This is a genomic window from Neobacillus drentensis (assembly GCF_021560175.1).
GTDB classification, from domain to species: Bacteria; Bacillota; Bacilli; order Bacillales; family Cytobacillaceae; genus Neobacillus; species Neobacillus drentensis_A.
The window spans coordinates 2340143-2455485 of sequence record NZ_CP091110.1; the positions used below are offsets into that span (position 1 = coordinate 2340143).

Annotated in this window: 92 protein-coding genes and 3 riboswitches (2 of these 95 running past the window's edge); of the genes, 65 read left to right on the forward strand and 27 right to left on the reverse strand. The window is 38.6% G+C overall.

The features are described from left to right. Positions 1-380 carry the start of a branched-chain amino acid transporter BcaP gene (locus L1999_RS10815; RefSeq protein WP_235743544.1) on the reverse strand. The gene continues 1018 nt to the left of window position 1, outside the view, so only the first 380 of its 1398 coding nucleotides appear in the window; the start codon lies at positions 378-380; the stop codon falls past the left edge of the window. Between the two features lie 731 nt (positions 381-1111). Between L1999_RS10815 and L1999_RS10820 the strand changes: the two genes are divergently transcribed. Continuing rightward, the gene (locus tag L1999_RS10820) at positions 1112-1909 is read left to right on the forward strand and encodes a DUF2935 domain-containing protein (RefSeq protein ID WP_235743545.1); all 798 of its coding nucleotides are present in this window, start codon (positions 1112-1114) and stop codon (positions 1907-1909) included. A gap of 83 nt (positions 1910-1992) precedes the next feature. Here the strand turns inward: L1999_RS10820 and L1999_RS10825 are convergent, their stop codons facing one another. Continuing rightward, positions 1993-3996 carry an alpha-galactosidase gene (locus L1999_RS10825; RefSeq protein WP_235743546.1) on the reverse strand — a complete coding sequence of 668 codons (2004 nt, stop codon included), beginning with the start codon at positions 3994-3996 and terminating at the stop codon, positions 1993-1995. A gap of 171 nt (positions 3997-4167) precedes the next feature. Between L1999_RS10825 and L1999_RS10830 the strand changes: the two genes are divergently transcribed. From L1999_RS10830 to L1999_RS10960, 27 genes are all read left to right on the forward strand, one after another. Next, complete coding sequence (locus L1999_RS10830) at positions 4168-4416, forward strand: hypothetical protein (RefSeq protein ID WP_235743547.1); 249 nt, start codon at positions 4168-4170, stop codon at positions 4414-4416. A 210-nt stretch (positions 4417-4626) separates the two neighbouring features. Continuing rightward, positions 4627-4884, forward strand: coding sequence for an extracellular solute-binding protein (locus L1999_RS10835; protein ID WP_235743548.1), 258 nt, complete (start codon positions 4627-4629; stop codon positions 4882-4884). A gap of 7 nt (positions 4885-4891) precedes the next feature. Further along, entirely contained in the window at positions 4892-5548 is a 657-nt protein-coding gene (gene modB, locus L1999_RS10840) for a molybdate ABC transporter permease subunit (RefSeq protein WP_235743549.1), read from the forward strand. A gap of 38 nt (positions 5549-5586) precedes the next feature. Beyond that, on the forward strand, positions 5587-6804 hold the full coding sequence (gene larC / locus L1999_RS10845) for a nickel pincer cofactor biosynthesis protein LarC (RefSeq protein WP_235743550.1): 1218 nt from the start codon (positions 5587-5589) through the stop codon (positions 6802-6804). 171 nt (positions 6805-6975) lie between these two features. Beyond that, on the forward strand, positions 6976-8211 hold the full coding sequence (locus tag L1999_RS10850; protein ID WP_235743551.1) for a sensor histidine kinase: 1236 nt from the start codon (positions 6976-6978) through the stop codon (positions 8209-8211). 287 nt (positions 8212-8498) lie between these two features. After that, positions 8499-9446 (forward strand): VOC family protein, encoded by a 948-nt coding sequence (locus tag L1999_RS10855; protein WP_235743552.1) that lies wholly within the window; start codon positions 8499-8501, stop codon positions 9444-9446. 24 nt (positions 9447-9470) lie between these two features. Beyond that, positions 9471-10577: an alpha/beta hydrolase family protein gene (locus tag L1999_RS10860; protein ID WP_235743553.1), complete on the forward strand. Its 1107-nt coding sequence runs from the start codon at positions 9471-9473 to the stop codon at positions 10575-10577. 15 nt (positions 10578-10592) lie between these two features. After that, entirely contained in the window at positions 10593-11501 is a 909-nt protein-coding gene (locus L1999_RS10865; RefSeq protein ID WP_235743554.1) for a fumarylacetoacetate hydrolase family protein, read from the forward strand. Between the two features lie 25 nt (positions 11502-11526). Beyond that, on the forward strand, positions 11527-12282 hold the full coding sequence (locus L1999_RS10870; RefSeq protein WP_235743555.1) for a cyclase family protein: 756 nt from the start codon (positions 11527-11529) through the stop codon (positions 12280-12282). 22 nt (positions 12283-12304) lie between these two features. Then, complete coding sequence (locus tag L1999_RS10875) at positions 12305-13462, forward strand: FAD-dependent oxidoreductase (protein ID WP_235743556.1); 1158 nt, start codon at positions 12305-12307, stop codon at positions 13460-13462. Positions 13463-13534: 72 nt separating this feature from the next. Further along, entirely contained in the window at positions 13535-14788 is a 1254-nt protein-coding gene (locus L1999_RS10880; protein WP_235743557.1) for an MFS transporter, read from the forward strand. A gap of 493 nt (positions 14789-15281) precedes the next feature. Further along, complete coding sequence (locus tag L1999_RS10885; protein WP_235743558.1) at positions 15282-17759, forward strand: GH39 family glycosyl hydrolase; 2478 nt, start codon at positions 15282-15284, stop codon at positions 17757-17759. A 222-nt stretch (positions 17760-17981) separates the two neighbouring features. Continuing rightward, positions 17982-18770 carry a sugar phosphate isomerase/epimerase family protein gene (locus L1999_RS10890; protein WP_235743559.1) on the forward strand — a complete coding sequence of 263 codons (789 nt, stop codon included), beginning with the start codon at positions 17982-17984 and terminating at the stop codon, positions 18768-18770. A 19-nt stretch (positions 18771-18789) separates the two neighbouring features. Next, positions 18790-19884 carry a Gfo/Idh/MocA family protein gene (locus tag L1999_RS10895; RefSeq protein WP_235743560.1) on the forward strand — a complete coding sequence of 365 codons (1095 nt, stop codon included), beginning with the start codon at positions 18790-18792 and terminating at the stop codon, positions 19882-19884. Between the two features lie 54 nt (positions 19885-19938). Next, the gene (locus tag L1999_RS10900; protein ID WP_235743561.1) at positions 19939-20919 is read left to right on the forward strand and encodes a substrate-binding domain-containing protein; all 981 of its coding nucleotides are present in this window, start codon (positions 19939-19941) and stop codon (positions 20917-20919) included. 68 nt (positions 20920-20987) lie between these two features. After that, positions 20988-22496 carry a sugar ABC transporter ATP-binding protein gene (locus L1999_RS10905; RefSeq protein WP_235743562.1) on the forward strand — a complete coding sequence of 503 codons (1509 nt, stop codon included), beginning with the start codon at positions 20988-20990 and terminating at the stop codon, positions 22494-22496. Beyond that, on the forward strand, positions 22493-23440 hold the full coding sequence (locus L1999_RS10910; protein WP_235743563.1) for an ABC transporter permease: 948 nt from the start codon (positions 22493-22495) through the stop codon (positions 23438-23440). The genes L1999_RS10905 and L1999_RS10910 overlap by 4 nt, the downstream gene beginning before the upstream one ends. 22 nt (positions 23441-23462) lie before the next feature. Further along, positions 23463-25709: a beta-glucosidase BglX gene (gene bglX, locus L1999_RS10915; protein WP_235743564.1), complete on the forward strand. Its 2247-nt coding sequence runs from the start codon at positions 23463-23465 to the stop codon at positions 25707-25709. Positions 25710-26090: 381 nt separating this feature from the next. Then, positions 26091-27497, forward strand: coding sequence for an MFS transporter (locus L1999_RS10920; protein WP_235743565.1), 1407 nt, complete (start codon positions 26091-26093; stop codon positions 27495-27497). 68 nt (positions 27498-27565) lie between these two features. Next, positions 27566-30244, forward strand: a complete 2679-nt coding sequence (locus tag L1999_RS10925) for a glycosyl hydrolase (RefSeq protein WP_235743566.1) — start codon at positions 27566-27568, stop codon at positions 30242-30244. Positions 30245-30326: 82 nt separating this feature from the next. Further along, the gene (locus L1999_RS10930; RefSeq protein ID WP_235743567.1) at positions 30327-31283 is read left to right on the forward strand and encodes a helix-turn-helix transcriptional regulator; all 957 of its coding nucleotides are present in this window, start codon (positions 30327-30329) and stop codon (positions 31281-31283) included. A 291-nt stretch (positions 31284-31574) separates the two neighbouring features. Next, positions 31575-33071 (forward strand): ABC transporter substrate-binding protein, encoded by a 1497-nt coding sequence (locus tag L1999_RS10935; RefSeq protein ID WP_235743568.1) that lies wholly within the window; start codon positions 31575-31577, stop codon positions 33069-33071. A 256-nt stretch (positions 33072-33327) separates the two neighbouring features. Beyond that, positions 33328-34233, forward strand: coding sequence for a sugar phosphate isomerase/epimerase family protein (locus L1999_RS10940; protein WP_235743569.1), 906 nt, complete (start codon positions 33328-33330; stop codon positions 34231-34233). Between the two features lie 60 nt (positions 34234-34293). Further along, positions 34294-35421, forward strand: coding sequence for a Gfo/Idh/MocA family protein (locus L1999_RS10945; RefSeq protein ID WP_235743570.1), 1128 nt, complete (start codon positions 34294-34296; stop codon positions 35419-35421). Between the two features lie 12 nt (positions 35422-35433). Further along, positions 35434-35874, forward strand: coding sequence for a C-glycoside deglycosidase beta subunit domain-containing protein (locus tag L1999_RS10950; protein ID WP_235743571.1), 441 nt, complete (start codon positions 35434-35436; stop codon positions 35872-35874). Positions 35875-35894: 20 nt separating this feature from the next. Next, positions 35895-36866, forward strand: a complete 972-nt coding sequence (locus tag L1999_RS10955) for a sugar phosphate isomerase/epimerase family protein (protein ID WP_235743572.1) — start codon at positions 35895-35897, stop codon at positions 36864-36866. 59 nt (positions 36867-36925) lie between these two features. Beyond that, entirely contained in the window at positions 36926-37885 is a 960-nt protein-coding gene (locus tag L1999_RS10960; RefSeq protein ID WP_235743573.1) for an ROK family glucokinase, read from the forward strand. Between the two features lie 70 nt (positions 37886-37955). Here the strand turns inward: L1999_RS10960 and L1999_RS10965 are convergent, their stop codons facing one another. After that, entirely contained in the window at positions 37956-39497 is a 1542-nt protein-coding gene (locus tag L1999_RS10965) for a DUF5597 domain-containing protein (protein ID WP_235743574.1), read from the reverse strand. Positions 39498-39619: 122 nt separating this feature from the next. Between L1999_RS10965 and L1999_RS10970 the strand changes: the two genes are divergently transcribed. After that, on the forward strand, positions 39620-40441 hold the full coding sequence (locus tag L1999_RS10970) for an AraC family transcriptional regulator (protein ID WP_235743575.1): 822 nt from the start codon (positions 39620-39622) through the stop codon (positions 40439-40441). Between the two features lie 64 nt (positions 40442-40505). Here L1999_RS10970 and L1999_RS10975 read toward each other — a convergent pair whose 3' ends face one another. Next, on the reverse strand, positions 40506-41939 hold the full coding sequence (locus L1999_RS10975) for a DHA2 family efflux MFS transporter permease subunit (protein ID WP_235743576.1): 1434 nt from the start codon (positions 41937-41939) through the stop codon (positions 40506-40508). Between the two features lie 360 nt (positions 41940-42299). Between L1999_RS10975 and L1999_RS10980 the strand changes: the two genes are divergently transcribed. From L1999_RS10980 to L1999_RS11000, 5 genes are all read left to right on the forward strand, one after another. Continuing rightward, a complete protein-coding gene (locus L1999_RS10980; protein WP_235743577.1) occupies positions 42300-43193 on the forward strand; it encodes a sugar phosphate isomerase/epimerase family protein in 894 nt (297 codons plus the stop codon). Positions 43194-43214: 21 nt separating this feature from the next. Continuing rightward, the gene (locus tag L1999_RS10985) at positions 43215-43619 is read left to right on the forward strand and encodes a C-glycoside deglycosidase beta subunit domain-containing protein (RefSeq protein WP_235743578.1); all 405 of its coding nucleotides are present in this window, start codon (positions 43215-43217) and stop codon (positions 43617-43619) included. A gap of 119 nt (positions 43620-43738) precedes the next feature. After that, positions 43739-45064: a carboxylesterase/lipase family protein gene (locus tag L1999_RS10990; RefSeq protein ID WP_235743579.1), complete on the forward strand. Its 1326-nt coding sequence runs from the start codon at positions 43739-43741 to the stop codon at positions 45062-45064. Between the two features lie 34 nt (positions 45065-45098). Then, entirely contained in the window at positions 45099-46766 is a 1668-nt protein-coding gene (locus L1999_RS10995) for a glycoside hydrolase family 43 protein (RefSeq protein WP_235743580.1), read from the forward strand. A gap of 201 nt (positions 46767-46967) precedes the next feature. After that, positions 46968-48200 carry an MFS transporter gene (locus tag L1999_RS11000; protein ID WP_235743581.1) on the forward strand — a complete coding sequence of 411 codons (1233 nt, stop codon included), beginning with the start codon at positions 46968-46970 and terminating at the stop codon, positions 48198-48200. A gap of 81 nt (positions 48201-48281) precedes the next feature. On the opposite strand, the gene L1999_RS11005 is transcribed toward L1999_RS11000, so the two are convergent. Beyond that, on the reverse strand, positions 48282-48674 hold the full coding sequence (locus tag L1999_RS11005; RefSeq protein ID WP_235743582.1) for a C-glycoside deglycosidase beta subunit domain-containing protein: 393 nt from the start codon (positions 48672-48674) through the stop codon (positions 48282-48284). A 1-nt stretch (position 48675) separates the two neighbouring features. Beyond that, complete coding sequence (locus tag L1999_RS11010) at positions 48676-49698, reverse strand: sugar phosphate isomerase/epimerase family protein (protein ID WP_235743583.1); 1023 nt, start codon at positions 49696-49698, stop codon at positions 48676-48678. 327 nt (positions 49699-50025) lie between these two features. Between L1999_RS11010 and L1999_RS11015 the strand changes: the two genes are divergently transcribed. Together L1999_RS11015 and L1999_RS11020 are read left to right on the forward strand one after the other, a co-directional pair. Continuing rightward, complete coding sequence (locus L1999_RS11015; protein ID WP_235743584.1) at positions 50026-50907, forward strand: carbon-nitrogen hydrolase family protein; 882 nt, start codon at positions 50026-50028, stop codon at positions 50905-50907. A gap of 16 nt (positions 50908-50923) precedes the next feature. Then, positions 50924-51598 carry a GNAT family N-acetyltransferase gene (locus tag L1999_RS11020; protein ID WP_235743585.1) on the forward strand — a complete coding sequence of 225 codons (675 nt, stop codon included), beginning with the start codon at positions 50924-50926 and terminating at the stop codon, positions 51596-51598. 83 nt (positions 51599-51681) lie between these two features. On the opposite strand, the gene L1999_RS11025 is transcribed toward L1999_RS11020, so the two are convergent. Further along, positions 51682-52566: a TetR/AcrR family transcriptional regulator gene (locus tag L1999_RS11025; protein ID WP_235743586.1), complete on the reverse strand. Its 885-nt coding sequence runs from the start codon at positions 52564-52566 to the stop codon at positions 51682-51684. Between the two features lie 242 nt (positions 52567-52808). Between L1999_RS11025 and L1999_RS11030 the strand changes: the two genes are divergently transcribed. From L1999_RS11030 to L1999_RS11050, 5 genes are all read left to right on the forward strand, one after another. Continuing rightward, positions 52809-54281, forward strand: coding sequence for an MDR family MFS transporter (locus L1999_RS11030; RefSeq protein ID WP_235744316.1), 1473 nt, complete (start codon positions 52809-52811; stop codon positions 54279-54281). 138 nt (positions 54282-54419) lie between these two features. Further along, positions 54420-54704 (forward strand): hypothetical protein, encoded by a 285-nt coding sequence (locus L1999_RS11035; RefSeq protein ID WP_215046373.1) that lies wholly within the window; start codon positions 54420-54422, stop codon positions 54702-54704. A 224-nt stretch (positions 54705-54928) separates the two neighbouring features. After that, complete coding sequence (locus L1999_RS11040) at positions 54929-56629, forward strand: AAA family ATPase (RefSeq protein WP_235743587.1); 1701 nt, start codon at positions 54929-54931, stop codon at positions 56627-56629. A 475-nt stretch (positions 56630-57104) separates the two neighbouring features. After that, positions 57105-57184, forward strand: a riboswitch (glycine riboswitch). 163 nt (positions 57185-57347) lie between these two features. Then, on the forward strand, positions 57348-58712 hold the full coding sequence (locus tag L1999_RS11045; protein WP_235743588.1) for an amino acid permease: 1365 nt from the start codon (positions 57348-57350) through the stop codon (positions 58710-58712). 262 nt (positions 58713-58974) lie between these two features. After that, complete coding sequence (locus L1999_RS11050; protein WP_235743589.1) at positions 58975-59736, forward strand: L,D-transpeptidase family protein; 762 nt, start codon at positions 58975-58977, stop codon at positions 59734-59736. A gap of 333 nt (positions 59737-60069) precedes the next feature. Here L1999_RS11050 and L1999_RS11055 read toward each other — a convergent pair whose 3' ends face one another. Genes L1999_RS11055 through L1999_RS11065 form a run of 3 tightly spaced genes read right to left on the reverse strand, consistent with a single transcriptional unit; the run spans position 60070 to position 62952 of the window. Continuing rightward, complete coding sequence (locus L1999_RS11055) at positions 60070-61881, reverse strand: DHA2 family efflux MFS transporter permease subunit (protein WP_235743590.1); 1812 nt, start codon at positions 61879-61881, stop codon at positions 60070-60072. An 8-nt stretch (positions 61882-61889) separates the two neighbouring features. Beyond that, positions 61890-62543 carry an HlyD family efflux transporter periplasmic adaptor subunit gene (locus L1999_RS11060; protein WP_235743591.1) on the reverse strand — a complete coding sequence of 218 codons (654 nt, stop codon included), beginning with the start codon at positions 62541-62543 and terminating at the stop codon, positions 61890-61892. A 13-nt stretch (positions 62544-62556) separates the two neighbouring features. Then, on the reverse strand, positions 62557-62952 hold the full coding sequence (locus L1999_RS11065) for a MarR family winged helix-turn-helix transcriptional regulator (protein WP_235743592.1): 396 nt from the start codon (positions 62950-62952) through the stop codon (positions 62557-62559). Between the two features lie 218 nt (positions 62953-63170). Between L1999_RS11065 and L1999_RS11070 the strand changes: the two genes are divergently transcribed. The 6 genes from L1999_RS11070 (at position 63171) to L1999_RS11095 (ending at position 71009) form a co-directional block, all read left to right on the forward strand. Further along, positions 63171-63539, forward strand: coding sequence for a hypothetical protein (locus L1999_RS11070; protein WP_235743593.1), 369 nt, complete (start codon positions 63171-63173; stop codon positions 63537-63539). Between the two features lie 237 nt (positions 63540-63776). After that, on the forward strand, positions 63777-66149 hold the full coding sequence (locus L1999_RS11075; protein ID WP_235743594.1) for a polyprenyl synthetase family protein: 2373 nt from the start codon (positions 63777-63779) through the stop codon (positions 66147-66149). 176 nt (positions 66150-66325) lie between these two features. Further along, complete coding sequence (locus tag L1999_RS11080) at positions 66326-67879, forward strand: ATP-binding protein (protein WP_345790889.1); 1554 nt, start codon at positions 66326-66328, stop codon at positions 67877-67879. Then, positions 67872-68555, forward strand: a complete 684-nt coding sequence (locus L1999_RS11085) for a response regulator (RefSeq protein WP_275677539.1) — start codon at positions 67872-67874, stop codon at positions 68553-68555. Before L1999_RS11080 ends, L1999_RS11085 begins: the two co-directional genes overlap by 8 nt. A 165-nt stretch (positions 68556-68720) precedes the next feature. Further along, positions 68721-70013: a CitMHS family transporter gene (locus L1999_RS11090; RefSeq protein WP_235743595.1), complete on the forward strand. Its 1293-nt coding sequence runs from the start codon at positions 68721-68723 to the stop codon at positions 70011-70013. A 72-nt stretch (positions 70014-70085) separates the two neighbouring features. Then, complete coding sequence (locus tag L1999_RS11095) at positions 70086-71009, forward strand: AEC family transporter (protein ID WP_235743596.1); 924 nt, start codon at positions 70086-70088, stop codon at positions 71007-71009. A 190-nt stretch (positions 71010-71199) separates the two neighbouring features. Here L1999_RS11095 and L1999_RS11100 read toward each other — a convergent pair whose 3' ends face one another. Both L1999_RS11100 and L1999_RS11105 read right to left on the reverse strand, forming a co-directional pair. After that, positions 71200-72369, reverse strand: a complete 1170-nt coding sequence (locus L1999_RS11100; RefSeq protein WP_235743597.1) for an MFS transporter — start codon at positions 72367-72369, stop codon at positions 71200-71202. Positions 72370-72441: 72 nt separating this feature from the next. Next, entirely contained in the window at positions 72442-72903 is a 462-nt protein-coding gene (locus tag L1999_RS11105; protein ID WP_235743598.1) for a low molecular weight protein-tyrosine-phosphatase, read from the reverse strand. A gap of 74 nt (positions 72904-72977) precedes the next feature. Here L1999_RS11105 and pabB point away from each other — a divergent pair, with 74 nt between their 5' ends. Beyond that, positions 72978-74795, forward strand: coding sequence for an aminodeoxychorismate synthase component I (gene pabB, locus L1999_RS11110; RefSeq protein WP_345790890.1), 1818 nt, complete (start codon positions 72978-72980; stop codon positions 74793-74795). Positions 74796-75171: 376 nt separating this feature from the next. On the opposite strand, the gene atzF is transcribed toward pabB, so the two are convergent. The 6 genes from atzF to L1999_RS11140 form a co-directional block, all read right to left on the reverse strand. Next, positions 75172-76911, reverse strand: a complete 1740-nt coding sequence (atzF, locus tag L1999_RS11115) for an allophanate hydrolase (protein WP_235743599.1) — start codon at positions 76909-76911, stop codon at positions 75172-75174. Further along, complete coding sequence (gene uca / locus L1999_RS11120) at positions 76871-80530, reverse strand: urea carboxylase (protein ID WP_235743600.1); 3660 nt, start codon at positions 80528-80530, stop codon at positions 76871-76873. The genes atzF and uca overlap by 41 nt, the downstream gene beginning before the upstream one ends. Before the next feature lie 24 nt (positions 80531-80554). Beyond that, a complete protein-coding gene (locus L1999_RS11125) occupies positions 80555-81205 on the reverse strand; it encodes an urea amidolyase associated protein UAAP2 (RefSeq protein ID WP_235743601.1) in 651 nt (216 codons plus the stop codon). Continuing rightward, on the reverse strand, positions 81205-81945 hold the full coding sequence (locus L1999_RS11130) for an urea amidolyase associated protein UAAP1 (RefSeq protein ID WP_235743602.1): 741 nt from the start codon (positions 81943-81945) through the stop codon (positions 81205-81207). Before L1999_RS11130 ends, L1999_RS11125 begins: the two co-directional genes overlap by 1 nt. Positions 81946-82000: 55 nt before the next feature. Further along, positions 82001-82103: riboswitch (guanidine-I (ykkC/yxkD leader) on the reverse strand. Between the two features lie 102 nt (positions 82104-82205). Then, a complete protein-coding gene (locus L1999_RS11135) occupies positions 82206-83558 on the reverse strand; it encodes an APC family permease (RefSeq protein ID WP_235743603.1) in 1353 nt (450 codons plus the stop codon). Between the two features lie 64 nt (positions 83559-83622). Next, positions 83623-83736: riboswitch (guanidine-I (ykkC/yxkD leader) on the reverse strand. A 225-nt stretch (positions 83737-83961) separates the two neighbouring features. Then, positions 83962-85257, reverse strand: a complete 1296-nt coding sequence (locus tag L1999_RS11140; protein WP_235743604.1) for a M14 family zinc carboxypeptidase — start codon at positions 85255-85257, stop codon at positions 83962-83964. A 612-nt stretch (positions 85258-85869) separates the two neighbouring features. On the opposite strand from L1999_RS11140, the gene L1999_RS11145 reads away from it, so the two are divergent. The 6 genes from L1999_RS11145 to L1999_RS11170 all read left to right on the forward strand — a co-directional run bounded on the left by L1999_RS11145 (position 85870) and on the right by L1999_RS11170 (position 92817). Beyond that, positions 85870-86907 (forward strand): Bug family tripartite tricarboxylate transporter substrate binding protein, encoded by a 1038-nt coding sequence (locus L1999_RS11145; RefSeq protein ID WP_235743605.1) that lies wholly within the window; start codon positions 85870-85872, stop codon positions 86905-86907. A gap of 53 nt (positions 86908-86960) precedes the next feature. Next, entirely contained in the window at positions 86961-87413 is a 453-nt protein-coding gene (locus L1999_RS11150) for a tripartite tricarboxylate transporter TctB family protein (RefSeq protein WP_235743606.1), read from the forward strand. Between the two features lie 32 nt (positions 87414-87445). Beyond that, positions 87446-88972: a tripartite tricarboxylate transporter permease gene (locus L1999_RS11155; RefSeq protein ID WP_235743607.1), complete on the forward strand. Its 1527-nt coding sequence runs from the start codon at positions 87446-87448 to the stop codon at positions 88970-88972. Between the two features lie 71 nt (positions 88973-89043). After that, a complete protein-coding gene (locus tag L1999_RS11160) occupies positions 89044-90669 on the forward strand; it encodes an ATP-binding protein (RefSeq protein ID WP_235743608.1) in 1626 nt (541 codons plus the stop codon). Next, positions 90632-91336: a response regulator gene (locus tag L1999_RS11165; protein ID WP_235743609.1), complete on the forward strand. Its 705-nt coding sequence runs from the start codon at positions 90632-90634 to the stop codon at positions 91334-91336. The genes L1999_RS11160 and L1999_RS11165 overlap by 38 nt, the downstream gene beginning before the upstream one ends. Positions 91337-91587: 251 nt before the next feature. Continuing rightward, positions 91588-92817 carry a GGDEF domain-containing protein gene (locus tag L1999_RS11170; RefSeq protein ID WP_235743610.1) on the forward strand — a complete coding sequence of 410 codons (1230 nt, stop codon included), beginning with the start codon at positions 91588-91590 and terminating at the stop codon, positions 92815-92817. A gap of 280 nt (positions 92818-93097) precedes the next feature. On the opposite strand, the gene L1999_RS11175 is transcribed toward L1999_RS11170, so the two are convergent. Together L1999_RS11175 and L1999_RS11180 are read right to left on the reverse strand one after the other, a co-directional pair. Continuing rightward, positions 93098-93271 carry a hypothetical protein gene (locus tag L1999_RS11175; protein WP_235743611.1) on the reverse strand — a complete coding sequence of 58 codons (174 nt, stop codon included), beginning with the start codon at positions 93269-93271 and terminating at the stop codon, positions 93098-93100. Positions 93272-93319: 48 nt separating this feature from the next. Continuing rightward, entirely contained in the window at positions 93320-93832 is a 513-nt protein-coding gene (locus tag L1999_RS11180; protein ID WP_235743612.1) for a DUF3231 family protein, read from the reverse strand. Between the two features lie 265 nt (positions 93833-94097). Here L1999_RS11180 and L1999_RS11185 point away from each other — a divergent pair, with 265 nt between their 5' ends. Next, positions 94098-96053, forward strand: a complete 1956-nt coding sequence (locus tag L1999_RS11185; protein ID WP_235743613.1) for a lipoteichoic acid synthase — start codon at positions 94098-94100, stop codon at positions 96051-96053. A 50-nt stretch (positions 96054-96103) separates the two neighbouring features. Here the strand turns inward: L1999_RS11185 and L1999_RS11190 are convergent, their stop codons facing one another. The 3 genes from L1999_RS11190 to L1999_RS11200 all read right to left on the reverse strand — a co-directional run bounded on the left by L1999_RS11190 (position 96104) and on the right by L1999_RS11200 (position 97410). Further along, positions 96104-96535 (reverse strand): spore coat protein, encoded by a 432-nt coding sequence (locus L1999_RS11190; protein WP_215046313.1) that lies wholly within the window; start codon positions 96533-96535, stop codon positions 96104-96106. A 27-nt stretch (positions 96536-96562) separates the two neighbouring features. Beyond that, positions 96563-97057: a spore coat protein gene (locus L1999_RS11195; protein ID WP_235743614.1), complete on the reverse strand. Its 495-nt coding sequence runs from the start codon at positions 97055-97057 to the stop codon at positions 96563-96565. A gap of 137 nt (positions 97058-97194) precedes the next feature. Next, complete coding sequence (locus L1999_RS11200) at positions 97195-97410, reverse strand: spore coat protein (RefSeq protein WP_215046309.1); 216 nt, start codon at positions 97408-97410, stop codon at positions 97195-97197. A 174-nt stretch (positions 97411-97584) separates the two neighbouring features. Here L1999_RS11200 and L1999_RS11205 point away from each other — a divergent pair, with 174 nt between their 5' ends. The 3 genes from L1999_RS11205 to L1999_RS11215 all read left to right on the forward strand — a co-directional run bounded on the left by L1999_RS11205 (position 97585) and on the right by L1999_RS11215 (position 102722). Further along, positions 97585-99612, forward strand: coding sequence for a YhgE/Pip domain-containing protein (locus tag L1999_RS11205; RefSeq protein ID WP_235743615.1), 2028 nt, complete (start codon positions 97585-97587; stop codon positions 99610-99612). Between the two features lie 181 nt (positions 99613-99793). Continuing rightward, entirely contained in the window at positions 99794-101671 is a 1878-nt protein-coding gene (gene htpG, locus L1999_RS11210) for a molecular chaperone HtpG (protein WP_235743616.1), read from the forward strand. A 166-nt stretch (positions 101672-101837) separates the two neighbouring features. After that, positions 101838-102722 (forward strand): YitT family protein, encoded by an 885-nt coding sequence (locus tag L1999_RS11215; RefSeq protein ID WP_235743617.1) that lies wholly within the window; start codon positions 101838-101840, stop codon positions 102720-102722. Between the two features lie 61 nt (positions 102723-102783). Here the strand turns inward: L1999_RS11215 and L1999_RS11220 are convergent, their stop codons facing one another. After that, positions 102784-104016, reverse strand: coding sequence for an MFS transporter (locus L1999_RS11220; protein ID WP_235743618.1), 1233 nt, complete (start codon positions 104014-104016; stop codon positions 102784-102786). A gap of 178 nt (positions 104017-104194) precedes the next feature. Between L1999_RS11220 and L1999_RS11225 the strand changes: the two genes are divergently transcribed. The 3 genes from L1999_RS11225 (at position 104195) to L1999_RS11235 (ending at position 107976) form a co-directional block, all read left to right on the forward strand. Continuing rightward, positions 104195-104623: a MarR family winged helix-turn-helix transcriptional regulator gene (locus L1999_RS11225; RefSeq protein ID WP_235743619.1), complete on the forward strand. Its 429-nt coding sequence runs from the start codon at positions 104195-104197 to the stop codon at positions 104621-104623. Positions 104624-105079: 456 nt separating this feature from the next. Continuing rightward, a complete protein-coding gene (aspA, locus tag L1999_RS11230) occupies positions 105080-106498 on the forward strand; it encodes an aspartate ammonia-lyase (RefSeq protein WP_235743620.1) in 1419 nt (472 codons plus the stop codon). 152 nt (positions 106499-106650) lie between these two features. Further along, a complete protein-coding gene (locus L1999_RS11235) occupies positions 106651-107976 on the forward strand; it encodes a GntT/GntP/DsdX family permease (RefSeq protein ID WP_235743621.1) in 1326 nt (441 codons plus the stop codon). Between the two features lie 47 nt (positions 107977-108023). Here L1999_RS11235 and L1999_RS11240 read toward each other — a convergent pair whose 3' ends face one another. After that, positions 108024-108371, reverse strand: coding sequence for a hypothetical protein (locus tag L1999_RS11240; RefSeq protein ID WP_235743622.1), 348 nt, complete (start codon positions 108369-108371; stop codon positions 108024-108026). Positions 108372-108658: 287 nt separating this feature from the next. Between L1999_RS11240 and L1999_RS11245 the strand changes: the two genes are divergently transcribed. Next, positions 108659-109651, forward strand: a complete 993-nt coding sequence (locus L1999_RS11245) for a VanW family protein (protein ID WP_235743623.1) — start codon at positions 108659-108661, stop codon at positions 109649-109651. Between the two features lie 321 nt (positions 109652-109972). On the opposite strand, the gene L1999_RS11250 is transcribed toward L1999_RS11245, so the two are convergent. Next, complete coding sequence (locus L1999_RS11250) at positions 109973-110179, reverse strand: DnaJ-like cysteine-rich domain-containing protein (protein WP_215046289.1); 207 nt, start codon at positions 110177-110179, stop codon at positions 109973-109975. A 256-nt stretch (positions 110180-110435) separates the two neighbouring features. Further along, complete coding sequence (locus L1999_RS11255) at positions 110436-111851, reverse strand: sigma-54 interaction domain-containing protein (protein ID WP_235743624.1); 1416 nt, start codon at positions 111849-111851, stop codon at positions 110436-110438. Positions 111852-112062: 211 nt separating this feature from the next. Between L1999_RS11255 and pruA the strand changes: the two genes are divergently transcribed. The 3 genes in view from pruA to L1999_RS11270 are tightly spaced (at most 60 nt apart) and all read left to right on the forward strand, a layout consistent with a single transcriptional unit that may run on beyond the window. Continuing rightward, a complete protein-coding gene (gene pruA / locus L1999_RS11260; protein WP_235743625.1) occupies positions 112063-113607 on the forward strand; it encodes an L-glutamate gamma-semialdehyde dehydrogenase in 1545 nt (514 codons plus the stop codon). Between the two features lie 57 nt (positions 113608-113664). Continuing rightward, on the forward strand, positions 113665-114864 hold the full coding sequence (locus L1999_RS11265; protein WP_235743626.1) for an ornithine--oxo-acid transaminase: 1200 nt from the start codon (positions 113665-113667) through the stop codon (positions 114862-114864). A 60-nt stretch (positions 114865-114924) separates the two neighbouring features. Further along, positions 114925-115343 carry the start of a Glu/Leu/Phe/Val family dehydrogenase gene (locus L1999_RS11270; protein ID WP_235744320.1) on the forward strand. The gene runs 847 nt beyond the window's last position, so 419 of the gene's 1266 nt are visible here — the first part of the coding sequence; it begins with the start codon at positions 114925-114927; the stop codon falls past the right edge of the window.

Sequence of the window (115343 nt, forward strand, 5' to 3'; positions counted from 1 at the left end):
CAGCCACTGGCCACCGAGGCACTGGCAAATCCGTATTCGAGAATTAAATCCCATCCTAAAATCCATGCTATGAATTCTCCGAATGTTGCGTAACTGTATGTGTAAGCACTCCCAGATACGGGAACGGTTGATGCGAATTCAGCATAACATAGTGCAGCGAATATACAGACTAGCCCTGATAAAATAAACGATAGAATTAAGGCTGGGCCAGCATGTTCGGCTGCTGCTACTCCTGTGAGAACAAAAATCCCAGTTCCGACAATCGCTCCTATTCCAAGCATGGATAAATCAAAGGCGCCAAGCTCCTTTTTTAAGGACCCTTCTTTTTTTTCAGCTTGGTTTATTAAATCCTCTATGGACTTTTTCCTGAAAATCTCCATAAAAACTTCCCTTCTTTTCATACCCTTGTTAAAATATTGTGAAAATATAAACAATGAAAGTAGTGCAAAATTTGTCGAAAGAAAATCAACGAGTCTTATAATATAATTTATTTTTAAAAAAATCAATATTCTTTAAAAAGAAATTGTAAAAATTCTTTCTTTTAATAGTTCACAGTATTGACATATTTATTCAAAATTTTTAATTCATATTTCGACAAGAGTAGTGAAAGTTCTACGAATAATCTCCTAAACTTCCTTTTCGAATAGGTAATCTAACGTAGATTTTGTAATTTCCAGGTATAAATAGTCGACTTTTTGAAATTTCTTTTACAAAATATGTTTGCTACAATAGATACACAGCCACTTATATCTATGCTTTAGGTTATAAAATGACATGAAAATACATGATCCCTGAGAGGAGAGGTATATTATGGTATTCAAAGCAAGATTATGGAGAATCTTAACAAAGAACCAGAAATTAAGACTACTAAAACAAAAAGCTACTTATAAATCATTTGTTTAGGGCCCTTATGAAGGGCTCTTATTTTTGTTTAAACAGAATAAACACTAAAATAACTGGGGAATTTTGTTGTGCCGTTATATTAAGTAGTTTCTTAATTGTTCTGCACTAAAAAAGGACTGGCCGTTCCTTCCTATTTTCTTAATAAAATGTTAATAAGGAGAATAAAATCTTACATTAGTGGGGGTAGCGATATGGAGGAGGAATAAATATGAATGAGGTCTTTGAAAGGACAGCTCGATTTGAACACCGTTTTTGGCTGCAAATTTTAGGTGATCATTCTCGGTTTATTTATGAGGCCCTGGCACCAGTTCAAGAAGAGGAAATTAAAAAAGCTTCCACTTTTATTCAAGTCTTTGATGCACTTCTAGATCGTGCAAGAACTGCGGAGTTGATGTCATTAACTACTGATGCCGAGTTAGCGGTTTTAAATCTGCGGGAATTTAAATTAGAATTAATCAGCCAGCATCTAGTTGGTAAAATTAAAATTCACCTTACCCCGACCTTTCTAAATCATATGGTTAATGAATTAGAGGAGTATGTAAGAATATTAAATCACCTGAAGGCTGGTCAATTACCACCTGTCTACCACGAGCTGCACCACCATCTATTATGGTTATTGGATGCGGCAGGGCATTCTGAGGCAATTTCCTCCAATTTAGATGGTGTTGAAAAGAAATTAAAAGAAAAAAGTCATTTATTCATGAAGGATTTTGAAGGTTTTTATCTTAAAGCGGTTGAACTAGCTGGATATTTAAGGACGGGATTGACTACGTTTCCTGCCTTATCAAAGATGAATGTAGACAGCCAGTTAGAAATAAAGTTATTTCAAAATTTTTTAGCTGAACTAGAAGAACTTGAATTAACTAAGCAGGCATTAGGGACCTTCGCACCATTAATGGCGGATCATATGTTTCGTGAAGAATGTTATTATCTGATGAAATTAGCTGAATCGGCTAGTCTAGATCCGCCAAACTGTGATCCTGCCAAACCTAGACTACAGGATTAGAAGGGTCTTTAAAAAAGTTACATCCAAAAAGAGGGTCTACCAAACGGATACGTTACTTTGGTAGACCCTCATTTAAAATTTTATTATGCGATTTTATTAAACGGACCTTCAACCGAGTTCGCTTTGAAATTGTCTTTTGTAACCCTAATAAAGATAACACCAGATACGATCACCAAAAATCCGATTAGAAGAATGATCAACTGGATGGTTGCTTGGTGGTTATCTGTTTGAACCTCGATCGACTGTTCACTTTCACCTATGTCATTCTTTGCCGTTACAACATATGAATAGTTGCCATCATGTGCAGCCGATTTATCTTTATAGTTTGAATTGGTAAGATTTGTTGCAACCGGTTTGAAGCGGCTGAATCCTAGGATATTTACCTTTTTACGGTAGACCGTGTAGGAAGTTGCCCCAGCAGTTGGATTCCAGGTAAGTGTAACAGTTTCATTGTTGTTTTTGTCTGCCATTACCCAATCTGGCGCAGTTGGAGCTTTAGTCGTTTTGGTATGAAAGGAATAAATTCCTTTCCGTTTTTCGCTTTTACTCGTAACAGATGACACTTTCCAGTAGTATCGTGTATCATTTGCAAGCTTTTTAATCGTTAAAGAAGCAGAAGGAACGGTTTGATTAAAAATAATATTTTTCATGCCAGCATCTTGCGCTACCTGGACATGATAGCTGTCTACTCCGGATTCTGCACCCCAGCTTAACGTTACGTTTGAAGGACTAACTTCGGTTTGACCACTTTTTGGAGAGACTGTAAGTGTAGAAGCAGGGACCACATGAATCATTTGAGAAGCATGGCTAGAAAGAGCAGCCGTGAACCCAAATTTCATATTACCTAGATCTTCATGGCTCCATAAGTCATGCACCATTGCTGAATCAGTGAACCCTAAATCTTTCCAATTGACGAAAACTTTTTGTGGCGATAAAACCGTATTAAAAAGACCGATGTTGTAAGAACCATCCGGCAATTCTTGATAAAAAACTTGAGAGGCAGGTGTTTTGGAGAGGCGTTTCCCAGCAACTCCACTTTGGTTGACTCCAATCACTTCGTCATTCGTAAGAAGGCTAATTCCATAGTTATCTAGTTTCGTTAGATCACTGCCAATCACAAAATGTGAGGCAGCAATGGCCCAAAGTGATACATAGGAACGTTTTTCATCTGCTGTTAGACCATCCTTATTGCCGTTTGCCACGTTGAGTGAGTCAAAGTCATTCCAGCCGCCTGGTCCAGCATGAGGCTGCCACTTTGCCGCATGATTAAATCTTCTAAAAACATGTTCCCAATCGGTAAGTGTTGGTTTTCCATAGCTTTCGACATCATGGTCCGTCCGCCAGCCATTAGATAATTGCTGCCAGGTAGAAACTTGATCGAAATCAAGGTTATTGGATAACTCAAGATGAATGGGTCTTCCTGTCTTGTTCAATGCTTTAGCCCATGCCTCGATATCCGGGATATCCTCGTTTCGGACACCATCAATTTTAAGGTAATCCACCCCATATGACGCAAATAGTTTAGCCCACGAATCGATAAACTCTTGTGCCCCTGGCTTCGAATAATCAATCGCATACATATTATCGAAATTAAAACTTACCTTCTGACCTTTGCTAAGATCGACAATATCTTTTGCATGGAAGGGTGTTCTTTCGATCGGTGTGTTCTGATCCAATGCCCCTTTTGGAATGCCGAGCGTGACGTACAACCCGAACTTCAATCCTTTTTTATGGATATAATCCCCAACCGCCTTCATACCATTAGGGAATTTCTTCGGGTCTACTACCCATCTGCCATATTTGTCCACGTTAGAAGTCCAATCAAGCTGATAATAATCATCAAGGTTTACATATTCATAACCGTGGGCCTTGAATTTTGCTGCAATAATATCTGCTGCTGCTTTCATGTTTTTTTCTGTTGGTTTTTTACGGATGGAGCTCCAGCTGCTCCAACCCATAAATGGCCGCTCAGCCAAATTATTGTACGAAGATGCTTTCGTTTCCTCTGGATCTATGATTGAAACTGTCAGAATTCCTGAAAGAATAAGGGAGAAGGAGACCATAGTTGAAAATAGTTTCTTAAGCATAAAAACCTCCTCTATATAGATAAAAAGTATATATATCTATACTAATATAGAAAGTTGTTTATTTTAATGAACAATATGTTCCAATCTATTGTTCAGCTAAAGATTCCTAAGCGAACAATGGACCTGTTTTTCACATAATCTAAGAATATCAATGAGTGAGGATGTAATAAGATGAGATATAGTAGGGAAATACCACCTCAACCAATAATTGGTCAAGCGTGGACGGGGAAACATGTTGTTTTGCTCCACTGTACAATCGATAATCAGTTTATTCATCTTTATAAAAGTTTTCATGCCCCAATTGAACCGCCGCGTCAAAATTGTGCAGAAACAATATCACAGCTGCTAAGTATTGGCTACCACATTATCGCTATCACACCACTTTCATCTGGTCAAATTCAATATTTGCTAGTCCTTTAATTAAATAAATTCTATAGGCACACGATAGTAACCTAAACGGAAAATCGTGTGTTTTTGTTTTTGTGAAATAATTAACTTGTTTTCCGTCATATAGCTGCAGTTAATCAAATGGTATAAAATAAGAACAATAGAGTATTATGCTATCCATTGTATTTATTACTAATTATAATGAGATATAGTTGATGATAAGTTGTTTAAAGGAAGAGAGGTATGGAAAAGCAAGTGCTTACCTATGTAGAAAACCAAAATGCTGACACAGGTGTTGCTTATAAAAGTGACGCCTTGAGTTCAAAAAAAGTTAAGATTGCAGCAACGGCAAATGAAAAGACTCATGCATCGATTGTTTATTCTGTTGGTGTGATGAAGAACAGTACCCATCCAACAGAGGCGCAATTATTCTATGATGACCTGCAAACGGAAAAGTCTTTGAAGACTTTTATAAACTATGGCTTTAAAGGATTAGATTAATCTTACGATGGCAACGGATTTTTGGTCACCAGTCAAACTTTCCATTGAAGTAGCCGCGGTCTCTGGCGTTTGGGTATTAATCTTAGGGTTATTTTTTGCAAAGCTGATGGCTAAGACAAAATTCAAAGGGAAAGCTGTAGTTGAGACGGTATTCCTTTTACCATTAGTCTTACCGCCTTCTGTTGTGGGATTCCTGTTAATTGTATTGTTTGGAAGAAATAGTGTTATTGGACAAGTGATTGAAGAAATCTTTAGGCAGCCTGTTATGTTCACTTGGTCGGCTGCTGTGATTGCTTCGACAGTTGTTGCGTTTCCCTTAATGTATCAATCTGCTAAAGCAGGATTCGAAGCTATAGATGAAGATATTGAGAATGCAGCCCGAGTGGATGGGGCGAATGAACTGCAATTATTTCTGGCGATTTCCATTCCTCTAGCATTAAAAGCAATTCTTTCAGGTGCCATTCTAAGTTTTGCAAGAGCCTTAGGCGAGTTTGGAGCAACTTTAATGTTTGCCGGTAACATCCCAGGGAAAACCCAAACTGTTTCAACCGCGATCTATGTGGCAATGGATGCAGGGGATATGAATTTAGCTTGGTTATGGGTAATGTGTCTGGTCGGGATTTCTTTTTTCATGTTAATAGGCATGCAGCTAATGAAATCCTAAAAATTGGCTTTAAAAAATACATTGGAGGAACTAAAAAATTGAAAAACCTCTATCTTGATTGTATCTCTGGAATTGCAGGGGACATGACATTGGCTGCTCTGATTGATCTAGGAGCAGATCTCTCCTATATAGTAGAACAGTTGAGAAAATTACCGATTGATCGTTTTGAAATCGAAGTACATACTGTCAATAAACGCGGGATAGCAGCAAAGAAATTGAAAATACATTTTCCATCAGAAGTTCATGAACACCACAATGGCCACGCACATCCTCATGAACATCGGAGTGCGAAAGAGATTTTGTCGTTGATTGAGGATAGTAATCTCCCCAAGAGAGTTAAAGAACGCAGCCTGGCGATCTTTCAAGAAGTTGCTAGAGCTGAAGGAAAGATACATGGAACTGATCCTAAGGAGGTTCATTTCCATGAGGCGGGGGCAATGGACTCCATTATTGAAACAATCGGGGTATGCTTGGCGCTGGAAAGCCTCGAAATTGCAGATATTTATGCTTCTCCCGTACCAACTGGTTATGGAAAAAAGAGGATGGCTCATGGATTTTATCCAATTCCCGCTCCCGCTACAATGGAGCTGCTAAAAGGGATACCGCTTGCAGAATTAAACGTTAAAGGGGAACTGACTACACCGACAGGGGCAGGGATATTACGGGCACTCGTAAAAAGGTTCATGCCAATCGGCGGACATATGGTGGAAGAGATTGGCTATGGAGCTGGAGAAAAAGACTTTGACCATCCGAATGTACTCAGGGCCTTACTCCTTACCCCTACCGATTTTATGCACAGTATAGAGGGGTCCAATCAACATCGGGAATCGATCTATGTGATCGAAGCCCAACTTGATGACATGACGGGGGAAGGGCTTGGTTATACATTGGAACGACTCTTAGCAGCAGGCGCGCTTGATGTATTTTATACGCCAGTCTTCATGAAGAAAAATCGGCCTGGCACCCTAGTTACAGTGTTAGTTTCCTTGGAATTAGCCGATGATTGTGAAAAGGTTTTGTTGGAAGAAACGACCACTCTTGGGGTACGAAGAAGTATGTGGAGCCGTGATATTCTTGATCGAAGATTTATTGAGGTGGAAACTCCATATGGACACATCAAGGTAAAGCAGGCATTCAGAGATAACAAAATGCTTCACCAAGCACCTGAATATGAGGATGTAGCAAAGGCCGCAAGGAATCATGGGGTTCCCTTTCAACTTATTTACCAATATGCGATGAAATTAGCGACAGATTAAAGGTGATCTCTGCGAAGGGATTGCCTTTTTTTGTTTAGTGGAAAATAAGAGTTATTCAAAAAAGTAATAATTGATATAGAACGAGGATCGATAAATGTAGTAAAATAATAATCGGGCATTTATAGTAGTATTTTATATTTGTGTTTTCAACCGTATGGAAGGGGTTTCATCTTGATTGAATCTTTACTGTTAAACTTTCTGTTTTTACTTTTCCCGGTTTTACTATTCCTGATTTTTTTTGAAAATAAGCTGCATACATATAATAAAAATATCCTTATCCTTCTCTCATCGATTTCAATGGTGTTGTGCATGGCCTTTCCAATTAAATTGGAAATTGGATTTATTTTTGATTTACGTTTCGTTCCATTTATTATCGTTGCCCTATTTGGCGGATATAAATATACGATTCCATTGTATATGGTGTTAAACATTTATCGAACCATGATTGGTGGAGCGGGCATTCTGCAATCTTTTCTTTTTTCCACGATTATTTTTATGTTAGTACCTCTATTAAGTAAATGGTTTTTGAGGCAAAATGCAAGGAAACGAATCTTGTGGGCCGTTTTGGTATCTATTTTTACAATGGTGTTTTATTTAACTTCTCTCGCTGCCCAACTGCCAGTTTTGGACAATGAATTTTGGATCTTAACATTTAATGCTTTACCTACTTACACATTAGTTATGGTTATTATTATGATATTAATAGAGAAAATAATTGATAATATTAATACCCTTAAATCTTCGATACAATCCGAGCGTTTTAATGTTTTAAGTGATTTATCAGCCAGTGTCTCACATGAAATCAGAAATCCGCTTACCGTTACAAACGGTTTTTTACAACTGTTAAATCAATCCAAAACGCTAACAGCAGATGAAAAAACCTATATTGAGTACGCATTATTAGAGTTAAAAAGAGCAGAAAATATTGTGAGTGACTTTTTGGCATTTGCGAAGCCGCAGTCAGAGAATATGATTTATTCGAATCTAAAGGAAGAAACAGAGTATGTAAAAAACATTATTACTCCCTACGCAAACATGCACCAAGTCGATCTTCACTATACGTTTACTAACTCGTTATCTTTTAAATATGATAAAAACCAAATTCAGCAGTGTTTAATCAATTTATATAAAAACGGAATTGAAGCAATGAAAGAAAAAGGCGGGGTTCTTACGATCGATGTTTCCGAGCAAAAAAAAGATATTGTGATAAAGATAGAAGATAACGGGGTTGGTATGACTAAAGAGCAGGTTTTACAATTAGGAAATCCTTATTATTCTACCAAAAAAGAAGGAACCGGTCTTGGAATGCTTATGGTCTATAGTACCATAAATAAAATAAATGGAAAAATACTGGTAGATAGTGAAATTGGCAGAGGGACGTCTTTTATCATTTCGATTCCTGTTTAATTTCATTAAAAATAGTCGTGTTTGAGGTGCGGAATCATTTTTTGCACCTTTTATTTTTTTATATATACAACCATAGGAAAAAGAAAGAGAAGGGGACGATCTAAGCGGGGGAGAAGACAAAAAAGAGTGGAAATTATATTTAGTATTTTCAGAAAAAGATAAAAATTGATATTAATTTTGATAAAAAATTGAACGTTTCTAAACCAAAACCTCTTTATAATAATCATAGATAAACCGCTTTCAACCACATGGTTTGTTCATGATTATTTTATTTGGAGGAATTAATTATGTATAAAAATCCACACTTTTTTTCTCATCTAGCTCACGTTGAAATCATCAGTCCGAAATTAGAAGAATCCGCCAATTTCTTTAAAAATATTATTGGGTTAGAAGAGTCGGGTCGAACAGGTAAATCCGTTTATTTTCGTGCATGGGGAGAGCATTACCATCACAGTTTAAAAATAACAGAAGGAAACGAACCAGGCCTAGGCCATATTGGCTGGCGTGCCGACAGTCCGGCAGCACTGGAAGAGGCAGCGGCCCATATTGAAAAACTTGGACAAGGGATTGGCTGGATAGAAGGGGATCTTGGTCATGGCCGGGCCTATCAATTCACTTCACCTGATGGACACTTGGAAGAGATCTTTTGGGATGTAGAACTATATGAAGCACCAGATCAGTTGCGCAGTAAATGGAAAAATCGCCCGCAAAAAAATACTGGCCGCGGCATTTCTCCACGTCGAATCGATCACATTACCCTTTTCAGTAATGATGTAACAAAAGACCGCGAATTCTATCAAAATATCGGCTTCCGCTATAATGAAGGAATATTCTTAAATGCGGATGAACCAGGAAGCCCTGAAATTGGTGCTTGGTTATCTGTCACAAATCTCTCTCATGATATTGCCTTTTTAAAAGGTCATAGCGGCAAACCAGGAGGATTCAACCATGTGTGTTATGCCGTTGAAAGCAGGGAGGAAGTCCTATTGGCAGCAGATCATATCTTAGAAAACGGCTATGAATTGGCCATGGGCGGGCCGACACGCCATGCACTTGCAGAAGGATTTTTCTTTTATGTAGATGAGCCAGGCGGAAATCGCTTTGAATTGTATGCAGGAGCACATCTTGTGTTTGCACCTGATTTTGGGCCGTACAGATGGAGTCTTTCAGAAAATCCAAACGATGCATGGGGCCGCGAAATGCCTTGGGATGCATCTGGTAAAGTAATTAAATAAGCTCAGGCAGGAGGATAAATCGAAATGTGGCATTTCTTTCCGGATAATTACATGTGGTCTTATCAAATTGTGAGAATGATTAGCCAATCTTACTTTGGCGGCGGTGAGGTAAATGAAATATTGGATGCAGCCAGCCGAATGAAATTGGGAGATTATGAAAGTTTCCATCACGAATGGATGAGACTTGGGAATAAATCATTGACTAAAGCAAATGATGCAATGGACAAGGGATCTAAAGAAACGGCCCGGTCCAGCTATTTACGGGCAGCAAACTATTTTCGAACGGCAGAATTTTTCTTGCAGCCGGATGATGAACGTAAGCTTCCAACCTATTTAAAAGGTGTAGAATCATTCAGAAAAGGCGGGGAACTGCTTGCTTCACCGCCGAAGGCTGTTGCGATTCCGTTTGAGCATGCAGTATTGCCTGGTTATTACTTTGAAGCACCTGGTCAAAGTAACGGACCATTGATGGTGATGTTTGGCGGATTGGATTCAACCGCAGAGGAATTATATTATGGACCTGCACAGCTATTAAATGAACGGGGTATTTCACTTTTAGCCCTTGATGGTCCTGGCCAAGGCGGAGCTTTACGAATCCATCATATTCATTCACGACATGATTACAATACAGCTGGTACAGCGGCTTATGAATGGGCAGTTGAAAATCTAGATGTGGATCCAGAGCGAATTGGAGTGATGGCTGTTTCGATGGGCGGTTATATGGCAGCAAGATGTGCCGCTTTTGAGCCAAGGTTTAAAGCCTGTGCGATTTGGGGAGCTGTTTATGATTACAATGATGTCTGGTCCAAACGCCCGGATCATCATCCATTAGCAAAAATCCTTCAGCATATTTTTGGTGTGGAAGATATGCCAGCTGCAAGGGCAAAACTGCAGCATTATAATTTACGTGGGGTGGCGGAAAAAATCCAAATGCCAACTTATATTGTCCATGGTGAGGACGATCGGCAGAATACAGTTGAAAATGCCTACAATGTTTACAATGATCTTACTTGCCCTCGTTGGTTAAAAATCATACCAACTAGCAGCCCAGGCTCATCTCATTGTCAGGTCGATAATATTACAGAAACCTATGAGATGTATGATTGGTTAAAAGAACAGTTAGCGAAGTAGTCCGGAGGTGGAGTCATGAAATTCGTTACCTTTTTAAATCCGGATGGACAGATCCGTTCGGGGTGGCTGGATGGAGATAGAGTGATTGATATGAAGATTGCCTCCCAAGGTGAATTACCTGATAGTATGTTAGAATTTATCAAAAATAACGAAAAGTATTTGTCCATAATAGAGGGATTAAGTGAATCAGCGAATCTTCCATGCTATTCGCTTGAGGAAATTCAATTAACCGCTCCCTTGCCGAATCCGATTACTTTTCGAGACTTTGTCGCCTTTGAAACCCATGTCAAAAATGCGACAAAGCGCTCAGGGGATACGGTGGCACCAGAGTGGTATGAAATGCCGATCTTTTATTTTTCTAACCCTCATGCTATGAAGGGACCGGGAGAAGAAGTAAAACGACCAGCTAAATGTATACGCTTAGATTATGAACTCGAGCTTGCTTGCATTATTGGAAAAAAAGGAACCAATATAAAAGCTGAAGAAGCAGAGGACTATATTTTTGGCTATACGATTTTAAATGATTGGTCTGCACGGGATATTCAAATGAAGGAAATGAAAGTGCTTTTGGGTCCGGCAAAAGGAAAGGACTTCGCGACTAGCATGGGTCCTTATATTCTAACAAAAGATCAATTAGAACCATATAAAACAAATGGACGATTTGATTTAGAAATGACAGCAGCGGTAAATGGAGAAATTCTATCCCAGGGAAACTTTAAGGATATTTATTACACATTTGGCGATATGATTGAGCGGGCGTCAGAGGAAGTCACCTTATATCCAGGAGATATTATTGGTTCAGGTACAGTCGGTTTTGGCTGTATTATGGAGCTCGGTCCAGAAGTACATCGATGGCTTGAACCTGGGGATGAAGTAGAATTAAAGATTACCAATCTTGGCACATTGAAAAATAGAATTATTTAAGATGTATGAAAGGAGAGGAACTTTTATGGCGAAAATTGTGGATTTGAGTGTTTCCATTGAAGAGGATTTAAAAGATCCTCTTCCGTTTTCAATTCGTTTTGAAACACATGAAGAAGGGGCAGAATTTGGAGCGAAACTTGTCGGTGTCACACCAGAGGATTTTCCTGAGCGAAAAGGTCTTGCCGGAGAATTTCTTACGTTGACGAGTCATGCCGGTACACATGTCGATGCACCATGGCATTATTGGCCGACATCTGAAGGAAAACCTGCGCGTACGATTGATGAATTACCGCTTGAATGGTTTTTTAACGATGGGGTTGTTCTGGATTTTACAGATAAACCACCAGGATATGCTTTGACAATAGAAGATATTCAAGCAAAACTTAGACAGATAGATTACAAGTTAAAGCCGTTTGATATTGTTATGATCCGATGTGATGCTGATAAGAAAAGGTATCAGCCGAATTATAGTGAAATCCATGTAGGAGTCTCCGCAGAAGCTACCCTTTGGCTGATTGAACAAGGTATAAAAGTTATGGGAACGGATGGTTGGGGCTGGGACACGCCGTTATCCATTCAAGCTGAAGATTATAAACAAAATCCGCGTTCTGGTGTCCTTTGGGCGGCCCATTTTGCCGGAAAAGAAAAAGAGTACTGCCAAATTGAAAAACTAGCTAATTTAGACCAGTTACCAGCGTTTGGATTTAAAGTATCTGTTTTTCCTGTAAAAATAAGAGGCGGCAGTGCAGGCTGGACTCGGGCTGTTGCGATTATTGATTAAAAGGCAATGAGGGGTGTTTATAATGACAAATCAATTTGTTAAAAAGGTACTCATAGTGGGCGGTGGAATTAGCGGTTTAGCAGCAGCTGTTGCTCTTCATAAAATTGAGATTGACGCAGAGATCGTTGAGAAGGAACTGGAATGGAATGTCTACGGTGTTGGAATCATTCAGCCGCCTAATGCTCTCAGGGCGCTAAATGAAATTGGCTTGGCTGATGCATGTATGAAGGAGGGGTATTCCTATCCTGGTTTCGATTATTACACAGGGCAAGGCCATTTTATGTTTAAGGGAGACTCGCCAACTATTGAAGGATATCCGGGTGTTAACGGAATATCAAGAAGGAAACTACATGAATTTCTTTTAGATGCTGTTGAAAAGATTGGAACCAAAATATATATGGGTTCAACCGTTGAAGCAATGGAAAATATCTCAAATGGTGTAAAGGTTGAGTTAAGTAACGGAATTTCGGCCATTTATGACTTGGTCATTGGGGCGGACGGAGCAAACTCAAAGGTTCGAAAATTATTATTCGGGGATATTGTTCAAAATTATAGCGGTCAAGGGGTATGGCGTTACACCCTGCCACGTCCGAAAGAAGTGGACCGGGGTCTGTTCTATTACGGGCAAAAGGCAAAAGCTGGTTTGGTTCCGATGTCAGAGGATGAAATGTATTTGCTTGTAACCACTCATGAACCAGGTAATCCTCGGTTTCCAAATGATCAGCTTCATGTATTACTAAAAGAAAGACTGACAGAATTCGGTGGTGCGATTGCTGAAGCGGCCAATCAAATAACAGACTCTAATCAGGTAGTTTATCGGCCAATCTTTACACATATGCTGCCAAGCCCATGGTATAAAGGAAATATTTTGCTTGTCGGTGATGCAGCCCATGGAACAGCTCCACATCTTGGACAAGGTGCCTCCATCGCGATTGAAGATGTCATTGTTTTGGCTGATATTTTGAAATCTAACCTTGGGGTCGAAGAGACGTTTAAGATTTTTATGGAGAAACGGTATGATCGCTGCAGACTGATTGTTGAGAATTCAGACCAGTTAGTTGAATGGGAATTGCTCACTTGGAGCGGTCAGATGAATGAGAATGTAAATGTTGGTAAGTATGTCTATGAAACACTTGCAAAAATGAATGAACCATTTTTATCAGAGGTAAACACACTGTAGAGACGTATACAAGATTGGATTCGTTTCCATTATTGGTATCAATCTAGTAAAAAGATTGAAGGGGGCAATTGGATGGAGAAACAAAGAGATTTTTTTCGTTATGAAAATTTCCTAGTTATTACCATGTTTTTAGTTGTTGGTCTAGTATTTTTAGATCGGTTAAGTTTAGGATTCATTTTTCCGAAAATTGCTCCTGAGCTGGGATTGTCCCATACACAATTAGGAATAACCGTATCTGTCACTGGACTATTTTTTGGTCTATCCACTTTGATTTTTGCCAGTCTTTCCGATTTCTTAGGTAAAAAGAAACCCATGCTTGTCATTTTTGTGTTTCTATTTTCCATTGCTACCTTATTATCAGGGATTGTCGGTTCATTTGCTACATTACTATTAGTAAGGGGTATCATGGGAATGGCGGAAGGCCCGGTAATGCCGCTGGTTCAATCGATTGTGATTCAGGAGTCCTCGGAAAAAAGAAGAGGTCTAAATATGGGAATCGTGCAAAGTTCTTCTTCCTTAATTGGAGGAACATTAGCACCTGTTCTCACTGTAGCTCTTGCTGCTTCTTTTGGCTGGAGATCTTCCTTTTATATCATTGCGATCCCAGGGATCCTGATGGGTCTGATCATTTGGAAGTTTTTAAAAGAGCCAAAGCCAAGTATGTCCTCTCAAGTAGTACCAATAAAGTCAAAACCAACTAAAGCTGATTACATTCGTGTTTTTAAGACAAGAAATGTTTGGTTAAGTACAATTGTTGGTATTTGCAATATGATTTATATTTTATCACTTACTGCTTTTTTACCTACCATTTATGCAGAAGCTACTAATTATGGGGAAGCACAAATTGGTATGTTATTAGGCCTCATGGGTCTGATGATGTTTATTGGGCAGTTCGGGGGTGCAGCTATTTCCGACCGTATTGGTCGATTACCCGCAATTAAAGTATTTTCTTTATTAGCTATATTCCTTCCTATCTCAATAGCTTTTTCTTACCACAACTTCGGAGTGCTACTCATCTCCATTCTTGTTTTCTCATTAGGAAATGGCTACCAGCCATTAATTATGAATATTATTCCTGCTGAATCTGTTTCAAGGGCATTTTCAGCAACATCGATAAGCTTTGTTATTTTAACCAGTGAGATTATCGGCGGCAGTTTTGGTCCAACTGTGTCAGGAATCCTAGCTGATCGATTTGGACTTATGACTCCTTTATGGGTTACAGCAGCTGCCGCATTTGTTGGGTTCCTGTTCACTTTTGGTATAAGAGAAACCGCACCGATTAAAGTAAACCATTTGAGCAATAATGAGATATCAGCTCAAGTATAAATTTGGAAAGGGAAGGTGTAAAATCCTTCCTTTTGTTAATTGTAAGTTAAATTTAATTTAAGTCGCATTTGGAGATAGGTTAAAAAAATGCATTACATATTTAAACTGAAATGATTACATAGATTCTTTTAAAATGGAAAATGGATAAAAAAGTATAGGGAAATGGGGAGAAAACAAAATAGTTTTACTTAAAATAAAGAGATATATTTTAAATGAGATCGGATAGTAAACGTTTTCAAGTATTATTAAGCAACTTACTAAATAATTAGAATGTTGTCAGGAACCTTGAAAAGGTTCCTATTTAATGTTTATGCTATTTATTATTTGCGCTTACTTGAAGATTATAAAATAAATGTCGAAGTGTCTTCTTTTTGTGCTATATTTAGAAATACAAAACTTTTAAAAAGTTTAAGCGTTTAAAGAGGTGATTGAACTGAGTGCTACACACATTTTCCAATCTTCAATAGATTCCAAGTTAATAACGGTTTCGGTAATGAACCGTAAAAGTAATCTAGAGCATGCTCATCGAGACATTGAATTGATCTATATGATAAAGGGCCAGCTTCAAGTGAAAATAACCAATAATATCTACCACTTGAACAAATCCGACTTTATCTTGGTCAATTCCAATGAATTTCACTCTTTTCAATCTGAAAAGGATAATTTATTTGTTGTTTTTCATTTTAATTATTTAGAATTAAGTTCATTATTTGGTCAAAAAAGTTTATTATTCACTTGTAATTCGAACTTGCAGAATCCTTCTTCCGATCAGGAATTAAGAAATGTCATGGAAGAATTATTATCGGTATATATGCAGCAGAGAAATGATTCAGAGGTCGAATCATTAGAGAAAACGTTTAAATTACTCTCATTATTAAAATTACATTATTTAAAGAGTACGAATCAGCTCGAATTACAAAACCACACAACGAATAAAGGTCAAAATGAAAGATTATCTGAAATCATGGAGTATATACAAAATAATTATCGGGAGCCCCTCACGTTGGAGGAAGTTGCCGGTCTCCATTTCATCTCTGTTCCTTATTTGTCTAAATTTTTTAAAAAACAAACAGGAAAAACCTTTTCTCAATATATAAATGAAATTCGTCTCGCCCATGCTGTTAACGAATTAGTTAACACGGATAAGCCAATTACGCGCATTGCATTAGATAATGGATTTCCTAATTTGGCGGCATTTAACAGAGTCTTTAATGAAGGTTATCAGTTAAAGCCTGTGGAATTCCGAAAACAGATGTCAGATACAACTAATAAAGAGGAAAATAGTACTGAAGAAATTAGTGATGATGATCGTGATGAAGCATTTACTGAGCTGCAGCAATATCTAAACAGTTCAGTAGAGCAAAGGGTCCAAACCTATTCTCAATCGACAGGAGCAATCGAAACAGAGACAATAAAAATAGGGAAATTGGATGCCTTTACGAAGTATTGGAATAAGCTTTTGAATATTGGGTATGCAAAAGATATTTTAAATTCGGATATGCAAGAGCAAATCACTCTCTTACAAGGCGAAATCGGCTTTACCTATGCCAGATTTTGGGGATTGTTTGGCGATGATATGCTGGTGGAAGATCGTTCTGGTGGAAAAATTACCTACAATTTTTCTAATACAAACAAGCTATTGGATTTCCTGGTCAAAAATAAATTAAAACCTTTTATTGAAATTGGTCCAAAACCTAAAATTATTCAAAAAGCCATAGGAGATACCATTGTTGTCCAAACAATAAGTAGAAGGACACTAGAAGAATGGACAAATCTTTTTAGGGCGTTTTTATTGCAATGCATTCAGCGCTATGGAATCGATGAAGTCGAGACTTGGTATTTTGAGATGTGGAAACCGCACACAGATGTATTTAATACGAGTGTACAAAGTGAAAAAGATTTCTTAGATCAAGTCAAGAATAATCAACATGTTGGTCTAAGCGATTTTAAAGAGTATTTTAAAATATTTAGCGAATTTAAAAAGCAGACAAAGGAACTAATTCCTTCAGCGAAGGTTGGTGGATGTGGGTTAAGTATAGATTTAGAAGGCGACAAACTTGATTTGTTACTAGAACAATGGAAACAAGAGGAAATCCAGCCTGATTTTCTATCCATTTCCCTTTATCCGATTGAAATTCATCGTGATAAGTATCGGGTACCGGTTAAAAATCTTCACTCTAACAATCCTAATTATGTCATTAATAAACTGAATGAGGTTAGAAAAGCGTTAAAAAAGGCTGGTTTTGATGGTTTAGAGTTGAATGTAACAGAATGGAATATTTCTATATCTAATCGAAACTTTCTTAATGATAGCTGTTTTAAAGCTTCTTACCTGGTCAAGAATATCATTGAAAATTTAAACCAAAATCAAGTAAATATACTAGGCTACTGGTTGTGTTCTGATATTTTTAGTGATTTTTGGGATTCTAAAACACTTTTACATGGCGGGGCAGGATTGGTGACGAAAAGTGGGATAAAGAAACCAAGCTACCATGCTTATATGCTGTTAAAACAATTGGGTGAAATTCTTGTGGCCAAAGGTGACCATTATATTGTGACGAAGCGCTCTGGACATCGCTATCAAGTAATCTGTTATAACTACAAACATTTTAACTACTCTTATTATTTACATCCTGAAGGAAGTATGGGAATTCATGAGCAATACGAAATATTTGAGAACAATGAAACGTTAAACCTATCATTAGAAATACAAGGTCTCGCCAATGGGAAGTACCGTGTCAAGGAGCTAAAATTGAACCGCGACCATGGGAGTGTACTTGATGAATGGTTAAAATTTGGTGCCGTGGATGATATGAAACCAGATGAAGTAGACTATTTAAAGCAGGTTTGTGTTCCGGATATGAAGGTAGAACATCATATTGTGGAAAATGAATCGATTGTTTTAACAGGAGAACTACAACCGCACGAGGTAAGGTTATTTGAATTTAATTTGTTAATAAGTGATCTATAAGTGTTATAAAACTAAAGAGATTAAAAATCTAGTGTAGATTTTTAATCTCTTTTTTTAAATCATTCATCATTCTAAAAAAAAAGAATGAAAATCACTATTTAATTGGTTAATTGTAAGAAAGATATCAACTTGTACTTTGATTAAAATAAAAATGTAAGCGGTAATCAAAAATTAAAAAGGCATATAGATGATGTTCTAACAATATAGGAAGAAGGTTTTATAATGATGCAGCTTGGAATTATTGCAGCACCAACAGAGGAAAGTTTTCAAAAAGCAAAGCAAAAAGGATTAGACTTTATAGAAGTTTGTGTCAATGAAGGTCAAGATGTGGATGCGTTTTATCGTAATCGTGAAAATTTACTAAATTGGAAAAATCAATATGGTATTAGTATTGGCTCGATTGGAAGATGGAAATCACTTCGTATTGATGAAAAAGGCCGTGTCATTGAAGAAGAGTTAAAAAGATGCCGCAGGTTGATTGATGTGGCCAGTGAACTAGGATGTACTAACTTTGTAAGTGGCTGTAATTATGTGGAAGAGTTATCTTTCTATGAAAACTGTACAGCTGCCATTCAGTTTTTCTCACACTTGATTGATTATGCAAAACCAAAAGGAGTAAAGGTCTCTTCCTACAACTGCCGAAAGGTGAATTTTGTCAATACTCCTGATGTCTGGAAAATTGTTCATGGTCACTTGAAGGAATTAGGAATCAAATTTGATCCTTCACACAGTCGATATTTTGGCGGTGATTACCTCCAAGAAACACTTGATTGGGGTGAGCGTTTCAACCATGTCCATTTAAAGGGGTCCATGATCATCAATGGTGTGAGAGTAGATGACCCGCCGGCAGGGTTGGACCAAACAGACTGGAAAACATTCATTTCCTTATTAAGAGTAAAAGGTTATACAGGCGGATTAAGTATTGAACCACATTCTCCTGTATGGACTGGAGAACTAGGGGAAAAGGGAATTGATTACACGATTGAATATATGAGGAAACTAGCATTTTAACTAGGGGAGAAGTGGTCAAATGAATGACAAGAAACTACGTTATGGATTAATCGGAGCGGGAAGTAATGCGGAAAGAAAGCATCTAAATAATTATATGACACTAGCTAATGTCGAATTAGCCGCCATTTGTGATGTGAATATCGAAAATGCACAAAGATTAGCACAAAAATATAATATCCCAAACGTCTATAGTAATTATGAGGATATGCTGAACCAGGAAGAGTTAGATTTAGTGAGTGTTTGTACCCCCAATTACCTGCATGCAGAGATAACGATTTATGCACTAGAAAAAGGGGTCAATGTGCATTGTGAAAAACCGCTGGCCATTAATGCAAAAGAAGCACAAAAAATAGTCGAAGCAAAGATTAAATCGGGTAAACAGGTAATGGTTGGCTTAAATAATCGTTTTACAAATGAGGCGGTTTATTTAAAAAAATATATTGATGCGGGTTACTTAGGAGATATCTATCAAGTAAAGGCTGGCTGGATTAGACGGAGCGGGATTCCAGGGCAAGGCACTTGGTTTACCAATAAGGATTGTGCTGGCGGCGGAGTGATGATTGATTTGGGTGTTCATTATCTTGACCTAGCACTATATCTTATCGGGATGCCGGAACCATCGTACGTTACTGGAGCCATTCACCAAAATTTCAGTCATACCACTACACGTAACCGTAACGGTTATAAAGGAAATCCAAACGGTATCTTTAATGTTGAAGATACAGCTATTGGCTTCATAGGTCTACAAAATGGGGCAACAGTGAATTTTGAATTTAGCTGGGCTTCTAATATTGCACAAGACAAAACGTTTGTGGAAATAGTAGGGACAAAAGGCGGAGTGAGCCTTATTAATGGTGAGTTAAAGTTACACTCTGAATTATTGGATACTTGCGTGGATATATCGCCAATTCTGAATCCAAATATTAAACTAAAGAATGAGTTTGAACATTTTGTAAATAGTATTTTAACTGGTGAAAAATTAATTGCACCTGCAGAACATGGAGTTTACATGATGAATATTATCGACCATTTTTATGAAGCAGCACATAAGCAAAAACCAGTAACCTTTGAAAATAGTAAAGACAATATTCTTTTGTTCTCTTCTTCATTTTAAGAAATAAAATAGGTAGAAATAGTCTTAATTTCTATTAAAAAGGGGTCTTAGAGTATGAAACCATTTAAGGTATTATCCTCCTTCGTAATTACCGGAATGTTGACGTGTTTCTTGGCAGCTTGTGGCAGCAGCAATACGGATAAAGCTTCCTCTACTAAAAAGGATGACACTGATAAAATAACGATTGGCATGTCATTCCCAGCAGCGGACCATGGCTGGATGGGGGCCGTCATTCAAAATGCCAAGGATGAGGCTAAAAAACTGGGCGTTGAAATGGTCGTATCACAGGCAGACAATCCGAATAAACAAACAAATGATGTTGAGGACTTAATTACAAAAAAGGTGGATGCGATCGTCCTTCTTCCAATCGAAACTGACTCGATGACACCAGTTGCCAAAGAAGTGAAGGACGCTAATATTCCTTTATTTGTTTTTGACCGTGAATTAAATGATAAGAATTATACAGGCTTGGTTAAAGGGGACAATTCTGGAATTGGTAAAAATGCGGCTGATTTTATTGGAGAAAAACTAAATGGAAAAGGAAAGGTAGCGATTATTTCATCTGATCCAAGTTCTGTTAATACACTGCGTGTCGGAGGTTTTACGGATGAAATCAAATCAAAGTATCCTGATCTTAAAGTGGTAGCAAATCAAAGCGGAAGCTTCCAAAAAGAAAAAGCCTATCAAGTAATGCAAAACGTACTACAAGCTAATTCTAAAATTGATGCTGTCTATACGATTGATGACGAAATGGCGATCGGTGTATTGCAAGCGATTAAAGAAGCAAACCGGGATGATATAAAAATTATTACAGGAGCAGGAGGATTTAAGGATTTCTATCAAGCTATTAAAGATTCCAATGATATCGATCTAGCAACCTTCACCTATTCACCGCTTATGATTAAAACAGCCGTTGATCAAGCTGTTGACATGGCAAAAGGAAAAGCTCCTGAAAAACAGGATACCGTGCTGCCAGCTGAACAAGTGACAAAGGATAATGTAGATAAGTATCTCGATCCGAATGCGAACTATTAAAATGTGTAACACAGAAAATGGCTGTCCCCTTTATTAGGGGCAGCCTAAACGCGCATGGAGGGGTTTAAATGGAGATTGCGCTAAAAATGTCGGGTATAAAAAAATCCTTTAATGGAGTACCTGTCTTAAAAGGAATCGATTTAGAAATTGGGAAAGGTGAAATTCATGCACTATTAGGGGAAAATGGAGCGGGAAAAAGTACTTTAATGAATATTTTAGGGGGAATTCACCAATCCGATCTGGGTACAATCGAGCTATATGGAAGCAAAGTGTCCATTCCTAATCCACATACTTCTAAAAATTTAGGAATTGGTTTTATTCATCAAGAACTAAATCTGGTAAGTGATCTTACCATCTATGAAAATCTTTTTTTAGGAAAAGAAAGGACAAACTCACTGGGTTTTTTGGAAAAAAAGAAAATGGTTCAAGAAACTAGCAAGGTATTGGAACTTCTTGATGTTAGTTTAAATCCAAGAACACTTATTTCTGATCTTGATGTTTCGATGAAGCAAATTGTAGAAATTGCCCGGGCCCTTCTTCAAGATAGCAAAATCATCATTATGGACGAGCCAACTACATCTTTAACAGATAAGGAAATCACTAAACTGGTTACAGTAATGAGGAATTTAAAAGAATCCGGTTATTCGATTATTTTCATCTCTCATAAATTAAAAGAAGTTTTAACGATTTGTGATCGTTATACGGTCCTCCGTGATGGAGAGCTAGCATCTTCAGGTAATATAAAGGATGTTACGGAAGAGGTATTAGCTAAATATATGATTGGGAAAGAGATTAGCAGTTCAGAGCAATATGTATCTAGAGAATTAGGTGAAACATTGTTAGAAGTAAAAAATCTATCTGCTCAACACTCATTTCATAACATTCATTTTTCATTAAGAAAAGGAGAAATCCTTGGGTTTACGGGTTTATCCGGAGATGGACGAACGGAACTATTTGAAACTATTTTCGGTTTCCGTACTAAATATTCTGGTGAAATCTTGGTAAAGGGCGAAAAAGTAAAGGTAAATCATCCGAAAGAAGCAGTTTCAAAGGGAATTGGATTTGTTCCGAAAAATAGAAAAGAAAATGGGATTGTGAAAGATCTAAGTGTATTGCAAAATATGACACTATCTTCTCTTAAAAAATTTACGGCCCCCCTTTTTGTCAATCAAAAAAAGGAGGAGCAAGCCTATCAGGTATATCAACAACAGCTAAATATTAAAGCTGCAGATATTCATTCGTCCATCGCTAACTTGAGTGGTGGAAATCAGCAAAAGGTTATCTTAGCCAAATGGCTTGAAGCTGGCACAGAAGTCATTATTTTGGACAATCCAACCCAAGGTGTTGATATAGGAGCAAGGAATGATATTTATCAATTAATTGTTGAATATGCGAAGAAAGGTAAATCATTTATTATCCTGACTAACGATTTCAGTGAAATTAGGAGAGTTTGTGATCGAGTATTCGTCATGTATCAAGGTGAAATTACTGCAGCATTAGATAGAAAAGAAGCATCCGATGAAACGCTTATGATGTATGCTACGGGAGCCAAAATGAAGGAGGTTTTCACTAAATGAGTACCGTTCAGAGGTTCTCTTCCATTTGGGGTAAATATAGTTATTTAATCGCCTTTTTAATTATTTTTATTATCTCAAGTATCATAAATGAAAACTTTTTAGAGTCTAATAACTTACTAAATATTCTAAGGCAATCTGCGATTATTGGGATTATTGCTCTTGGTCAGACGATTGTTATTTTGTCCGGTGGATTTGACTTGTCGGTCGGTGCCACGCTTGCATTGTCCGGATTTTGCGGTCTATCAATATTAAACTCCACCCATAGCATTTTCATCGGTATTATTGCAACGATCGTGTGTGCCCTGCTAATTGGATTAGTAAACGGGTTATTGGTGACTAAGGGAAAAATCGCCCCATTTATAGTGACACTTGGTGTCATGGCAATGGCTCGCTCCCTTACTCTTTATCTTGCAAACGGAGGAAGTATAAGCGGGACTGTATCGAGTTTTACAAATATCGCTAATGGAATACTATTAGGAATTACCTATCCGATATACCTGTTTATTTTGTTAACCATTTTTGTTTACATTTTATTAAATAACATGAAATTTGGAAGGTATTTATTTTCGATTGGAAGTAACGAAAAGGCTTCTATTTTGTCAGCCATTCGGGTTGATCGGATTAAATTAATGGCCTATATGCTTTGTTCCGGTTTGGTCGCCATTGCCGCAATAATTGAATCTTCACGTTTGAATTCCATTTCATCGTCAAGCTCGGGATTAAACTATGAATTGGATTCCATTGCAGCGGTTGTCATCGGTGGGACCAGACTATCTGGGGGAAAGGGAAGTATTGTAGGAACCTTCTTTGGTGTATTAATTTTAGGTGTGTTAAATAATGTGATTAACTTAATGAATGTTTCACCCTATCTACAAGGCCTTGTTAAAGGGATGATCATTATAATTGCCGTATTGCTGCAAAAAAAGGAAAAAGTAAATGGATAGCACGGAAAGAGGATGATAATATATGCTAAACGTAAGTAATCAGGAAAAAGTGATGAAAAAAGATTATGAAAGTAAAATAAATGAATTGATTAGCAACATGACACTAGAAGAAAAGGTGGGCCAGCTTACACAATTTCTTCCATCTATATTTGGCGCATTTGGAATGACAAAAGACGAAATTATTGCCAAATTGGTCGAAGGTGAAATTTCATATGAGGAATTTCAAGCCATGGAGAGAAACTATCATAAAGATGAAATTAGAGATGGTCTCCTCGGTTCCATGGGAGGAGTTACCGGTGCAGATCTTTCAAATGAATTACAAAAAATTGCCGTTGAGGAGTCCAGATTAGGAATACCGCTTCTCTTTGGCTTAGATGTAGTCCATGGCTATAGGACAATCTTTCCTATTCCTCTCGCAGAAGCCTGCAGCTGGGATCTGGAATTAATTGAAAAAACAGCAGAAATTGCCGCAAAAGAGGCCTCAGCTGCAGGCATTCATTGGACCTATGCACCAATGGTAGATATTACAAGGGACCCGCGTTGGGGAAGGATTGCTGAAGGGGCAGGCGAAGATACATATCTAGGAAGTATGATTGCTGCTGCTAGAGTCAGAGGATTTCAAGGAGAGGATTTAACTAAATCTGAGAGAATACTAGCATGTGCAAAACATTTTGCTGCTTATGGTGGAGCAGTTGGCGGCCGTGACTATAATACCGTGGACATGTCTCTGCAAACTCTTCACGAAGTGTACCTGCCACCGTTTGAGGCTGCGGCAAAAGCGGGTGTCGGTACATTCATGAGTGCGTTTAACGATTTGAATGGTGTGCCATGTACGGTAAACAAATATCTATTAACGGATATTTTAAGAGAGCAGATAGGATTCAATGGGTTTGTTGTAAGTGACGCCAACTCGATAGCTGAAGTAGTTGTTCATGGAGATTCAGAAAATAGGAAAGAAGCCAGTAAAAAGGCATTATTGGCGGGCTTAGAAATGGATATGAGTCAGGGGACGTATAAGGAAGATTTACCGGAACAACTGAAGAACGAAACAATACCTCAAGAGGTTTTAGACGAAGCCGTTAGACGAATTTTGCGCGTAAAATTTCAGATGGGACTTTTTGAGAAACCTTATAGAACCAACAACGAGATTGAAGAAAAGACTTTATTGGCACCTGAACATGTAGAAATAGCGAGAGAAATGGCAAAACGTTCAATTGTTTTATTAAAAAACGAGGATCATATTTTACCATTAAAGAAGAACCTGAACAAAATTGCAGTAATCGGCCCATTGGCTGATAATAAAAAGGAGATGCTCGGTACTTGGGCCATCACTGGTAATGAAGAAGATGTGGTTACCGTTCTTTCTGGAATAACTTCTGCGGTTGATAAGGACACAGAGATAGTCTATGCTAAGGGCTGTGAAGTCATTGGAGATAAAGGGGCAGACTTTAATGCAGCTGTAGAGATTGCCAATGAATCAGACGTCATTATTGCAGTTGTTGGTGAAAATGCCGACATGAGCGGTGAAGCTTCCAGCCGAATGGATTTGAATCTCCCTGGACAACAAGAAGAATTATTAAAAGCATTACACCAGACAGGTAAAGCAGTCATAGTAGTCCTAATTAACGGAAGACCATTATCCATTCCTTGGGCTCAAGAAAATGTATCAGCTATTGTTGAAGCATGGCAGCTGGGCAGTCAGACTGGCAGCGCTGTCGCGGATGTGTTGTTTGGCGATTACAATCCAAGTGGTAAATTAGTGTCAACTTTCCCTTATTCAGTTGGACAAGTTCCTATTTACTATAATCATCCGCGTACAGGCAGACCTGCAAGTAAGATAAAATTCACTTCAAAATATATAGATGGACCACGCGAACCATTGTATCCTTTTGGCTTCGGTTTAAGTTACACGACATTTAATTATGACAACCTTGTTGCAAATTCTCTAGAGGTTACCAAGGATAGTATCTTAACGATTAATATAGATGTAACGAATACAGGGAAACGTGCCGGTGAAGAAGTTGTCCAGCTTTATTGTTCTGATGTCGTTGCTAGCAGGGTAAGACCGGTTAAGGAATTGAAAGGCTTTAAAAAGATCGATCTGCAGCCAGGAGAACGGCAAACTGTTACATTTGAACTAGATATTAATAGTCTTGGTTTTTATAATGAGGAGATGGAGTATATAGTTGAACCTGGTTTGTTTAAAATATTCATCGGGTCAAACTCTCAAGAAGGACTAGAAAGCGAATTTAAAGTTTTAGAGAAATAAATTAGAATGGATCGACAACCTATCACTTGTTATAGGTTGTTTTTTTATCCTCTCAAAAAAGATAACTATAGGTAGCCTGTCCTAGGTAATTATTAATCTATTTTTAATTAAAGTGTGATAAAATGGCTAAAAAAATCAAACTAATGTCGGTTGATAAAATAAATGTCGGAATTTAATGAAAAAAGGTTAAGAATTATACCTACTTATTTAATCTTATCGTAGGAACACATAAAGGCTCACGATAAAGGATAAAAAATTGTACTTATGTGTTTAATTAATTGAAGGCGGTTACATATGGTCTGCGGTACGATAATTGTAACAGTAGCTACTGAATGTTTTACAAGTTTATACTTGAGGTATTTTGAACTAGGAGGATAAGAGATGGCAAATGGAGCAGTTCCACAAACAAAAGAAAGTTTGGTAGTGCCTCAAATTAATGGTAATCTTGGTTTTCTTACAAAGTTAAGTTATGGATTTGGTGAGTTCTCTGCCAGTGTCGTTTGGAGTTTAGCGTCTTCCTATCTATTATTTTTTTATACAGACGTTTTTGGCATCGCTGGCGGTGCTGCAGCTATAATCTTGCTTGTAGCAAGGGTATGGGATTGCTTTGTCGACCCGATTCTCGGTTTAACCATGGAACGGACAAAGAGCAAACATGGACGTTTTAGACCTTATATTCTATACGGTGCATTAGCACTTGCTGCTCTAAATATATTAACCTTTTACACTCCGGATCTTTCAGGAACCGGTAAGGTTATATACGCTGGTGTAACCTATCTATTATTAGGTACGGTCCACTCTGTAGTAAACGTACCATATGGTGCCCTTGCAACAGTCATGACGCGGGATACTCACGAAAGAACCAATTTAAATGCTTATAGAGGAGTTTTTGGACAAGTTGCTGGTATTCTTACGGGTGCCGCGGTAATGCCTTTAATTACTTTATTAGGACATGGTAACCAGCAACATGGATTCTTCTATGCAGCCATTGTATTGTCAGTCGTGTCTGCTCCACTATTATTCTTAACCTATAAGAATTGTAAAGAAGTAATTGAGCCAGCAATAAATGAAAGACCATCAATAAAAGAATCGTTAGTTGCTGTAGGTGCTAATAAACCATTACTATTAATCATAGTAAGTCTATTCGTAGTATTATTGGGTGTCTTTGGAAGAATTGGGACTGTAACTTATTACTGCATTTATGTATTAAATCGTCCGGATTTAATTGCTGTTTCTTTTACAATTCTTTCCGTATGTGGCGCAATCGGTTCTTTCATCCTACCGTTTATTGCAAAGTTTTTTGAAAAGAAAACACTCTTAATCGTTGGGTCGACGATAACGGGGATTGCCTTTATTGCCATGTATTTTACACCGGCAACGAATATTAATATGATTATTGTATGGACGATCATATCAAGTTTACCAACAGGTTTTGCCAGTCCAATGGTTTTTAGTATGGTGGCGGATAGTATCGACGATTATCAAGTAAAAACAGGTATACGGGCTGACGGTGCGATTTATTCCTTTACAAGTCTTTCAACCAAGATTGCAAGCGCTTTAGTAGGAGCAATCAGTGCAACCATCCTGGGAGCAATTGGTTATGTGGCCAATAAACAACAAACCCCTGAAGTAGTTCATGGTATAAATATGTTAGTAAATTTAGGACCAGGTGTTGTTTATCTCTTAGCCACCATTCCATTGTATTTTTATAAAATCTCGAAAGCAAAAGCGATGGAGAATACAGATGAACTTTTAAAGAGACGAACCGGAGCTGACTTTGTAAAATAGTATGTGATGAGCTTATAAGTTACACTAGCTGTGTAGCTTATAAGCTATTTTAATAGGAGGTTTGTATCATGGATAAGACCATACAAGATCTAGTGACTCATCAAACCGGAAATTATATCCTGCCTTTTCTATGGATGAAAGGGGAAGAAGAACAAGTTATCAGAGAAGAAATTGCTAGAATCTTTGAATGCGGGATCCGAGGAATTTGTGTCGAAGCAAGGCCGCACCCTGATTTTGCAGGTCCAGGCTGGTGGCATGATCTGGATATTGTCATGGATGAGGCCAAACAAAGAGGAATGAGGGTTTGGGTATTAGACGATGCCCATTTTCCAACAGGTTATGCCAATGGATTAATTGAGAAAAAATATCCGAACCGAAGGAAAACATATATCAACTATAATTCAGTTGATGTATTAGGTGCACAAAATGAAGTAACGATACATATCAGCCCGATGTTAAAACCAAAGACCTCATGGTTAGATATTGGGAAACCAATAGACAAAGAGGAACAAAAAAATAATAAATTAATGAGTGTTGTAGCTGGAAAACTAGTAACAGATGGAATAATTACTGAAGAATTAATCGATTTAACTGACCATGTTAAGGATGATTTTTTAACCTGCACCTTACCAGAAGGATCATGGCGGATTTATGTGGTTTATGAGACGAAAACCGATGGCGGCAACCCGAAATATATTAATATGATTGATGAAGATTCTGTCAGCACTCAGCTTGAAGCGGTATATGAACCACATTTTCAACATTACAAAGACGAATTTGGGAAGACATTTGCCGGATTTTTCTCAGATGAGCCCGCTTTCGGAAATGTTAATGGGTTTGAATTTAATGAATCAATCGGAAGGAAAGACATGCCATTACCTTGGAGTGAAGAAGCAAAAACTTTGCTTTCTGAAGCTCTAGGGGATAACTGGAGAGCGTTCTTACCCTATTTATGGAATAGCACTGAAGAAATGAACATTTGTGTCCATACTCGTTATATCTACATGGATGTTGTTACCCGTTTATATGAAAAGAATTTTAGCAAACAATTGGGCAATTGGTGTGAAGCACATAATGTTGAGTATATCGGGCATGTGATAGAAGATAATGATCAGCATAGCAGATTAGGCAGTGGAGCGGGTCATTTCTTTAGAGCATTGTCAGGCCAGCATATGTCCGGGATCGATGTGATTGGCGGGCAAGTGATTTTTGGCGGTGCCGGATTAGAACGCCGTGGAATTTTTAAGGGAGATGGAGAATTCTATCACTACACTCTTGGGAAATTAGGCTCGTCCTATGGACATCTCGATCCGAAGAAAAAAGGGCGAACCATGTGTGAATTATTTGGTGCTTATGGGTGGAAGCTTGGCGTTAGAGATATGAAGTATATCTTAGACCATCTAGTTGTCCGTGGCATCAATCACCTTGTTCCACATGCATTTTCAATGCGTGAATACCCTGACTTTGATTGTCCTCCGCATTTCTATGCACGTGGACATAATCCGCAGTTTAAACATTTTGCTTATCTGATGCACTATGCTAACCGCTTATGCCATATTTTTAATGGCGGCAGGCATGTGGCACCTGTAGCTGTTTTGTATCACGGGGAGAGTGAATGGACAGGTGAATATATGAAAATGCAAAAGCCTGCTAGAGCCCTTACTGAAAATCAAATTGATTTTGATTTTGTTTCGATTGATATGCTGAATAACTTAGAAACCTACAATGGAAAGTTAGAGAATAACCATTTAACGATTAATGGCGAAGAATTTAAATGTTTAGTTATTCCTTATAGTCAATATATAACAAAAGAGTTGGCCGCTTTTATTAGAGATGCAGCTGGTTTAGAAATTATTTTTGTTGATGGAAAACCTGAAGGGATTTCTAATGTTGTAGATGGACAGGAAGTGTCTGAACTATTAAGAGCGGTGGAAAAATATAAGGTTGTACCTCTAAGTGAGTTGGCTAAAGAGCTTAAAGAGGAAGGAATAGTTGATCTTCAATTAAAGAAACCATTCAAGGATTTAACCTATTATCATTATGAAAAAGAGATTAGTATTTACATGTTTCAGAATGAATCAGCACATCAAACTTTTAGTGGAGAAATTGAACTTTCTGGTGGAGAATTTGCTATAATCTATAACGGACTTGAGAATAAATTTGAGAAGATAGAAGTTAGGAATGTAAACGGAAAAAGTATTATTCATCTGGAGCTAAGACCATATGACTCTTGTGTTCTATTTGTGAGTGACAAAACCCTAGACGGAGAGTTTGAAAAATATCGTCCTTACTCAATAAAGCTTAATGAATGCAAGAAAACGATCGATTTATCCAAAGGCTGGAATTATTCTTTGGTAAAAAACATGGATTATCCGAATTTTGGCGAAGTAACTCAAATGAATGAATTGGTCCCAATTTCTGCTATAGACCCAGCTTTTACAGGAATTATTAAGTACGAAAAGACATTTGAGCTTGCAGAAGTTCCAAGACAAGGGATTTTAGCTTTTGAATCTGTTTACGAAGCCGTGGAATTATTGATTAACGATGAATATGTTGGAATGAAAGTTTGTCCACCTTATATTTATGATGTTGCGGACTATTTAAGGGAAGGCACCAATACCATCCGTGTTGAAGTAGCAACTACATTGGACAGGGATCGTTTTAATCATCCAGAACCTCCATTTATTGTATGGCATGATCCTATAGACCCAACCGGTATGTTTGGAAAGATTACGTTGTCCTTTTAATGATGATGCTAAAAAAGGTGTGTAACCTTAAGAGGCACACCTTTTTTAACAGTTCTATAGATTATCTGCAGGGGAGGCGCTCATGAAATATCCATATGAAAGTGCGGTCATAAACGAAGAGATTCCGATGTTAATGTTAATGACAAGTGTGAGATATGTCGCGATGCATTGGCATGACCGGATTGAATTTTTGTTTGTTTTGAGAGGTCAAATTCATGTTTTTGTGGGGGGAGAGGAGTATCCACTACAAGAAAATGATTTGCTCCTGATTAACAGCAATGAAGTTCACGGTGTGGAATCAAGCGAAGATAACCGGGTATTACTACTTCAAATACCGCTAACTTTTATTGAAAAGTGGTACGAAAATATTGAAAAGGAATCCTTTGAGTGTCAATCCTTTCAAACTGATGATCAAGAAAGGTTTGATCATATTCGTATGTCGATGATTCAGCTGATGTTTACATTAAGAAAAAGAGAGCTAGGGTATGAGATTAAAATTCATTCATTACTTTTAGACATCGTTTACAATCTTATAAGTCAATTTAGAGTGACAAATCATAAGCTAATAAACCGAAATAGCAGCAAAGATATAGAACGTCTAACAAGGATTACCAGCTATATCCAAAAAAATTATATGAATCCGATTACCTTAAATGAAATTGCTGAAAATGAAGAGTTGACGGTTCCATATTTATCACGATATTTTCAGCAGCATATGGGGCAGTCTTTTGTAAAATATTTGAACGGGATTCGACTGGAACAGGCAGTAATGTATTTATTGGAGACCAATTGGCCAGTTATTCAGATTGCCATGGAGTCAGGTTTTTCGAGTTTAAATACATTTCACAAATTGTTTAAAGATACCTTTCATACAACCCCCTATCAGTTCAGAAAAAATCAGCAGAAAACCTTGGGTAACTCTCTTAAAAATGAAGCAAAAGGAATCGAAAGTTATGAATATACCGAAGAAGTCGATCTGAATGAATTGGAAAAGTATTCAGAGAGTAGAAATGACAGTAGACCAAGAGGTAATAATTAAAAAAAGAATTGAATAAAGATGATTCACCGCGAAGACGTTGAACCTTTGCGGTTTTATTTTTGAAAATTATATATATTCAGAAAATATTAAAAATTAATATGATTTTTCTTAATTAATTGAACGATTTCTAGTACTTTCCTCCTTATAATAAGCGGTATATGAACAGATGGTTAAAATAATATAACCATTTGGAAAGAGGGGGTATACCTTCAGAGTTTATATTGATTTTAGTTATGGTCTTATTTAAAAATGACAGCGGTTTCAAAGAAATAAAAAAATGGGGGTTCTTTAATGCAAAAAAATAAAAAGTTAATAAGTATAATGCTTGCGTTTTTTTTACTAATTCTTTCAGCATGCAGTTCGAATAAAGAGAGTGCTACAATTGAAAGTTCAGGTTCAGGTGAAAAAATATCTGAAGTGAATATGGTCTTTTTTACAACTGAGATACCCAAAGATCTCAAACTAGTACAGGATCAAATTAACAAGATATCCGAAGAAAAGATCAAGGTAAGGGTAAAATTAACACCCATAAATATAGGTAATTACGTTCAACAGATGAATTTGATGTTATCTAGTAATGAAAAAGCGGATTTAATGCTTGTTACCTCCTTTTTTGGCTATACATCACAAGTAGCGAAAGGACAATTATTACCATTGGACGATCTGGTAGATAAGTATGGCCCGGATATTAAAAAGACAATGGATCCGGATTATTTGAATGCTGCCAAAGTTTCTGGGAAATTATTCGCTGTTCCAACTCTTCGAGATATGGCAGGAGCACCTGGTATAAATATGCGCAAGGACTTGGCAGATAAATATAACATTGACATTAATAAAATCAAAACACTGGATGATGTAGAGGCCGCTCTGAAAACGATCAAGGAAAATGAGAAAGGGATCACTCCATTTGTTCCTTTTCAGCCTGGAGCACAGGCAACTGTCGTTTATAACTGGTTCGATCCGCTAGGTGATACAATGGGGGTTCTACCAAACTACGACAATAATATGAAAGTAGTAGACTTATATGAAACAGATGAATATGCGCAGTTTGTTAAGACAATGAGGAGATGGAATCAGGAAGGACTTACATTAAAAAATGCTACTACCAATGTAGACCCTGGTACAACGTTAGTGAAGTCAAATGCAGGCTTTAGTTATTTCGGTCCTCAAAAACCTGGTGTTGCTTTACAAGAATCACAAATAACTGCTAAGCCAATGGTGACTACTTCACTTTCAAAACCAGTTACTACCACATCAGCCGTAACCACTATGATGTGGGGAATTCCACAGAGCTCTCAGGTTCCGGAAGCAGCAATGAAATTTCTTAATTTAATGTATGGAAACAAAGATATCGTGAATTTGCTAGACTGGGGGATTGAAGGAAAACATTATGTAAAAGTATCGGATAATGTGATCAAATATCCAGATGGGGTAAATGCCGGAAACAATGGTTACAACTTAAATATGAGTTTTGCAATGGGGAATTCTTTTCTATCATATGTATTCGAAGGGAATAATCCAGACATATGGAACGAAACGAAGGAGTTTAATAAAAGCGCGATTAAATCGAAAGCACTTGGATTTAATTTTGATAGTTCATCCGTTAAAACAGAAGTTACAGCCGTTACCAACGTCGTTGCTAAATACGCACTAGGACTTGAATCAGGTTCATTAGATCCTAATAAGAGTCTGCCTGAGTTCATTAAAGGTTTAAAGGCTGCTGGCATTGATAAGATCATTGCAGAAAAACAGAAACAATTAGATGAATGGGCAAAAAACCAAAAATAAGCTTGTATTTCAAACCTAAAAGGCGCAGTTTAACATGCGCCTTTTAGGTTTTTTTTGGATATTTGGATAAGGTTAAAAATTACACTATCATTTTTAATCTGTTAATCATATAAAAATAAAGAATCTAGGAAAAAGGACGAAAATCTATACCGGAGATGGTTAATTAAAGTAAGGGAACCTTTCTATAAAGAGGTTATGATATATATGTAAGCGGAATCAGTAAATATTTAATAGAAACATAGGAGGACCGGACACAATGAAACTTGGATTTAACAGCGCAATATTAAATGAATGCACCTTTGAAGAAGTAATTGACTATGCAGCTGAAAACGGTTTTTCATGTGTGGAGCTTTGTGCATGGCCGAAGGGGATAGCGGCCCGTAAATATGCTGGTGTTACCCATCTTGATGTTGATAACTTAGATGTGGATTATGTCAAGAATTATACCGAAGCAAAAGGAATCAAAATTTCCGCGATTGCTTATTATCCGAATGCTTTAGATGAGGATCCAGAGAAAAGTGAATACTACGTTGCCCATATCAAAAAATGTATTGAGGCAGCACGCAAACTAGATGTTAACATGGTCACTACATTTATTGGTCGAAACCAAAAGCAAACAGTGGAAGAAAATTTAGAAACGATGGCAGCGGTTTGGAAGCCTGTCGTAGAGTTTGCAGAAGAGCTTGGAGTCAAGATTGCAATTGAAAACTGCCCGATGTTATTCACTACAGACGAGTGGCCTGGCGGACAAAATCTTATGACAACACCAGCCATCTTCCGTCGTGTATTTGGATTAATCCCCAATAAAAACTTTGGATTGAATTTTGATCCATCGCATTTTGTTTGGCAGCAAATGGATTATATTAAGCCTTTATATGAATTCCAAGAGCGGATCTTCCACATCCATTTCAAAGATATCAAGGTTTATAAGGATCGCTTAAACGATGTGGGAATCATGGCAACACCGCTTGGGTATATTTCGCCTAAACTACCAGGTCTTGGAGATGTCAATTGGGGCCAATATGTATCCGCTTTAACCGATATTGGTTATCGTGGATTCGCTGTCATTGAAGTAGAGGACAAGGCATTTGAAGATTCACTTAAATCCAAAAAAGATTCCATTAACATTAGTAAAAACTATTTGAGCCAGTTTTTTGCTTAAATAGATTATCAATTTATATATCTAATAAAATATTTTAAACAAAAAAGGAGAATGAATATTATGGGGAAATTAAAAATTGGTATTATTGGCTGCGGTGGTATTGCAAATCAAAAGCATTTTCCAGCATTATCACAATTTAAAGAAATTGCTGAAATGGTGGCATTCTGTGATATTCAAATTGAACGTGCTGAACAAGCGGCAAAAGAATATGGAACTGAAGATGCAAAAATTTACGTTGATTATAAAGAACTATTAAAAGATGAATCGATTGATCTTGTGCATGTATTAACTCCAAACGTAAGCCATAGCCCGATTACAGTTGCAGCATTTGAAGCAGGTAAACACGTAATGTGTGAAAAACCAATGGCCCACAATACAGAAGCGGCTCAAAAAATGATGGAAGCTTGGAAAAAATCCGGCAAGAAATTCACAATTGGATATCAAAACCGTTTCCGTCCAGAGGTTCAGTCACTTTATAAAGCTTGTGAAAAAGATGAGCTTGGAGATGTTTATTTTGCAAAAGCACATGCCCTTCGCCGCCGCGCAGTCCCAACATGGGGAGTATTTCCCGATAAATCCCAACAAGGCGGCGGTCCTCTAATCGATATTGGTACACACGCTCTTGATATCACTTTATGGATGATGGATAATTACAAACCAGTTTCCGTAACAGGTTCGGTTTTCAATAAATTAGGTAATCTACCAGAAGCAGTTGAAGGAAACATGTTTGGTCCTTGGGATCCAGAAACATTTGAAGTGGAAGATTCAGCATTTGGTTACATCAAAATGGAAAATGGAGCAACGGTTTTCCTTGAATCATCTTGGGCACTTAATGTACTAGAATCAAGAGAAGCGGCTACAACTCTTTGTGGAACAAAGGCAGGAGCACAAATCGATTCCGGCATGAGCTTCCGCAACAATGAGTTAATTTATAATAGCTCACGCAATGGTATGTTAACAGAAGAGAGAAACTCTGCAGGCGGCGCGATTGCATTCTTTGAAGGCGGAGCTAATAAACCAGAAGTACTAGAAGCAAAACAATGGTTAGAAGCAGTTAAATATGATAAAGAACCACTAGTAAAACCAGAACAAGCATTTGTTGTAACAAAAATTTTAGATGCTGTTTATCGTTCTGCTGAAACTGGAAAAGAAGTTGTTTTTGAACAGGAAACAGTTGCAAGCAAATAGGAGGTGGACAGTGTGGCATTTAGTATGAAATTACCTTTCGTCGATGTTGTTTGCGATGAAAGTTTAAAAAATACCTATGTGAATGGTAATAAGTTAGGGTATGAATTCCAAATTCGCTTGAGTAACTATCGCGGACATTACTTATCCTGTATTGAGGAATTTGTGGTTACAGTTGATGGTCAAGAAGTGAATTCTGATGATATCACCTTTGAACTTAATGAAAAAGAGTTTACCTTAAGACAGCTGCCAGGTCTTATTTCAGAGTTTTGGAATTTGATAGACCCAGCTACGATTAGTGTATTTTCTCCTGGCGGTTTAACAGAAGGGCAACATCATATTGATGTGAAAATGATGTTAAGAATCCCTTATATGGCCGTTCCCGGCAGTAAAAAAGAACATGATTATGCGCAGTTAGATTCTTGCGGCAGCAAAACATTACAGGTGAGAGATTAGGAGAAAGGAGGTAACATCAAGTGAGTAATATTAAATTAGGTGTTTCTCTCTATAGCTTTACTGATGAATATGTGAAAGGCACATTTACATTAGAGGATTGCATTCGCACCGCAGCTGAATTTGGCGCGGAAGGATTTGAGTTGGTAGGTACGCAAATGCTGCCATCCTACCCATATGTAAATGACAAAGTTTTAAATGAATTTAAGGCCATGACGAATCACTATGGGATTGAATTTATTTCTTACGGAGCGAATGCAGACCGCGGTGTCAGATCGGATCGTGATTTAACAGAAGACGAATTGCTTCAGTCGTCTATTATTGATTTGAAAACTGCAAATAAATTGGGTTGTAAAATTATGCGTGCCCAGTATCTTATTGGGCCATCCGTTTTCGCCCAATTAGCGCCTTATGCAGAGGCTTATGGCATAAAGGTCGGAATTGAAATTCATAATCCTGAAACACCAACATCACCAAACATCCAGAAGTTCACCGAGGTAATTGAAAAAACAGGATCTCCTTATCTTGGATTTGTCACTGATTTTGGTACCTTTGCGACTCGTCCAAATAAACCGCATTGGGATGAAGCCTTAGCGAATGGAGCGCCTTTGGAATTATTAGAAATGGCAGCTCAATTACGTTATGATGGTGTGCCAATGATGGAAGCAAGACAACGTTTACTTGATGCTGGTGCAAGTGGTGCTGTCATGGGTGCTTTCCAAGGAATGTATGGCTTCGTTACTTTCTACAACGAACCGGATTATGAAGGGTTAAAGCAAATCATGCCACACATCATTCACTTCCATGGAAAATTCCATTATATTGATGAGAGTTTGGAAGAAGCAAGCATTCCATATGATAAGATCTTACCGATTATTCAAAACTCTGATTTTGATGGTTATATTGTCTCAGAATATGAAGATCATTTATCGGGAAGAGCTTTAGAAATGACTAAACGTCATTTACAAATGGAGCGGAAATTATTAGGTAAATAGTTTATAATAATACAGGTGGGTATTTGACACCTGTATTTATTTCATAAGGCGGGGAAAGAATGAAAAAACTAATCGGTATAGATTTAGGCGGAACAACGGTGAAATTTGCAATCTTGACTGAAGAAGGCGAAATTCAACAAAAGTGGAGTATCGAAACAGATATTCAAAATGAAGGAAAGAATATCGTTCCAAACATTATAGAATCAATTAAACATCGTCTTGATTTGTATGGGCTTTCAACTGATAATATTTCAGGAATCGGAATGGGTTCTCCTGGGACTGTTGACCGCGCCCAAGGCACAGTCATTGGAGCCTATAATTTAAACTGGAGTTCTTTGCAGCCAGTAAAAGAGCAAATTGAAAAAGGAACAGGCATTGCTTTTTGTATTGATAATGATGCCAATGTGGCTGCATTAGGCGAGCGTTGGAAGGGTGCCGGGGAAGATGGCGCGGATGTTGTCTTTGTTACACTTGGAACAGGTGTCGGAGGCGGTATTATCGCAGATGGCAATCTTATTCATGGTAAGGTTGGTGCAGGTGGAGAAATTGGCCATATCATTGTGGAACCTAATGGTTATGATTGTACATGTGGAAATCAAGGCTGTTTGGAAACCGTCGCTAGTGCAACAGGTGTTGTTCGATTAGCGAGAGATTTTTCAGAAAGATATGCTGGGGAATCTGAATTAAAGTGGTTAATTGATGATGGACAAGAAGTGACGGCTAAGACTGTTTTTGATCAGGCCAAAAAAGAAGACAAATTGGCTTTAATCGTTGTTGATAAATTTTATTATTATTTAGGACTAGCTTGCGGAAATATCGGGAACATCTTAAACCCTGAAACCATTGTAATTGGCGGGGGAGTGTCAGCGGCAGGTGACATGCTGTTAAATGGGGTAGAAGAATATTTCCAAAAGTTTTCCTTCCCGACAGTAAGAACGAGTACGAAGTTGAAGCTTGCTCAGTTAGGGAATGATGCTGGCGTCATTGGAGCGGCATCGTTAGTGAAACAAACTAGATAGTTAATAAATATAAGCCCATACATACAAGTTATCAAAATATCATGTATGTATGGGCTTTTGATATTAATTTTTAATATTCATATACTTGAATTCTATATGCTGAAGGCATATCTTTCAACTGTATCATCATTTTTTCGTCACCGTTTAAAACACGTCCTGCTTTCCATTCTCCTTTTATAAATTCGCCTTCTTCGAATCGTAATAATTCCACGTGTGTATTTTTTCCTCGTTTTGAAAAGAATTGAACCTTCGTCATTGTTCCGATAACGACGAATTCATTTTCCGAAAGTTCAATAATCAATCCTCCTGAAGTTGGCTTATTTGGTGCTTTGGGAGAATAAGATACGAGAATATCATAAGCATCAAAATGAAGGAACCTACCAAAGTCATGTTCATTTCTCTTAACATAGCTCTGTAAATGACTGGTGCCTCTATATTTAAAATAGATTGGTTTGATATTTTCGATTATGGAATAGCTCTTGGCTAGATAGGCTGCGCTGCCTTCAATTTCAAATGCAGAGGGATCAATATTTAATGACAACATTATTTCTACTGGTGGTTTGTCAATGCTTTCCGGATTCATTAATAATTCTTCAATGCCAAATGGGGCATAACAAATAGCGTTACAACCACCAACAGCATATAGGGCATATGTAGCTGAGACAGCATCTTTTCGGACCTCTGGAATGAATAATGGATTGCCATCCTGACTATATTCATCCATTACATCAGGTACATATGGAACATAAATATCCGGTGCAAGACAAAATAGAGAAGGAGCCATTAAATTCCACATTTTACGCATCTTCATGACAGGACCGCCGCTTGGATAGGTTCCCGCACGCCACGGGAACTGTTCTAACCACGAATTGGCGTAGCATGGAAGAGGATAAGCTTTTTGACCTTCGTTCGTAATTCGTTCTACTGCAGATGAAAAATAATAAGCCATAAAGTATTCGCCAGCATCATAGCCAAATGCTTCTTCCCATGTTCCAGAAACTTGGAATTCTTCCGCAACGCATTGTGGTATTTCTTGTGAAAAAGCTTTATTTGCTGAAATAGAATAATCTCGATCCGTCCCTAAAAGTCCGATTTCATTTTCAACCTGCATAACAATTACGGTATATTCTTCTGAATCAATCGATTTGATAAATTTCATTAAGTGATAGAATGCATTAGCATCTTTTTCAATTGCGGCTTCACATAAAGGTGAAATGGTATTTATTGCTTCACCGCTTGGTTTACAAGCACGGAAATAGGTTCTAGTATCTTTTTTCATCCAGTGGGGCACATACATAGATTCTGAGTTTTTCCACAATCCAAACCAAAGGAAAATAAGATGCATGTTATTTTCACGCGCTTGGGTGATCAGTCCTTCAACGAGGGTAAAGTCAAATTGATTTTCTTCTGGTTCAATTAATTCCCAGTAAACAGGAACAATCACGGAATTCATATTTAATGTTTTTAAATTTGGCCAAACCTGTTTTTCCATATATTCCAGGTCCGAGGAACTAGAATTATGGATTTCTCCAGCTAACGCAATAAAGGGTTCGTCACGAACGAATAATGTTGGAATATCATTGTACTTTTTAATATGAGGCATTGTTGACATGATAAAAGCACCCTTTCATAATAAGATTATATTAATAGCTTAATAAATCTTATTGTCAGAATAAATCTTAAAATTTTATGGTGTGTATGAAAATATTAAGATGAGAATGAGGATTTTCGATTATGGAAAAGGTTTTTTTTACAAAATATACAGAACAAAATTTAAAACTTCCTTTTGTTTTATATTCGTTAGGATTAAATCATACTCAGGAATACATTAACAGACCCTCAGGTTTGCCGTTTTTTCAGTGGATTCAAGCCGTTAAGGGAAGCGGTGTGCTAGAAATAGACAATAAACAGTATGTGGTAGAGGAAGGGAGCGGGATACTCTTCTTCCCAAATGTTGGTCATAAATACTATGGAGTGAGCAACGAATGGATTGTTCATTTCATGTGTTTTAGAGGCTATGGGACCAAGGATTTTTTTGATAACATCGGGATTGAGAAATCGGGTATTTATAAACTAAACGATCTTGAAAAAGTAGAGCAATATATGGAAGAATTATTTTTAATTTATACACGCGATAGCCGAATGGAAATGTATGATTTTTCAAGAGTGCTTTATGCTATTTTACTGGAGCTCCCGAAATCGACAGCGCTTCCAAATGAGGGGATGCTTCAAAATCAAAATAATAAAGTACATCTCGTAATGGACTATATAAACCAACATTATAACGAGCCCATCGTGTTATCTGACTTAGCAGAAAAGGTTCAATTGTCAAAAGAATATCTGTGCCAGTTATTTAAAAAGATAAACGGATTTTCGATTTTTGACTATATTACAGATGTTCGTTTAGCAAATGCAAAAACCTTACTAATTAAAGAAAGGAACGAGAAAATCAAGAATATTAGTAGAATGTGCGGTTATGAGGATGTTAGTTATTTTGGGATGGTATTTAAGAAAAAAGAAGGTACGACGCCAGCGAAATTTAGAGAACTACATTAGAAGTCTGGAACTAAAAAGAGGACAACCTGTAGATAGGAAGTCCTCATAAAAATTAGACTTAAAATTAGTGTATTGAATTCATTGCTGAATGGTTGACGACAACGCGGCGGATGAAGAAGGCCAGAGCGAGACCGACCAGCGTTACGATCATCGCAAACAAGAACACATGCTGAGAGCCCGCCGTCATAGCGTTAGCCACCTCGGTCTGCTGAGTTGGTGCGGAGGAGTCATGCAAATAGTTCTCCATTCCAGATGTTAGGATGATGATTGCGATTGCTGTACCAATTGCACCTGCGACCTGCTGCAATGTGTTCATGACTGCCGTCCCGTGTGGGTATAGCTCTGAAGGCAGCTGGTTCAGACCGTTAGTCTGTGCTGGCATCCACACCATGGAAATGCCGATCATTAGTCCGATATGGAGGACGACGATAAAAGCGACCGATGATGTCGTCGAAATGCTAGAGAAAAACCATAACGTTACCGCGACGACAATAAGTCCAGGAATAACGAGCCACTTCGGCCCATACTTATCGAATAAACGTCCCATCCGCGGCGATAAAATGCCGTTCAGTGCGCTGCCCGGCAATAACATGAGCCCGGCAGTAAACGGAGTCAGTTTCATACCATTTTGAAGAAACATTGGCAGAATAATCATACTCGACAAAATGATCATCATACACGAGAGCACCATAAGTAATCCTACATTGTACATAGGATACTTGAAGACCCGCAGGTCCATCATCGGATCGCTCATCTTTATCTGCCGTAATATGAACAAAACAAGCGCGATTAACCCAATGACAATCGAAGTAATCACGACCGTACTGGTCCAACCTTCCGATCCTTCTCCTGCTTTACTGAAGCCGAAGACAATCCCTCCGAAGCCGATGGTTGATAATACAACAGACAGTAAGTCAATCCGAGGTTTCGTTACTTCTGTGACGTTTTCCAAATATTTTATCCCTACTAACAGCCCAATAACCAAAAACGGCAGCGAGAGCCAGAAGATATAGTGCCATGTAAAATATTCGATTAGGAGACCTGCAACTGTTGGCCCGGTTGCCGGCGCAAACATGATAACAAGTCCAACGAAGCCCATCGCTGCTCCACGCTTCTCAGGTGGATACACAACGAGGATTGTATTGAACATGAGCGGAATCAAAAGACCCATGCCTGCCGCCTGTAAAACGCGAGCGACCATAAGCATTTCAAAGTTGAATGCGAGCGCTGCAATCAATGTGCCGACAATAGAGCTCACGAGCGACCCGATAAACAATTGCCTCGTTGTAAACCATTGCAACAGCAATCCTGTCATCGGCATTAGAATGCCGAGAGTAAGCAAAAATCCTGTCGTCAACCACTGAGCGGTCGCTGCCGAAATTCGAAACACATCCATTAAATTACTAATTGCAATGTTAAGTGCCGTCTCGCTGAACATCCCAACAAAACCGCAAATGAGCAGCGATGCCATGATGGCACGCGTGTTGTATTGCTTCATTAACCATACCCCTTCTCTCTCCTGAAAAATTTCTAACTACGTTCCCCTGTATTCGGTCCGTATTTGATACAATACAGGTCAAAATTCTCCTAGTCAATAAAGAGTTTTTAATATTTTTTGTAAAAAGTTACAGGAAGATGATAAACCTTTTTATCAGATGTTTTAATATATTTCTTTTTCAAGTAAGGATAATAATTACCATAAAATTTTTAACCTATTATATTTACTCCTAAAAAAAGAGGCGAAAAGAAATAAAATCTATATCTATAAAGTTAAATAAGTAAAGGTATTTAATAGAAATAAACTTTATAGTTAAATTGGAAGCGGTAACAACGCTAAAGAAAAGGAGAGTACACTGGAATGAATAATGAAGCTGGGAATCTTAGAAAGCCAAAACGAGGAGTTTCTCTTTATAGTTATGCGGGTGAATATGGAGTAACCATGACTTTAGAAGACATGTTTGCCGAAATGAACGATATTGGTGCAAGAGGATTAGAAATATTAGCAAATTCACATATTGAAGGCTACCCAAATCCTAGTGAGGAATGGCTGGAAAATTGGGATCGATTAATAGAAAAATACAATATTGTTCCGGCAGAATACGGTCATTGGGTCGATTCACGCTTGTATGAGGGAAGACATCTTACTTCAGAAGAATCATTACAAATGTTGGAACGTGATTTCAAACTTGCTAACCGGCTCGGATTTACGGTTCTTCGGACAAAATTGGGGGTAATCGATGATAATCTTACCCCTGTAGAAAACTGGCGAGAATTTATCAAAATGGCCCTTCCGCTAGCTGAAGAATACAATGTCCGCATGTGCCCGGAGATTCATGCACCAACACTTTTGAAATCGAAGATGGTAGACGATTATGTTGAGTTTATAAAAGAGACAGGAACCAAGTATTTCGGATTAAACATCGACTTTGGTGTATTTGAGACGCAAGCCTTGCCTGCAAGTGAATGGGGTCCCGATGATTTTACCATGCCGCCATCTGAACATAGTCCAGTAGAGGATATTATCCCATTATTACCTTATGTCTATTGCTGCCATGCTAAATTTGTAAAAATTGCAGATGATTTTCAAGAGATGACGATTCCTTATGAAAAGGTTATTAATACATTAATGGACCATAACTGGGATGGCTATATGGTGAGTGAGTATGAAGGTCCAAGCAAAGATGTGACCGGCTATGCCAAAGAACAGGTTCGGAAACAACATGTAATGATGAAAAGAATTTTGGGAGAATAAAAGAGAAGGAGAGTACCTACTATGTTAGAAAAACCTTGTATTCAATCGAGAGGCTTTAAAAATGTTGAGGAAAATGGAAAAATTATTGGCTTCCAGGTTGAGATTAGATCTTTGTATTATCGAGGCCTCTGGCTTTCACAATTACGTCCCGCTACCGTTTCAGTAGATGGTGAAACATTTTCAGGCGATCAGATTACATGGACGATTAATGGTGTGACCTACACACAAACTGAAATGGTTTCACTAGGAGATGTTCACTGGGGTATCTTGGAACCAGCAACTCTTACAGTGGCAAAAGAAGGCGGACTAAAATCCGGCAGCCATGAAATTGAAGTAAGCTATACGTATAGCTGCTCCTATTTTCCACCAGTTGCTGATACGGTTCTTGGTGCAATTCCACATAAGAGAAAGCTAATTTTAGTGTAACCTTTAGAATAAATGTTCTAGAAGACGATATCGTCTTCTAGAACATTTTCTGTTTTTATTTAAGGGTAGGTTGGGCTCATGAATGAATTTTGTCTGGTTAAGTGAGGGGTTGAAGAAATTTGGATTTAGCTAATACAAAATACGGATCGATATCTGGTATTAAACAAAATGGGTATACGGTTTTTAAAGGAATTCCTTATGCAAAACCACCTATAGGAGAACTCCGATTTTGTGCACCTGAGGAAACCGCCCCATGGGACGGAGTATATGAAGCAGATACTTTTCAAAACAAATGTATTCAAAGTGAACTGCCGAAGGAAATTTCTTTTTATATTAAAGAGTTTTATTCTAATTCTCAATTTATGGTAGAAGGTAGTGAAGATGGACTATTTTTAAATATCTGGACTCCGGCGAAGGAGACGTCAGAAAAGTTACCAGTGGCATTTTGGATCCATGGGGGTGGCTTTCTAGGTGGATTTGGGTCAGAAATGGAATTTGATGGAAAATCCTTTTGTAAACAAGGTGTTATTTTAGTTACGATCAATTATCGACTCGGTTTGTTTGGTTTCCTCGCGCATGAATGGTTATGCAAGGAAAATGAAAAGGGTGTATCCGGTAACTATGGAATCTTGGACCAAATCATGGCCTTAAAATGGGTTTATGAAAATATCGAGGCCTTCGGCGGTGACCCTGAAAATATTACCGTTTTTGGGCAATCAGCTGGGGCAGTTAGTGTTCAAACTTTGATTTCATCCAAGCTTACAGGCAACATGATTAAAAAAGCCATTATGCAGAGCGGCGGAGGCTATCAATCACCTATCACACGAAATACAAAATTAGAGGACGCCAAGAAAATTGGAAAAGAATTCTTAAATTTTGCCAATATTAAAAGTTTGAAGGAGTTAAGAGAAATATCAGCGGAAGAATTACTTGCTAAGGTCGAAAGTTACTACAGTCATAGAAGGGAGACTGGAGAAGAAGCGAATCTCTTTTTCCCTATTATTGATTGTTATGTGCTTGAAAATGAATATGATAAGTTAATAGAAAAAGGAGAAATAAAGGACATACCATACATGTTGGGATGTTGTAAGGACGATATTTCTGTTACATCAAAGGGTGGGGAAAGTTCGTCACTTTACCGAGGATGTATTGGATTTAGTCATAAGTTAGAGGAGCTTGGAAGAAATCCTGCCTATGTTTATTATTTTACCCGGGATCTTCCTGGTGATGAAAGCGGTGCCTTCCATTCTGGAGAGCTTTGGTACATGTTCGGGACTTTAAAGAGGAATTGGCGTCCCAACTTAGCAGCAGATTATGATTTGTCAGGGCGAATGGTCTCTGCATGGACAAACTTTATTAAATTTGGTGATCCTAACATAAATAACAACGAGTGGACTCCATATAGCTTAAATGACCCTTACGTAAAAGCATTTGATATAGACTAAAAAATTATTTTTAAAAGTTGGAGTGATTTTAAAAATGTCAAAACAGTTAATGAATCCAATCTTACCAGGGTTTTATCCAGACCCTTCCATCTGTAGGGTGGATGATGATTTTTATATGATTACCTCGAGCTTTTCCTTATTTCCGGGTGTCCCAATTTTCCACAGTACCGACTTAGCTAATTGGGAGCAGATTGGTCATATTCTTGATCGGAAATCCCAGCTTCATGTGACGGCAGATCATATGACAGCGGGAATCATGGCTCCAACATTAAGATATAATAACGGTACCTTTTACATGATTACAACGAATGTTAGCGATAAGTGGAATTTTATTGTGACGGCTAAAGATCCTCGTGGTCCATGGTCAGATCCTTACTGGCTCGAGGGGTGCCCTGGGATTGATGCATCCTTATTTTTTGATGAGGATGGAAAAGCATACCTTACAGGTACAAGAGAGGATACAAATACAGATGGTACAAGGTCTCAGGGGATCTGGGTTAGTGAAATTGACTTAGACCGGATGTGCCTTGTTGGAGAGGCGCGGTCAATATGGAATGGAGCGTTAAAAAATTGCGCTTCACCAGAAGCTCCTCATCTTTACAAAAAAGATGGCTATTATTATTTAGTGATTGCTGAGGGAGGTACAGAGCACTTTCATGCTGTAACGATAGCCCGCAGTAAAACGATTTTTAATGATTTTGAGGGCTATGCAGGTAATCCAATTCTAACCCATCGTCATCTAGGGAAACATTATCCGATTTGTAATGTGGGCCACGCAGATTTGGTAGAACTGAAAAATGGTGAGTGGTATACCGTCATACTTGGCTCTCGCGTAATTGAAGGCTATCATAAGAACCTTGGACGAGAAACTTTTATTGCACCAGTCGTATGGGAAGAAGGCTGGCCCGTTATCAGTCCTGGAACAGGGAAAGTCGAATGGAGTTATCCAGCGCCAGATCTGCCAGCGTCTACAGAACGAGTAGTTCCAACGAGGAATGATTTCGAAGGTGACAAACTTGAAATGGACTGGGTATTCTTTGGGACTCCTTATGAGGATTTTTACTCGCTCTCAGACAGTAAACTGACAATGAAACTTCTTCCTCGTTCCATCAGCCAAGAGGTTGGTAAAATTGACATACATGCAACAGAAGTAAATAAAGAAGTTCCAACCCTCGGGTTTATTGGCCGCAGACAGCAGCATGCGAATTTCCGAATGTCAACAAAATTGAAGTTTTTAGCATTAGAAGATAATGAGACAGTTGGTCTTGCCATCATGCAGGCATGTAACCATCAATTCAGGTTAGAGCGTTCCCTGGAAAAAGGAAAACAAATTTTGAGACTGATCCAGTGTACTAGCGAGATAAACGGATACCCTCACCAGCCACACTTTCAATGTATGACGACAGAAAAGGAGCTTGCTAAAACGGAAGTAGAAGGAGAAGAAATCATTCTCAGTATTTCAGCAGAGGGGCAATCGTATAACTTCTATTATGGCAGTGAGGAAGAAAACTTACAGTTACTTTATGAGAACGCAGATGGCAGGAAATTAAATCCCGAATCAGTGGGTGGTATGGTTGGAACCATGCTTTGCATGTTTGCCAGTTCCAATGGAAAAGAAAGTAAAAATAGGGCGGAGTTCGAGTGGTTTGATTATACTGAAACTGAATTAAGTCTGAACGGTAAAACAGTTCTTCATGTCTGAAATGAGTGATTATAAATTATAGTAATTTAAGAGATTAAAAATCAGCATAAGATTTTTAATCTCTTTATTTATTTTTGAAATCATCAATAAGTTAGGTTAAAAATTGCTTCGCAAATAGATTAAATAAGTGAAATTAAATAAGTGATCAGGAGGTGTAAAATTAAATTACAAGGTTTTAATTTTTAGAATAGGAGAAATTTGATGCAACGGTTTACGTTTCTTAGAAAGATCAATGTGCCATTATTTATTCTAATGGTGAATATTTTTATCGCCCTGCTTGGGGTAGGGTTAGCCATTCCTGTTCTTCCGAAGTTTATCCTAGAATTTGGCGCGACTGGGAAGGATCAAGGATACCTTGTAGCTGCAACAGGGCTGACCCAATTTCTATTTTCCCCTTTAGGTGGGAAGCTATCAGATAAATACGGAAGAAAAATCATTACCATCGCTGGTTTAGGAATTATCATGCTGTCACAGTTTATGTTTAGTATTGGCTCTGATTTATGGCTTCTATATTTATCCCGCTTAATTGGGGGAATCGGTATTGGAATACTAGTACCTGCGAATATGGCGTACGTAGCGGATGTTACAACAATTGAAAATCGCGGAAAAGGGATGGGGTTACTTGGGGCAGCCATTTCACTCGGCTTTGTTATTGGCCCAGGGATTGGCGGATTCTTAGCAGAGTTTGGGTTGCGCGTACCGTTTTATGCATCTGCGATTGCAGCAGGAATTGCTATGATCGTTTCCATCTTGTTCTTACCAGAATCCTTATCAAAAGAACAGCAACAAGTCTATAGAAATTCAACTTCAGAAAAAGATGGTATGATTCATGAAATCAAACGATCATTTAAAGTGCCTTATTTTGTCTTGCTATTACTCGTTTTTACGATGACCTTTGGATTAGCCAATTTTGAAGCAATCTATGGGTTATTTGTAAGTGAAAAGTACGAATATACCCCTAAAGATATCTCTATCATTCTGACTGTTGGTGCACTTGTTGGGGTCATCATTCAGGCTGTGCTGGTAGATTGGCTGCTTCGCCGTTATGATGAGATTAAAGTCATTAATGTATGTTTCTTACTTTCGGCTGTATCGATGATTCTCGTCTTGTTTTCTGGGAACTTTATTTATATGTTAATAATGAATATAATGTTTTTCTTGTTTACTTCGATTCTACGTCCAGCAATTAATACCATGTTATCGAAAATGGCAGGAATTGAACAAGGTTTTGCGGCAGGTATGAATAATGCTTATAGCAGTTTGGGTAATATTATCGGGCCTTCATTAGCAGGAATATTCTATGATGTTTCCTACAATATTCCGTTTATCTTCGGAGCATTCATTTTAATAGGAAGCCTTTTTATGTGTACAGCTTGGAATCAAAGGGCTAAAAGGAATAATGATTTTGTGGCCGTTATTAGCGAACCTAAATAAATTTCCTCATAATAAATAAAAATCAATAATAGAAGCAGTCAAAAAAAATCAGCCGCTGGGCTGATTTTTTTTGACCTTCGATTATGCGATCTCTATAGTTCTAACCTTTCTTCCCGCTAATGGTACTGGGATATAGGCAGTCCGAACAATTACATCTAAAGCGACTTCATGAGTCCCTTTGGATAAACCGCCATCCTGAAGTATTCGAACTATTAATGGCTCGCCATATTCCCATTTATAGCTTGTCACAGTTTCCATTTCATCTAACGTAAACCAGTCCACCTCGTCTACTGAACATAAAAGATTCTCACGTGGAACCTTTTCGCCGTCCACTTCCACACGAATATCATTTACCATGGACAGTGGAATGCCTCGATAGTAGGTAATGTTAGTTTTTAATTCAAATCCAGTAATTTTACTAGCTTCTTCAATATTTTTACAAGTGTTTTCTAGGAACACATTATTATCAAACATCTTAATAGACCTCCTGTCCTTCTAACTCTTTTATAACATTGCGAATGAGTGCCTGATGAGCTAAGACCTGTTCTTTTTCCACCATTGGATGTCCAGGAAGTACCCAGCGGTTTCCTTCATATTCTGTAGAAACATAACCGTCATATCCTTTTTCGTGCAAGTACTGGAGAATCCCTTTGTAATCCATAGAATACTCTTCGCCTGTTTCGGTCATTTCAAATAATTTAAAGTGGAAATGTTTAATATATGGTATATATTCATCCAAAATACTGTAGGCTTCATTTTCATATCCATCTGCGAAATGGGCAAAAAAGTGATCCGCTTCGGATTTTAATAATTTTATTAGTTCATCTGGAAAGCCGCCATTTTCCAAATATACTTTCCTAGGGTCTTTACCTTGGGCAAATATGTTGTTGATATAATCAATCACTTCTTGGTTTGTACCTAAATGTTGTTTACAATAATCAGCCATTACTCTTGGCAACCTGCGGCAGAAAATTCCGGTATCAATAACTAGTCCTACATAAGGAGAATTTAATCGTTTCATTTCTTTAATAAATTCTTGGGTTTTTGGAACATCAAAGCTTAAGCCTGCATGTATTTCGAGAGCCAAGGTAACATTATATTTTTCAGCATATGGCAATAATGGCTCGATAACAAAAGCCGGTACCATCGATACTAACCGGATTAAATTAATTCCTAACCGGTTGGCAAGCTTAATCTCTTCAATTAATAAATCAACACATTCTTTTTTGGTTAATTCTCTATTCTTATATAAGTTTGTATTCAAGAAAACATCGGCAATGACTGGTTTCATCTTATAGGTGCTTACAAATTTATCCCATTCTACTAATGTTTCCTCTGAGGGATGGGGGGTGTTATGCAGCATCTGATCAGGAATGATTTCAATTCCTTCTACCTTATTCTCAGCCAAAAATTTAAAAATATCTTCTAAGTTCATACGTTTATTTAAATATTCATCTTGCAAACTATATAAGCTTACGCATGTTTTGATGTTGCTCATTTAACTATCTCCCTTCATCTTGTTTTTGATTGACTTCGCTTACATGAACATCATAACCTTTTAATGTCATGGTTCCTTTTTATTAATTATCTTAAGAGTGATAGATTTTCATCTTATTTTTTAGTCCCTGTTTTATAAAATAAAAAAGGTTAAAAATGATATTGTTATTTTTAACCTCAATAAATTTCATAGACAGTGATTGACATTAAGGCTCTCCTATTTTAAAGTATAATTTTCACATAATGTAATTAATAAATTAGTACTTGTTTGCTATATATTTTTTGATAATAATAGGATTAAAGACTCAATTAGGAAGAGGGGGATTTTATGCAGTTTAGGGTATCAGCGGTTCAATATCATCTCCACACGATTCATTCCTTTGAAGAATTTGCCAATCAAGTGGAACACTATATAAAAACAGCTGAGGAATTTGGTTCGGATTTTATTATATTTCCAGAATTTTTTACTACTCAGCTTATGTCAATTGGCAGTACTTATGGGGATGCGTTGACCATTCAGGAATTACCTGACTTTACGGAACAATATCGTTCATTATTTATTCTGTTAGCTCAACAGTACAAAATGCATATTATTGGTGGAACTCATGTTATTCGCAGGGATGACCGGCTATACAATGTAGCTCATTTGTTTTACCCAGATGGCCGGGTTGCTGAGCAAGCCAAACTTCATATTACCCCAACGGAAGTAAACGAGTGGAATATGAGTGCCGGAGATTCACTTGAGGTCTTTGAAACCGATAAAGGTACAATCGCTATGTTAACCTGCTATGACATTGAGTTCCCAGAAATCGTGCGAATGGCAAAAGCGAAGGGAGCGGACGTCATTTTTTGCCCATCTTGTACAGACGACCGCCATGGGTTCCATCGAGTTCGATATACTAGTCATGCCAGAGCAATTGAAAATCAAGTGTATGTTGTAACGACAGGCACAGTTGGTTCGCTGCCAACTGTTGATTTCATGCGGGCCAATTTTGGACAGGCGGCTGTTATTACTCCAAATGACATTCCCTTCCCGCCACAAGGTATCATGGTAGAAGGGGAATTTAATCAGGATATGATTGTGACGGCAGATCTTAATTTAGAATTACTTTACAAAGTTCGTGAAAAAGGATCAGTTACGACTTGGCGTGACCGTCGTACTGATCTCTATCCCGACTGGGAAACAGAAAGACAGCTCGTTCACAGTTAACTATTGGAGGTTCAACATGTATCGAAAGGAACTTTATGTTTTCGACGGAGAAAGAACCGTACCAGCAGTGATCCGTAACTATGAGGAAAGGGACTTTCCAGATTTGATTCGTATTCAACAGGAAAGTTTTCCTCCACCATTTCCATCTGAATTATGGTGGAATGAGGAGCAACTAATAAATCACGTAACACTTTTTCCACAAGGTGCATTGTGTATCGAAATAAATGGGGAAGTCGCAGGTTCGATGACTGGGCTGCTTGTTGATTTTGATCCAAAACATCCAGATCACTCTTGGAAAGAAATGACAGATAATGGATATATCCGAAACCACAATTCTGATGGGAACACCTTGTACGTTGTTGATATTGGTGTGCGGCCAGCCTATCGAAAATGGGGATTGGGTAAGTGGTTAATGTTTTCGATGTACGATGTCGTGGTTCATTTACGCTTGGAAAGATTACTTGGCGGGGGCAGGATGCCGGGATATTATAAATATGAAAATAATATGTCACCGGAACAATATATTGATGCCGTTGTCAAAGGAGAAATAAACGATCCAGTGATTTCTTTTCTCCTTCATTGCGGTCGCTCTCCTGTAAAGGTAGTCATGAATTATTTGGATGATGAAGAATCATGCAACTATGGTACGCTTATGGAGTGGAAGAATCCATTTAATAAACTAGTTAAATAAAGACTAAAAGCTTCGGGCATAAAAAAAGCTTGTCGTTTAGGATCTCACCTAAACAACAAGCTTTTATTTAGCTAGTTATATACCTAATTAAGGAAGAACTCTTCCAAAAGTTTTTCGAGCTTTTGCATTTCTTGCTTAAAAGGGGCACTTGGTGATTCATTTAAGGAAGCCAGTGCGCTTTTAATAAGAAATTTTCGCGGTGTTTTTGAATGGAGCATTTCTTCTTGGATAAAGTCCAATAGTTCATTGTTTTTGAATTGAACTTCTCCAACACCCACACACTTTTTTAATCGCAATATGGTATGGAATAACTTTTTCTCCATTTCATGTGAAGATGGATTACAATCAGGCAGCCATTTTTCTAATATTTCTGGTTCCAATAATTGCGCACCGCTAGTTTCTACCTCTTCTACCATTTTTTCGATCCGTTTTACCGAATACCGAATGACTTGTTTAATATTCGCATCGGATTCTTTTGCTAAAAAATGAAAATGAATATTATGCTGCATCAACCCCATAAACATAATGGCACAATCCAATAAGTATGGGCGCTTATTTATACCGAATATATCTACAAATCGATTGAAAATCCAATCAAGATACATAATTTGCATCCGTTTTAAAAATTCCTTTAAGGTAGGATCATTGGAGACAAATACCTCTTCAAAAAGAGCAAAAAGTTTATTCCTCCGATTAAACGCCATTTGGAGTTCAATTTGACGGGTGAAAATTTCAATATCAGATATATCCTGTCCAATTAAAAGTTCATTTCGTTCATGCTCGATCCTCTGACTCAAGTAAGTAAAGATTGCCATAAGTAATTCATTTTTTGAGGAAAAATAATTGTAGAAAGTACCCTTCGATATCCCGCTATAATCGATAATTTCTTGAATTGAGGTAGCTTGAAAACCTTTATCGATAAACAATTGATGTGCTTTATTGATAACATGTTGTTTTCTTTCGTTCATTACATTCACCTTGAATTCCATTAGACTGCTAGTATAAAAATAATTGTACCTTAATTATTGGTAGAATACAAATCAGTAATTTATTTGAGATTTTTTGATTGCAAAAAATGAACTATCGGTATATGATATTGTCTATGCGAAACAAGGGTACAAAAAAATGAACTATTAGTTTACTAGGGGGAATTAAGTTGGAAAGTACCATTAAATATGATCGCCCGCCATATGGGATTATCGCTATATTGATGATCGGGGCATTTATTTCAATGTTAAATGAAACACTTTTGAACGTGGCATTGCCATCCATCATGAAGGATTTAGATGTAAATGCGTCTACCGTACAGTGGCTGGCAACAGCGTATATGCTCGTAAATGGGGTCATGATACCAGCTACCGCGTTTTTAATTCAAAAATATACAGTAAGAAGATTATTTCTAACAGCCATGGCTTTATTTACGGCTGGGACGATTCTTGCTGGATTCGCACATGCTTTTCCACTTTTATTAGCAGCGAGGATGATTCAAGCTGCAGGTTCAGCGATTATGATGCCTTTATTAATGAATGTGATGCTAACAAGCTTCCCGCCTGAAAAAAGGGGAGGAGCAATGGGGCTATTTGGATTGGTGTTTATTTTTGCACCAGCAGTGGGACCAACACTATCAGGTTACTTAATTGAACATAATAGCTGGAGGATTTTATTCCATCTTGTATCGCCAATCGCGGCTTTGATTCTTATTATTGCTATTTTCTTATTAAAAGATAAAAAAGGCAAAGTGGATCTTCGTCTTGATAAGTTATCATTATTATTATCTAGTGTCGGATTTGGTGGATTACTCTATGGATTCAGTTCTGCCGGTGATAAGGGCTGGGACAGCCCGGAAGTCTATGTAACAATTATCATTGGCGCAATAAGCTTGGTATCGTTTGTACTTCGTCAAAACAAACTTGAAAAGCCAATGTTAAATTTCAAAGTTTATAAATATCCGATGTTCGCTCTATCCTCAGTCATTTCCATCGTAATTGCCATGGCGATGTTTTCAGCAATGCTGCTGTTACCTATCTATGTACAAAGTATTCGTGGCATTACACCGTTAAAATCAGGATTATTGATGCTTCCAGGTTCCATCTTAATGGGGATTATGAGTCCAATTACAGGGAAATTATTTGATAAATTCGGCGGCAGGGTTCTTGCTGTTATCGGTTTAACCATTACCATCTTTACAAGCTATATGTTTAGTACATTAACATTAGATACTACCTATACGGAATTAATGCTTATTTACTCAGCACGTATGTTTGGTATGTCGATGGTCATGATGCCGGTCATGACAAACGGATTGAATCAGCTTCCTGCCCGTTATTATCCGCATGGTACGGCGATGAATAACACGTTACAACAGGTATCTGGTGCGATTGGTTCAGCTCTTTTAATTACGATCATGTCGAACCGCACGAAAACACATGCTACTGAACTGGCTGATTCGGCGATGAAACACGTTACAGGAAAACCGACGGCGGAAATGGTAGCCCAAATGAAAGAGCAAATTGGCATGAAGGCTATGTTAGAAGGAATTAACGATGCATTCCTTGTTTCTGTAGGAATTGCTCTTATCGCTCTAGTACTTGCCTTCTTTATTAAGCGGGCGAAACAAGCTGAAGATCCTGAAGAATTGAAGGCTTCGGAAACAAAGGTTGTCAATAAGCTTGCAGAGAACTAACAAATGAAGGGTGTCCCTTAGCGGACATCCTTTTTTCTTGCCCTCCTGTAATGTGAACATTCTGTGAACAAAAAGTTTCCAAGTACTCTCACCTGCTTCTGTTACAAGCATATGATGTATCAAGGTGGTGATGAAAAAATGATATTAGCAGATTGGATGCTTTATACAATGTGGGCTGTTTTTGGACTAATGATTCTTGATCTTTTATTAGGATTCTTAAAGTCATTCTGGAAAGGCACGCTTACTTCAGATTTTATTTTAGGATATTTGAAGGATTTATTATATTACGTTATTCCATTAAACTTCCTCATATCTATGTTCCCAATCGACCCTTCTGGGTGGATTTTAATAGCCTTCTTTTTCGTTGGCGGATTAGCTGTTGCCATTAAGTATTTATTAGACATTATAAAAAAATTTAAATAATCCCGTTAGAAACCCTCCTATCCTTTTTGGAGGGTTTTTTAAATAATTCAATTAGGACGGCAGACCTTGAAAATCAACGGATAAATTTACCTTTTTCGATAGGTATGACTAGCCGGAAATAAGAATAAATATCAGTATTCTAGATTAAATAATTTGGAGGCCTAACAGTTTTACGGTCTAATAACACAAAAATATTCTAAATATTCAGAAAGGATTGTGGGGCCATGAGGAAATATCGATGGGTAAAATGGCGTAAAATCATCCTCTGGGTTGCCGCTGTGGTCATTTTAAGTATCTATCTGCTTAATAGTGGGCCGACAGTTTGGGGTGTCGTGATAAGTATTGTTAGTTTGTTACTACAGCTGCTCTTTGCCATGCTATTCATGATTATCCAATTTGTTGCCCTTTTTTGGTTCCTTGCCCGCGGCAGAACCTATTGGATTCTGCCAGGGGAAACAGGCTCCACTTGGGACGATTATCGGGGTAACCCCGAGATTGTCGAGAATGCCAAGCGGATTGTTACCCTCCTAAAGGGGGTAAAAGAATTTAAGGAGATGGGTGGGGAGGCCATTCGCGGCTTACTGTTATGTGGACCGCCAGGGACTGGGAAATCCTATCTTGCCCAGGTAATTGCAAATGAAGCCCAAGTACCTTTTGCTTATGCCTCGGCCCCAAGCTTTCAAAATATGTTTTTTGGTGTGGGTAATCTTAAAGTAATGGGGCTATATAAGAAAGCCCGAAAGCTTGCCAAAGTGTATGGTGCATGCATTATATTTATAGATGAAATTGATGCTATTGGTATGAGCCGACAGGCAGGAGGCGGCGCTGGGGGAATGCTCGGTGGAATGATGGGGATGGGTGGTTCGGGTTTGCTAAATGAACTGCTCCTCCAGATGGACCCCCCAAACATTGATAATGGCTGGTTCTCCAAGCTGCTTCGGTCGCTCGGACTTCGAAAGAAAAGAGCAGACCGTCCTGCTGTTTTAACGGTTGCTGCAACTAACCTTCCCGATGTACTTGACCAAGCACTGCTTCGTCCTGGCCGTTTTGATCGGAAACTCTGGGTTGATTCTCCCGATTATGATGGCCGTATTGATGTGTTCCAATACTACCTTGAAAAAGTGAAACGAGATTCTTCGATTACCCCTGAGCGTGCGGCACTTGATACGATTGGCTACTCCCCGGCACAAATCAAGCATATCGTAAATGAAGCGGTCGTGATCGCTCATCAACGCGGAGCCCAAGTTGCAAGTTATGAGGATTTCCGCGCCGCAATGGAGACCTATGAATGGGGGCTTAAACAGCCGTTAAGGTCGATGAGTGAGGACGAAAAAAGAAATGTTGCTTATCATGAGGCTGGTCATGCGGTCGCACAGTTCCTGCTGAAACCCCATGAACGAGTATGGAAAGTAACCATTATCCGCAGGGGCGGTGCGCTTGGTCTCGCAGCTACAAAACCAACCCATGAACGATATAATCGGACCGACAAAGAAATATTAGCGGAAATCCAAGTTTGTTTGGCAGCACGTGCGGTGGAGGAGGAGTTTTTAAATAAAAAATTAAACGGGGTTACTTCCGACTTAAGTCAGGCAACACAGCTTGCTGGTGCCTATCTAGGGATTGTCGGGATGGGTGAAGAGTTATTCAGCTGGCTCGCTGTCGGTTCGCGGACAGATGGTCTTAGAGCGCTGCGTGGCAAAATCAATGAACTGCTAAAGAGTGAAATGACGAAAGTCAAGAAACTTGTAAATGATAACGCTGATTTTGTTCACAAAATTGCGGAGGAGCTTTTAAAGCGCGGCGATCTAACAGGCGAGGAGATCGAGCAAATCTATGTCGGGCTATATGGTCAAAGCCGAGCTGAAGTTCTAGAATCCCAGAATCTAAATTTAGTAGATGCTCCTGCTGAGGACAAAAATGAGTAGAGACTAAAACTCACCAAGACATCGTAGAAAAAGCCGACAATATGCAGAATAGCAAACAGAGGCTGACCCAAAAAAGGCGTTTGATGAATAATATTAGACACCTGTTGATTGTAGCGGAAGGCGCGAAGACTCCTGCGGGAGTACGGGGCTGGGGAGACCCCGCAGGAGAGTAGCGACGAGGAGGCTCCCCGTACCGCCCGCGGAAAGCGAAGCGCCTGGAGCGGAAATCATCAGACTAGTTTAATGTATAAAAAAAGAAGGTACTCTAAAAGTTATACTTTTGGGACCTTCTTTTTGTGTGCAAAGTTGGTTTACTGGATCAGTGTTGATCAGCTGATCATTTTATATATTGACAATTAGATAAAATACTACTAAAATTATAAATTATTCAGCGATAGTTTGAAATTGATTTATTTTTCAAACTTACTAATTAAATATTTAGCAAGCTATGATTGCTATGGATCACACTATAGCAGGAGCAGCTTCTGGAGAGACCGCAAATACTTGCGGCGCCGAAGGGTTCACAATCTCAGGCAAAAGGACAGAAGAGTACGAAGACTATTTATTATTCTACTACAAATAGAGTAATAGATATTATTTGTTATTCTTTCGCCCTTAAGAGATTGGAGATATTCCAGTCTCTTTTTTATTGGTTACTTCTTGTTCATTGTTTCACAGGTTCAAGAAGAAATATTACTACCATTAGGGGGAGTTTTAAGTGGCACAACAAGAATTAAAAAGGGATTTAAAAAACAGGCACGTACAATTAATAGCGATTGGCGGAACGATTGGAACAGGGTTATTTTTGGGTTCAGGCAGAGCCATACAGTTAGCAGGCCCATCAATTATGTTTGCCTATGTCATTGTCGGGATCGCCTGTTTCTTTGTCATGAGGGCTTTAGGAGAACTTCTTTTATCAAAAGCAGGTTATAAATCTTTTACAGATATTGCAGAAGACTACATCGGACCTTGGGCCGGATTTGTAACTGGATGGACGTATTGGTTTTGTTGGATTATGACTGCCATGGCTGATATTATTGCCGTTGGTGTATATGTACAATATTGGTTTAATATACCGCAATGGGTTCCAGCCATTGTCTGCCTCGTACTATTATTAGGTCTGAATTTATTAACTGTGAAACTATTTGGCGAATTAGAATTTTGGTTTGCTTTAATCAAAGTCATCACGATACTTGCTTTAATCGGAATAGGCGTTATTTTATTAGTAATTGGATTCAAAACAGATGTGGCAGCCGTTTCAGTTAAAAATATTTGGGGATATGGCGGATTATTTCCACATGGTGTGTCAGGTTTCTTATTATCTTTTCAGATGGTAGTCTTTGCCTATGTGGGTGTTGAATTAGTGGGTGTATCAGCAGCAGAAACAGCCAATCCCCAAAAAAATATCCCATCAGCGATTAATAAAATTCCGTTAAGAATTCTATTTTTCTATGTGGGAGCCCTGTTTATCCTATTATGTATCAATCCATGGACCCAGTTGAATGCAGAAAACAGCCCTTTTGTAAAAACATTTAGTTTAGTCGGGATTCCAATAGCGGCCGGAATTATTAATTTTGTTGTTTTAACGTCTGCAGCATCGGCCTGTAACAGTGGTTTGTTTTCAACCAGCCGAATCTTATTTAATTTAAGCTCTAAAGCCCAAGGCCCATCCCAATTTGCAAAATTAAATAAAAATCATGTACCAAGTAATGCTTTATTAGTTTCAGCACTTGTTCTATCAGGCGGTGCCCTTTTAAGCAAGTTAATTCCAGAACAAGCTTTTGGTATCGTGACAACGATTAGTGCGATTTGTTTTATTTGGGTCTGGGGGATTATCTTAGTTTGCCATATACGATATCGGAAATTACGCCCGGATCTCCGGAAAAAATCGACCTTTAAAGCTCCATTTACACCGTTTATTAATTATGCGGTCTTAACGTTATTTGCTTTCATTCTCATTGTCATGTTATTTGCTGAGGCAACTCGTACTGCTTTATTATTGACACCAATATGGTTTATTCTTTTATTTATCTTGTATTCGTTTAACAAAAAAAAGGATAACAATATTAGAGCTTCGGCATAACGATTATGAAATAACCTGAAAAAACTAATCCATACATAGTGGGTTAGTTTTTTTAGTGGTTATCTTTCTAAATTAGGATATTTTTATTTTTGTTCGTTATAAAGGAAAAAAGAGAATATATGTAGAAATATTAATATTATGGAAATGCTAGCGTAACACAGAATACTAGATTGTTATATTATTAACAAATTTGTAATGTGGATATGCTAGCAAACATAAAATACACGGATTAGTCAATTTAATGGGTGATGGGGGGATCTATTTGCAAAGAAAATGGTTAATCTTTATTAGTTTGGCTTTTCTTTTGTTGTTTAGCTTATGTTTCGATGTACCTTCTAGTTCGGCGGCTACTGTTAACAAATTTATTATCATTAACAAAGCAAACAACCGCCTCGCTTACTATGAAAACGGCGTCTTGAAAAAACAATTCAAAGTAGGAACAGGGAGAAGTAGTTCACTAACTCCGGAAGGAAAATTCAAAATTGTTAATAAAATTGTTAACCGCCCATACTACAAAGGGCACATTCCAGGAGGAGACCCACGCAATCCACTAGGTAACCGCTGGATGGGTTTAAATGCCCGCGGAACTTGGGGAACAACTTACGGGATTCATGGGAATAATAACCCTAGTTCGATTGGAGGGTATGTGAGCAGCGGCTGTGTTCGAATGTATGATAATGAAGTAGAATGGTTATTCAATCAAGTGCCAGTAAATACACCGGTTGTTATTACAACGTCCCAAAATACCTTCGACGCAATTGCAATGGCCAACGGATTGAAAAGTGGGAAAGGTTCGCCTTCTGTTCCTGTAAGTACGAGCAATGAAATCCTTAAAAAAGGAAGTCGTGGGCCAGCTGTTGTAACGCTTCAGAAAAAACTCACAGCTTTAGGCTACAACACTAAAGGGTTTGATGGCATCTTTGGGACAAATACAGATACAGCTGTTCGTAATTTCCAAAGAGCCCACCATCTGCAAGTGGATGGTATTGTGGGACCTTTAACAAAAAAACTACTAGGAATTTGATAGTAAGTGTTAATAGGAGTCTGACCTTAAAGGTGGTTGACGAATAATGTTTTCAAACACTGTTGATTGGAGCGGAAGGCGGCGAAGACTCCTCGAAAATGCTATCGCATTTCCTTCGTGCGTGGGCGGATTCGAGGATGCAAATTCAAAGTCCTGCGGGAGTACGGGGCAGGGGAGACCCCGCAGGCGCAAGTGCGCCGAGGAGGCTCCCCGGCACGCCCGCGGAAAGCGAAGCCAACCTGGAGCGGAAATCAACAACTAGTATAATGTATAAAAAAGAGGCATTCCTAAAAGTTTTGCTTTTGGGAATGCCTCTTTCAATCTAAACTATTATTAATTCTTTATCTGTGCCCGTTTTACAAAGAATACTAAAACCAAGGCTACAAAAGCAATCATGGTTGCCACAATAAATGCATCATTAATCCCGTCTATAGTCGTTTGTTTCATTACTTGACCATAAAGTAAATAGGTGGTAAGTGGTTTACCCGCAGCCGGCATGTGTGTTAAAGCTCCAAGACTTTGAGTAAGTTGTGAAAATTGACCCGCAATGAAGGGATTTGCGCTCGTCATGGTACTGATGTATTCACCATAATGTACCCCTGACCTAGTTGTCATTACGGTAACAAGGAATGCCGTACCAATACTTCCAGCAACTTGTCTTGCCGTATTGGAAGCTGCCGTACCGTGTGCCCCGAGGTGACGAGGCAATTGGTTTAGACCTTCCGTCATGATTGTCATCATAATGAATGACATTCCAAACATCCTAAATACATATAGGAGGAGGAGATGAGAATAACTGGTTGTCATACTTAATTTAGTAAATTGCCAGGTTGTAATAACCGTTATGGTCAATCCGATAACGCCAAGCCATCTTGCCCCGATTTTATCAAAAAGGGCACCGGAAATCGGTGACATAATCCCCATCACGATCGCTCCTGGGAGCATCAATAAACCAGAATCTAATGCAGAAAACCCTCGAATATTTTGCAAATAAATTGGCAGTAAGATCATGGCACCAAACATAGCCATATTAACAATCATACTAATAATAGTGGTTAGGGCGAAAATATCATATTTAAACACCCGTAAATCCAACATTGGCTTGTCAGTCGTTAACTCACGCCAGATAAAAGCCAGTAAAAACAAAATTCCAATCGTTAATGAAAGGACAACCGTTGAACTGGTCCAACCGTCGCTTCCTGCTTCACTAAACCCATATAATAAGAAACCAAATCCTAAGGTTGAAAATAATAATCCTGGGAAATCAAACTTAGGATTCGTCGTTTTCGTTACGTCTTTCATCCACATGAAGCTTAAAATTAAATCAATTACACCAATAGGAATGACAATATCAAACAATAATCTCCATGAATAATGTCCAATCAGCCAACCGGATAAGGTCGGGCCAATAGCGGGAGCAAAGATCATGACAACCCCCATGAGACCCATGGCCTTTCCGCGTTTTTCAGGAGGGAAAAGGGCAAAAAAGACCGTCATCAAGAGGGGCATAATAATACCTGCACCACTAGCTTGGATGACCCGCCCAATCATTAACATAGAAAAGTTAAATGAGAGGGAACAAACCAGAGAACCAATCGTGAAGAGAAAGATGGCAGCAAGGAAAAGCTTTCTCGTTCCAAACTTTTCAATTAAATAAGCTGTAACCGGAATTAGAATTCCGTTCACAAGCATATAACCAGTTGATAGCCATTGCACTGTACTTGCTGAAACACCTAAATCATTCATAATATGTGGAATAGCAACATTCAGTAAAGTTTGATTTAAAATGGCGACAAATGCACCAAGCATTAAGGCAGTAAGAATTTTTCCGGTTCCTGAAGATTTTTCGGATTCCTTTTCTGCTTGTTTGGATTGTGTTTTCGGCTGAACTTCCGCTTGAACATACTCTAAAGCGGGCTCGGCTATCGCGTTATCTTCAAGCATTTCTTCTACTTGACTTGTTAGATCCAGATCTTGCTGAAGATCCTTTTTATCAAGGATTGGCGATTGAGGAATAGCTTCTACCTCTTGATTTTTAATTTCACTTTGATCCATTTTCGATTTTTTTTGTTTTAACACACCAAAATTGATCAAAAGCAGTACCAAAATACATATTATGGCATAAACCGTGATATATATTGACATTTTATCACCTACTTATGAATTCGCACGGTCACGTTCATACCAGGAACAATTCCTACACCTTTATTATCATCAATGGATACTTTCACAGGAACCACTTGCGTCACTTTCGTGTAGTTAGCTGTGTTATTTGAACTAGGTAACAATGAAAAGGTACCTGCAGTTGCTAAACCAATTTGTTGGATTTTTCCTTTTAAAGTTGAATTAGGGAAAGCATCCACATAAATGTCAACATCCTGGCCAACGGCAATTTCGTCAATCTTTGTTTCATCAATATTAGCTGTTACCCATAAATTGTTTAAATCATAAACTTGTGCAAGCGGAGTTCCTGCTGCTACAAATGAATTTGGGACTGCACTAGTTTGGACAACTGTTCCGTCAGTTGGCAGAGTTACTTTCATTTCAGTTGGCTCGCCATTTGCTCCAGTGGTAAGAATGGTTCCAATTGGATTATTTTTTGAAAAATGATCTCCTACTTTACCGGCCCAATCTGTTAATTTTCCGTTTGCAGGGGCAGCAATTGTTACTTGTTGTCCTGCGACTTGCGCGTTATCTGTTGTTAAATAATTAACGGTTTTATTGTAGTAGGCATATCCTGCAAAACCTCCACCTACCAAGACAATTAAAATAATAATGTTGACCAAAAGTAAACGTTTCGTACTCATTCAATTATTCCTCCTAAATTGTTAGCCTTTTTAAAACGAGTTGGTGAAGTCGCAACAGATGAGAGATTTCCTCCTCTGGTAGTTCAAGGACTTCTTGAACCTTCTTCATTAGCATCGATTCAGAAGAATTAAATTGTGCTAATGTTTTTTTTCCATCGCTTGTTAAATGAATAGAGATGGTCCTTCTATCGCCAGGAGGTACCACTCTTTCGACTAGTCCGTTATGAACAAGGCGATCGATCACGCCACTAACGGTACTGTTCGTTAGTCTTAATTTTTCAGCGAGTTCTCCCAAACTAATATCAGGATTGTTGTTAATCTTAAATAGTGCCTTTAATTGGACAGGGGTAATCCCTAATTTTTCTGCATCAAATTTAACAAGCCTATTGTAGGCTTTATTTATTTCCAAAAAGCTTACTAAAACTTCATTATTTAATATGTCCAGTTTTAATTCCTCCTTTCTTTCTAAAATCTAATATTACCTATAAGAACATTTCGTATGCGAAGTAAATTATAAACAGGGACATGTAGGAATGTCAACAATAAAACGTTGAAGTGTCAGATGACCGAAAGAAATCATACAATTTTCCTAGAGGAAGCATTTTAACAAATTAGGGAGTTGGAGATATGAAGTTTGAAAGGCAAAAAGCCATTATGTTAGCAGAAACGATCCATGAATTTATAAAATATGTCCGAAAAAGCCATGAGAATAAAAATAGCTTTAGATTTAATATTGATAAATTGTATCAAGTCAACCTCCTCGTTGAAGAATATAAGTTTCAGATGATTGCGGACGAATTAATGCGAATCAACCAGTATTCATGGGATGGAAAGTATACTTATTATTTAGTTGATGGCTTTAAAAAGGGAATCGATGTTATCGATGATTACGTAAGAAACAACTACGAAGAGCTATATCTTTTAACCGCTAGACTTTATCCATTAAAGGACCTGCTTCAACTATTTAACAGAATCGAAACGGAAACTTATGCTTAGCATACACAAAAAAAGGCCTGTTTCAATATAGATGGAACAGGTCTTTTTAAGTACAATCTTACTTTAAGGATTAATTTGTTCTTGTAGTTAAATTAATCGAATAAAATAAGATACCTGCCACCATTAATTATTTGTGAAAAAAATTATACCTTACTATACTTTAAGGTATACATGTATTGATTGTTTAATAAAATCTGTTTGGCAGGTAGAACAAGGAACTTTGGGCAGGGGATAAATATGAATGAAAAATTAATAAAAAATGCGGATAAATCCTATCAATTAGCTGAGCACAAGGCTGCTCAGTATTTTCAATCACTTTATCTCCAAGTCATTGAAAGGTCTTATGTCCCTGCTTTAACAAAAGATATAAACGTATGGAAGCAAAACCATATACATCTTCATCCACTATTATCCATTTTTTCGGGAAGAAAGAATAAACCGGAGCTCCAAGGTTATTCCAATTATATCCGTTGGCTTGATTATACAGGAAAACTGGATAACTACCTGGATCGAAGCATTTCCTACCTATTTATGCGCGATCTGGGCAAAGCGTTGGATGCTTCTGATACCAGGATAAAAATTCGCCAGGTTGTTGATCATTTAAAAAATAGCCTGACAAAGGGTAGAGAAGAGGAAAACGAATCGTTTAGTATGGCCGCTTTATTCCGATGGGCTCAGCGTGAAGGAATTGAAACCACGATGATCTGGGTCTTGGACAAATTAAAGACAGTGGCCCAAAATATTCCAGATGGTATGGATGCAGAACATGCCCAGCGAAAACTAATCAAAATTATTGCAGGTGTGATCATGCACGTGGTTGTAGAGATGGAAGAAGGAATTTCGCCTCTTGATCGTAAAAGGAGATTAGAAAAAGCCATGAGGCTTGGTTACTCCTATGGTTTGACCTATCCCTTCATTGATGATCTGCTCGATTCCCATGTTTTATCAGATGTGGAGAAAAACCGTTACACCCAGTTAATTCGGACGACACTTATTACAGGAACTGTCCCCGAGTTGGGGGAGTGGGATGGAAAGAACAGTTCACTCATTCACTATATCCATTCTGAGCTCCGTGAGGCCTATGAATACATTAAAGCTAATCAGCAGGCTGAGACATTAAAGGCCTTTTTTGATCAATCATACGTGTTTTTTAATTCACAGGAAGTAGACCGCAAAAAAGATCTTTCAAATGCCAACTACACGAATGAAGAGATTTATGTACCGGTTATCTTAAAATCCGCCTCGTCCAGATTGATTGTCCGTTCCGTAATCAGTGCTCCTGAAGATGAAGGTTTTGATAACAGGACCTTCTATTATGGCATTTACAATCAGCTGGCGGATGATTTTGCTGATATGTTTGATGATCGGAAGGAGGGGGCTGTTACTCCCTATACGTATTATTTAACCTATCATGATAAGCGGTCCGATCTGATCAATCCCTTTGAATTATACTGGGCGGTTATCTCACATTTAATTCATCAAGTCTATCAATCCGATCTAAAAACCTGTGAGGTTATTCTCGACCGTGCCATCAATGGTCTGAAACGGTTCAAGGAGCGAATGGGAACTCCAAAATACAATGAAGTGATGGAGCTGTTTGCTTCGGGAAATCCACTTTTTAATCGACTGATCCAAAAGATGGTTGATAAAGCAGATGATGTGGATTTCTTTGATAAGCTCCTTCGTGATCATATCATGACGATTTTAAAAACGGAACGACAAGAACAAGATGACTTTTTAAAAGAAATCGACACGGTCCGCAATCAAATTAATAACGGTCTTAAAATCAACTCGGGAGATCATGTTCCTCTGATCGATGACTTAATCACGGACGCTGCCAACTATAGTCTTTTTGGTGATGGAAAAAGATTAAGGCCGATTGTCGCTTGGCAAATAGCCGTAAAGGGATATGGATTAAATCCAACTGCCATCATGCCGCTGTTAAAATCATTGGAATATATGCATACAGCATCCCTCATTTTCGATGATCTTCCGTCACAAGATAATTCCTCCGTCCGCAGGGGCCGTCCGACCCTGCATACAGTCTATAACGCAGCAATTGCAGAATTAGCCGGCTTGTTTTTAACCCAGAAAGCAATTGAGGAACAAGCATCCCTCCATGAATTTGATGCGAAAACAGTCCTGAAAATGATCCAGTACTCAGCCAGGATGACCGAGAATATGTGTATGGGGCAAGCAATGGATTTGGGCTCAAAAGGAAAGCCATTAACATTGGAACAATTAACCATCATGAGTTTTTATAAAACTGGAATTGCTTTTGAAGCGTCCATCCTTATGCCTGCTATCCTTGCTCAAGCGAAGGAGTCTGAAATGGAGGCATTGAAAAAATTTGCCCGGCATGCGGGCATTGCTTTTCAAATCAAGGATGATCTGCTGGATGTGGAAGGGAATCAAAATAAACTCGGTAAACCAGTTGGTATTGATAAGGAGAATAATAACTCCACATTTGTATCCATCCTAGGTCCTGAACAGGCAAGAATAGAGATGTGGGAGCATTACTGTCTAGCCGTGGAGGCACTTCAAGAAGTTCCTCGTAATATCACTTTCTTAAAGCATTTATTAAATTATATGGTAAATCGTGATCATTAAATGGGCCGATCAGAAACTATCATTTTGATAGTTTTTTTTCGTTTTTCAAAAGAAATTTTTAGCAACAAAAGTTATAATAAAACCATGTTTTATGGCGGAGGTTCAAAAAGGAGGTTTGTGGCCTGAAAACTAAAAATCTATCGTTGCAGACAAAAATCTTTGGGCTGGCCCTATTATTGGGATTATTGTTAATCCTGCTGATGACCGCATTTTATAGCTATATGGAAAGTAAGCAAATAGAGGAAAACAAGGGGAAATTGGCCCTCGAAATTTCAAAAACAGTCTCCTTTATGCCAACGATTATTGACGGTTTCGAATCTAGTAATCCATCAAAAATCATTCAGCCCTTAGCAGAAAAAATTCGAAAAGAAACGGGTGCTGAATTTGTGGTAGTAGGAAACCTTGATGGGACAAGGTATTCACACCCTTTAAAATCAATGATCGGAAAAAAAATGAAGGGCGGAGACAATGATAAGGCGATTAAAAAAGGGGAGTATTATGTTTCCAAAGCAAACGGTTCACTAGGTCCTTCGATTAGAGGGAAATCACCGATCCTAAATAAAAGTGGGAAAGTGATAGGGGTCGTATCCGTGGGATTTCTATTAGAAGATGTAAACCAGCAAATCACCAAAAATATCAAAAAAGTACTCTTAGTCTCGATTGTTGCTCTATTCATTTCTTTTTTCGGAAGTATGCTGCTCGGCCGGGATATTCGTAAAGATACACTTGGTCTCGAACCATATGAAATCGCCGCACTCTATAAAGAAAAAAACGCAGTCCTCCACGGTGTAAAAGAAGGTATATTAGCCATTAATAAAGATGGATTTATTACCATGATGAATCAGCCTGCAAAAAAACTATTACATATTAAAGGCTCGGTCCGCCATATAAAAGTCGAGGGTCTCTTTCCTTCAGACTATTTATATCAAGTGTTAAATGCGGGAAACCCGGTCGTTGATAAAGAATTAATTTGGAAAGATAAAACGGTCATCGTTAATTGCACGCCGCTATTTGATGAAAACGGAATCAGCGGGGTGGTGGCTTCTTTTCGTGATAAAACAGAAATTGAGCAAATGGTCAACACGATATCAGAAGTAAAGAGCTATTCGGAGGACCTTCGTGCCCAAACACACGAGTATACGAACAAATTGTATGTGTTATCAGGCTTGCTTCAACTCGGTGAATTTGAACAGGCGATTGCGATGATCCAAGCAGAAACACAAATTTTACAAGTTCAAAATACGATTTTATTTAACCAGATAAAAGATTCTAAAGTCCAAGCAATTTTATTGGGGAAATTAGGAAAAGCTTCAGAAAAAAAGATAAAGTTTGAGATTGTTACTGAAAGTTATTTAGACCATTTGCCAACCCATATGAAGCTATCTAATTTGATTGTGATCTTGGGTAATTTAATTGATAATGCTTTTGAGGCTGTCACTGAGAGTAATCCTCCTATTGTTAAATTTTTTGCCACAGATATTGGCAGTGATATTATTTTTGAAGTTTCAGATAATGGGAAAGGGATTAGTGAAAATGATATTCCCCTTTTATTTGAGCGGGGATTTACTTTGAAAAATGGGGATAGGCCGAGGGGCTTTGGACTATCCAATGCGGAAGAAGCGGTGGTCGATATGAATGGAATGATTGAGGTCCAAACTAACCCGGACAGTGGAACCATCTTTACCGTGTATCTTCCTAAGCAGGATGAGAGGAGCCAAGGACGTGCATAAGATAAAAGCAGCGATAGCAGAAGATGATTTTCGAGTTGCCATGATCCATGAAAAATTTTTAAAAAAGTTTAAGGAAATTGAAGTAGTTGGAAAAGCATTAAACGGGGTAGAGACATTGAAATTGCTGACAGAGGAAGCCATAGATTTATTGCTTCTAGATGTGTATATGCCTGATATGCTTGGAACAGAGCTGCTTCCGATTATAAGAGAACAGTTTCCAAAAGTAAGTATTATTATGATAACCGCCGCAACTGATAAACTTTTTGTTGAAAAAGCATTAAGCTATGGGGTAGAGAATTATCTAATTAAACCAGTGAACAGGGAACGATTTGATGAAGTTATTTTAGAATATGTAAAAAAACACACATTGTTAACATCTGAACAGGAAATAAATCAGCACTATGTTGATCGATTGTTTGGCAGAAAAGAGACCGAAATTGTGGGAAAAGGGAATGGTTTACCTAAAGGGATTGATGAGATTACCCTCAGTAAGGTGGAAAAAGTCCTTCTAAATAAAAACCATGGATTATCCGCTGAAGAAGTGGGGAAAGAAATTGGCGCCTCCCGGATTACTGCACGCCGTTATTTAGAGTATCTTTCCTCGATTAATGAAGCTAAAGCAGAAGTGGTCTATGGAATTGTAGGAAGACCAGAAAGAAAGTATTATCCAAAATAGTGAAGGTGCCAAAGGGCATCTTCTTTTTATGAGTCCAAATGCAGGTGGACCGTGAACAATATGTACAAAATACACCTTAAATTACTTAAAAAACTTAATTTTGTAATCGTTTTCAACCTCTAATAATTAGACTATTATAAATTTACAAACAAAAGGGGTGGGAATATGTTAGCAATTCTGGGTTTTTTAATGATACTTATTTTTATGATTTTGATTATGACCAAACGTCTATCTGCCATGATTGCATTAATGGTGGTGCCTGTTGTCTTTGCCTTAATCGGGGGATTCGGCAAAGAACTGGGACCAATGGCGCTTGAAGGGATTAAAAGTGTCGCACCAACGGGAATTATGATTCTATTTGCAATACTCTTTTTCGGAATTATGATTGATGCTGGAGTCTTTGATCCTATTATTTCAACCATCTTAAAACTGGTAAAAGGGGACCCTGTAAAAATAGCCATCGGAACAGCCGTCCTTGCCTTATTAATCTCTCTCGATGGAGATGGAACTACTACCTATATGATTACCATTTCAGCCATGCTTCCTTTGTATAAACGGATTGGTATGAAACCATTAGTCCTTGCTGGTATTGCTGTCTCTGCTTCTGGTGTAATGAATCTCCTTCCATGGGGAGGGCCTACTGCAAGAGCCATGACCGCCCTTCATCTGGAAATGGGTGATATCTTTACTCCGGTTATTCCGAGTATGGCAGGCGGTGTGTTGTTTGTGTTAATCATGGCGTTTGTTCTGGGAAGAAAAGAACGAAAGCGCATTGGTGTTTTAGAAATCGATTATAGTACTCTTTCTATGATGGCAGCTACAACAGAGGATGCTTACCTTAAACGTCCAAAGTTAATTGTTGTAAACTACCTTCTTACCATCATCCTTTTAGTGGCGCTTATTGAGGAACTATTGCCGAGCACCGTATTATTTATGATTGGATTTGCCATTGCCATTACGATTAACTATCCAAATATTCTTGAACAAAAAGAACGGATTATGCACTATGCTGATAATGCTTTATCAGTTGTTTCAATGGTTTTTGCTGCCGGAATTTTTACAGGTATTCTTGCTGGAACAAAAATGGTGGATGCGATGGCTAATTCGATGATTACGCATATACCAGCAGACTTGGGCTCTCATTTTGCTCTGATTACAGCGATTATCAGTGCACCCTTTACATTCTTTATGTCAAATGATGCATTTTACTACGGGGTGCTCCCACTCCTTGCGAAAGCGGCTCATGGCTATGGCATTGATCCTGCGATGATTGGCCGGGCATCATTATTAGGCTTACCAGTCCATTTATTAAGCCCGTTAGTTCCTTCCACCTACTTACTAGTCGGTATGGTTGGAGAAGATTTTGGAGATCTGCAGCGCTCCTTTTTAAAATGGGCTTGCGGTTCGACTGCAGTAATGATTTTAGTCGCACTGGTACTATCAATAATTCCAATCTAATAATCTAGTTAAAATCCAGAAGCTCCTTGATTGGGGCTTTTGGATTTTGTCTTAAAGAAATAGGAGAGTCATATGGAAGTTTTTTTTCTCATTTTATTAAATGTAGTTTTACCAGTATTTCTTTTAATTGCAGCAGGTGTATTGCTGCATCGGAAGTTTAAGTTTGATATGAGCACACTATCTAAATTAAATACTTATTTTCTAATGCCTGCCGTTGGCTTTGTAAATATTTATCAAAATAATGTAGGCGGAAAAACGCTTGTGCATATAATTGGTTTTTTAGTTATTCAATGTACATGTTTAATGATCATAAGTGCAGTAATATCAAAGGCAGCAAAGTTTGATAACGGACTATCTTCTACCTTTAAAAATAGTATCGTTCTAAATAATTCCGGTAACTTTGGGCTGCCTGTAAGTCAGTTGGTCTTTCAACATAACCCATTAGGGGCGTCCATTCAGATTGTGGTAATGATTTTTCAAAATTTGTTAACCTATACCTATGGGTTGTTTAATTCGGTTTCAGTTGAACAGAGAGGATTTAGTGCATTAAAGGAATTTCTAAAGAATCCTGTCATTTATGCATTTATATTAGGTTTGATTCTACATTCCTGCGATGTTAAAATTCCGAATTTTATTTGGACACCAATAGATAATACGTCCAATGCGTTCTTGGCAGTGGCGTTAGTTACTCTTGGGGCACAAAGTGCTTATATAAAGATACGTCAATTGTCCTTACCGCTATTTTTAAGTCTGTTTGGCCGTTTAATTCTATCGCCCTTAATCGCGATGGCTATTATTACAACATTAAATTTGGAGGGAACCACTGCACAGGCGTTGTTCATTGCAAGCTCATTTCCTACCTCAAGAAACAGCGCTTTATTCGCATTGGAGTATGGAAATCATCCTGAATTTGCAGCTCAAGTCGTTTTGATGTCCACTATACTTAGCATGATTACAGTGACAACTACTGTGTATTTGTCAGGTATTTTATTTTAAAAGTGATGTCTGTGGTAGAACCTTGGGAACAACTCTCGAAAAAGCGGGTTGCCCCAGTATTGAAGTAAATTGAAGACAAAAATAAAAGAAGCTGCCCAAAGTAAGTTGAAAGACAACTTTTTTGAGGCAGCTTTTTTTAAAAGTTTTAGATAAATCAGGAATGACTTGCTATAGAGCTGTATATGCATGGTTAAACCGTCGCCTTTTGCACGGTTCTTGATTCTTTTAAGAAAATAAAGATAAATACCAAAAAGGTAATGAAAGCAACCACTGAATTGTATAAAAATACTTCACGCATCCCAATATATTCACTGGCAATCCCGCCTGCCATGCTTCCTATTATTCTAGCTAAACCTAAACTAATCAATCCATTCATCGTTTGTCCTGAGGCCTTAAGTTCTTTAGGTACCTCCTGATTGATATAGATAGCAAGCGTAACGGATAATACGATAAAAATTAATCCATGCAGCATTTGAATCGGAAGGACGAGATACGGATTATGGACAAAATAACAGAACAGCCACCGCAGACCAGCGAAAAAGGCAGTACTTACTAAGACAACGGGAATACCAAATCGCTCAATGATTTTATGGCCGAATAGTAAAAAAGGCACCTCACTGATGGATGAGAAAAGCATCGACCAGCCAAGCATACTATTATCTGCGCCTAACTGATTAAAGTATATCGGGAAAAATGCATAATAATACCCAAGGGTAATTTGAACGATAAAATTCAATAATATAAACAACATCAGTTTTCGGTTTTTTAATAAAACTAGTAGGGAAACCTTGTTTTTACTAGACTGATGGCCTTTTATTTTGGGCAATTGAGTGCAGATCAAAAGGGTTAGCAGCATAACAAGAGAGTAAACGATAAATATACTATTAATATTCTTTTTCGCCACTATCCCAAAAGCAACCGACATGATTGCAAATCCAATCGTTCCTGCTAGACGAATTGGACCAAAATTCCATTTGGTTCGAGCAAGATGTTCTAAAGTAATTGCATCATTTAAAGGATAAATTGATGTTTGAAAAAAGGTGACAAGACAAATGATTAGCAATAAATAAAGGTACTGATTGGATACCGGCAGTAACAATATGGAAACCGCACTTCCCAAAGCTAATAATTGCAGGACTCGGTTTTTACTTTCTGCTCGATCTCCAATGCTTCCCCACAGTGGCTGTGCCAGAATGGCAACTAATGGGCCGAAGCTTAAAAGTGTAGCAATGGTGGTCTGACTTAAATTAATACTTTTTAAGTAGACAGGCATAAATGTACCGTAGACAGCATTGCCCATATAAGAAATGGCATACAAACTAAGAAATAATAGATAGGTTCGAGCGGATTTATCTCCCAAAAAGTTCACCTCAAAAATTCATTTACTAAATCAGGTCATTAAACAGCAACTAAGTAGCTGAATAGCGTTATCTTAAGATTGTTCGGTATGAATTTTCTCCAGTAATGCTATACATCCTTCGGAAACTAGTTGGTAAGTCTCTTCAAAATCGCCCGTGTAATACGGATCTGGCACATCCTTTTTGTGTTCCGTTAGATCAAGTAAGCGAAGAATTTTGGGATGCTTAGGCTTTCCGGTAATCTCAAAGATATTCTTTACATTACTTTCATCCATTCCAACAATATAATCGAACTTTTCAAAATCCCTTTTGGTTAATTGTCGTCCGACCAGACCATTGGCAGAGATGTTATATTTCTTTAAAATTGCAAGGGTTCCTTTGTGGGGTGCTGATCCAATGTGCCAAGAACTGGTAGCAGCTGAATCGACTTTTATTTGGTCAGCTAAATCTTCTTTTTTTACTAAGTCACGAAATAACGCTTCCGCCATAGGTGAACGGCAAATATTCCCCAAGCAGACAAATAAAACATTAATCATTTCATTAGCTCCTTTTAAATTCTCTCGATGCTCTATAACCTATTATAATAGTAGATAAAATAAAAGGAAAAGAGTTGCTTTTCAGATTAATTATTGTCACTATTTATAATGTAATAAAATTATTATTAAAGGACGTCATGATGGATACAAAACATAGAGAACCATGGATCGTTTTTGAATTTGCTAATCGAGACGGTGAAATTGAACCCCTTATATTTAAAGAGCCAAAAAAAGTAATTTCAGCATTTACTATAGAGGAAGTATTGCCTTGTTTTCAGCTTGTTCAGGAAGAAGTAAATAATGGCTACTACGCCGCAGGATTTTTATCATACGAAAGTGCGGCGGCATTTGATGCTGCCTTTACTACAAATTCAGACAGCAAAATGCCGTTATTATGGTTTGGAATCTTTACGGAACCCGGGGGCGAAATCATTAGCACTCAAGGATCTTATACATTAACAGAGTGGGAGCCATCCGTTAGTTTAGAAGAATATACTCAATCCATTCATGCGATAAAGCATGGGATTGAGAGAGGGGATACCTATCAAACAAACTATACGATCCGGCTGCAGAGTCAATTTCAAGGGGATGATTATGCCTTTTTTGAGAGGTTGAAAAAAGCACAGACTTCGGATTATTGTGCGTATATTAATACGGGGGAGCATAGCATTTTATCGGCATCACCTGAATTGTTTTTTCGTTTGGAGGGTAACCAGATTACTACTCGGCCAATGAAAGGGACCATTAAACGAGGGAGGTCCTTTGAAGAGGACGAGGCGAATGCCCGATGGCTCTACCTTTCCGAAAAAGACCGAGCTGAAAATGTCATGATTGTCGATATGCTGCGGAATGATTTATCTGTTATTGCTGAATTAGGGACCGTTCAAGTATCAAAACTGTATGACATCGAACCCTATCCAACCGTCTATCAGATGACTTCGACTATAACAGCAACCGTATCTGAAAAGACGGAGTTTGTTGATATTTTTAAGGCACTCTTTCCTTGTGCATCGATAACCGGCGCACCTAAGGTTAGCACGATGAAAATAATCGCGGACTTGGAACCGGAGCCGCGTGAGGTGTATTGCGGGGCCATCGGTTATTTGTCTCCAAATAAAGAAGCGGTTTTTAATGTTCCAATTAGAACAGTCTTGATTGATCAGCAATCCGGTCGAGCAACCTATGGGGTAGGAGGAGGAATTACTTGGGATTCTACTTCTGAAGGGGAATATGAAGAAGTTCTTGCAAAAGCGAGTTTACTGGAGGAAGATAGACCCGAGTTTGACCTATTAGAAAGCTTACTTCTGGATAATGGTCAGTATTTCTTATTAAAGGAACATATGGAGCGGTTGAAAAAGTCTGCCAAATACTTTGGGTTTTCTATTCAAATGGGGGAAATCCAAAGGGAATTGGATGTATTCTCCCGCTTAAACTGTAGCGGCAGGTTAAAAGTGCGGCTCTTGGTAAATAAGGAAAGTGAAGTAACACTAGATGGCCAACCGATCTTACCTATGCCAGCCCCAATAAAGGTTATACTTGCCGATAAATCAATTGATATGGATAATCCGTTTTACTACCACAAAACAACCAATCGATCGGTTTATACTAATTTTCAGGTAACGAAGCCTGCGGACGTTTTTGATGTATTACTTTGGAATAAAAATGAGGAGTTAACGGAATTTACGAATGGAAACCTTGTCTTGGAGATAGAGGGGGAATTATGGACACCGCCTGTGAACTGCGGCTTGCTGGCAGGTACCTTTCAAGAGAAATTAATCAAGGATGGAAAGATCCATGAGAAAGTCTTAACCATTTCGGACTTGCGGCAGAGCTCAAAGATTTGGTTTATTAACAGTGTACGGAAATGGCTAGAGGTGGAATTAGTGGACTAGAGTGAACTATAATTTACTTCGGACAGTCCCGCGTGATTAGAGGGTAAAGGTGTCCGAACATGGCAAGACTTCGGACAGCACGGCGTGATTAGTGGCTAGAGGTGTCCGAACATGGCAAGACTTCGGACAGCTCCGGGGGATTAGTGGATAGAGATGTCCGAACATGGCAAGACTTCGGACAGCTCCGGGGGATTAGAGGCTAGAGGTGTCCGAACATGGCAAGACTTCGGACAGCCCCGCGTGATTACTGCCTTGAGCTGTCCAATCTTGGCTTGAAAAAACCAACTGGGTAGTCAATCAAGGAGATAGACGGCTTAAGTATCAGCTTTAAAAGATAAAAAGGCCATGTACTTTGTCTACATGGCCTTTTTATACATCATAAATAGCGCCAGCCACCAGTATATGAAATATCCTCGGCATTTTCGGCAGCGATGGCCTCACATACAAATCCTAATACTTCTGTCCCATCTTCCAGTTCAACCCTTCCAAGTCCAAGAGGGGAAGGGATTAGAGCAGCAAAGGATCCAAGCTCTGACAAAGGCATTTCCCATAACTCTACTTCAATCGAAGCCCCTGCACCATTTGTACGAATTAACCCTGGTTTTGGAGGAAGTGAGGGTAATTTAACCATTTTATATTTAAGAGCGGTTTTAGCTGCTCGAACAAATAACGCCCCATGATCCTTCATTTGTTTTTCAAGCGCAAATCCTCTCATATGAAGGCCGCAAACTGCTACTAGTGTAGTAGTTTTATTTACTGAGGAACCTGCACCATTTAAAAATAAATCCGATAGGCCGGCAATCAAGTGTTCATTCACATGACTAGAAAACATCGTCACTCCAAAAGGAAGATTTTTCGCAGCATCATCACAAGGTACAGCAATCGCACACAGGTCCAATAAATTACAATGATTCGTATAAAGTCCCATTTTACTGTTTGTTTCAATTGAATTTTCCCGTACTTGTTCACGGGTCCAGGTACCACCGGAAGTAGGCATAATCAAAACCGCATTTTTAAGATGTTGATGTGCTTTTTGTTTAAATGCTTGCAGTTTGTGAATGGCTTTAAAAACAGAGGCGGCATCATAATCCGGATTAGCTCCATTACGTAGCACCTTTTCTGTTACTGGAAATACAGCTTCTTCATTCGACTGAATGAATGATCCTAAATCGGACCAGCGCTCCGCCACCCATGGTCCATCATAAAGGATCGAAGCCGCCTCTGAAAAATAACTTCCATCGATGAATTCAATTGGAATAGAAAGACTCTTAATCCGGTCAACAGTCTGCTCCCAAGCTTGTCGATACTCGTCTGCAAACGGGCCAAAGAATTCAGGTTCTTCTTTTAAAAGCACAACTTTTTCCGGCAAAGCATTTGTGCTGCGTTTTAGCTCACGAGACCAAGGGTCAGTTTCCTCGAACCCGCGGACTATTTCATCAACAAGTAATGCATCCGCAAGGCTATTAGCAAAGACGGTTACGCAATCTAGACTTGCGCAAGCAGGAACCACTCCCTTCACCGGCCAAGCTCCAAGACTTGGTTTAAAGCCTACAAGCCTATTTAATGCTGCTGGTATACGGCCCGAACCTGCTGTATCTGTACCCAGTGAAAAAGCCGCAAGTCCCCGAGCAACGGAAACCGAAGAACCAGAGCTTGAGCCGCCGCTGATTAGGTCGGGGGAGAGGGCGTTTTTCGTTTCTCCAAAAGGGCTGCGAGTACCTACAAGTCCTGTTGCAAATTGGTCGAGATTTGTTTTGCCGATAGGAATCGCTCCCGCTTCTATTAAGCGTTTCACTGCTGTCGCATGCTCAGTAGGGGTGTAAGAATAGTCAGGGCAGCCAGCAGTGGTAGGAACATCTGCCAAATCAATATTATCTTTAATCGCAAAAGGGATTCCCCAGAGTGGTGTTTGCTCTGGGTCCATCTTTTTTAAACCATTAAGATAGGGCTGGATCATCTCCATCGAAGGAGGGATAATCCAAATATTAAACGCTTTGTCTGCCTCAGCACGTTTAACAATTTCCTTGCAAACAGCCTCAGGGGTAAGTTTTTTAGAATGATAGTTTTTCTTCAAATCATGAATGAACAGTGTTTGTAACATGTTGATGGTTTGCATCGTGCGCACCTCGCGTTTCTTTAGTAATAGAGACAATTAACTGACCTGCATGAACTTCATCTCCAGGTGAAACATGGACAGAATGAACATATCCATCACATGGGGCCAGCTGTGGAAACTCCATTTTCATACTTTCTTCTATTATTAATGTGTCACCTTTTTTTACTTCATCACCAGGAGCTATAAGCACTTTCCAAATGCTTCCTGGAAGGGAGGTGCGAACCCCTTCAGCACCTTCAGGCAGAACTTCTTCAACCGTCTCTACCACTTCATGCTCGGAAACAAATTCAGCCAGACCATTTTTTCTCCAGTTTTCACGCTCCGCACGGAAGGCAGCTTGCTGGGTTTCACGGAAATCGTCAGTACTTTCTTTAATAGAATCGAGGAAGGTTAAATAGTCACCTAGTTTAAAAGATGTTTCCGTAATATCCACTTCGAAACGGCCGCGTAAAAAGTCCTCACGCATTTCAAGCAATTCCTCGGCACTGACTGGATAGAATTGAATTTGGTCAAAGAAGCGAAGCAGCCATGGTTTGTCAGCTTGAAAGCTCTTTGTTTCACGAAGTCGATTCCATACTTGGACCGTACGGCCAACAAATTGATAACCTCCTGGCCCTTCCATTCCGTATACGCACATATAGGCGCCGCCAATTCCTACGGCATTTTCCGGCGTCCATGTCCGCGCCGGATTGTACTTCGTTGTCACTAAACGGTGCCGGGGGTCAACTGGTGTAGCAACAGGAGCCCCTAAATAAACGTCACCAAGACCAAGCACAAGGTAGTTGGCATCAAAAACTATTCTTTTCACATCTTCAATATCATCGAGACCATTTACTCGACGAATAAATTCTAGATTGCTAGGGCACCATGGAGCATCTGGGCGAACATTTTGTTGATAGCGATCAATTGCCAGTCTTGTAGCCGGATCATCCCATGATAGCGGCAGACGAACAATCCGCGAAGGAACTTCCATTTCCTCAAGGCGAGGCAGTTTTTCATTAATAGATTCGATCATTTTACAGACTAATAGGGTTGACATTTTGTTTGAATCAAAATGAACCTGCAATGAACGAATGCCTGGTGTCAAATCAAGAACTGGAATTTCAGTTTGCACTTTGATGGCTTCCATTAAAGCGTGAACCTGAAATCGAAGGAGAAGATCAAGCTCTAAATCTCCGTATTCAATCAGAATGTTCGCATCACCAGCTGCACGAATGATCATTGGGAAATTCCCATCTGTATTTCTTTTAAGAATGGGGTAGTCTGTTGAAAACTGCTTTACCTCACCAGGCAAGGAAGGAACTGCAGAAACGCTTGGATCATTTGTACCAAGTCCTTCCAAGAATTGCTCCTGCTGTTTGCGTAGTTCATCTGCTTCTTCAAGAGTTAGTAACCGGAACTGGATACGGTCGCCCGCATGAAGCTGGCCAATCTTCCAGAATTCAGCTGATGCGGTAGTGACAGGACATACAAATCCACCCAAACTAGGGCCATCGGGTCCAAGTAAAATCGGCATATCTCCAGTTAAATCCAGTGTTCCAATTGCATAGGCATTATCGTGTATATTCGATGGATGGAGACCTGCTTCGCCGCCATCTTCTCGTGCCCAAAGCGGAGCCGGACCAATTAAGCGGACACCAGTCCGTGAACTGTTAAAATGAACTTCCCAGCTAGTACTTGTTAATTGATCTAAATAGTCTGGTAATAAAAATTCCTCGGTACAATGCGGGCCAGGGATTACACCAATGGTCCAGTTTCGTTCAATAGAAGGTTGGTTTATGGCAGGAAGCACACTTACTGCCATAGTCTTACTATTATTTACACGTAATACATCACCGGTGCGAAGTGCACGGCCGCCATGACCGCCAAATCCACCGAGTGTGAATGTTGATGCACTGCCGAGATGAAGCGGCATATCCAATCCGCCTGCTACTAATAAATAGGTTCGCATGCCGGATACCGTTTCACCAAAGGACAACACTTGGCCGCGTTTAACCGTTAGAACCTGATACATTGGAACATCCTTTTCATCGAGCTTTGCACTCATATCAGCACCTGTAAGAGCAATCCTCATATCACTGCGGAAGCGATAGGAGCCGCCGCGAAGTGTTAATTCAAGGCCAGCTGCATGATCTTCATTCCCAATTAATTTATTTCCTATCCTAAAAGAAAAGGGATCCATAGGTCCGCAAGGCGGTACACCTACATCCCAGTGACCGATGCGGCCAGGCCAATCCTGGACAGTTGATTGGATGCCGCCATCAAGGACCTCAATCGCAGATTCATCCGGGAAAAATTCCTTTAACATTTGCGTATGGACATTACCTGTACGGCAATCTTCTTCTTCTAAAAGCGCCTGTATATATTGAAGATTTGTAGTCACACCATAAAGGCGGGTTTGCCCGAGAGCTACACTTAATTGATTAAGCGCTTCTTCACGGGTCTCTGCATGGACAATGATTTTCGCAAGCATTGGATCATATAGAGGAGTCACAACTAAACCATCTCGAACCCATGTTTCAATACGGGCAGCATCTGAAAATTGAACCTTATCAAGCTGACCGCCGCTTGGCCGGAAATCATTTAAGCAATCTTCAGCATAAATGCGAGCTTGGATACTGTGTCCTTTTGGTGATGAATACAGTGAATCTAAAGAACGTAATTCACCGGCCGCTTCACGAACCATCCATTCAACTAAATCAATCTTCAATACTTCTTCCGTCACACCGTGCTCCACTTGAAGACGTGTATTCACTTCGAGAAAGTAGAAGCGCTTTTCATCTGGATCATATAAAAATTCGACTGTTCCCGCACTTCGGTAGCCAACTTCCTGGGCTAATCGTTTCGCACAAGCCAGCATATCATCTCTTACGGAAGCAGGGAGGCACGGGGCAGGACTTTCTTCAACGACTTTTTGATTGCGGCGTTGAATCGAACAATCACGTTCACCGAGAGCAGCCACTTCACCAAACTCGTTTCCAAAAATTTGAACTTCAACATGACGGGCCTTTTGGATGTATTTTTCTAAAAATACTCCACCATTATTAAAGTTGGCCTCTGCCAGCCTCGAGACGGATTCGAACGCATCGCGAAGGGACTGTTGTTCTAGACAAACACGCATTCCAATCCCGCCGCCGCCCGCAGTGCTTTTTAACATCACCGGATATCCAATCCGCTCTGCCTCTACTAAGGCAGTGCTTAACTCAGTAATAAGTGATGTTCCAGGAAGGAGAGGAACATTAGCCTTTACAGCAATTTCACGTGCGGAATGCTTTAAACCAAACACTTCCATCTGTTCTGGAGTAGGCCCAATAAAGGTAATCCCTTTTTCACGACAAGCACGGGCAAAATCAGCATTTTCGCTTAAAAAACCATATCCGGGATGAATGGCATCTACATTATTTTCTAAAGCAGTCTTTAAGATTAGTTCCATATTTAAATAACTTTCTTTAGCAGCCCCATCTCCGATTAAAATGGCGTGATCGGCGAGGTCGACATGTAGAGAGTCTTGATCTGCTTTTGTATAGACTGCGACAGACTGGATGCCCATCATTCTTAGTGTTCTTTCAATTCGAACGGCGATTGCACCGCGGTTAGCTATTAATACATTTTTAAACATGGATGAGCACTCCTTTTGTTGTGGTTATTTATCCCAAAGCAAAACTTGAATAGGTGTAGGGTTATAGGCGTTACAAGGATTATTAAGCTGCGGGCAGTTACTGATTAAGACGAGCGTTCTGCTAATGGCCTGCAGTTCAACATATTTGCCTGGTGCTGAGACACCATCTTCAAATGTCAATCCTCCTTCTGGTGTAACAGGCACGTTCATAAAGAAATTAACATTTGGAGCCAAATCGCGTTTTGAAAACCGGCTGTCATGCTTAGCTAACTGGAGCATGAAGGTATCGCGGCAATTGTCCATTGGCAGGGTTTCATGCGAATACCTAACGGTGTTACTTTGCGCTGAACAGGCACCCCCAAGTGTATCGTGACGGCCGCATGTATCTGCGACAATTTTGACTAGCTCTTTACCGGATTCGGAGACAAGCACGGATCCTGTTGATAAATAAACGTTACCTTGCCTTTGAATGGTATTGACGGCACTATAATGATCAGAAGGTTCATCAGCGTCATAAAAAAGTGTATCTGCCGCTTGATTTCCTTCTAGGTCGACGATTCGAAGAACCTGACCCGGCTCAAGGGTGTAGATCCATCCTTCCCCAGCAGGGATGGTTTTGTGAAAAAATACATTTTCATTTTTTTTGTCACTAACTGCATGATTTAAAACGGCCATTATTGAATTCCTCCTTTGGAAAGTGAAAGGTATTCCCATGTATTTTCAAATGCACGCTGGTTTTCTGGACGATGGTTGAAACAACTATCATTCTCTTGAATGGGTTCAGCTTCGGTAATTATGACTTGAACAGGTACGGATGGGTAAGTGGACGCTGGGTTTAGCGGGTTCGGTGTATTGGATAAAACTAAAATAACGTCCATCTCTATTCTCAACGTGATGGTGTCACCTTTTTTGCTGTGATCTGAAACATAATGCAGATTTCCATCATTGTCACAATAAACTTTAGAAAATAAATTAACGACTGGCATAAGATCTCGAGGCGTTAAACCATTGCGGAATAGCTCCACTGCAAAGTTTTCTTCACCGCTTCTGTAATAATCATTCCGTTCGTTTTGATAAGTTGTTATTCCATATTTTTGATTGGTAAGTACCCGTGAAGTGTAGCCAGAAAGGGGATCATGCCAGCCGAGTGAATCTTCAATGATGCTCGCAAGGACCCTGCCGTTGTCGCTCATGAGGACATTTCCATTGGTTAAATGGGCAGTGTGCTGGGCTTTCAGGGTATCCGGCATATTGTAACGTTCGGACAGATCATTTGCGTTATATAGCAGCAGGGAAACATTCGCACCCTCCTCGAGAGCAGTAAAGGTGATTTGTTTTCCACGTCTGATCAGAGTTGACCATTTTCCGCCAGCTGGAATCATTTTTGAAATTTTAGATGGTGATAGAGACTTCATGTCATTTTTCCTCCTATTCAGTAATAAAAAAAGGATAAAAACCATGGGGAGATGAATCTCCCAGGCTTTTATCCTTCCGTGTATACAGCATAACTGTACGCTCTCTCTCGGACCAGTCTTTAAAGTTTACTTTAAACGGAACCCTAGACAGCTGTTTGTTTCCAACTTTTTGCGGAAACCATTATTTAAGATGAATTTAGTATATCGTTAGGCTGTGAGCTTCAACAACATTCATGTTATATTTTCTAACACGTTTTTTATTAGTCAGCTATTTGTTTCACCTTTGAAATGGAGTATTTTCTCTCCTTAGCCACTTCCCATTTTGATTTAACAATTAGGTAAACAAACCCAACAGCTACCCAAATCAATCCAATCATAAGGGTGGTTTTATCAAGCAAAGTAAGCAGCCAACCGATAAAACCAGCACCAATGAGAGGGAAGACTAAGTACAAAAATGTTTCTTTTGGTGCTCTTCTTTTCTGCTTGATATAGTAATGAAAGATGACTGAGTGATTAACGAAGGTAAACGCAGTTAGTGCTCCAAAACTTACAAATAACACGGCTGAATCAAGATTAATGAACACAGCTGAAAGAGAAATGACCGAAACAAACAATATGTTGGAAACCGGTGTTTTATATTTTGGATGAATCGTCGTAAATAATTTTTTTGGTAAAATCGATTCACGGCCTAGAGCAAAAAGGAAGCGGCTGACACTTGTTACGGAAGAGACACCCTGTGTAAAAGTCGCTACGATTAGTACCATGATAAAGAGCGAGCTTAACAAGTTGCCTCCAACGAGCTGAACAAGGCTGTATGCGGCATTATCCGGATTGGTAAACGTGAAATGTGGAAAGGCAATTTGTGATAAATAAGATATGGCAAGATACATAATGACGGCAATGACGACAATCAGGTAAATCGCTTTCGGTATCGTTTTCTTTGCATTAATTGTCTCTTCTGCCATGGTTGTCACAGCGTCAAAGCCGAGGAAACAAAAACAGATGAGCGCAGCGCCCGATAGAACTCCGCCAATAGAAATATGATCGTTAAAAAATGGGGCCAAAGAGAGGATCGAGTTAGAACCAGTCTGGACAGTTAGAATATCCTTCGCTACTAAAATACAAAATAGAATGATAAAGGCAATTTGGAAAAGGACCGACAAGCCGCTAACACGTACAGCTGATTTAATCCCGACAATGTTAACAATGGCTAGGACAACGTTCATCACGATAATCCATACAAAAACAGGAATAGAAGGGAATTCCGTATTCATAAAAATCCCGAAAGTCAGAATCGCAATAATTGGTGAGAAAATATAATCTAGTAAAAGGGCCCATCCAACCAAATATCCAGCAATGGGGTGGACTGCTTTTTTCGTATAGATATATGCAGAACCAGCAATGGGATAGGCCCTGACCATTTGACTATAGCTATAGGCAGTAAAGAAAATCGCAATAAATGCTGTTACATAGGCAGCAGCGAGCATTCCTCCGGCAGCCTCAAAGGCTACTCCATAGACAGTGAAGTAGATCATTGGTGTCATCCAGGCCAGCCCCATAAAAACAACTTGGTGCAGTGTCAGTGATTTTGCAAGTGTTGGTTTTCCATTCATTTTCATCCATCCTTTTCCGTTGTGGTTGGAAAAGAAAAAGCCCGGGAGAATTTTATAAATAAAATTCTCCCGGGCTTTTATCCCTCCGTGTATACAGTGAACTGTACGCTCCCTCTCGGACCAGTCCTTAAAGGAGTCTTTCAAGACCTCTTTAAACGGAACCCTAGAGAGCAATTTTTGTTCCTCTTTTAAAAGTCGAGAAACCTTTATTTGGTTGATAAGTTGAAGTATATAGGAGAAAAATAAGGATTTCATTGAATGTGTTAGGTTTCCTTACACAAAAAGTAAAAAAATTTGGGGGTGATAAGATATTCCTACCGATCTCGAAATGGAGAGTCATAAATAGGTTTTTAAAAAAGTACAAGGGATGAGCTAAAAAAGCCCATCCCTTGTATCATTATTTTTATTTATTCCCGCCTGCGTTTACTGGCAATGAATAATCTGGGATTGCATCATAAACTGCCGGATCTACGTTCTCAATTGAACCATCTGCTAAACTATTAAGAACAGCCATAACCGGTACTTTTGCTGTTTCCTTTAACATCCCATTTTGCTTTTGACCCAATGTTTGGGTTTGTCCCTTTATTTCAATCAACATGGTGGCAGTTCCATTTAATTGAATGGCGCCTAATCCTGATCCTGGATAGTTAACCTGAGGATATTTTTGAATCGCCCCGTAAGAGGAATTTCCCCGCTGTAAGGATTCATAGGCAACTGCATTTACCTTTTTGCTAAATGTTTCTACATCTTTATCCACTTTATACGTCCTTCCACTGAAAGGATCTACGTATGGTTTAGTTGTAAATAGAGCTAAAAGCTGAATAGAGACGGAACGATTGTCTTCTTCTGATAATTGGTTAAAACCGCGGTGGTGAAGGTCAATCGCCACATCCGGATTAAATTGTTTTACTAATGATGTTAAGGCACGTGTTTCAGGCGAAAAGACAAATGATGCTTGTGAACCATTGTTCGTGCTAGTGCTATTTAGGAGATTGGCAACTTTTTGTGGATCCTTTTTAATTTCGTTGTTTATATTAAAGTCGTAATTTGGATTGAAATCACGATTTAGGTCAAAACCAGGGATTCCGTATACGACTTTTCCCTCATTATTTTGCGCCCGTTCACTGCCTTCAGCATTGTAATACCAAGGAGCGGTAGTGCCGGCTGGCAGTCCTAATTCTTCTGGATTCCAAGTTTGGTGCGAGTATCGAACAGGGAATGGCTTGCCTTCGTATTGATTTGCTGTACCGTCCGGATTGACTCGAGGGACGAACCAAACATTTACCTTGTCCAATATATTAGCAGCCTCTTTGCCTCCAGCTGATAGTTTTTGGATTAACTCGACAGCAGCTTCAGTACCAAGCGGTTCGTTGCCATGAATTTGCGTATACACTAGTACACGTTTTTTGTTCGGATTGTTATCGCCTAGTTTCGCAACATAAAGGGGATAGCCATCATTGGATGAGCCAAATTGTTCCAACTTCATTTTTCCATTAGAGGCTTGTTCCAATTGTTTCAATTTTGCTTCTAATTGTTCATTCGACATAAAACTTTCAAAGGAAAGATTCTGTTGGTCCTGTACCCATGGTCCATTTGGCGTTGTGGTTGGCTCTGCAAAAACTGCCGTGGTGCCGCATCCAAGTGTAGCAGCTAGAATGCCGGTTGATAGTATGTATCCGAATACTTTTTTCTTTTTCATCACTTATTCCCTCCAAGTGTTATTTAATCAAAGAAATACTAACATACTTCGTTTATCTAATAAACTATCAATTAAAAAAATTTTGAAAATTGGTAATATACTACTAATGTTAAGTAAAATAATTGATTTAACTAGAACCAAATAACTAGATGAAAAACATGTAGAATTTTCAAATAAATTGGTGATGAAAAGAAGGTTAGATTCATTGGAGATGCGGGAAGAACATAAATATGAATAATTGTTATATCAAACCATTGGATTAATTAAATAAATGTTGAACTATGATCTGAAGGGGGAGTTTCAGTTGAAAATTAATAAACCTGAATGGCTTTCACTTAGTAAGGATATAAAGGTGAAACTTATCCGCTTAGCAATCTTAGAAAATACATCTAAATATCTCTTAAAACAGGGACGATAGAATATAGCAAGTTTGACAAAAAGTAAACAATAAAAAGAGGACCCCTAGAGACAAAACTAGTGGTCCTCTTTTTGGTTTCATGAAGTTTATGAACAAAATGGTGATTAAGTTTTTAATGTGACTTAAATATACAATATTTAAAACATTCGTAAATTTTGTAAAATTAAGAAAACGTTTACAAGGGGGAATGTGAAATGTTTTCTTTTAAAAAAATCTCAACAGTGATGTGTGCAGGTGCTTTGGCATTAAGTTTGGGGGCTTGCAGCAGTAGTAAGGAAACAGCAGGGACGAATCCAGGTAAAAAAGAGGAAAGTACTGGCTATCCTACAAAAGCTATTACCGTAGTGGCTCCATCTGGCGCAGGGGGAGGATGGGATTTAACGGCCCGTTCATTTACAAAGGTTTTAGGTGAGACAAAACTAGTCAACCAGCCAATGACAGTGGAGAATAAGCCGGGCGGCGGAGGCGCAGTCTTTATGGCCGAATATGCAACCGCACAAGCTGAAAATAATGACATGCTGTTTGTGAATTCACCGCCCATTATTATCAACAATCTGAAAAAGGAAGGGAACAGTCCATATGGTTACAAAAATACAACTCCACTCGCACAGCTAACCAAAGATTATGGGGCAATCGTGGTTAAAAAGGATTCCAAATTTAAGGATTTAAAATCAGTGTTAGAAGAAGTAAAGAAAAATCCAACAAAATTAACATTTGCTGGCGGTTCCGCTCCAGGTTCGATGGACCATTTAATTTCTATCCTTCCTGCTTATAAATTTGGAGTAGATCCAACCAAAATAAAGTATGTCTCTTACGATGGCGGCGGGGAAGCGATTACGGCATTGCTTGGTGGTAATGCCGACGTTATTGGTACCGATGCGTCGAGTGTAAAGGAGTTTTTAAAAGCAGGAAAAGTAAGGGTTTTGGCCATTACTGCTTCAGAACGATTAGCTGGCGATTATAAGGATGTTCCAACGGCAAAAGAACAAGGAATTGATGCCGAGTTTACCATTTGGCGCGGGATATTTGGTCCAGAAAAAATGTCTAAGGAAGCTTTCGGGTATTGGGAAAAAACCATTGATAAATTAGTTCAATCCCCTGAATGGAAAAAAGAAGTTGAGACACAAGGCTGGGAATTAGAATACAAAAACGGCGCTGACTTCAAAAAATTCTTAGGAGAACAAGATCAGCAGATCCAACAATTATTAACTGCCTTGGGGATGCAGAAGTAAGCAGAAAGGGGAGGAGGTAAATCTCCTCCTTATTTTTATAGGGGGTGACTCATGTGGAGATGAAATTTGATCGTTTTGCATCTATCTTATTTTTAACTGTCGGTGTTCTGTTTATAATTGGGAGCAAACATATTTCGAGCTCTTCCTATGGAAGTGTCGTCGGCCCTGATATTTTTCCATTTGTCCTTGGAATTATTCTTGTTTTACTTAGTATCCGATTATTTTATGAAACATTCATTAACAAGTATGGCCATAGCAAGAATGAGGAATTGCAGTACAAGCCTTTTATCATTATTATTCTTGCTACGTTGGTTTATATCTTAACCCTGGAATCGGTCGGGTATGTCATTACCACCTTTCTCTTTTTAGTGGTTTGTTTCCAAACCATGGAGAGAAGAAAACTAATTTCTTCTATTATAATTGCGGCAGCTTTCTCAGGGATCGTCTATTTCTTATTTGTAGATGTTTTAAAGGGAACACTTCCAGGCTGGCCAATTTGGTTTTAGATAAGAATTGAATCACTAGAAGGGGTGCAAAGATGAGTACACTCGATTATTTATTGCAAGGATTTGGAACAGCACTTGTTTGGTATAATATCCTATTTGCTTTTGTTGGTGTGTTAATTGGTACCGCCGTTGGGGTGCTCCCAGGAATTGGACCGATGAGCGGGGTCGCGTTACTTATTCCCGTCACAGCCTCCATTACAGGTGGTCTTCCGCCAGAACAGGCAGCTACCAGTGCAATTATTCTATTAGCAGGCGTCTATTATGGGGCGATGTATGGCGGTTCTACCACCTCTATTCTCTTAAATACCCCTGGTGAGTCTTCCTCTGTTGTTACTACACTCGATGGGTATCAAATGGCTAAGAAAGGGAGAGCAGGAAGTGCACTATCGATTGCGGCTATCGGCTCGTTTGTGGCAGGGATTGTTACATTAGTTGCTTTGATTGCGTTGGCAAAACCATTATCCGCAGTGGCCCTCAAGTTCGGTCCTGCCGAATATTTTTCATTAATGCTCTTGGGCCTTGGCGCAGTAAGCGGTCTTGCTGGAAAATCAGTTACCAAGGCATTAATCATGACAGTTTGCGGTTTATTGCTTGGGACAATCGGAATTGATACAGTTTCTGGAATTGCCCGTTTTACATTCGACATTCCCTGGCTCTTTCAAGGGATTGAATTCCTGACAATTGCCGTAGGATTGTTTGCGCTTGGCGAGGTATTTAAGACCATTTTAGAAAAAGAAGACGAAGATGGTGAGATTGCTAGAATTACTAATTTACTTCCGTCAAAGGAAGAATTTAAGGAGTCAGCAGGTCCGATTGCCCGCGGTTCCCTCTTAGGTTTCTTTGTTGGTATCTTACCAGGCGCCGGTGCAACACTTGCCTCGTTTTTCTCTTATTTACTAGAGAAAAGAATTTCTAAAAACCCTTCCAAATTTGGTACGGGTGCGATTGCCGGGGTAGCTGCACCGGAATCAGCCAATAACGCAGCCTCTGGCGGTGCGATGATTCCGTTACTAACTCTTGGGATTCCTGGTTCCGGTACAACGGCCATTTTAATGGGTGCATTAATGATGTATAATGTTCAGCCGGGTCCGTTATTATTTGAAGACCATCCACAGGTGGCTTGGGGATTAATTGCCAGTATGTTTATTGGAAATATCATGCTGCTCATCCTCAATTTGCCGCTTGTGAAAGTATTTGCGAAAATCATTGAGACACCTAAGAAATATTTAATTCCAATGATTATCGCAGTGTCTATTTTTGGTGTGTATGCGGTTCAAGTTTCAACTAATGATCTGTTGCTTTTACTCGGATGCGGGGTTTTTGGATATTTCCTCAGTAAACATGATTACCCAATCGCACCGCTTGTTCTTGGTCTCGTCTTAGGACCAATGGTTGAGAATAATTTACGGAGAGCCTTAACGATCTCAAACGGGGATTATGGTGTCTTCTTTACTCGTCCGATTTCGCTTGTCTTTCTACTAATTACTGCTCTTTGGTTAGTGATTCCGTTTATGATGAAGCGTAAAGGAAAGGAAGTCATTATAAATGTGGAAGGGTAAATTTTTTAAATAGTTTAAAAACTCCTTTTAATAAGGAGTTTTTTTTATATAATGGAGATAGAGGTGTATGCATGCGTTTACATACGAAATTAATGCTCGGAATATCTATATTAATTATTATCATGGGGACAATTATCGAATTTTCCTTTAAAAATATTATGGAGACCAATCTTAAACATGAGATTGGCACGAAGGCCTTATCAGTCGCGCAAACCATCGCAAATATGCCGGATATCCAGACTGCATTTCGAGCAAATGATCCATCAGCATTAATCCAGCCGATCGCTGAGAAAATTCGAAAACAGGTTGGAGCCGAGTTTATTGTGGTTGGGAACCGGAACGAAATCCGGTATTCCCACCCCAATCCGAACAGAATCGGCCAAAAAATGGTTGGCGGTGATAATGGTCGTGTTTTTATTGGGAAATCTGTCATCTCAGAATCGACCGGAACCCTTGGTCCTTCACTTAGAGGCAAAGCGCCTATTATTAGTGAAGGAATGGTAATTGGGGTGGTTTCAGTCGGTTACCTTCAGACAGAAATTCAAAAAGAGGTAGCAAAAATACAGCGAAAAATCTTTGTTACCACCTTAATTATTTTAATTGGGAGTCTGATTGCTGCCATACTAATCTCGTTAAATATCAAAAGGGCGATATTTGGGTTAGAACCGAGAGAGATTGCCTGGATGTATCAAGAAAAGCATGCCATCCTCGAGTCTATTCATGAGGGAATCATTGCCATCGATACGGTTGGGCGAATTACGGTGGTAAATGAAACGGCCCATTCCATTTTAGGTGTTCCGAATGAAGTCCTTTTACGTGGCAAACGAATTGAAACAATCCTTGAAAATACCCAACTGTATGAGGTGGTTCAATCTGGACAGGCAGAATATGACCAAGAAATTCTCATTAACGGTGATGTATATTTCGCCAACCGCATTCCGATTTTTGATAAAAAACGAGAGGTAATCGGTGCGGTTGCAAGCTTCCGGAATAAGACAGAGCTGGCCAATTTATTAAAGGAACTATCTCATATTAAAGCATATGCAGAGGGATTACGGGCCCAAACGCATGAATACTCAAACAGGTTATACACATTGCTTGGCCTCATTCAGCTTGGCTCTTATAAAGAAGCAATTGACTTTATCTCAAAGGAAGTAGATGTAGCGCAAGGTTTTATCCAATTTTTAATGAAAGAGATACCTGATCCGATTATTGCGGGATTTATTTTAGGTAAGGTTAGTCTCGCCAGCGAATTGAAAATTGGCCTTTCCATTGATCGCGGCAGCAGTTTTAAAGATGTACCTGTTGAAATTAGTCGAGATAGGTTAGTAACGGTTATCGGAAATTTAATCAACAATGCTTTTGAGGCAGTTAGAGAAAGCCAAAACAATCAAAAAAGAGTCACACTTTTTTTAACGGATCTTGGCAAGGAATTAATTATTGAAGTAGAAGATAATGGAGTTGGCATAGACCCTAAAGTTCAGGATTACATCTTTAAACCTGGTTTTTCTACCAAAAAGACAAACAGTAATTCCGGTATCGGTCTCAGCTTGGCACAAACGGCCATTGATGACTTAGGCGGGTATCTGACTTTTTCATCTACTAAAGGGGAAGGGACCATTTTCACGGCAGCCATACCAAAGTGCAGGGGGATGTTAAATGAAGGGGAACAAAGATATCGAAGTGTTAATAGTTGAAGATGACTTGAGAATTGCAGAAATCCAGAAACGATTTCTTGAGCTGATAGATGGCTTTCAACCCGTTGGAATTGCCGTGAGCTATGTAGAGGCCAAAACGCTAATAGAAGTAATGCAGCCTGATTTGATTCTCCTTGATGTGTACTTTCCTGATATGAACGGATTAGATTTATTAAAAGAAACAAAGCTCCAAACGAAACAAATGGATGTCATCATGATTACAGCGGCCAAAGAGATTGATAAGGTCCAAGCGGCCATTCGGTTAGGTGTGTTTGATTACATTATTAAACCGGTTATTTTTGAACGATTTAAACAGTCCTTACAAAGATATCAGGAATATCATGCCAAATTCTTAAAACTAACCAAGGAGAATTCCTATATCTCGCAGCAGGAGGTGGACAAACTGTTTTGGAAAGAGAACGATAACACGACATATGAAAGGGCTTACCTTCCTAAGGGGATTGATCCTCTTACACTTGAAAAAGTCATTGAAGTCCTTGGAAAAGTAACCACCGGACTTACAGCAGAAACCGTTGCGAAAGAGGTAGGCGTTAGTCGAACCACCGCAAGAAGGTATCTCGAACATTTAGTATCAATTGAAAAAATTGAAGCTGATTTGTCCTATGGAACAGTTGGCAGACCCGAACGGGTTTATTTACTACAATAAAACGCAGGAGTTTTTGGTGAAATTTAATAGGTAAAACGTTCATTCCGACACTGGGATGGACTTTTTATTTTACCTATACTTCCAACCAGTAGGAATAAATCTACAAATAGTTTGAAAAGTTAAAGTTAATTAAAAATAATGATTACCTATCTCTTAATATTTTGTTAATATATTATTATTATTTATTATGGGCGATTCATAACTTCTAATGATGTAAGCACAAAAGTAGATGAAGAGAGGACCAATCCAGTATGAGCAAGGATAAAATTTATATCATGATCTTATTTTTAGTATCACTGTTAGGCTCATTACTCCCAAAGAGTCACTTCTTCGGTGAAACGTTTTTTTTCAAAGCACTACTCATCTACTGGATCTTTACGGTCCTTTCTTTCCATTTACGAACGATTAGTAAAAAAGGGAATGTTACGGTTGATTATGGGCTCAATTATAGTCTATCGTTTATTTTAATATTTGGTCCAGCAGGTTTATTAGTATATGAATCCCTTTTTCGGATTACAGCCTATTTTTATAAAAAAGTAACAAAAACGGATGACCCTGAAGAGTTTCTCCACATCTTTTATAACATCGGTTCTTTTGTCCTGCAAAATACGATCACCTTTTTTCTATACCAAATTCTAAACCAATCCTTTTCTGCTGTCCCATTTGGATTTTGGATTTTAATGTTTATCCTAGTCATTGTAAATGCTATTTTATCTGATACTTTTTTAGTTATTATTTTTTATCTGATGAAAGAAATCAGCACAAAAAAAGAACTGATTAGCTTTGTAAAAAGTAGAAGTATTCTTGATCTCCTTCGTATTTCTTTTATAAATGGGATGTTATTTCTATTGATTAAAGAGGGGTTATGGGAAATGGTCCTTGGTTTATTTATCATCAATTATTTAGTAGGTCATTCGTTTATTTCAAAGGCACAATTAATTCAGCACAAGCTTGAGCGTGATCAATTTGAACAAATGGCCTTTTCGGACTTCTTAACTGGTGTACATAATCGGGCTTATATGGATAAGAAAATGACAGAGCTTAACCATTGTGAGGAATGGATTGGGATTGTAGTCGGTGATATTGATAATTTTAAAAGAATAAATGATAACTATAATCATGCCGTTGGAGACCAAGTCATTATCCATTTTGCAAAAAAACTTCAAACCTTTCTTGGAAAGAATGATTTCTTATTTAGGAGTGGCGGCGAAGAGTTCACTATGTTTATTCGAAATAAAGCTTATGAGGAAACAACCTTCTTGTTAAAAGAAATTCTTACGCACATTGAAAATTGTACCCTAAACCTAGAGTACAAAGGTGAAACGATACAGGTTCAATATACTTCTTCTATGGGTCTTTATTTTTTTAAATTAAATGAGGGACTACCAATAGAAAAAGGATATATTCAAGCTGACCAATTAATGCTTGAATCTAAAATGAGTGGACGAAATAGATTAACAGCTCAGAAAGCACCAATCTAAACATAAAGGAAGGTGTCCCAAAAGTTTTGGGATACCTTCTTTTATTACATTAAACTAGTCTGTTGATTTCCGCTCCAGGCGCTTCGCTTTCCGCGGGCGGTACGGGGAGCCTCCTCGTCGCTTCGCTACTGCGGGGTCTCCCCTGCCCCGTACTCCCGCAGGAGTCTTCGCGCCTTCCGCTCCAATCAACAGGTGTGCAAATTTAGTCATCAACCATCTTTTGGGTCGGCCTCTTTTATGTTTAATAACGGCTCTTTTTGTAAACGTTTTTGCTTTTAGATTACATATTTGTACTGTCGGTTTGATTTTTTAATTCGTCTTTAGCAATTTGCTCCATACTGTTTCCACCATAATCTGGAACATTGCCAGCGTGCTCACGGTGATATTCAGAACCAGATCCTTGGGCACTTTCTATTGCATTATTGTTTGGCTGCTTAGGGTCCTGTTTAGTCATTATAATTCCTCCAATGTGGATGATGAAAAGAGCTTGAAATGCTCGCTATTAACAGTCGTGATGTTTAGTAAGATGAAGCGGTGGTGGGATCAGCCAGCCTTTTTCTTTATTTAATCGTAAAACTTTTGCACCAAGTGCTGCTTTTTGAGTATGGAATTGTCCATACATCATGGCAACATCTTCCCTTATAGACATTCCAATGACTTGACTGCAAGCGACTAAACCGGCGGCCGTGTCTGCTGCAAGGGTAGCTGCAATCGCTGGATCCGGAATTCTGGCACCTATTGGAATGTCTTCTAAACAAGCCTCCGGCGGGTCAGGCATAACTGGTGGCAAACCAACTCCATTTTCCTTCAAAAGTTCTTCAATCTGTTTCTTTTGCTGTTCGCCTGTTTCGATTGCTTCAAGAAGTACCTTTTTTAAATCCTCATCACCAGCATGATTTAACATTGTTTTATAACCAGAAATCATATTGTTTCCAGCTAATTGTGAAGCCCAAATATCAAAAACCTCGCCATAATGTAAGGGCTCGTCTTTTGGATTCCCACTTAATATTCCCATCGTTACCCTCCTTAAAGTGTTAGAAAAGTTGTTCAGGACTAGTGCCTCCTTCCTTGAAGTGCACAGAGATAGTTTTCCTACGCATTTCCGAATTCATTCTCTTACCCAGTAGTTTCTTCTGTCCATACAGAAACATTTTTAACTTTTGTTCATGAATTGTTCATATTTACCTGTTAAGATAGATGTTAGTCAATTTGGGTACAAACTTCTATTTAATTGTCAAATCTTTTTTGTCATAATATTGCACTATGAGGTGATGTGAAACATGAATAAGTTACGAATTAAGAGTCAAAGTATTTTAAATAAATATGTTGGCTTTTTATTTTTGTCTGTTCTTTTCCTATGGTTGAAAACTTATTTAGTCCAATTAACACAATTTCAATTGGGCATAGAAAATACATTGCAAAAATTTCTTTTGTTTTTTAATCCATTAGGTTCTTCCTTGATTTTTTTAGGAGTATCCGCCTTTTTTAAAGGAAGAAAGAAATATATTTCGATGATGGTTATTTATTTCTTATTATCTTTTCTATTATTTGCGAATGTCGTTTTTTATCGATTCTTTAACGACTTTATTACACTGCCTACACTGACACAGACTCAAAACTTTGGGGACGTGAGTGGAAGTGTGCTTACCTTATTAAAACCATATGACATCCTATTCTTTCTAGACTTTATCGTTTTAATTGCTCTACTTTCTTTCCGGATTGTTAAAATAGAAATGAGCGATATAAAGCGTAAAAAGATTTCTGTCTTATACTCTTTAGCGCTGATGGTTTCATGTGTAAACTTATCGCTGGCGGAAATGGATCGTCCACAGTTATTAACTAGAGGATTTGACCGGAATTATATTGTTAAATATCTAGGAATGTATAATTACACGATCTATGATGCAGTGAAAAGCACACATGCATCCGCACAAAGAGTAATGGCTAGCAGTGATGATATAACTGAAGTTGTTAATTACACAAAGTCTAACTATGCCGAACCAAACCCGGCTTACTTTGCTAAAGGTAAGGGTATGAATGTGATTTACTTACACCTTGAATCCTTCCAAAACTTTTTGATCAATTATAAGTTAAATGGGGAAGAGGTTACACCGTTTTTAAACTCATTGATCAAAGAGCAAAATACCATGTATTTTGATAACTTTTTTCATCAAACAGGGCAGGGAAAAACATCTGATGCCGAATTTATGCTCGAGAATTCTTTGTTTGGCTTACCAGAGGGATCTGTTTTTACAACGAAAGGGTTAAACACATTCCAGGCTGCACCTGCTATTTTAGGGCAGAATGGCTATACTTCCGCTGTTTTTCATGGTAATTCCGGAAGTTTTTGGAATCGAAATGAAATCTATAAATCGTTTGGTTTTGACAAATTTTATGATGCCAACTATTATCAGATTAATTCATCCGATGAGGCAGAATATGGTTTAATGGATAAACCATTCTATCAGCAATCCATCCCACTATTGGAATCATTGCCACAGCCGTTTTATACTAAATTTATAACGGTTGCCAATCACTATCCATATGCGATGAATCAAAAAGATGCAACGATTGCACCGGGTACAACAGGTGATAAGTCTGTAGATGGATATTTCCAAACAGCTCGATACGCTGACGAAGCATTAAGGCAATTTTTTGATTATCTTAAGAAGTCTGGGCTATATAATCATTCCATTATTATTATGTATGGTGACCATTATGGAATTTCTGAAAATCATAATAAAGCGATGGCAAAAGTACTTGGCAAAGAAGAAATTACACCTTTTGATAGTGCTGGATTACAGCGTGTACCGTTGTTTATCCGTGTCCCTGGCGTGCAGGGTGGGGTAAACCATGAGTATGGTGGTCAAGTTGACCTTCTACCAACTGTTCTTCATCTATTAGGTATCGATACAAAAGATAATGTTCAATTTGGTACGGACTTACTGTCTAAACAGCATGATAGTTTAGTGGCATTCCGAAACGGTGACTATGTGAGCCCAACAATATCATCGATTGATGGTAAATATTATGATTCAGCCACTGGGCTTAAGTTAGAATCGGACAAACTGGTTGAAGCAAAGAAATACAAAGAAATGGTTCAGCAAAAATTAACTTTTTCAGATAAAGTAGTTAATGGCGATTTATTACGTTTCTATACGCCAAAAAACTTTACACCTGTTGACCGTTCAAAATATAATTATAATTCTGCGCAAAAAGAGGAAACGACTAAATAATAAAAGGCTGCCGATGGGCAGCCTTTATTGTTTTTGTTTAAACCGTTTAATTAAAGAACATCTAATTTTGCAACAATCGCAACTAGAACTTGAAGTAATGCTTGGATATTCACAGAGACTTGTGTATCTGTTGTTGTCACTTCCACACATTTACTTCCATGAATGATTGTTTTTTGAGAATTACGTTGTTTTGATTTGAAGAATTGTTTAAAATCTTGTGCGACTGCACTGCCTTTTTCTGAATCTCCAATCGTGATACTAATGACAACAGCAATGGCTACCTGAATGGCAGCTTGTAGGGAAACTGCTGCTTGAGTATCGGTTGTGTGAACAGTGACGCCTTCAGAATCTTTTACCACAATCCATTCAAAGGATTCTTGTGTTGTTGAAGTCACTTGGTCTCCTTCTTGTGAAACGTTTGCTTCATTTTCTTTACAATTATCATCGCAGTGATCCAATGCTTTCCATTTATTTTCGCTCATGTTATTTTTTCACCTCTTATTGTTTTTTTATAGAACGTCTAACTTAACCACTAATGAAACAAGTACTTGTAATAGGGCTTGAATATTGACAGATAAGTCTGTATCAGTAGTTGTAATACAGATATCTTTTGAATTTTCGACAATCACTTTTTGCTTGTTTGTCTGTTCTGAATCAAAAACCTGCATTAGATCTTGTAAAACACTTTGCCCTGTTGGAGAATCTCCAATTGTAATTCTAACGACAATCGCAATAGCTAGCTGTAGTCCCACTTGTAAGGAAACCGCTGCTTGTGTATCAGTTGAGTGAACCTTGACGTTGCAAGAATCTTTAATAAAGATTAGCTCATCAGATTCTTGGTCGACAAAGGAGAATTGGCCTGCTTCCTGTGTTACTTCTGCATTACGATGTTTCTTTTCTTGGTCGTCATGCTTGGAGCTGGATTTATACTCTTTTTTCTCGTAGTCACGAGAGCTTTTCTCGCTACGGCTGCTTTTGTGTCTATCCCTGCTGGATGATCCCATTTATAAAACACTCCTTTTGTTAGTTTCGATTTAATATATGAGGTTGTCTCCTGTTATGATTGGACGAGTCCCTAAAAACAGCCTATTTTAAAAAATGGCCTAAAAAAAACGCCATAGAGGCGTCATAAGTGGTTCGTTTATTCATCTATTTTCTTTTCGTTTGAGGGGTTTTTAACAAACGAATCCACTTGCTGAGATAAATCTTTGATTAAATCTTTTAACATTTGTTTTTGTTCCTCAGATAAGTTTCCTTTCGCTTTGTCTAAACTGATCCCATTTTTTCGAAAAATATCACTTACAAGTAAATCAATCACCGAATTAGGTATGATTGAATTGTCCGATGAATTACTCACAGAAATGCCCCTTTCATCAAGTATTTTATATCAGCATATGCAGTCACACTCTTTATCACCTGAACGAAATGCCTAAATAGCTCACGCAAAAAATATGATTATTCATTTCCCTGAATCTAGTTAAGTAATTAGTGGAAAGCTAAGTGGAGAAATTCTTACTAAAGGCGGGGGACTATGGGGAAAATATGGAGCATCTATAGGACTGATTGGAAAAATATAAGCAATGTGCCTATTGCGATCTTGTTATTGGGGGCACTTACAATACTGCCTTCCGCCTATGCTTGGATTAATATTAAAGCAATGTGGGACCCATACAGCAATACCTCTGGAATTAAGGTGGCTGTTGCCAATGAAGATGAAGGAGCGGAAATCCAAGGAAAGAAGATTAACGTAGGAAAAGAAATTGTCCAAAATCTAAAAGACAACAAGAAACTTGGCTGGGTATTTGTTCATTACACTACCGCCAAAAAAGGGGTCGAAAAAGGGGATTATTATGCTTATCTCTATATCCCAACCGATTTTTCAAAAAAAATGACCAGTATTCTTGAAATAAATCCGAAAAAGCCACAGATCTTGTTTGGGGTAAATGAAAAAATTAATGCCGTTGCTCCAAAAATTGCGAGTTCTGGGGCATCAAGTATAACCAACCAAATTAGTCAGGCATTTGTCAAAACAGTGGGGGATGCCATTTTTTCCGGTTTTTATAAAGCAGGAATTGAGTTAGAGAAGGCCTTGCCATCGATTCACAACATGGAGGACCAAATCTTCAAACTAGAACAGGCATTACCGGAAATCGATGCAATGGGAAAGAAAGCGATTGAGTTAGAAGGAAAACTGCCCGAAATTAGAGAAAAGGGGCAAAAAATCATCGAACTGGAGCAAAGAATCCCTGAAATTACCCAAGCAGGCAACAGTATTCTAAAAGTTGAAGCGAATCTTCCGCTCGTCAATGAAGCAAGCGATAAAATATTGGCACTTCAAGACAAATTGACTGATTTGAATCGTGTAAATGGAATTATAACTCAAGTCGAAGCCAATTTATCCGAAATCGAGACAAATATTAATCAAGCAATTGAGCGTACCGCACAAGCTGCCGCACAGGCTGAAACCAGTGCTAATACGTCAAAGTTAACAACTCTTCATGATGATTTAGTAAACCTTCACACTACCGTGATGCAAGCTCGGGTTGAACTCAAGCAGAAAGTTTCAGACGGGGAACAAATAATAAACAGCTCCGCCAATTTCATGAAAAATGATCTTCCCACTATTGAAAAAAGGATTCATCAAGCGGCTAATTTTGTACGAAATGATTTGCCTGCTGTCATTAGCGATATTCGGAAGGCCGCAAATCTCATTCGAACAAAGCTCCCGGGGTTGGAAGCGGCTGTCCATAAGGCTGCGAATCTTGCAAGAAATGATTTACCGGGCTTTGAAGCACAGATAAGAAGTACGGCTGATAAACTGCGAAGATTAAAAGGCAGTGTTAATGTGAATGATTTAATTCAATTTTTGAAACATGACCCGCAAGCAGAAAGTAGCTTTTTGTCGAGCCCTGTTCTGTTAAAAACAAAAAGAATTTTCCCTATTCCGAATTATGGATCGGCGATGACCCCTTTTTACACGATGCTGGCCCTTTGGGTGGGGGCTACCTTTCTCATTGCCTCACTTCGTGTAGATGTAGAAGATGCTCAAAAGTATAAAAGTTATCAGGTTTACTTCGGAAGGCTGCTTACCTTCCTTACGATCGGAATCCTTCAAGCTGTTATTGTTTCACTCGGTGATTTATATTTCATCCATACGTATGCAGTTGATAAACTTTGGTTTGTGCTTCTCAGTATCTTGATAGGGATTGTGTTTGTTATTATCACGTTTACGTTATGCTCTGTTTTTGGCACAATCGGAAAAGGTTTAGCTATCATTCTTTTGGTTCTGCAAATATCAAGTTCCGGTGCGACCTTTCCTGTTAGTACCACCTCTGCATTTTTCCAAAAGATTTACCCTTTTATGCCGTTTACGTATGCAGTAAGTATGCTCCGCGAAACAGTCGGCGGGATGGTAGTGGATGTAGTGATAAAGGATATTTCCTATTTGCTTCTCTTTGTTGCCGTCAGCTTTCTGTTAGCATTTGTCTTAAAAAAACCCTTAAGCCAGCGCATTGAAAAGACAGCAGCACTGGCAAAAAGTTCAAAAATTATTCAATAACAGATGTTTGTATTTAGTATTTAATTTCTTTCCTTTATTTTCGGTTTGATCCAGCATCCATTAGGGTGCTATTTTTTATCTTGACAACAAAACAGAAAATGTGTTATTAAAATAATGGTTAGCACTCACGAGTTAAGAGTGCTAAAATATACTATAGATTGTTGATAAAGGAGAGGTCTTGATGGAAACGAAGCAGTTTAAAGCAGAGTCCAAACGATTATTAGACATGATGATCAATTCTATCTACACACACAGGGAGATTTTCTTAAGAGAGTTATTGTCTAATGCAAGCGATGCAATTGATAAAATATACTATAAGGCCTTAACAGATGATACGTTGACGTTTGACCAAGATAGCTATTACATAAAAGTCACTGCTGATAAGGACAATAGATTATTGAAAATCACCGATACCGGGATAGGGATGACGAAGGAAGAACTTGAAAATAACCTTGGTACGATTGCTAAAAGCGGTTCGTTAGCTTTCAAAAAGGAAAATGAAATTAAAGACGGGTATGATATCATTGGTCAGTTCGGGGTTGGTTTTTATTCAGCCTTTATGGTGGCAGATGAAGTATCGGTGCTAAGTAAGGCATTAGGCAGTGATGAAGCGTACAAGTGGGAATCTAAAGGAGCAGACGGATATACCATCACACCATGTGAGAAAGATTCAATTGGTACCGAGATTATGTTGAAAATTAAAGAAAATACCGAAGATGAGAATTATGATGAGTATCTTGACGAGTACCGGTTAAAGTCAATCATCAAAAAGTACTCGGATTTTATCCGCTACCCAATCAAAATGGATGTAACAGAACGCAAGCTTAACGAGGGCAGTGAAAACGAATTTGAAGAAGTAGTGGAAGAACAAACCATTAACAGAATGGTTCCTATTTGGAAAAAGAATAAGAAGGATTTAACAACAGAAGACTATGAACTTTTTTACACGGAGAAACGATACGGTTTTGATAAGCCGCTTAAACATATTCATATCAGCGTTGATGGTGCGGTAAGATATAATGCTATTTTATATATCCCGGAAAACATTCCATTTGATTATTACACACAGGAATTTGAGAAAGGGTTAGAGTTATATTCCAATGGTGTGTTAATCATGAATAAATGTGCTGACTTACTTCCAGACTATTTTAGTTTTGTGAAGGGTATGGTGGACTCTGAAGATCTATCCTTAAATATCTCCAGAGAAATGCTTCAACATGACCGTCAATTAAAGCTAATTGCCAAAAATATTAATAAGAAAATCAAAAGTGAATTATTGTCGATCTTAAAAAATGAACGTGAAAAGTATGAAGCGTTCTTTAAATCATTTGGCAGACAACTAAAATATGGTGTTTACAGTGATTATGGAACCCATAAAGAAGAACTCCAGGATTTATTAATGTTCTATTCATCTAAGGAGAAAAAATTGGTCACTTTTGACGAATACCTATCAAGAATGCCAGAGGACCAAAAATATATTTATTATGCAACCGGTGAATCGAATGATCGTATTGATAAACTGCCACAAACGGAATTAGTTGCGGATAAGGGCTATGAAATTCTTTATTTCACGGATGAGATTGATGAGTTTGCGATTAGAATGATAATGTCCTATAAAGAAAAAGAGTTTAAATCAGTTTCCAGCGGTGATTTAGGCTTTGAAGCGGATGAAAATCAAGATATGTCTGCAGAGGAACAAGACAATAAAGAACTTTTTGATTTTATGAAAAATGTTCTAAATAATAAGGTTAAAGATGTAAAAGTATCGAAACGACTTAAAACTCATCCAGTATGTTTAGCTACTGATGGGGAAGTTTCGATTGAAATGGAAAAAATCTTAAATGCTATGCCTAACAGCCAAAATATTAAAGCAGATAAGATCTTGGAAATTAATGTCCATCATGAGGTGTTTGCATCATTAAAGGATGCCTTTGAACAGGATAAGGATAAGGTGACGTTATTTACAAACTTACTATATAATCAAGCATTGCTTATTGAAGGCTTACCAATTGAAGATCCAGTCGAATTTACAAATAATATATGTAAGGTAATGGTATAAGAAAAGGGGGTTGCAGAGGCTGCAATCCCTTTTTCTTTTTTAAAAATATGAACTACGGTTCAAATTTTGTTGAAAATATGATATAATCATATAAAGAACATATTATGGGTTTTCCTACTAGATAAGATGTTCATATGGAAAAATACAATGATTAAGGAGAGGTTTAATGACAGAATTGATTAAGGAAAATTTTCAGCATCGTAAACTGCCTCTGAGCAGGGTTATTTTTCGAATTATCGCCATAACCATTGGAGCTATTCTAATGGCAACAGGACTAGAAATATTTTTAGTCCCGAACCACGTAATTGATGGGGGGATCACCGGTATCTCCATCATGCTTGCACATCTGACCGGATGGAAATTAGGACTCTTTCTATTTATTTTGAACCTGCCATTTGTCTATCTAGGTTACAAACAAATGGGAAAAACCTTTGCATTTTCAACTATTTATGGAATTATCGTATTATCCATTTTCACTTCGTTTTTTCATCCCATTCCCCCTTTTACAGAAGATATCCTCTTGGCCACCCTTTTTGGCGGAATGATTTTAGGAATAGGAGTGGGGCTTGTCATTCGTAATGGCGGGGCATTAGATGGCACAGAAATCCTAGCTCTTGTAATTAGCAAAAAGATTCCTTTTTCAGTTGGTCAAATCATCATGTTTATGAATATTTTTATCTTAGGCGCAGCAGGCTTTGTCTTTACCTGGGATCGTGCCATGTACTCGTTATTAGCATATGTCATTGCTTCGAAAGCCATCGATACCGTTGTACAAGGGCTCGAAGAAACTAAATCTGTCTGGATTATTAGTGACAATGCCGATGAAATTGGAAATGCCGTGAATGACCGGTTAGGACGGGGAGTAACCTACTTAAATGGTGAAGGTGCCTATACAGGAGATGATAAGAAAGTTATTTTCAGTATCATTTCTCGATTGGAAGAATCAAAACTCACGACCATTGTTGAAGATATTGATCCTACCGCATTTTTAGCAATTGCTGATATTGCAGAAGTTCGCGGCGGCCGTTTTAAGAAGCGGGATATTCATTGACTAATGACAGATTGGAAAAAGAAAAAGGGACTGTCATCAAGACAGATCCCTTTACGTACGTTTAATGACCTAATTCAACATCATCAACATGGTTAATGTGTTTTTTGTTTAGTAAAAGGAACAGCACAGAGATGATGACAAAACTTCCTCCAACAATAAAAGGAACAGACGGATTATAAATTTCTGCAAGCTTACCAGCCATAAAGGGGGCAATTGCACCACCGATAAAGCGAAGGAAGCTGTATGCGGCTGACGCTGTTGAGCGTTGTACAGGAGCAGCATTCATTACTGCAGTAGTAATGAGTGTATTGTTATTGCCTAATAATGCACCGGCGGCAATAACACAAGTAATAATAACTGCATGTGATGATGTCCATGTACCCATGACAAAAAGGAGAATACCGAACAACACTAACATCGCACACATCGATTTAATGGTTCCAAACCGGGCCTGTAATTCAGGAGCCATAAAGACAGAGGTTATCGCAAGTAAGATCCCCCATCCTAGGAATACAAAGCCCAGTCCATGTTCATCCAATCCCATGACGAACGGGGCATAGGCGAGAAGCGTGAAAAAGCCAAAATTATAAAGGGCTGCTGCAATTCCGAAAACAAGTAATGAACGGTGTTTGAGGGCGCGAAATGGGTCTAGAATAGATGTTTTTGCCTGGTTAGACTGTTGATTTTGTTGAGACTTTGGCATTAATAAAATTAATCCAATAAAAGCTACCACCATTAGGACGGCAACACCGAGAAACGGTCCTCTCCAGGACATTGCCCCTAACCAGCCGCCCAGCAGCGGCCCTACAGAAATACCCAGACCAATTGCCGCTTCATACAAAATAATGGCTTTGGCTGTTCCGCTATTGGATAGCGAGACAATGGCTGAAAGTGCAGTTGCAACGAATAAAGCATTTCCTAGTCCCCAGCCGCCGCGAAGACTTACGAGGGTCCATATTCCGTTTGAAAATCCTCCAAGTGCGGAAAAGACAGCAATGATGACAATGCCAGAAAGAAGGGTCCACTTAATACCGAGCCTTGAAGAAATCATCCCGGTGATGAGCATGGCGACTGCCATAACCGCATTGTAGCTAGTGAACAGTAAGGTAACTTGACTATGTGTGGCGTGCAATTGTTCTGCAATAGCAGGTAGGATGGGGTCGACTAAGCCTAAACCCATGAAAGCAATGATAGAGGCGAAAAACACGGCCCATACTGACTTTGGCTGTGTTAGTAATGATGATTGCACCTCTGGTTTTGACGTTGACGCAATCGATTGCGGTGTGGATGACATTCACATCTCTCCTTTTTAATTGTGCGAATATAGTTGTATAATGAAAGTATATGATTGTATTATACAACTATTTTTCACTACGTCAATGATGTTTTCTGTTGCTGACGAGAAAATAAAAAATGACTTATGATTATGATATGATAATGGATAGGAATATTGAATATTGTGAGGTTATAAAATGAATGAAAATGCTCTAGAAATGATCGAACTTGAATTAGCGATCTTGCTTCGACGAACGACTTCTGATAATAACCATAAGAAAGTTGGGAGTCTTGACCGATCTGCCTATCTGTTACTTCGTCGCATCGCCATGAAAGGGGCAGTCGGCGTAAAGGTGTTATCGGGTGAATTTCAACTGGATATATCAACGGTCAGCAGACAAGCCGCTGCTTTAGAGCAGAAAGGTTATTTATATAAGATACCTGACCCGTTAGATGGAAGAGCATATACGTTTGAAATTACAGAGTTAGGAAAAAAAGTACTAAAAGAACATATGCAGGCGCGTTTCGAACGCATTACAGAATTACTTCAAGATTGGCCGGAAGAGGAGTGCCGTGTTTTTGGAGAGCTGCTAAGAAAATTTAACTATTCTTTTTTAGAACGGTAAATTTGCCACCACTGATAGAAAAAGCAAAGAGGTAACCGATGAGTTGGTTACCTCTTTTTAATTGTGATCGTTGTTGGCTGGAATTTACCAGTAACGAGTAGTCAAATCACCTTCGTATTTTCAAATTTTACAATTTTGAAATAATATTCAGATGATAATAACATGAAAAACTTAGTAATATAAGATAGTAGTAAAACAAAGATTATGAAAAAATTCTACATTGTTGTCAAAAAACAGCATGAAACTGCCATTTCTTCTGTTAGGTTTGATGACAAAATGACGGATTATTTGGCAAGACAAATTTAAAATTTATAACGCATCTCGAAATGTTATTATTTTGACAGAACAATTTTGGATTTGTCCGAGAATTATGACCAAAAGTAGAGACAGAGTCAATTTTTATTGTTATTATTTTTTTGTGAGGATAGTTGGTTTATAAAAAGGAGATAAAAAGCTATGATTACAAACAGAACCGAACAAGACTTCTTAGGGAAAAAAGAAATCCCACTGGACGCCTATTATGGAATCCAAACACTAAGGGCGGTTGAGAATTTCCCGATTACGGGGTACTCCATTCACGAAGAATTAATCAAAGCATTGGCAATGGTAAAAAAGGCAGCAGCAAAAGCCAATATGAATACGAAAAGGTTGTATTCAGGGCTTGGTGAGGTTATTTGTCAAGCAGCTGATGAGGTTATTGCTGGTAAGTGGAATGACCAATTTATTGTCGATCCGATTCAAGGCGGCGCGGGGACATCAATGAACATGAACGCAAATGAAGTGATCGCCAATCGTGCACTTGAATTACTTGGCCATGCCAAAGGTGCTTATATTCACTTAAGTCCTAATACTCATGTCAATATGTCACAATCTACGAATGATGTATTCCCGACAGCCATTCATATCTCTTCTCTAACATTACTGGAGAAATTACTTGATACGATGAATGAAATGCTTGCCGTTTTTAAGGAGAAGGCGAAACAATTTGAAAACGTTATCAAAATGGGACGAACCCACCTGCAGGATGCCGTTCCGATCCGACTTGGACAAGAATTTGAAGCATACTCACGTGTTGTTGAACGAGATATAAAGCGGATCTCAAATTCGAAAATACATTTATATGAGGTTAATATGGGTGCTACAGCAGTTGGGACAGGTTTAAATGCCGATCCCCAATATATTAAAGATGTGGTAAAAGAGTTAGCCGAAATAAGCGGACTCCCATTAGTCAATGCTGAGCATCTCGTCGATGCAACTCAAAACACAGATGCCTATACCGAGGTTTCGGCTGCATTAAAAGTTTGTATGATGAATATGTCGAAAATAGCCAATGACCTTCGTTTAATGGCTTCTGGTCCGCGAGCTGGACTTGGGGAAATTAATTTGCCAGCCCGCCAGCCAGGTTCATCCATCATGCCAGGAAAAGTAAACCCGGTCATGCCGGAACTAATTAACCAAATTGCCTTCCAGGTAATCGGAAACGATCATACCATTTGTCTTGCTTCAGAAGCTGGCCAACTGGAATTGAATGTAATGGAGCCTGTATTGGTGTTTAATTTACTTCAGTCGATCAGTATTATGAATAATGGATTTCGTTCCTTTACTGATTTTTGCCTAAAGGGAATTGAAGCAAACGAAGCGCGTTTAAAAGAATATGTAGAAAAAAGTGTCGGTATTATCACAGCTGTTAATCCGCATTTGGGTTATGAAGTGGCTGCTAGAATTGCCAGAGAAGCGATTGTCAGTGGGAAATCGGTTCGTGAATTATGTTTGCAGCATGATGTGCTGACGGAAGAAGAATTAGACCTTATCTTAAATATATTTGAAATGACTAAACCAGGAATAGCTGGTGCTGTGCTTTTAGATCGAGATTAATTAAATGAGCCTTCATCCTTAATTTATTTAGGATGAAGGCTTTTTTTTACGTTTTACCGTATCCTTACTTAAAATAAAACCGAATTTTAATAGAACAAATGTTAACAATAAGAGTGATAGATAACAACAAGATCGATGAGGATGGTGTTTGTATGGATAGTTTTTTATTATTGATGACGCTCGTTTCAATTGTCATTGTTGTTCTTGGAGTATCATGGTTTAAATGGCATGCATTTATCAGCTTGCTAGTGGCCAGTTTATTTTTAGCATTAGTATCAGGGTTATCACTTGATAAAATTGTGGCTGCCTATGAAACGGGAGTAGGCGGGGTCCTCGGGCATTTAATCGGCATTTTGGCTTTAGGAACCATTCTAGGTAAAATGATGGCAGACTCTGGAGCGGGCATGCAGATTGCAGAATACTTTATTCGTGTTTTTGGGGTTAACAAATTACCATGGGCCATGATGCTATCGGGCTTTATTATCGGGATCCCTATATTTTTTGAAGTGGGAATTTTGATCCTTTTACCTTTAGTTATCTCGATTCATAAATCATCTAAGCAGAATATTTTGCTTATTGCCTTGCCTTGTATTGCCGGATTATCAATCGTCCATGGCTTGGTTCCTCCACATCCAGGGGCATTAGCAGCCATCAGTATTTACAAAGCTAATTTAGGAAAAGTCCTATTATATTCACTAATTATTGCGATTCCTGCACTTATTATCGCTGGACCATTGTTTGCCATGTGGATTAATAAAAGAGTCATACCACAAGGTGAACCTGAGTTAATCAGAATTAGCAATAAAGCTAAATCTTTGCCAGGCACAGGTATTTCTTTTTTTATTATTCTATTGCCGGTATTATTGATGATTCTCTCAGCGATTGCCCCTTACTTAAAATTAACAGCAGGAATCACTAAATTTCTCATTTTCATTGGAAGTCCAATCATTGCCCTGCTAATTTCTGTTTTTGTAGCCTATTATTTCCTTGGAATGCGTAGAGGGATGAATAAAGAAGCGGTAAAAAAATTGACAGAGGAATGTTTAATGCCCGTCGGTTCGATTGCTTTAATTATTGGGGCTGGGGGTGGATTTAAACAAATTTTAATTGAAAGCGGGGTAGGGGATACCATTGCACGGATGGCTGAGAATTTATCTCTATCACCACTAGTCTTGGCCTTTTTAATTGCAGGATTAATTCGGATTGCAACTGGATCAGCTACGGTAGCCTTAACCACGGCCGCCGGGATTGTTTCGCCAGTGGTTGCTGGGATGACAGACGTGAATCTAGAATTACTCGTCATAGCGACAGGAGCAGGTTCGTTAATGTTCTCACATGTTAATGATGCAGGTTTCTGGATGGTAAAAGAATATTTAGGATTAAGTGTTCCGGAAACATTTAAAACATGGACAGTCTTAGAAACCATCCTCTCGTTTGTTGCGTTTGGTGGAGCATTGCTCATAAATATGCTGTTATAAAACAAAGCAAAAAGGGCTAACTGCCCTTTTTGCTTTTTGAGGTTCTATTATTCCTTTTCTTTTTCCTTCTTCTTATCCGGCTTTTTGTCACTTAAGGAACGATAAATTTGTGTATACATACTGCCTTGTTCAATATTTTCAAGAAAGAAGGGACCGATTAGCTCTATGTATTCATCGTCTTCAAACATTTTTTTATTTTGTAATTCCATTTCTGCTAATCCCTCATAAATGGAGAGGAGGGCGTAAGTATGATCCTCTCCTGATATAGGGGTCAGGATCTCGACCTTGTGATCATAATTTTCGGTTCTAAACTTTTTAATTTCCCTTAAATTATCTATTCCTTCTTTAAACTTATCTTGTTTAATGACAAACGTCTGATGGACATATACAGACATTAAAGCACCTCCTATAAATGAACAAACCTAGGTATTACTATTTACCTTTCTCGTTTATTTATTCAAGATTTTTAGTGCGGAAAATTATTTTCTTCATGACATCAGAAAAGTCATCTTATTACTAGGAAAAAGTGATAGAATGAACCCATGTCAAATGTAGGAAAGTGGAAATAAAAATGGAATAAATAGGATTATGAATGAAACCAAATTAGGGGATATTCGTCAAATCATATAGTAATAGATTAAGAGGATCATTCAAACGAAATAACGAGTAAAGTTGGGGGAAAATGAAAAAGATTACTAGAATCATCACCATTTTATTGGCAGGCTGTTTAATAGGTTTAGCTGGTTGTTCAGAGCAGACAACAAAAGAAAAAGAAGCGCATGCGGCAGGTCCGCAAAATAGTCCAAAAGAGAAACAATTGAAGGCAGAGAAGAAAAGGAAAGTGGAAAAACCGGTTTTTGTAAATCTGATCGATCCGAATACCAAACGTGTAATTAAAACTTTAAAACCAAAAGAAATGGGCTATGGCTCAGATGATGAAAAATATAAGGCTCAATTAGCCGAAGTAACGAGGGAATTGGCGCGGGGTACAAACGATACGCCTGGATATGACAAAAGAATGATCCTCGACAAGCTTGATGAAAATGGACAGATAATTAAAGGTTCACCGCAAACGATCTTGGAAGAGGAAGAACTGACCGATAAAATCATCCAAGCCTCTTTAAAAGGCGGTGACGTTGAAATCCCGTTGTATGTGACAGCAAGCGGCTACAAGCCTGAGGAGGCAGCTCAGTTGGGAGAGGTAGTCGTTGCATCTTATACGACCCACTTTAATAGCGGCGTGGCTGGCAGGTCGAAAAATATTGCATTATCGGCTGAGGCGATTGATCATGTTATCCTTGGTGCCGGAGACTCCTTTTCCTTTAACACCACTGTAGGCCCAAGTGATGCTGAGCATGGCTATCAACCTGCACCGGAAGCCCTTGATGGAAAGCTAGTGGACGGAATTGGCGGCGGCATTTGTCAAACCTCGTCCACCTTGTATAACGCAATTGATAAATTAGCTGTTAGTTATATTGAAAAACATCATCACTCTCTGCATGTGGGCTATGTCCCAACTGGAAGGGATGCAACGGTTTCTTATGGCGGTTACGATTTTCGATTTAAAAATACGACTGGTGTGCCCCTTATGATAAAGTCAACTATCAGGAGAGGATCCCTCACGGTTGAAATTAGAACCGCGAGGGTTTATCAAAATCTAGTTAAAAAGAGTTAAAAGATAAAGAGGCTGACCCAAATAGTGGTTGATAAATAATTTTTGCACACTCTGTTGATGGGAGCGGAAGGCGCGCAGACTCCTCGAAAATGCTATCGCATTTCCTTCGTGCGTGGGTGGATTCGAAGATGAAAATTCAAAGTCCTGCGGGAGTACGGGGCAGGGGAGACCCCGCAGGAGCGAAGCGACGAGGAGGCTCCCCGTACCGCTCGCGCCTGGAGCGGAAATCAACAGACTAGTTCAATGTGAAATAAAGAAGGTGCCACTAAAAGTTATACTTTTGGGACACCTTCTTTATTTCTTTTATCTTTTCCTTACCAACTACCTCATTTCTTCCCAATCAACATATTGACCACTGCCTTGGCATCCAGGGCATTCAAATGAATTAAAGTAGGCAAACTCATTATAAGGATATACCGTATATCCTCTACCCTCACAATCAGGGCATTTGCCTTGGTCTTTCATCGTAGAGACATGATTTTGATACCTTGCCTCTTTCCATTGATTAAATGAGTTGAGTAGTCCCATTTTCTTCACCTCATTGTTTTTTCTTAGTATGGGGGAAAAATGGAATATTTATGCTTGTATGTTTTATTATTAAAAAGGGTAATTTTACAAAAATGTTGATAGATCTCATTTTGCTCCTGCTATATTATATGAAATAGCTTCCCAGAAAGTGAGTCTTGCGTTATTATGCTTGTACAAAATTTTTAAAAAAATAACGAACTTTGGGCCGTTAAAGTCCAAAGTTCGTTCTCCTCAGCCTGCTTTTGTATGGCGACTCTTAATTATTTACCTCAAGATTTAATTTCTTTAATCGATACTGTAAGCTCTGACGGCTTAACCCCAGCAACTTGGCCGTTTTGGAAATATTAAACTCGTTCTTCTTGAGTACATGCTCAATATAGGTCTTTTCAAATAACTCCATTTGCTCTTTTAAAGGAACAGTAACATCCCCCGTTTCTTTCATAAACGTATCAACTGTTGAAATGGGCATCATTCGTTCTTTCATCTGCATTTTGTTTCGATACTGATATGGCAAATGACGGTACATGATAAATTCTTCACCATCCATCATGATATTCATGGCTGCTTCAATAATATGCTCGAGTTCACGTACATTTCCATGCCAATCATATTCAAAGAATGAGTGTTTGACCTCCTCAGATAAGCCTTTTACTTGCATTTGAAATCGGTCATTATACTTTTCTATAAAATGCTCTACTAATAACGGAATATCTTCTTTACGATCATTTAAAGGTGGAACAAAGATTGTTACAACTCCAAGCCGATAATATAAATCTTTTCGCATCCGATTATTAGCAACCGCATCAATCGGATCCTCATTCATATTAGCGATGACCCTGACATCTACAGGTGTGTCCTTTGTATCTCCGATCCGTCTAATCATTTTCTCTTGAAGGACTCGAAGCAGTTTTGCTTGCAGGTTCATATTTAAGGAGTTAATTTCATCAAGCAGCAGAGTGCCGCCGTTCGCTTGTTCAAATAACCCCGGAGTATCCATAGCCCCTGTGAAGGCCCCGCGTTTGGTCCCGAACAGAAGACTCTCAATTAGATTATCTGGTAAAGCCGCGCAATTCTGCGAAATAAAAGGTCCGGATAAGCGCTCACTTGCGTTGTGAATACTTTGGGCGAAGAGTTCTTTACCCGTTCCGGTATCACCAACAATCAATACATAGGAAGAAGTTCTTGTCGCACGTTTAGCCGATTCTATTACTTCTTTTATAGCAGGACTGGTCCCGATTATATGATCAAACGTGTATTTAGTACTTCCTTTCGTCATGTTGCCTTTTATTAAACGTTCGAGTTTTGTTACATCGTTAGCAATTTCCACGGCACCCTGTAGTTCTTTATTAGAAAAAATCGGGATTGTGTTGTTAATAGTGGTAATTTCTCGTCCTTTATTATTAAAATAAGTCTGTTTTACATTACTCGTTTCTTTTCCCTCTTGGAGCGCTTTTACTAGTGTACTAGATTGGTCGTCTTTAAACATAAACACGTCCAGAAGGTTTTTATCGATAACATCCTGGAGATCCATCGATTCCATTTGCATCATTTTTTTATTATAAATAATGGTTTTACCAGAATCATCGACGGCATGGACTCCCACATCGATTTCGTCCAAAATCCTCTTATACATCCTTGTTAAATAGAGCAAATCAATCTTTGATTTTTCCATTTTATCTATTCCCCTTGTTTTTCCTATATGTATCTATTAAAGCAAAGAAAATCTCTTAATGCAAAATAATTTTGCTGTTTTATTTAAAAATTTTAAATATATGCAAAAATTATTTGCTGTTAATACCATAGAAAAGCTATTAAACTGCAAAATTCAAGTTGGCACGGAACTTGCAATATACTTTTAATGAACAACAAAAGGGGGAAAAACAATGTATCCATACTCACATGAACCATTCACTAATTTTACGGAAGAAAAAAATATACAGGCTTTTAAAGAAGCACTTGCCTTAGTCGAAAGTGTGCTCGGAAAACACTACCCGGTTATCATTGACGGCGAACCTATCACAACAGAAGAAAAAATTCAATCAATCAATCCAGCCAATAAAGAAGAGGTGATTGGCAGCGTTTCAATGGCCAATCAAGAACTAGCTGAAAAAGCGATGCAAGCAGCCTTAGCAGCATTTGAGAACTGGAAAACATGGAGCCCAGAACATCGTGCTAATATCCTATTCCGTGCAGCTGCAATGCTTCGCCGCCGTAAACATGAATTCTCTAGCTATCTAGTAAAAGAAGCAGGGAAGCCATGGAACGAAGCAGACGCCGATACTGCTGAAGCAATTGATTTTATCGAGTTTTATGCGAGACAAATGGTAAGCATTAAAGAAGGTGTACCTGTAAAAAGCCGTGCAGGAGAATATAATCAATACAACTACATTCCGCTTGGAGTGGGAATCATCATTTCACCATTTAACTTCCCGCTTGCGATTATGGCTGGAACTACGGTTGCAGCAATTGTTTCTGGAAACACGGTTCTTTTAAAACCAGCTAATTCTACACCAATCGTTGCTGCAAAATTTGTAGAGCTGATGCATGAAGCTGGACTGCCAAAAGGAGTTTTAAACTTTGTACCTGGCAGCGGTGCTCAAATTGGTGATTACTTAGTGGATCATCCGAAAACTCGATTTGTATCGTTTACAGGTTCGCGCGAAGTAGGCTGCCGTATTTATGAACGCGCTGCAAAAGTAAATCCAGGACAAATTTGGTTAAAACGTGTGATTGCCGAGATGGGTGGTAAAGACACCGTTGTGGTCGATAGCGAAGCAGACTTGGATCTTGCTGCAGCTTCAATCGTCTACTCAGCATTTGGCTACTCCGGTCAAAAATGTTCAGCTGGTTCCCGTGCTGTTGTTCACCAAGATGTATATGATGTTGTGCTTGAAAAGGCGGTTGCGCTAACAAAAACTCTTACCCTTGGTAATCCAGAATTAAAAGAAACTTACATGGGACCAGTTATTGACGAGAGATCATTCAAAAAAATCATGAGCTATATTGAAATTGGAAAAGAAGAAGGCAGATTAATGACAGGAGGCGAAGGGGATGACTCCAAGGGTTATTTTATTCAACCAACTATCTTCGCTGACTTGGATGAGGATGCCCGCCTTATGAAGGAAGAAATTTTTGGACCAGTGGTAACCTTCTGTAAGGCGCGTGACTTTGATCATTTGATGAAAATTGCCAACAACACGGATTATGGTTTAACAGGAGCATTGATTTCAAATAACCGCGAGCACATTGAAAGAGCAAGACAAGAATTCCACGTAGGAAATCTTTATTTTAATCGTGTATGTACGGGTGCGATTGTAGGCTACCAGCCATTCGGCGGATTCAATATGTCTGGAACCGATTCAAAAGCGGGCGGACCGGATTATTTACTTCTTCATATGCAGGCGAAAACAACATCAGAAATGCTTTAAGATTATAAGGGGTGGGGGGCACTATGGTGCTCCCTAAGAATAAAGGGGGAAATGAACATGATGGTTACAACGAAAACGACGGAAATTATTGAACAAACAAATAAATATGGGGCAAATAATTATCATCCACTGCCAATCGTGATTGCGAAGGCGGAAGGGGTATGGGTGGAAAGTCCTGAAGGCAATCGTTATATGGATATGCTTAGTGCGTATTCAGCTGTAAACCAAGGGCACCGTCATCCGAAAATCATTCAAGCATTAAAAGACCAAGCAGACAGAGTAACCTTAACTTCACGTGCCTTCCATAATGATCAGCTTGGTCCTTGGTATGAAAAAATCTGCAAACTTACAAATAAAAACATGGCACTTCCGATGAATACAGGTGCAGAAGCTGTCGAAACAGCACTAAAAGCAGCGCGTCGCTGGGGTTATGATGTAAAGGGTATTGCTGAAAATCAGGCTGAAATCATTGCCTGCGATGGAAATTTCCATGGCCGGACAATGGGGGCTGTTTCATTATCCTCGGATCCAGAGTACAAACGCGGATTTGGACCAATGCTCCCAGGCATCAAATTAATTCCATATGGTGATTTAGAGGCATTAAAGGCAGCCATCACACCAAATACAGCAGCATTTTTAATGGAGCCTATTCAAGGGGAAGCAGGAATCCTATTACCTCCTGAAGGATTCTTAAAACAAGCTTCTGAATTGTGTAAAGAAAATAATGTATTATTTATCGCTGACGAAATTCAAGTTGGTTTGGCTCGTACAGGAAAAATGTTTGCCTGTGATTGGGAAGATGTTGAGCCAGATATGCTGATATTAGGAAAAGCACTTGGAGGCGGGGTATTCCCAATCTCATGTGTTGTTGCCAACTCGGACGTATTAAGTGTATTTAATCCAGGTTCTCACGGTTCCACATTTGGAGGAAATCCGCTTGCTTGTGCCGTATCACTTGCTGCCCTAGAGGTTATTGAGGAAGAACATCTAGCAGAACGTTCGCTTGATTTAGGAAAGTATTTCCTTGATCAATTGAAAGCGATTAGCAATCCAATCATTAAAGAGATCCGTGGAAAAGGCTTGTTTATTGGAGTGGAATTAACCGAAGAAGCAAGGCCATATTGCGAACAATTAAAAGAAGCAGGGTTATTATGTAAAGAAACGCATGATACCGTGATCCGCTTTGCACCGCCACTAATTATTACGAAAGAAGAAATTGATTGGGCTATTGAGAAAATTCAAAGCGTTTTATCATAAAATATAAGTCTAACTTAATAAGGGGTGGCATAAATGCCTGCAAATAAATTGGTTGATGAAATGTCAAAAGAACAACAAAAGGAACAAGAGTCTTTAAATTTATTTTATTCCACGCAAACCGTCATTCGAAAAGCACTTAATAAGTTAGGTTATACAAATGAAATGTATGAACTTTTAAAGGACCCGCTTCGCTTATTAACGGTTCGAATTCCTGTCAGAATGGATGACGGTACGGTTAAAGTCTTTACAGGTTACCGATCACAACATAATGATGCTGTAGGACCAACAAAAGGCGGTGTTCGGTTTCACCCAGAGGTGGATGAAGAAGAGGTAAAGGCTTTATCGATTTGGATGAGCCTAAAGTGCGGGATAACCGATCTTCCTTATGGCGGAGGGAAAGGTGGAATCATTTGTGATCCAAGACAAATGTCCTTTAGAGAGCTTGAGAGACTAAGCCGCGGCTATGTACGGGCGGTCAG

Coding starts and splice junctions, on each gene's coding strand:
- L1999_RS10820 (WP_235743545.1), top strand. CDS start 1,112: ATGAATGAGGTCTTTGAAAGGACAGCTCGATTTGAACACCGTTTTTGG.
- L1999_RS10825 (WP_235743546.1), bottom strand. CDS start 3,996: ATGCTTAAGAAACTATTTTCAACTATGGTCTCCTTCTCCCTTATTCTT.
- L1999_RS10830 (WP_235743547.1), top strand. CDS start 4,168: ATGAGATATAGTAGGGAAATACCACCTCAACCAATAATTGGTCAAGCG.
- L1999_RS10835 (WP_235743548.1), top strand. CDS start 4,627: ATGGAAAAGCAAGTGCTTACCTATGTAGAAAACCAAAATGCTGACACA.
- modB (WP_235743549.1), top strand. CDS start 4,892: ATGGCAACGGATTTTTGGTCACCAGTCAAACTTTCCATTGAAGTAGCC.
- L1999_RS10855 (WP_235743552.1), top strand. CDS start 8,499: ATGTATAAAAATCCACACTTTTTTTCTCATCTAGCTCACGTTGAAATC.
- L1999_RS10860 (WP_235743553.1), top strand. CDS start 9,471: ATGTGGCATTTCTTTCCGGATAATTACATGTGGTCTTATCAAATTGTG.
- L1999_RS10865 (WP_235743554.1), top strand. CDS start 10,593: ATGAAATTCGTTACCTTTTTAAATCCGGATGGACAGATCCGTTCGGGG.
- L1999_RS10870 (WP_235743555.1), top strand. CDS start 11,527: ATGGCGAAAATTGTGGATTTGAGTGTTTCCATTGAAGAGGATTTAAAA.
- L1999_RS10875 (WP_235743556.1), top strand. CDS start 12,305: ATGACAAATCAATTTGTTAAAAAGGTACTCATAGTGGGCGGTGGAATT.
- L1999_RS10880 (WP_235743557.1), top strand. CDS start 13,535: ATGGAGAAACAAAGAGATTTTTTTCGTTATGAAAATTTCCTAGTTATT.
- L1999_RS10885 (WP_235743558.1), top strand. CDS start 15,282: ATGAACCGTAAAAGTAATCTAGAGCATGCTCATCGAGACATTGAATTG.
- L1999_RS10890 (WP_235743559.1), top strand. CDS start 17,982: ATGATGCAGCTTGGAATTATTGCAGCACCAACAGAGGAAAGTTTTCAA.
- L1999_RS10895 (WP_235743560.1), top strand. CDS start 18,790: ATGAATGACAAGAAACTACGTTATGGATTAATCGGAGCGGGAAGTAAT.
- L1999_RS10900 (WP_235743561.1), top strand. CDS start 19,939: ATGAAACCATTTAAGGTATTATCCTCCTTCGTAATTACCGGAATGTTG.
- L1999_RS10905 (WP_235743562.1), top strand. CDS start 20,988: ATGGAGATTGCGCTAAAAATGTCGGGTATAAAAAAATCCTTTAATGGA.
- L1999_RS10910 (WP_235743563.1), top strand. CDS start 22,493: ATGAGTACCGTTCAGAGGTTCTCTTCCATTTGGGGTAAATATAGTTAT.
- bglX (WP_235743564.1), top strand. CDS start 23,463: ATGCTAAACGTAAGTAATCAGGAAAAAGTGATGAAAAAAGATTATGAA.
- L1999_RS10920 (WP_235743565.1), top strand. CDS start 26,091: ATGGCAAATGGAGCAGTTCCACAAACAAAAGAAAGTTTGGTAGTGCCT.
- L1999_RS10925 (WP_235743566.1), top strand. CDS start 27,566: ATGGATAAGACCATACAAGATCTAGTGACTCATCAAACCGGAAATTAT.
- L1999_RS10930 (WP_235743567.1), top strand. CDS start 30,327: ATGAAATATCCATATGAAAGTGCGGTCATAAACGAAGAGATTCCGATG.
- L1999_RS10935 (WP_235743568.1), top strand. CDS start 31,575: ATGCAAAAAAATAAAAAGTTAATAAGTATAATGCTTGCGTTTTTTTTA.
- L1999_RS10940 (WP_235743569.1), top strand. CDS start 33,328: ATGAAACTTGGATTTAACAGCGCAATATTAAATGAATGCACCTTTGAA.
- L1999_RS10945 (WP_235743570.1), top strand. CDS start 34,294: ATGGGGAAATTAAAAATTGGTATTATTGGCTGCGGTGGTATTGCAAAT.
- L1999_RS10960 (WP_235743573.1), top strand. CDS start 36,926: ATGAAAAAACTAATCGGTATAGATTTAGGCGGAACAACGGTGAAATTT.
- L1999_RS10965 (WP_235743574.1), bottom strand. CDS start 39,497: ATGTCAACAATGCCTCATATTAAAAAGTACAATGATATTCCAACATTA.
- L1999_RS10970 (WP_235743575.1), top strand. CDS start 39,620: ATGGAAAAGGTTTTTTTTACAAAATATACAGAACAAAATTTAAAACTT.
- L1999_RS10975 (WP_235743576.1), bottom strand. CDS start 41,939: ATGAAGCAATACAACACGCGTGCCATCATGGCATCGCTGCTCATTTGC.
- L1999_RS10980 (WP_235743577.1), top strand. CDS start 42,300: ATGAATAATGAAGCTGGGAATCTTAGAAAGCCAAAACGAGGAGTTTCT.
- L1999_RS10985 (WP_235743578.1), top strand. CDS start 43,215: ATGTTAGAAAAACCTTGTATTCAATCGAGAGGCTTTAAAAATGTTGAG.
- L1999_RS10995 (WP_235743580.1), top strand. CDS start 45,099: ATGTCAAAACAGTTAATGAATCCAATCTTACCAGGGTTTTATCCAGAC.
- L1999_RS11000 (WP_235743581.1), top strand. CDS start 46,968: ATGCAACGGTTTACGTTTCTTAGAAAGATCAATGTGCCATTATTTATT.
- L1999_RS11005 (WP_235743582.1), bottom strand. CDS start 48,674: ATGTTTGATAATAATGTGTTCCTAGAAAACACTTGTAAAAATATTGAA.
- L1999_RS11010 (WP_235743583.1), bottom strand. CDS start 49,698: ATGAGCAACATCAAAACATGCGTAAGCTTATATAGTTTGCAAGATGAA.
- L1999_RS11015 (WP_235743584.1), top strand. CDS start 50,026: ATGCAGTTTAGGGTATCAGCGGTTCAATATCATCTCCACACGATTCAT.
- L1999_RS11020 (WP_235743585.1), top strand. CDS start 50,924: ATGTATCGAAAGGAACTTTATGTTTTCGACGGAGAAAGAACCGTACCA.
- L1999_RS11025 (WP_235743586.1), bottom strand. CDS start 52,566: ATGAACGAAAGAAAACAACATGTTATCAATAAAGCACATCAATTGTTT.
- L1999_RS11030 (WP_235744316.1), top strand. CDS start 52,809: ATGATCGGGGCATTTATTTCAATGTTAAATGAAACACTTTTGAACGTG.
- L1999_RS11035 (WP_215046373.1), top strand. CDS start 54,420: ATGATATTAGCAGATTGGATGCTTTATACAATGTGGGCTGTTTTTGGA.
- L1999_RS11040 (WP_235743587.1), top strand. CDS start 54,929: ATGAGGAAATATCGATGGGTAAAATGGCGTAAAATCATCCTCTGGGTT.
- L1999_RS11055 (WP_235743590.1), bottom strand. CDS start 61,881: ATGTCAATATATATCACGGTTTATGCCATAATATGTATTTTGGTACTG.
- L1999_RS11060 (WP_235743591.1), bottom strand. CDS start 62,543: ATGAGTACGAAACGTTTACTTTTGGTCAACATTATTATTTTAATTGTC.
- L1999_RS11070 (WP_235743593.1), top strand. CDS start 63,171: ATGAAGTTTGAAAGGCAAAAAGCCATTATGTTAGCAGAAACGATCCAT.
- L1999_RS11075 (WP_235743594.1), top strand. CDS start 63,777: ATGAATGAAAAATTAATAAAAAATGCGGATAAATCCTATCAATTAGCT.
- L1999_RS11090 (WP_235743595.1), top strand. CDS start 68,721: ATGTTAGCAATTCTGGGTTTTTTAATGATACTTATTTTTATGATTTTG.
- L1999_RS11095 (WP_235743596.1), top strand. CDS start 70,086: ATGGAAGTTTTTTTTCTCATTTTATTAAATGTAGTTTTACCAGTATTT.
- L1999_RS11105 (WP_235743598.1), bottom strand. CDS start 72,903: ATGATTAATGTTTTATTTGTCTGCTTGGGGAATATTTGCCGTTCACCT.
- atzF (WP_235743599.1), bottom strand. CDS start 76,911: ATGCAAACCATCAACATGTTACAAACACTGTTCATTCATGATTTGAAG.
- uca (WP_235743600.1), bottom strand. CDS start 80,530: ATGTTTAAAAATGTATTAATAGCTAACCGCGGTGCAATCGCCGTTCGA.
- L1999_RS11125 (WP_235743601.1), bottom strand. CDS start 81,205: ATGGCCGTTTTAAATCATGCAGTTAGTGACAAAAAAAATGAAAATGTA.
- L1999_RS11130 (WP_235743602.1), bottom strand. CDS start 81,945: ATGAAGTCTCTATCACCATCTAAAATTTCAAAAATGATTCCAGCTGGC.
- L1999_RS11135 (WP_235743603.1), bottom strand. CDS start 83,558: ATGAATGGAAAACCAACACTTGCAAAATCACTGACACTGCACCAAGTT.
- L1999_RS11140 (WP_235743604.1), bottom strand. CDS start 85,257: ATGAAAAAGAAAAAAGTATTCGGATACATACTATCAACCGGCATTCTA.
- L1999_RS11145 (WP_235743605.1), top strand. CDS start 85,870: ATGTTTTCTTTTAAAAAAATCTCAACAGTGATGTGTGCAGGTGCTTTG.
- L1999_RS11155 (WP_235743607.1), top strand. CDS start 87,446: ATGAGTACACTCGATTATTTATTGCAAGGATTTGGAACAGCACTTGTT.
- L1999_RS11160 (WP_235743608.1), top strand. CDS start 89,044: ATGCGTTTACATACGAAATTAATGCTCGGAATATCTATATTAATTATT.
- L1999_RS11165 (WP_235743609.1), top strand. CDS start 90,632: ATGAAGGGGAACAAAGATATCGAAGTGTTAATAGTTGAAGATGACTTG.
- L1999_RS11170 (WP_235743610.1), top strand. CDS start 91,588: ATGAGCAAGGATAAAATTTATATCATGATCTTATTTTTAGTATCACTG.
- L1999_RS11175 (WP_235743611.1), bottom strand. CDS start 93,271: ATGACTAAACAGGACCCTAAGCAGCCAAACAATAATGCAATAGAAAGT.
- L1999_RS11180 (WP_235743612.1), bottom strand. CDS start 93,832: ATGGGAATATTAAGTGGGAATCCAAAAGACGAGCCCTTACATTATGGC.
- L1999_RS11185 (WP_235743613.1), top strand. CDS start 94,098: ATGAATAAGTTACGAATTAAGAGTCAAAGTATTTTAAATAAATATGTT.
- L1999_RS11190 (WP_215046313.1), bottom strand. CDS start 96,535: ATGAGCGAAAATAAATGGAAAGCATTGGATCACTGCGATGATAATTGT.
- L1999_RS11195 (WP_235743614.1), bottom strand. CDS start 97,057: ATGGGATCATCCAGCAGGGATAGACACAAAAGCAGCCGTAGCGAGAAA.
- L1999_RS11205 (WP_235743615.1), top strand. CDS start 97,585: ATGGGGAAAATATGGAGCATCTATAGGACTGATTGGAAAAATATAAGC.
- htpG (WP_235743616.1), top strand. CDS start 99,794: ATGGAAACGAAGCAGTTTAAAGCAGAGTCCAAACGATTATTAGACATG.
- L1999_RS11215 (WP_235743617.1), top strand. CDS start 101,838: ATGACAGAATTGATTAAGGAAAATTTTCAGCATCGTAAACTGCCTCTG.
- L1999_RS11220 (WP_235743618.1), bottom strand. CDS start 104,016: ATGTCATCCACACCGCAATCGATTGCGTCAACGTCAAAACCAGAGGTG.
- L1999_RS11225 (WP_235743619.1), top strand. CDS start 104,195: ATGAATGAAAATGCTCTAGAAATGATCGAACTTGAATTAGCGATCTTG.
- aspA (WP_235743620.1), top strand. CDS start 105,080: ATGATTACAAACAGAACCGAACAAGACTTCTTAGGGAAAAAAGAAATC.
- L1999_RS11235 (WP_235743621.1), top strand. CDS start 106,651: ATGGATAGTTTTTTATTATTGATGACGCTCGTTTCAATTGTCATTGTT.
- L1999_RS11240 (WP_235743622.1), bottom strand. CDS start 108,371: ATGTCTGTATATGTCCATCAGACGTTTGTCATTAAACAAGATAAGTTT.
- L1999_RS11245 (WP_235743623.1), top strand. CDS start 108,659: ATGAAAAAGATTACTAGAATCATCACCATTTTATTGGCAGGCTGTTTA.
- L1999_RS11250 (WP_215046289.1), bottom strand. CDS start 110,179: ATGGGACTACTCAACTCATTTAATCAATGGAAAGAGGCAAGGTATCAA.
- L1999_RS11255 (WP_235743624.1), bottom strand. CDS start 111,851: ATGGAAAAATCAAAGATTGATTTGCTCTATTTAACAAGGATGTATAAG.
- pruA (WP_235743625.1), top strand. CDS start 112,063: ATGTATCCATACTCACATGAACCATTCACTAATTTTACGGAAGAAAAA.
- L1999_RS11265 (WP_235743626.1), top strand. CDS start 113,665: ATGATGGTTACAACGAAAACGACGGAAATTATTGAACAAACAAATAAA.